This is a genomic window from Arthrobacter sp. TJ-266 (assembly GCF_058269115.1).
In genome coordinates this window covers 500,003-611,349 of record NZ_JBZCNC010000001.1, presented here as the reverse complement: position 1 = coordinate 611,349, position 111,347 = coordinate 500,003, and the positions used below count along the sequence as shown (strand labels likewise).

Genomic DNA, 111,347 nt, shown 5'->3' with positions numbered 1-111,347 from the left:
CTGGTCGGCGGAGGCCTACGGCACGCCGTCCTCCGGCTACGGGTACTCCTCCCTCTACCCACGCGGACCGGACTCCGCGGCACGGGGCGTGCCGTCGGCGCGAGCCACGCGGGTCCGTCCTGTGCGGCCCTCGGGCTCGGCGACGGCGTTGCTGATCGGCGCCGCCGTCATCGTCGCCGCGGCGGTCCTGGCGGCCGATTACCTCGGCGCCCTCGGCGTCGGGAACCCTGCTCTCATCGCGTGTGCCGCGGCCGCCGTCATCCTCGCACTGGGGGTGATCGTCCTCGGCGCACGGGGGCGCACGTCCGGTCTCGTCGGCGTCGCGGCCACCCTGGCCCTGATCGGCGGCCTCGTCGCCTCCTTCTCGTCGGCCGGCGGCGCGTGGGTCGTCGCCCGGGACAACCGGACGACGCCGGCCACCCTGCAGACCGCCGCCGAGGGCTACACCATCCTCGCCGCGGAGAGCACGATCGACCTCACCGAGGTGCAGCGACCCGACGAGGACGTCACGGTGCCGGTCACCACCCTCGTCAGCGACGTCACCGTGATCGTGCCCGAGGACGTCCCCGTCGAGGTGCGGACCCGCGTGGCACTCGGTTCCGCGGATGCCCGCGGCACGGCCGTGGACGGGGATGCCGCCCCCGCATTTCGGAGCGACGCCGGGGTCCTGGAGGTCGGCGACCGCGACCTCACGCCGGGCGCGTCCGGCCCCCGCATCCTCCTCGACGTGACAGGCGCCCTCAGCGAGGTCACCGTCCTGACCGCCTCGGCAGCCGACGGCACGTCCTCCGAGATCGCACCGCCGACCCCCAGCCCGAGCACGAGCCCAACAGGAGAGACCCCATGAGTACCGCGATCACCACCCCACCGCGCCGGGCCCGGCTCGTCACCGTCGTCTGGGGGGTGACCCTGCTGATCGGCGCGGGGCTCCTCCTCCTCGGCCCGCTCATCGCCGTCTCGATCGATCCCGTGATCGTGGCCCTCGGGCTGCTGGTCGGCGTCGGACTCGCGCTCGTGGCCGGGGGCGTCCTGTCCCTGCGGAAAGGTGGCACCACGACCGAGGACCCGACCGGCGTCGACGACCTCGACGACGACTGGCGCAGTACCTACCGGGGCGATCGCGACCCGACCGCGTACTGACCCTCATGGCGGTGCAGTAGCGTCGTCGTCCACCGGCACGCCCGTCACCCGCACGACCCCGCCCCACCCCCTCCACCAGGTACGATCCTCTCCCCGAAAGGCACATCATGCAGTCCTTCTACCGCGTCCTCCGCTCCTCCCCCCTCAAGCGCGCACCCGGCGGACTCCTGGGCGGGATCGCAGCCGGGATCGCGCGCCAGTACGGCTGGCGCGTGAGCTACGTCCGCATCGCGATGCTCCTGAGCTTCCTGCTGCCCTTCGTCGGCATACCGCTCTACCTGGTGCTGTGGCTCCTGCTGCCGACCACGGACGGCACCATCGCGCTCGAGAAGGTGCTCACCCGCTGACCCGCCCCGGCGCCGCGGGCGGCGGTGAGGAGGGCCCGAGGACGGTGCGCCGTCCTCCCGCCCGACCTGCAAAGATGGATGGCGTGTCGAAGCCCACCGCTGCCCGCAGCTTCCCCCGCCTGCTCGTCGCCGCCTGTGCGTTCCTCTTCGTGTCCGGCTACTTCGTGGTCCGGTTCCCCGACGTCGAGGGGGCGGAGTACGCCTCCTACGGCTTCAACCTCCTCATCGCGCTCCCGGCGTTCGTCGCGATCGTGCACCAGCTCGGTGCGGCACGCGGGGTCGCGACCCTGGCTGCGGTGTCGGTGTTCGGCTACCTGATCGAAGGCTTCGGGGTCGCCACGGGCGTACCCTACGGCGAGTTCTACTACGGCGAGGCCATGGGGCCGAGGATCCTCGACCTTGTTCCCTACCTGCTCCCGCTCTCCTACGTGCCGCTCGTGATCGGTGCCGTGGCGATGGTGTCCGGATCGGGCACCGCACTCCGCAGGATCGTGCTCGGCGGGCTGCTGCTGGTCGTGATCGACGGTGTCCTGGATCCGGGAGCGGTGGCCCTCGGCTTCTGGATCTGGCCCGGCGGCGGCCCCTATTACGGCATTCCGCTCTCCAACTACGTGGGCTGGTTGATCTCCGGTCTCATCGCCTCAGCCCTCGTGACCCTGATCGGCGGGCGGCGGCTCACAGCGCGACCGCTGCGCCCCGGCCTGCTCGACAGCCTGCTCGTCTCGATGTTCCTGTGGCTGGGCGTCTGCATCTTCTCGGGGCTGGTGTTCCCCGCCGTCCTCGCCGCGGCGCTGATCATCGCACTGGTGCGACGGCGCCTACAGCTCGCCCGCGCGGCGTCGACGACGTCGGAATCCTCCGAGGCCCTGGGAGCCCGGGCCCGCTGACGGGTCGAACCACCGGACCCCGGAACCACTCCGACCCGCGAGGGACGCTGGGGTCACGAGGGATCCAGGAGGGTTTCGGGTCCGCGAGCACCTCCGGTATCGCGCGTGTCGAGCCCCGTGACCGTTCGAAAAAATCTGTTGGTGCTACCAGCGGTTCAGACGGGCCCGAGCCGTGCCAGGAGCTTCTGCGTGGACATCATGGCGCCGCCGAGGACCGCCGGGAGCCCGCCGCCCGGATGGACCGACGCACCGACCCTCCACAGCCACGGCCGCAGCGGATCCGAGTAGGGCGGGACGTGGAACGGCCCGCTCATCCAGGCGGGATGCACCGCGCCGTACAGCGCTCCGCCGGCCGACCCGCGCTCGCCGAAGTAGCCGGGGTCGAGGATCTCGTGCCGTGCGATGTAGCTCTCGAGGGGCTCGGGCAGTCCGAGCACGCGCGTGGTCCGGTCGAGCTCGCGCTGCACGAAGGGGTCCGCCAGCGTGTAGGTCTTCCCGTTCGCGGGTGCGGTCAGCAAGAGGGCGAGCGTCGCGGCGCTGTTCGGGTAGACACCCTCCGCCGGGTAGTAGTTGGCAAAGGCCATGGTCTGGTCGGGCTCCTCGCCCGCTTCCAGGCTGCGGTACAGCGCGGCCGGACCGTCCGGCATCACCACGCCGTGCCGCGGCGTCCCCGCCGGGAGCGGGCGCTCGAGGACGGCGTAGATCCCGACCGCCGAGCAGGTGAGCTTCCGCGGCGTCCGTGGGGGCCGTCCGCCCAGCAGGCCTGCGAGGCGGTGGGCATCCAGACCGCTGACGACGGCGTCGGCCGGATAGGTCCCCACGGAGGTGACCACACGACGTCGTCCGATCCGGTGGGCGCCCTCCCCCGTCCGGATCTCCACGCCGGAGCCGAGCGCGATGCGCTCGAGGGACCGGACGAGTTCGTAGATGCCCCCTGAGGGGATCCAGACGCCGTCCTGCGCCATGATGGCCGGCATGCTCGCGTAGAGCGCGGGTGTGCGCGTGGGGCTGACGCCCGCGTTCAGCGTGTGGATCGCGATGACCTCGCGCAGGCCGTCGGGGAGCCACGGGAGGCTGTCGAGGTAGCTGCGGGTGGTCAGTCGCCTGCCGTACAGGCCGGCGAGGCGCGCGAGCGCGGGGTACGACGACCCCTCGAGCGGCCCGGTGGTCAGCAGGCGTGAGACGTCCTCCCCGAGGATGCCGTGCTCGGCGGCGAACCGCGTCCACGCGGCATGCCAGGGGTGGCCCTGGGGAACGGGCAGGGTGCAGGCCTCGCCCCGGTAGTAGTAGGTGCCGACGTCGGACAGCCGCTCGAGTGCGAGACCGGCGACTCCCTTGGCGGGCGCGGAATCGGCGGGGGCCACGGCGTCGAGCCGCTTGAGTAGTTCCTCCCAGACCGAGGGGAAGGTGAAGAGCGACGGGCCGGTGTCCATCCGCTGGCCGTCCACCTCTATGCGGCGGCTCTTGCCGCCCACGTGGTCAGCGGCCTCGAGCAGCGTGACGCTGTGGCCTGCCCGGCCCAGCAGCGCGGCCGCGGTCAGCCCGCCGATCCCTCCACCGACGACGACGACGCGGCTCATCGGTACATCCCGAGCGTGAGCGCGACGACGAGCTGGACGCCCGCGACGGTGCCGGCGACGTAGGGGAAGGCGATCGAGTAACGGTAGAGGCGGTGTCCGGTCTCGGGTCGCGGGTCACGCCAGAGACCCCACAGCAGCCAGCCCGCGATCAGCGCGTTCACGACGGCGACCGGGAGATTGACCAGCGCGAAACACACCGTGGACACGGCCCACCAGGCGCCGCTCCAGGCGACGACGCCGCGCGGACCGAGCCGCACCGCCGTCGTCGTGATGCCCACGCCACGGTCCTCGTCGATGTCCTGGACGGCGTCGTACGTGTGTTTCGCCGCGCTCCAGGCCATGAGGCCGAGCGCCGCGGGCCAGACCGGGGTGGCGCCGAGCGCGTAGGGCACGAACACCAGCGGGAAGGCGTAGGCCGCGTTGCTCAGGGAGTCCAGGTAGGGGCGCGCCTTGAAGCGCAGCGGCGGGGCGGAGTAGAACACGAAGACGAGCGCGTAGAGCGCGATCCACACGAGCGCCGGGACCGGCAGCGTGAGCGCGAACCACGCGAGGAACGGCACGTTGGTGAGGATCACGGCGATCCAGATGGCGCGGACCTCCGACGCCCTGATCCGTGCCCCTTCGAGCGAGCCCTTGCGTGGGTTCAGGGCGTCGGTGTCCTGGTCGAAGACGTCGTTGACGCCGTAGATCAGGAGGTTGAACGGCAGGGTGAGCCAGAGCAGCAGGGCCAGGGCCTGCCCGTCCCAGAAGGCCCCGGTGAGCCAGAGGCCCACCACCCCGGTGCCGATGGTGTTGATCCACAGCACGGGCCGGGAGATGTGGATCATGCGCAGCGCCGCTGGCGCGAAACCTGCCTGGGGCACTCCGGGTGTCCTCCTCGGACCTGTGGGGCGCACCTCCGGTGAAGCCCGGAGCATGCGCGCGTGGAGGTCCCAGCCTACGTGCTCGTACCCCCGCCGGAGGTCCTGCGCACTGCCTCGCACTCCGCCCCGCACCCTGCCGTGCAAGGGGTGCCCCGGCCGCGCGGGCGGTCGGTCCGGCCCGCCGTCGTGTGTCTAGAATCATAGGCGGGCCCGACGCCGTGCTCCTGCTGGATCACCCACTCCCTCGTCAAAGGAACCCACGCCCCATGAGAATCGGAATCCTCACCAGCGGTGGCGACTGCCCCGGCCTGAACGCCGTCATCCGCGGAGCCGTGCTCAAGGGCATCAAGACGCACGACCAGGAGTTCGTCGGGTTCCGGGACGGGTGGCGCGGCGTCGTCGAGGGTGACGTCATCGACCTCCCCCGCCATGCGGTGCGCGGCATCTCGAAGCAGGGCGGCACGATCCTCGGTACATCACGGACCAACCCCTTCGAGGGCAAGGGTGGAGCCGAAGCCATCAAGGAGAACCTCGAGCGCCTCGGTATCGACGCGATGATCGCGATCGGCGGGGAGGGCACGCTCGCCGCGGCGAAGCGCCTGACCGATCTGGGCCTCAAGATCGTGGGTGTCCCGAAGACCGTCGACAACGACCTCGACGCCACCGACTACACCTTCGGCTTCGACACCGCGGTGCAGATCGCCACCGAGGCGATCGACCGTCTGCGCACCACCGGCGAATCGCACAGCCGCTGCATGATCGCCGAGGTCATGGGACGGCACGTGGGCTGGATCGCCCTGCACGCCGGCATGGCCTCCGGTGCCCACGCCATCCTCATCCCCGAGCAGCAGACGAGCATCGAGCAGATCGCCGAATGGGTGTCAACGGCCAACGCCCGCGGACGTGCTCCCCTCGTGGTCGTCGCGGAGGGCTTCGTGCCCTCCCACATGGAGCAGGCGCACTCCGAACGCGGGCTCGACACCTTCGGCCGGCCCCGGCTCGGCGGCATCTCCGACCAGCTGGCCCCCGAGATCGAGGCCCGTACGGGCGTCGAGACGCGCGCCACCATCCTGGGGCACATCCAGCGCGGCGGTGTCCCGACGTCCTTCGACCGCGTGCTCGCGACCCGCCTGGGCATGGCTGCCGTGGACTCCGTGAAGGACGAGCTGTGGGGCACCATGGTCTCGCTCCACGGCACCGAGATAGCGCACGTGGGCTTCGAGGCCGCCCTCGGCAACCTCAAGCGCGTGCCGCAGCACCGGTACGACGAAGCTGCGATCCTCTTCGGCTGACCGCCGACGCGGCCGCGCCCGAACACTCACCCACCGACACCTTCCCACCGAGACCCACGGAACCGAGACGGACCCCATGGCACCCGGCACACCACCCGGAACGGAACTCGACGCAGGGACGATCGCCATCATCGAGCTCGCCTGGGCGCGACTGCTGGGGCTCGACGACGACGCCTTCGACGACGGCCGCGCGGACCGCCTCTACGGCGTGGACAACTCCGCCGACGTCCTCACCTTCGTCACACTGTTCGGCCGTGAGGTCCTCCGCGGCCCCTCGTGGGCGGTGGACGCCGCGCGCGACCTGCCGGGCATCGAGCTGCGGAGACACTCCACCCTGCTCACCCTGAGCAGGGACCACGGCGGCCGCGGACTCGGCGAGGCCCGGCTCTACTTCTGCGACGAGCTGCCGGTGCTCGACGGCCCTCCCGCCGTCGTCTCCAGCGACGCCACGACCGTGCGCGCGCTCGAGCGGCTCTGCCCGCCCGACGACGTCGCCGAGGCCGGTCTGGGCGAGGCGGAGCACCCGTTCGTGCTCGTGGACGCCCCGGACGGGCACGAGCACCAGCCGGACGCACCGACTCCGCTGGCCGGCGCGGGCTACGACGTGTGGGCCGGCATCCTCGCGCACATCTCGGTGCTCACCCCGCCCGACGAGCGGCGGAAGGGCTACGCCCAGCGCGTCACCGCCGTCGCCGTCGAGGAGGCGATGGCCGCCGGCCTGGTACCGCAGTGGCGGGCACGGACGGACAACACGGCGTCGCAGCGGACCGCCCGGCGCGCGGGCTTCGCGTTCGGTGGCACGCAGACCTCGGTGCTCCTCGACCCCGCCTGACCTCCTTGAGGCACGGGGTAGACCTGCCCGGCTCAAGAGGGTCCGGGGCGATCGACGGCCCTGATCAGGAGGCTTCCGGGGACTCCCGAGGCGTGTCCGGGGCGGGGTGAGTCCAGGCGACGCGTCAGCCGAACAGGTCCAGGAGCTCCGTGCGCTCGAACATCGAGGCAGCCGCACGGGCTGACGGCGTTCCCGCGTCGGGATCGGCCCCCGCACCGACGAGCAGCCGCGCCACCTCGGTGTGCCCCTTGAACACGGCGCCCGCCAGCGGTGTCTGGCCGCGGTCGTTGGCCTGATCGACGTCCGCCCCACGCGCCAGGAGGTCCCGCACCAGCGCCGGGTGTCCGTTGTAGGCCGCGAGCATGAGCAGGCTGTCGCCGGCGGTGTTGGTCAACGTGAAGGGCACGCCGGCGTCGAGGTACCGCGTCAGCACGGCGGCATCGCCCTGGCGTGCGGCGTCGAACAAGGCATGAGCCAGTGCGATGGCTGCGGCGGCGCCGTCGTCCGTGGGGGTGCTCACCGCGGAGCCTTCAGGAAGCCGCTCGCCCTGCCGACCACCTGGCCCGCGTCCGGCGCCACGATGACCTCCTGCCCGGCCGCGTACACCTCGTCGCCGTCCTGCACCAGCAGGTCCGTGGACGCGTCGACCGACCGCTTGAGCACGGCCAGAGCCACCGGTCCCATCTCGTAGTGGTGCGCCACGGAGGTCACGCGGCCCACGGTGCGGCCCTCGCTGACGACGGCGCTGCCCACGGCGGGGAGGGTGTGCTGGCTGCCGTCCAGCTGGAGGAACGTGAGCCTGCGCGGCGGGTGCCCGAGGTTGTGGACGCGGGCGATGGTCTCCTGGCCCTTGTAGCAGCCCTTCGCGAGGTGGACCGCCGTCCGCATGAGGTCGAGCTCGTGCGGGATGGTCTTCTCGTCGGTCTCCGCGCCGGCACGCGGCCGCCACGCGGCGACCCTCAGCGCCTCGGCGGCAAGGGAACCGGCGAGCGGCAGCCCGGCGGCGTCGACCACCTGTTCCAGCCGGTCACGGGGCACGAGGTACTCGAACCACGGCCGCTCGCGGCCGGGGTGATCGGCCTCCGGGACGGGAGCGTAGGAGAACCCTCCGATACCGACGGCGGGCCACGGATCCTCCCACACGACGACGTCGTCCCCGAGTTCGGGGAGCGCCCTCGTGGCGCCGAGCACGGCCCACGCGGAGGTGGCGTCCTCGACCTCGACGCGCAGCATGAAGCGCATGCGCTCCAGGAAGGCCGCGAGGGGTGCGGCCTCCGCGCCCTCGGTGACGAGCCACGTGGTGGCGCCGTCGTCCACGACGTGCGCGGCGAACTCTATGCGCCCCTGCACGGTGAGCAGGAGCGTCTCGGAGCTCTGGCCGGGCTCCAGGCCGAGAAGCAGCTGGGAGGACAGCGTGTTGAGCCAGCTCAGGCGATCGGGCCCGGACACGGTGACCACGCCGCGCTGGGAGAGGTCCACCACGGCCTCACCCGCGGCGAGGAGCCGCTGCTCGCGGAAGGGGTCACCGTAGTGGGAGGCGACGCCGGCGTCAGCGCCGCCGCCGTCGACGGCTCCGTGGCGGGTGAGGAGGGGGCTGGCTGGGATCATGACGGTATAACGCCTCTCGGACGGCAGTATTTCCTGGCCCTGTTCGAGGGCCAGGTACGAGGGTGTGCCCTCAGGCCCTCTTGAGGATGGCCGAGGCGTGCGCCTCGAGGGGCTCGCCGTCGGACGCGACGTCCCAGCGCCAGTACAGGTTGCCCTCCACGAGGCCGAACAGCCGCGTGGCCGCCGTGTACTCCTTGGAATGCTGCCCGCGCATCACGAGGTCGGTGCTGAGCTGGATCTGCGGCCCCTTGATGCTGCCGTAGTAGAGCTCGGCGATGCTGCCCGGGTGCACGATCGTGGCGGTGATGTCGAAGCCGCCGCTCTCGTTCCTGAACTGCTCCACCTCGTCGGCGGACTTCAGGGCCGGCACGATGTCCGCCGGGTTCAGTCCGGGCCCCACATCGGCGTCGTTCAGCTTGCGGTCGAGGGCCCAGAAGCCGGTCTCGACGGACAGCGGGCGGAGGCGGGCACCGTTCTCGTCGATGAGCCAGGATTCCGCCTCGTACTGGAGGTACGGCAGGCCGTGCTGCGAGAACACGACCCGCTGGAAGAACCTCTCGGACTCGGCCGTGCCCTCACCGAGCATCCCGGTACCCTCCCAGGTACCGAGGAGCCAGGACAGCGGGACGAGCTCAGGCGTCAGGTCTGTGGGCAGTTCGATCGACATGGGAAGCTCCGGGTCGACGTGCTACTTCTGGCCCTTGTACAGGCGCGTGATCACGAGGGCTGCGAACCCCGCCATGCCGAGACCGGCGACGACCAGCAGCGAGATGAAGAAGATTTCGAGAGCAAGAATGGACATGTTCTCATCCTAACGCGCGGCCCCACGGCGCAGGGACGCGGGACCGCGGGTCCGACGCCGACGATCCACCTGCGGAGGAACGCGCCGGAGCGGCAGGATCAGGCCAGTAGCAGCGTGTCGAGGAAGTACACGAAGGCGCCGATCGCGAGCACGGGCGTGATGCCCGCGGAGAGCGCGGCGAGGACGCCGAGGGGTGCCTCGCGGGCCAGCAGCAGCCGCCGGGACCCGGCGAGCACCACGCCGCACGCGAGCCCCACCGCGGCGGCGGGGAGGGCGGGGACGTCCGTGAACAGCAGCGCCCCGAGCGGCCCGGCGAGGGCGGCGAGGACGACGGCGGTGGGACCGGCGAGGCGGTCGGGGAAGGGCAGCAGGCACGCGAGGACGGCGACGAGCATGCTGATGCCGGTCACGAGCATCATCCCGGAGTCCGCGGCGTTGACGGCGAGCCTGTCCGCGGCCACCCAGCCGGACCCCATGGCCACGGCGAGCACGCCGGAGCTGGAGCCGAGGGTGGATTCGAGGCGAAAGCTCTGACCCGTGCCGCGGACGAGCTGGATCATGAAGACCGCGCCGACGCCGAGGGCTACCGCCGCGGGGAACCACGCGAGGACGGCCGGCCCCGCGACGGTGGCCGTCAGGACGACCGCGAGCAGGGCGCTGAGACCGATGGCGGCCGCCTGGCTCTTCCGGGCCGGTACGCCGAGGACGTGCGGCCACCCGATCGCGGCGAGCACGGAGGCGATGCCGACCGTCACCGCCACGGCGACGAGCGAGATGTAGGAGGACCCGACGACGGCCCCTGCGGCCACGGCCGCCGCCCCTGCGGCAGCTGCCACGCTCGTCCTCTTCACCCCAGCAATACTGCCCTACGCTGCGCGGCGGCGGGAAAGTGGCGCTGTGCCCGCCGGCCCGAGGCGCCCGACACCCGACCGACATAGGACCGACACCGCACCCGCATCCCGTCGTCACCGCACCCACATGACGCACTCACCGCGCCCGTACCGTGCCATCCGTCACATGCGAGCGGCTACACTGGTCGACAACTCGAAGACCCCCGACCGTCCGCCGTCCGCGGCTGCCGGGCTATTCCGCCCGATGATGCGCGTTCCCGACCCCGTGGAGGACATATGCCGCACATCCTGATGTTGACCAACACCACGGGCTCGTCCGTGGACATTCTCCCGGCGCTCGAGCTCCTGAACCACAAGGTGCACATCCTCGCCGCCGAACCCACCGCGCTGCTCGAGACCGAGCCCTGCGACGTCGTCCTCGTCGACGCACGCAAGGATCTCGTGGGCGCACGGTCGCTCACCCAGCTCCTGAAGGCCACCGGCCTCAGCGCTCCCCTGCTGCTCGTCCTGACCGAGGGCGGCATGGCAGCCGTCGCCGCGAACTGGCTGGCGGACGACGTCGTCCTCGACTCGGCGGGCCCTGCGGAGGTCGAGGCGCGGCTGCGCCTCGTGATCGCCCGCTCGGCAGCGGCGAGTCAGGAGCCGAGCACCGAGATCCACGCGTCCGGCGTCGTGATCGACGAGGCCAGCTACACCGCCAGGGTGCACGGGGAGCCGCTGAACCTGACGTACAAGGAGTTCGAGCTCCTCAAATACCTGGCGCAGCACCCAGGCCGCGTGTTCACGCGCGACCAACTGCTGCACGAGGTGTGGGGCTACGACTACTACGGAGGAACGCGCACCGTCGACGTCCATGTGCGGCGGCTGCGCGCGAAACTCGGGTCGGACCACGAGCAGCTCATCGGGACCGTCCGGAACGTCGGCTACCGGTTCACCCTGACCAGGGCCCCGGAGGATCGCACGTCGGTCAATCAGGACGCCTGACCCGGCCACACGCCCCGGCGATCACACGAAGAAGCCCCTCCACCGGGATCGGTGGAGGGGCTTCTTCGTTGCCGCGACTGCGGCCTGTGGTGGAGGACATACGGGTCGAACGTATCGCGGGCACCCCACTGGTGCATCCCCCTCGAGCAGTTCCCGACACTACCCGAGGTCCGCTCGAGACGGCAAACCACGGCAAGCCGTCCGGGATACCGGGGGGCGGACCGCCGCCCCGGCCCGTCGGGACGGCAGGACTAGGCTGGGCGCATGACCGACGCCCCCGCCTCCACCTGGTCCATCGAGCGCACCGTCGGTGCGCCGCCCGGGCCCGTCCTCGGCGAGGTGCTCCGCCTTGCCGCGGCGGCCACGGAGGCCGACGGCAACCCTCCGCTGTCCGAGCAGACCCTCGTGACGCTCCGGGCACCGGACGCCGGGGAACGGCTCACGGTCCTCACGGCCCGGAGCAGGGCGGAGCGCGACGCCGATCTGGCGGGCGTGGCCGTGCTGACCCGCGGAGCGGAGGACGGCACGGTGCTGGAGCTCGTCGTCGGGCCCGACTGCCGGGGCGAGGGCGCCGGGACGGCACTCATCGAGGCGGTCCTGGCCGAAGGCATCGACGACCTCCGCGGTTGGTCCCACGGCAATCACGCGGCGGCCGCGGACCTCGCCACCCGCTTCGGCTTCGAGCCCGTGCGTGAGCTGTGGCGCATGCGGCTGACGCGCGCTGCCGTCGAGGAGTCGGTGCCCGTGGCCGTCCTGCCCGCCGGCGTCGTCATCCGGTCCTTCGTCCGCGGCCGGGACGAAGAGGCGTGGCTCGCAGCGAATGCGGCGGCCTTCGCCCATCACGCGGAACAGGGCGGCATGACGCGCTCCGACCTCGAGGCGCGCCTGGACGAGGACTGGTTCGACGCCGAGGGCTTCCTGCTGGCCGTGCGCGAGGAGGACGACGCGCTGCTCGGCTTCCACTGGACGAAGGTGCACCCGGGGATCGGCGATCATCCGGCCATGGGCGAGGTGTACGTGGTCGGGGTGACCCCGGAGGCCCAGGGCTCGGGTTTGGGCAAGGCCCTGACGATCGCAGGCATCGAGCACCTCCACGGCAAGGGCCTGCAGGCCATCATGCTGTACGTCGACGCGGACAACACCGCCGCCGTCGCGTTGTACCGGAAGCTCGGTTTCACCCGCTGGGACGTGGACGTCATGTACGCGGCAGCGGCCGCCTGACCACCTTGTAAGGTTATTTTCGAAGCCCTGCTCCGGCGTGATCGAGCGGGCTGTACGCCACGATGCCCGCTCACACCCGCCGACGCCCGCAGGAGACGTAATGGATTCAGAGACCAGGACCCGGGGTGCGTCCCTGTACGGTTCCTCGGAGACAGCACCGGCTCGGGCCACACAGGACCGCATCGACATCCCGGAGTTCGCGCCCAGCCTCCTGCCGGAGGGCGAGATCCGCCCCGACCGCTTCCTCGACCGCGAGATCAGCTGGCTCGACTTCAACGCGCGCGTGCTGGAGCTCGCGGAGGACCCGGAGCTGTTCCTGCTGGAGCGGGTCAACTTCCTCTCGATCTTCGCCTCGAACCTCGACGAGTTCTTCATGGTGCGCGTCGCCGGGCTGAAGCGGCGTATCGCGACCGGGCTCGCCGTGCCCTCCGCCGCGGGCCTCAGCCCCATCGAGCAGCTCGAGAAGATCATGCAGGACGGCTACGGCCTTCAGCAGCGTCACGCGGCAGTATTCGCCGAGCACATCCGGCCCGCGCTCGCCGCGGAGCAGATCCACCTCACCACGTGGGAGGAACTGGACGACACCGCGCGCGACTACCTGCACAAGGTCTTCGCGGAGAAGGTGTTCCCCATCCTCACGCCGCTCGCCGTGGACCCCGCGCACCCCTTCCCCTACATCTCGGGGCTCTCGCTCAACCTCGCCGTGGTGGTGCGGAACCCCGTCAGCGAGAAGGAATTGTTCGCCCGCCTGAAGGTGCCCGACCAGCTGCCCCGCCTGATGTCGGTGGACGGACCGCGCGCCGGGAACGTGGCAGGTCGCGTGGCGCGGTTCATCCCGCTCGAGGAAGTCATCGCGGTGCACCTCGACCAGCTGTTCCCCGGCATGGAGGTGCTCGAGCACCACCTCTTCCGGGTCACCCGCAACGAGGACCTCGAGGTGGAGGAGGACGACGCCGAGAACCTCCTGCAGGCCCTCGAGAAGGAGCTGCTGCGCCGCCGCTTCGGCCCGCCGGTGCGGCTCGAGGTCACTACGGACATCAACCCCAGCATCCGCGCGCTGCTCTCCCGTGAGCTCGGTGTGGAGGAGGACGAGGTGTTCAACCTCCCCGCTCCCCTGGACCTCCGCGGGCTCAGTGTGATCGCCGGGATCGACCGCGGTGACCTCCACTACCCCAAGCACGTCCCCCACACGAGCCGCTACCTCAACGAGAGCGAGACCTCGAAGGCCGCCAACGTGTTCGCTGCGATGCGCCGCCGGGACATCCTGCTGCACCACCCGTACGACTCCTTCTCCACCTCGGTGCAGGCCTTCCTCGAGCAGGCGGCCGCGGACCCGAAGGTGCAGGCGATCAAGCAGACGCTGTACCGCACCTCCGGCGACTCCCCCATCGTGGATGCCCTGATCGACGCCGCCGAGGCCGGCAAGCAGGTCCTGGCGCTCGTGGAGATCAAGGCGCGCTTCGACGAGCAGGCCAACATCTCCTGGGCCAGGAAGCTCGAGCAGGCCGGCGTGCACGTGGTGTACGGGATCGTGGGGCTGAAGACGCACTGCAAGCTCTCCCTCGTGGTGCGCCAGGAGATCGACGGCCTGCGCCGCTACTGCCACATCGGGACCGGCAACTACCACCCCCGCACAGCGAGGTACTACGAGGACCTCGGCCTGCTGACCGCCAACGAGCAGGTGGGCCAGGACCTGTCCAGGCTCTTCAACCAGCTCTCGGGATACGCCCCGAAGTCGACGTTCAAGCGCCTGCTCGTGGCTCCGCGGTCCGTGCGGTCCGGTCTGATCGACCGCATCGAACGGGAGATCGCCAACAAGCACGCCGGGCTCGCAGCGCGCGTGGTCATCAAGGTGAACTCGATGGTGGACGAGGCGATCATCGACTCGCTCTACCGTGCGTCGCAGGCAGGCGTGAAGGTCGACGTGATCGTCCGGGGTATCTGCTCCGTACGCCCCGGTGTGCCTGGCCTCAGCGAGAACGTGACCGTGCGTTCGGTGCTCGGCCGCTTCCTCGAGCACTCCCGCGTGTTCGCGTTCGCGAACGGCGGCGACCCGGCGGTGTTCATCGGTTCGGCCGACATGATGCACCGGAACCTGGACCGCCGCGTCGAGGCACTCGTGCAGCTGAGCGCGCCCGAGGACATCGCCTACCTGATGACGCTGATGGACCGCTACATGAACCCGTCCGTCTCCAGCTGGCACCTCGACGCATCCGGTGCCTGGTCACGGCACCACAAGGACGACGACGGCACCCCGCTCGAGGACATCCAGTCGTGGCTGCTCGCGTCGCGCGCCCGCCAGCGAGCGGTGTCGCGCCGCTGATGGTGACCCCGACGACGACCGCCACGGAGACCGTGGCGGCTGCTGATCCCGTGGCGGTGGTCGCCGCAGGGACCCTGTGCTGGCGCACGGAGAAGGGCCGGCTCGAGCTGCTGGCCATCCACCGTCCCCGCTACGACGACTGGTCCTGGCCGAAGGGGAAGCTCGATCCGGGTGAGACGACGCCCGAGTGCGCCGTGCGGGAGACCCTCGAGGAGGTGGGCCTGAGCGTCCGGCTCGGCATCCCGCTGCCCACCATCACCTACCCGGTGGCCGCGGGCCTGAAGACCGTGCAGTACTGGGCGGCGCAGGTGGAGCGGCTCGTCCCCGCCCCCGACGGCAAGGAGGTGGACTCCACGCGCTGGGTGACCCCGGAGGAGGCGCGGACCCTACTGACCAACCCGTCCGACGTCGAACCGCTCGACGCGCTCGTGAGCGCCCACCGGGCGAAGGATCTCGCCACCTGGCCGCTGATCGTGGTGCGGCACGCGAAGGCGAAGCCGAGGTCCTCGTGGAGCAGGGCGGAGGGCGACCGACCGCTCGCCGCGACGGGCCGCCGGCAGGCGACCGCGGTGAACCGGCTGCTTCAGGCATGGACACCGCAGCGCGTGGTGAGCAGTCCGTGGGTCCGGTGCGTGCAGACCATCTCCCCCTACGTCACCCAACGCAGCGCGAAGCTGAAGCTGGTGGACGCTCTCACCGAGCGCGACGCCGCACGCAGGCCACAACGTACGCGCGCCGCCGTGGAGCGCGTGATGGACAAGCGGAAGTCCGTGGCCGTGTGCACCCACCGGCCGGTCCTGCCGTTGGTCTTCTCCGTCCTGGCCCGCCACATGAACCCTGCGCTCCGCGAGCAGCTCCCCGCCGAGGACCCGTACCTGGCCCCCGGTGAGGCCGTGATCTGCCAGGTGAGCACCAGCAACCACCGGCGCATCGTGTCCGTGGAGCAGTACCGCGCGTACGACGACTGACCCGGAGGTCTTGACCCCGAGGGCTTTGTATCAAACACTTGGTACAAAGAATATGGGGGACACATGGACTACCTGGGTAGCGCGCTCGTCGGCCTGGCCTTTCAGGCACTGGTGATCTACGGGGTGCTGCGGCTCGTGCACGGCAGCCCCCGGCCGGAGGCCGACCCGATGAGACAGGCCCGGAGGCACGCCTTCTGGGCCGCGGTGATCGCCCTCGTGGCCGGCGGGGTCCTCGGCCAGACGCCGTTCACCGACCTGCTGGACGCCGGGTCCCGGTCCGGGGATCACTGCCTGCTGGAGGATCTCGTCGCCACCGGCCTCCCCCTGCTCTCGGTCTGCGGCGTGTACGTGCTCGCGCAGTTCACCGGGCCCATCGGGGGCGGCGCCCTGCGTACCGCCGACCTCACCGTGCGGGACCTCCGCGGATACCTCCCCGTCGGGCTGACCATCCTTGCCGCCGTCATGGCCTTGCTCACCGGCGTGGCCATCGCCCTGACGGCCGCGTTGCCCGCGGTCGTGCCGGGCGGGCCCTCGATGGCGGACGGGCGTGTTCCCCTGGAACGGCCGCCCGGCACGTCCTTCGCGCTCGCGGCAGGCAGTGTGCACCTCCTGTTCGTCCTCGGCGTCCTGCTCGCCCTGACGGTGATCGTCAGGCGGCGGCGCGTACCCACCCTGACGCACGTCGAGGACAGCATCATCCGCCGGGTGTTCATCAACCGGCTGCTGCGGACGGCCACTCTCGTCTCGGTCTCAGGCCTGAGTGGTGCCCTCGAGTTCGCGTCCAACGGGAGCTTCGAGGAACCGTGGAACGACCTCCGGACCGTCCTCGCCGTGCTGTGGTTCTCCACCGTCCTCGCCATACTGGCCTTCCGTCCGCCGGTGCGGGCGGAGACCGTCGACGAACCGGTGCACGCCGAGCCGGCGGCGACGAGCGGATCGGCCCGGCACGCCGGACTGGTGGTGCTGAGCGGACGGCGTCTCGGCTACGGGGTGTTCGTCCTGTGTTTCGTCCCCTTCCTGCTGGTGCTCCAGGACCTCGGCTCGCGTGCGGGCCTCATCACCCTCGTGGCCGGGTACGTCGGGTTCGGTGGGACACAGCTCCTGGCGGAGGTCGCCCTGACGCGCAACCACGGCGCCGGACCTCGCCGGGGGTGGGCCGGAGTGCACAACCTCCCTGCCACCGTCACGGTCGTTGCTGGGGTCGCCGTCGTCCTCGTCCTCGCTCTCGCCGCCACGACCGCCGCCATCGGGGCGCGACCTGGCTCCGCACCGGCGCTCCCCCTCTGGACGGCGTCCTTCGTGCTCGTCGTGGCCGTGCTCGGCGCCGTGGCGACGATCGCGGCCAGGCGCCCGCCCCTGAGACGCGCGTCTCGGGCGGAGGACGACGCACTGCGGACGGGCACGGTGCGCCGGCTCCTGCTCATGATCTGTTCGGCGGTCCTCGCGCTCGCCGCGATCCTCCTGTGGCAGAACCGAGCGGTGGTCGTCGACGAGGCCCCTGGTACCGGTTCGGGCGGCTCCGGCGCACTCCTCGACGTCGGTCAGGTGGACACCCTCGTGGTGCTCCTGCTCATCATCGCCACCGTTCTCGCCTTTTTCCCGCAGCCGCGGGAGACCCTCGCCCCTACGCCGTCGACCGCTCCGGACGCCGTGCGGTGAGTGCCGATCTCCGGGTGGATCTCGCGTCCCCGGTGCCGCCGTTCGAGCAGATCCGCGCGGGCGTCACGGCGCTCGTCGCCGCCGGAGACCTCGCGCCCGGCGCCCGCCTGCCGACGGTCCGCAGCCTCGCGGCGGACCTCGGGGTGGCCGCCGGCACCGTCGCGAGGGCCTACCGGGAGCTCGAGGCGACCGGCGTGATCGAGAGCCACGGCCGGCGCGGCACGGCGGTGCGCGCGTCCGCCGTCGTCGGACGCCCCGCGGGCGCACAGCGCGCACCGGTCGTGCACGAACCACCGGACGCAGCACGCGTCGCGGCCGACGGCGTTGCGCGCCTGCACGTGTCCGCGGGACTGGCGGACGCCGTCGAGCGGGTGGTCGCAGCGGCCCGGGCCGACGGTGTGCCGGCCGATGCAGTGGCGGCGCTGATCCGCCGGGCGTACCGCGGTTCCCCCTCCGACCCACTCCCCGACCCGACGACGTCCGGCAGCCGCCGGTGAGCGCTCGTCAGTTCATGACCGATGGTGCTGCCGTTCACCGCGCGTTCATTCCCTACGCATACTGTCGATCGTTCATGCAGCGGGCAGCCCGCGGACCACAGGACAGGATCACGACACATGGCCGATGTGAAGCATCTCGTACGGGCACTGGCACCGCACGAGATCGAGGAGATCGTGCGGCTCGGCCCGGCAGGTCCGCTCACGCCCAAGTTGCTCCACGCGATCGACCGAGCAGCCGGCGGACCCGGCGAGGGCCGCGGCTACTACATCTACGGGACGGCGGATGCGGACCGCCCGCGGCCCTTCGTGCTCCGCGGGGACGTCTGCGCAGAACTCTTCGGCGTCCGGCACTGATCCGCCCTCCCGCGCCGGGCCCCGGCCCGTGACGGAACCGGCCCTGCGCCTGCGGCGCCTCGACCGGAGCGAGGGCCTACTCCCGCTCGACGCCATGCTGGCCCTGCTCGACGACGTGGAACGCTCACGCGCCGCCCGGCACCGGCGATCGGCGGACGCGACCGGCTTCGTCGCCGGACGCTACCTCCTCCGACTGCTGGCCGCGGACCTGCTCGACGCCGATCCGCGTGCGCTGCGCACCGCCTTCTCGTGCCCTGTGTGCGGTGGGGCCGGCACGACCTCCGACCACGGCCGACCCGGGTACACGCTCGACGGCGCCCGGGTACCACTGGCGCTCAGTCTCTCCCGCACGGCCTCCGCCGTGCTGGTCGGCGCCCTCGACCTCCGGATCGACGGTCTGCGCGCTCCCGTGGATGGACACGCCGGGAGTCTCGGCGTCGACCTCGAGGCCGCTCGGAGCGTGGTGTTCGACGGCTTCGACGACGTGGCCCTGACCCCCGCCGAGAAGCGACGCCTGGCCACGCTGCCTCCCGAGGGACGGCACCCCGAACGGGCCCGCCTCTGGGTGCGCAAGGAAGCCCTCATGAAGGCCCGGGGTACGGGCTTCGCGCCGGAGGGGCCCGCCACGGTGGACGTCATCGCGGACGTCGACGCGACGTCGGGCGCCCGGATCGTGGATCTCGACCACTGCGACGGCGTACTCCTGCGGGACCTCGGGCTCGTTGCCGCCATCGCCGTCGTCCGGACCTGAATCTGACGTGACCTGACCCGACCTGACCTGACCCGACCTCGGTGTGCACTCGGCCCGAACCTGGACCGCGGAACCGCACCGGGTCCTGATCAGGGCCGGCTAGAGCGGTGGGAGCTCCGCTTCGAAGAGCCACGGCGTGAGCAGGGCCCCGACGTCGACCCCGGGCAGGAAGCGGCCGGCGTGCGCCAGGAAATCCGGCGTGGTCACGCAACCGAAGCGGTGCTCCGCCGACCACGCGCGCAGCAGGGCGAAGAAGGCGTCATCCCCCGCCGCCATCCGCAGTGCGTGGAGGGTGAGGGCGCCCCGCTTGTAGACGCGGTCGTCGAACATGTCCGAACCACCCGGATCGCCGATGACGAGATCCTGCGGCTCCTGGGTGAGGCGCTGGTGGGCGGACCGCGCGAGGGAGGCCGCCGTCGTCGAACCGCCGGCCTCGGACCAGATCCATTCGGCGTAGCAGGCGAAACCCTCGTGCAGCCAGATGTCCTGCCACCGCGACGCCGTGACCGCGTTGCCGAACCACTGGTGCGCGAGCTCGTGCGCGATGAGTCGCTGCGCCTCCCAGCCCTGGTGCAGGTGGTTGCGCCCGATGATCGAGAGCGTCTGCGCCTCGAGCGGGATCTCCAGCTCGTCGTCGGTGACCACCACGAGGTACTGCGGGAACGGGTAGGGGCCGAAGCTGTGCTCGAAGGCCGCCATCATCTCGTGGTGCCGGGTGAGGGCTGCCTTCGCGGCCGGCGCGAGCGACGGCGGGACGGCGGCGTACTGCGGCACCGGCGTCGCGGGGTCGCGCGGGGCGAGGAGCGCGGCCTCCCGCGGCGCGGCGTGCGTCGGCAGGGCGACGGCGGGGCGTGAGGGATCGTTGAGGGCCACGAGGTCGTAGCGCCCCACCTGGAGCGTGGCGAGGTAGGTGGCCATGGGTTCGGCCTGCTCGTACACCCAGGTGATCCGGCTCGATTTCACGATCCTCGACACCAGGACGCCGTTGCACACCGCGCGATAGCCGGCGTCGGTGGTGACGGTGAAGCGGTAGGCCGCCTTCTGCGACAGGTGGTCGTTGCAGGGGAACCACGACGGCGCTCCCGTGGGCTGGCCGGCCACGAGGACGCCGTCGGTCAGTTCCTCCCACCCGACGTCGCCCCAGGTGCCGGCGATGGGCCCGGGAGTGCCCTCGTAGCGGATGTCCAGGCGGAACTCCGCGTCATCCGGGACGTCGTCGCGGAAGGTGATGACGAGCTTGCCGCCGCGCTCCTTGAAGGACTTGACCCGCACGGTGTCCGAGGTGACCTTCGTGGCGCGGAGGCCGCTGAGGTCCAGCTCGAGCTGCGACAGCGTGCGGTGCGCGCTCAGGGTCAGGACGGCCTTGCCGGCCAGCCGGTTGCTCGCGAGCTTGTAGTCCAGAGCGAGGTCGTAATGCAGTACGCGGTATGATGTGCTGCCGTTCAGGGGGGTGTACGCGTCAGGTGCAGCCAGTGGCAGGGTGCCGCTCACGCACCGTCCCCCGGACCGGACCACGAGGTCACGGGATTGCCCATCCAGTAGGTCCCCGCGGGGACGGTCTCGCCGCGCATCACCAGCGACGCCGGGCCCACCGTGGCGCCCGGGGCGATCTGCGCGGCGGGGAGGATCACGCTGTGCGGACCGAGTGTTGCTCCTGGGGCGAGCTCCACGGTGTCCATGCTCATGATCCTGTCATGGAAGAGATGGGTCTGCACCACGCATCCGCGATTGACGGTGGCGCCGTCGCCGAGGCTCACGAGGTCCGCCTCGGGCAGCCAGTAGCTCTCGCACCACACCCCGTGGCCGATCCTCGATCCGAGCGCGCGGAGCCACCACACGAGCGCCGGTGTACCGCTCGCGGCCCGGGCGAACCAGGGGGCGCTGACGCTCTCGATGAAGGTGTCCACGACCTCGTTGCGCCAGATGAAGGAACTCCACAGGGGGTGCTCCCCCGCCCGGATGCGGCCCACGAGGAGCCATTTCGCCGCGACGGCGCTACCCGCGGCCACCGCTCCGAGCACCATGAACACGACGCCGCTCAGCAGGGCCGCGACGGCGTACCCCGGACCGACGGCGAGGGCGTCGAAGATCACGAGGGCCGCCGCCGCGATCATCACCGTCAGGATGACGGGCACCACGCGGCACAGCTCCCAGAAGCCACGGGCCACCTTGAGCCGCCGGGGCGGCTGGAAGGTGCGGGCCTGGTCACCGGCGACGGCGAGCCTCCGCAGGCGCGACGGCGGGCTGCCGAGCCACGAGCTGCCCGCCTTCGCCTTCAATGGCGTGGCCGAGAGGACGGCCACGAGGGAGTTCTTCGGCACCCGCCTGCCCGCCGACGTCATGCCCGAGTTGCCGAGGAACGCGCGCCGGCCGATCTTCGCCGGCGCGATCCGGAGGTACCCGCCGCCCAGTTCGTAGGAGGCAACCATGGTGTCGTCGGCGAGGAACGCCCCCTCGCCGATGGTGGTCATCTTCGGGATCAGGAGCACGGTGGACGCTTCGACGTTGCGCCCCACCCGGGCCCCGAGGAGGCGGAGCCACACGGGCGTGAAGAGACTCGCGTAGAGCGGGAAGAGGAGATCGCGCGCCATGTCGAGGACCCGCTCGGTGGCCCAGATCTGCCACCCGATACGGCCGCGCGCGGGGAAGTGCCCCTCGCGGAGACCCACCCCGAGCAGCCGCACGGTCCCGAGCACGAGCACCGCCGTGACGAGGAACCAGAGCACCGCCGCGAGGACCACGGGGCCGATCAGCGCGGACCAGTCTGAGGAGAGCGACGCCGCCCCGTCCAGGGCCGCGACGACGGGCAGAGCTGCCACGGCCGCCGCCGCGAACGGGATCAGCGACAGCACGCCGGAGGCTGCGGCGTACACGAGGAAGGCGAGGCGTGACCGGGCAGGGGAGCGCGCGGGCGGCGGCTCGGGCCAGTGCTGCTTCGCCCTGCCCGCCCTCACTGCGGGCGAACCCGAGAACAGCTGCCCCTGCTTCACCGGACCGTGCACGGCGGAGCCCGGGGCCACCTCGGCTCCCGCACCGACCCGCGCACCCGGCATGAGGGTGCTCCGCGCACCGACCACGGCGCCCGCACCCACCACCACCTGCCCGATGTGCACGCGGTCGCCGTCGATCCACCAGCCCGAGAGATCCACCTCGGGTTCCACGGACGCGCCGGCCCCGAGCGTGAGGAAACCGGTGACGGGCGGCACCGAGTGCAGTGCGACGTCGGGCCCGATGGTGGCACCGAGCGCGCGGGCGTACACCGGCACCCAGGGGGCGCTGGCGAGGCCGACGGCCCCCACGCTGTCCGAGATCTGCTCGGCGAGCCACAGCCGCAGGTGCACCTTCCCGGAGCGCGGATAGACGCCCGGCTCCACGCCTCCGAGCAGGAACCGCGCTGCGGCGACGGCGAGCGCCATGCGCCCGAGGGGACTGACGAACACGAGCCAGGACAGGCCCACCCACCACCAGGACAGGGTGGGTGCATCGGTGAGGACTCCGATTCCTGCCAGGACGTTGGTCGCGATCAGGGCGTAGGTGAGCCAGCGCATGCCCGCGAGGAACTGCAGGGGGATGCCCATCAGCGTCTGGAAGACCTGCGATTTCCGCGCGGTGGGCCGCACGGTCCTGATGGGACCCGCCGGCTGCTCGCCGCCGGCGCCCGTTCCCGCCGCGAAAGCTGCGAGCGCGCCGAGGCGCGGGTGCGCGTAGATGTCCGCGACCGTGATGACGGGGTACCTCGTGCGGATCAGGGAGACGAGACGCGCCGCGGCCAGCGAGCCGCCGCCGTGCAGGAAGAAGTCGGCGTCCTCGTCCTCGGGCTCCGTGCCCAGCACGGACGCCCACTGGTCGGCGATCCAGCGGGTCCTCGGGTCGAGATCCCGCGCGGCGCGACCACCGGCCGCACCGGAGGCGCTGACCCCGGCAAGTGGCCACGGCAGCGCGGCGCGGTCCACCTTGCCGCTGGTCTTCGTGGGCAGGGCGTCCGTGACGGTGAGCAGCGGAACGAGTGCGGCGGGCAGGGAGGCGGCGAGGAGCGACCTCAGCTCCGCGAGGTCCGGAGTCCCGCCGGCGGGCACGAGGTAGCCGACGAGCAACTGGTTGCCCGAAGGCGTGCTCTGCACCGCCGCTGCAGCGCCGGAGATGCCGGGCAGCGCCTGCAGGGCGGCGTCCACCTCGCCGAGTTCGATGCGGCGGCCGCCGAGCTTCACCTGGTCGTCGGCGCGGCCCGCGAACACGAGGCCCGCCGCCTCCGCAGTGACCAGGTCACCGGAGCGGTAGGCGCGGTGCCACCCGAGGGTGGGCATCGGGGCGTACTTCTCGGCGTCCTTCGCCGGGTCCAGGTAGCGGGCGAGGCCCACGCCGCCGATGATGAGTTCGCCGGTGGCGCCCTCGGCCACCGGGATCCCGGCGTCGTCCACGACGGCGAGGTCCCAGCCGTCCAGCGGCAGGCCGATCCGCACGGGGCCGTCCCCCCCGAGGCGGGCCGCGCAGGCGACGACGGTGGCCTCCGTGGGCCCGTAGGTGTTCCACACCTCGCGGTCGTGGACGGCGAGCCGGCGCGCGAGTTCGGGCGGGCACGCCTCGCCGCCGAAGATCAGCAGCCGGACGTTCTCGAGGGAGTCCGCGGGCCACAGCGCGGCGAGCGTGGGCACGGTGGAGACCACGGTGATGCCGCGCGCGATGAGCCACGGTCCGAGGTCGACGCCGGTCCGCACCAGGGCGCGCGGCGCCGGGACCAGGCAGGCGCCGTTGCGCCACGCGAGCCACATCTCCTCGCACGAGGCGTCGAAGGCCACGGAGAGTCCGGCGAGCACGCGGTCGGCCGGGCCGATCGGCTCGCGCTCGAGGAACAGGCGCGCCTCGGCGTCCACGAAGGCCGCGGCGGAGCGGTGCGTCACGGCCACGCCCTTCGGCGTGCCGGTGGAGCCGGAGGTGAAGATGACCCAGGCGTCGTCGTCGTGCCCGGGCCCGCCCGTCCTGCCGCTCCCCCGGCCCGCGGCGGTGACCGTCAGCCCGCGCTCGACGACGGCGGCCGCGTGCGATTCCGTGAAGACCACGCGGGCGCGTTCGTCGGGATCGTCGGCGTCCACGGGCACGTATGCCGCCCCGGCGGTCAGCACGCCGAGGATCGCGATGTACAGCTCGTTGGTCCCGGAGGGGATGCGGACCCCGACCGTGTCCCCGCGGCCGATGCCACCCGCGGCAAGCACGGCAGCAAAGTCCTCCGCCCGGCCCACCAGGTCGGCATAGCTCAGCGCTTCCGTGCCGTCGTCGAGGGCGGAGGCGTCCGGGTGCTCCGCCGCCGTCGCGCGGAGGATGTCGAGGAGCGTGCGAGGGGCCGGCGCGAGCCCAGATGCCGGGAACTGCGCCGGATACACGCCGGGCGCTCGGTCCGGATCGACGTCTGGGGCCGACGCCCCGGGGGTCGCCGGGGCGGTCCTGGGCGAGGGTGTGGTCACGGAGGGAGTCTTCCGGTGGAAGGTGAACGGCAGGTGACCCGCACGGGGGCCGGCGAGTACCGGCGCAGTCTACCGGCGTCCTAGACTTGCACGCGTGAGCACCCCCCTCCCCGCCTCCGCGCCGATACCCACCCCGTACGAGGACCTCCTGAGGGACGTCATGGCGAACGGTGTGGCGAAGAGCGACAGGACCGGTACGGGCACGCGGAGCGTCTTCGGCCGGCAGCTGCGCTTCGACCTCGGCGAGTCCTTCCCCCTGATCACCACCAAGCGGGTGCACTTCAAGTCCGTGGCGCTCGAACTGCTCTGGTTCCTCCGCGGTGATTCGAACGTCCGCTGGCTGCAGGAGCGCGGCGTGTCCATCTGGAACGAGTGGGCGGACGACGACGGCGAGCTCGGCCCGGTCTACGGCGTCCAGTGGCGCTCGTGGCCCACGCCCGACGGCGGGCACATCGACCAGATCACGCAGGTGGTCGAGGCCCTGAGGAGCAACCCCGATTCCCGCCGGCACATCGTGTCCGCGTGGAACGTCTCCGAGCTGCACAGCATGGCACTGCCCCCCTGCCACGTCTTCTTCCAGTTCTACGTGACCCCCGGCGTGGACGGCGCCCCGGGCAGGCTCTCCTGCCAGCTGTACCAGCGGTCCGCGGACACCTTCCTCGGCGTCCCGTTCAACATCGCGTCCTACGCCCTGCTGACCCTCATGGTGGCGCAGCAGGCGGGTCTCGAGCCCGGCGAGTTCATCTGGACCGGCGGTGACGTCCATGTGTACGACAACCACGTGGAGCAGGTCGCCGAGCAACTCTCCCGCGACCCCTACCCGTACCCGCGCATCGAACTGACCCGGAAGCCAGCGAGCATCCTCGACTACACCCTGGAGGACTTCGCCGTGCTCGACTACCAGCACCACCCCACCATCAAGGCACCGGTGGCGGTATGAGCGCCCCCTCGCTGAGCATCGCCGACGCCGTCGGCCCCCACCCCGTGGTCGGGCTCATCTGGGCGCAGACCGAGGACGGCGTGATCGGTCAGGACGGCGGCATCCCCTGGCACGTGCCGGAGGACACCGCGCTGTTCAAGGCGACCACCACGGGCCACCCCGTCATCATGGGCCGCCGTACGTGGGACTCCTTCCCGGAACGGTTCCGCCCCCTGCCGGACCGCACCAACATCGTCATCTCCACCTCCGTGACCGAGCTGCCGGGCGCCGTCGTGGTCCCGTCCCTCGAGGCGGCATTCGACACGGCACAGGCGGCCCCCGGCGCGGAGGAGATCTGGGTCATCGGCGGCGGTCGCGTCTACACGGACGCCATGCCGAGGGCCAACGCCGCCCTGGTCACCGTCGTGGAAGCCTCCGTACCCGGCGACACGCTGGCGCCGACGCTCGGCACGGAATGGTCACTCGCCGCGCTGAGCCCGGAGACGGGGTGGCTCGAGTCCCGGACGGGTACGCGGTACCGAGTGAGCCTCTGGACGAAGCAGGGCTGACCGAACACGGTGACGCGGCTGCGTGATGGGAAGGTCTCCCCATCGCCACGTCATGGCACCAGCTCTAGGATCGGTCGGACAGCACGGTCCCGACCACGGGACACCCGAACCACTGGGGGCAGGCCGACATGAGCTACGACGCCGCGCGGCAGCGCCGGGACGACGCGACAACTGCGGAGCACGAGCGGCTCGTCCGCGAGACCGGACAGCAGCGCATCCTGTCTCGGGCCCAGAACGGTCAACTCGTCAGTTACCTGCCGGAGGAGTACGGCAACGGCCGCAAGAGTATCGGCCCGACCATCACGACGGCGAGGGGCTACATCGTCTTCGTGAGCATCCTCTCGGTCTTCCTCGTCATTCTCGTCGCCGTCCTGGGGGTCCAGAAGCTCGACCCGACACCCGAGTTCGAGCAACCCGCCTGGGTATGGCTCATGCCCCTGCTCTGGCTGGGAGTCGTCGCGCTCTTCGCGCGCTACATGGTCATCGAGATTCGCGCCGACCGGCTCCGGAAGGAACGCGGCCTGCCGGTGCCCTCGCTCTCGCCCTACTGATCCCCACGCCGACGTCCAGATCTCGACCCGACACGGAGGAGCATGGCATGGTGTACGACGCCGCACGACAGCGCCGGGACGCGGCGACGACCGCCGAGCATGAGCGGCTCGTCCGCGAGACGGGACAGGAGCGCATCCTGTCCCGCGGCCAGAACGGCGAGCTGGTGAGCTACCTGCCGGAGGAGTTCGGCAACGGCAGGAAGGGGATCGGCCCCAAGATCACGACGGCCGGGGGATACATCGCCTTCGTGGCGATCTGCGCTCTCGTGACCCTCGGGACGGTCGGGCTCATCGCGTCGTCCTACCTTCGCGACATCCCGGCACCGCCCCTGTTCATCTGGGTCATTCCGCTCATGTTCCTCGCCGTGACCGCCCTCTTCGCGCGGTACATGGTGATCGAGGTCCGTGCCGATCGGCTCCGGAAGCAGCGCGGCCTCCCGACGCCGTCGGAGCAGGCCGTCTGACCGGCACGAGCCACAGGACAAGTCGACTCGACACGGAGGGACGCGACCACCATGTACGACGCTGCGCGGCAGCCCCGGGATGACGCAACGACTGCGGAGCACGAGCGGCTCGTCCGTGAGACGGGACAGCAGCGCATCCTGTCCCGGGCCCGCAACGGCGAGTTGGTCAGCTCTCTGCCGGAGGAGTACGGCAACGGTAGGACTGGCCAGGGTCCGTAGATCACGAGCCCGCTCGGCTGGAGGATTGCGGTCACAGTGGCGATGACGGTCGGTATCTTCTTCACAGCCGTCATCGCCTCGCTCTACGTCGAAGCCGGGACCAACCCTCCCCTGCTCGTCTGGATCATCCCACTGATGGTCTTCGGGGTCGCCGGACTGTACTTCCGCTTCCTGCTGATCGAGACACGGGCAGACAGGTTACGCACACATCGCGGCATCCCCGCCCCATCACGCCTCCCCCAATGATCGCCGGTGACCGCGGATCATGAGCGGCTCGTGCGCGAGACAGGCATCCGGCGCATCCTCTCGCGTGCTCAGAACGGCGAACTCGTCAGCTAACTGCCCGAGGAGTACGGCAATGGCCGGAAAGGCATCGGCCCGAAGATCACGACGGCGAGGGGCTACGTCATCCTCGTCACCCTGCTCACTGCTTTCTCGATCTACTTCATCTTCGTGATCGCTGCTCCTTTCGTGGATTCTCGACCCGACCCGCCTCTCTCTGCGTGGCTGATGCCGCTCATGTTCTACGGCGTGACGGCGCTCTTCGCGCGCTACATGGTGATCGAGCGCCGGGCCGATCGGCTGCGGAGGGAGCGAGGGCTGCCGGTCCCGTCGACGTCCTCCTCCTGAGGTGTGGGAACCACCGCCTGTACCGCTCCTTCGAACACATGAGAGTCACATCATGGTGTACGACGCCGCACGACAGCGCAGGGACGACGCGACGACCGCCGAGCACGAGCGGCTCGTGCTGGAGTCCGGGCAGCAGCGCATCCTCTCGCGTGGGAAGAACGGCGCACTCGTCAGTTACCTCCCGGAGGAATACGGCAACGCGCGTCACGGAATCGGTCCGACCATCGCGACAGCACGGGGCTGTATCGCCTTCTTCGCGTTCCTGTGCGCCGTGACCCTGGCGATCACTCCCATGGTCATCTGGACCTACTTCCGGGAGATACCGGACCCACCCCTATTCGTGTGGATGATGCCTCTGATGTTCCTCGGTGTCACCGCCCTGTTCGGTCGTTACATGATCTTCGAGGTCCGAGTCGATCGTCTACGGAAGCAGCGCGGTCTTCCGACGCGGTCGGAACTCCCCCGTCAGCCCGGACTGCGGGTCATGAAGCGGGACACCCGTGGCCGCCCCATAAACTCGACGACATGACTTCTCTTCCTTCCGTCGGCTTCGTGGGCTGGCGCGGCATGGTCGGCTCGGTCCTCATGCAGCGGCTCCAGGACGAAGGCGACTTCGCCCGTGTGAACCCCGTCTTCTTCTCCACGTCCGCAGCGGGCGGCGCGGCGCCGTCCTTCGCGGAGGGTGCGGGGACGCTTCAGGACGCGTACGACGTCGAGACGCTCGCGAAGTTGCCGATCATCGTGACCGCGCAGGGCGGCGACTACACCGCCGAGGTGTACCCGAAGCTCCGCGACGCCGGCTGGACCGGCCTGTGGCTCGACGCGGCGTCCACGCTGCGCATGGGCGACGACAGCGTGATCGTGCTCGACCCCGTGAACCGCCGCGTGATCGACGCCGCGCTCGCGAACGGCACGCGGGACTTCATCGGCGGCAACTGCACCGTCTCCTGCATGCTCATGGCCCTCGGCGGTCTCTTCCGCAACGGCCTCGTGGAGTGGGGCACCTCCATGACCTACCAGGCCGCGTCGGGCGGCGGCGCCCGCCACATGCGCGAGCTGCTCAACCAGTTCGGCGCGTTGCACGGCGTCGTGGCCACCAACCTGGACGACCCCGCATCCGCGATCCTCGACATCGACCGCGCCATCCTCGCCAAGCAGCGCCACCCGAGCCTCGAGGCCTCGCAGTTCGGCGTGCCCCTGGCGGGATCGGTGATCCCGTGGATCGACGCCGATCTCGGCAACGGCCAGTCCCGCGAGGAGTGGAAGGCGGGCGCGGAGACCAACAAGATCCTCGGACTCGGCACGCGCATCCCCTTCGACGGCCTCTGCGTGCGGGTGGGGGCCCTGCGCTCGCACTCGCAGGCGCTGACGCTCAAGCTCACCGAGGACGTCCCGGTCGCCGAGCTGGAGCGCATCATCGCGGCGGACAACGACTGGGTGCGGGTCATCCCCAACACGAAGGTGGACACCCTCGCCGGGCTCACCCCCGTGGCCGCCACCGGATCGCTGGAAGTACCCGTGGGGCGCATCCGTAAGCTCGAGATGGGCCCGGAGTACATCAGCGCGTTCACGGTGGGCGACCAGTTGCTGTGGGGCGCGGCCGAGCCGCTCCGCCGCATGCTGATGATCGCCACCGGCAACCTCTAGCGGCACACGCTCGCGTGCCGCCCGCCCAGCTCACCCCGGTCCGGCTCGTGCCGGTCGATACGGAGGTACTCGAACGGCTCGTCGCGGCCGCGACCGCAGGAGCCACCGCCGACGACGTGACCCCGCCGCTGACGGGCGGCGGCGCGTGGACGCCGGAGCGGACGGCCTGGCTACGGAGCTACCATCGGTGCTGTCGGCAGGGACTGTCCGGCCCCGCCGGGGAAGTCACGTGGGCCGTAACCGTGGGGGACGACGTCGTCGGGTCCGTCCGCCTGCAGGCCACCGATGAGGCGGGTGTCCTCGAGACGGGGATCTGGCTCACCCGGGACGCCCGCGGACGGGGCCTCGGCAGGGCGGCTGTCGACGCCGTGCTGGAGGAGGCCGCACTCCTCGGTGCGGTGTCCGTATGCGCCGAGACCACGGTGGGGAACAGTGCCGCGCAGAACCTGCTGCGGAGTCTCGGTGTCGACCTGACCACCACCGCGGGCTCCGTCCGCGGCGCGATCAGGCTGGACATTCCCGGCGGTCGCTGAGCCCCGCTCCGCACCGACGACGTCGAGTCGACGCCGCATGTCCGGTCCCTCCAGGAGCTGAAACCGTCCACGCGACCGTCGAGGCGTCGTCAGGCGCGGCTGTCGACGATCGGAAGGGGTTCCAGGTCCGGCGTCGGGTCGGTGCGGAGCCTGGCATGGGTCTCGACGTCGAACCGCTCGTACCCGTAGCGCAGTTTCCGGCGTTCGATGCCCTCGGCGATGTAACCGGCGCGCACCGCGACCGCGCAGGAGGCCGGGTTGTTCAGGCGGTGCCCGAGCTCGAGGCGGAACAGCCCGTCCTCGAACGCCGCGCTCGAGACCGACGCCAGCGCACGGGATGCGAGACCGCGACCACGGACGGACGACGCCAACCAGTAGTACGCCCACGCCGTATCGTGACGCCACTCGATACCGGACAGCCCCACGTTCCCAACGGCAACGCCGTCCACGTCGACGGCCCAGATACGCGCCGACGCCGTACTGGAGAGGTGGGTGTGGATGTGCTCGCGTGCCTCCGACACCGTGAAGGACTCGACGCCCGGGAACTGGCTCAGAAGGTCGGCGTCGGCTCGGAGCGCCGCAGCAAGGGCCGGCGCGTCCTCCGACGTCCAGGGGCGGAGAACGGCGGTCATGGCCCTCACCCTGCGCGGTGCGGGGCCGCGAGTCAAAAAGTCGGAGGCCACGGGCAGGATGAGCGCATGGAACTCCAGAACGCAGACAGCATCCTCCGGCGGTTCTTCGCGACGAGCGGCCACACGCGTCACCCGGAGAGCCTGCTGCGGTACGAGCGGGTCCATCGGCACCTGCGCGACTACCTCGAACACGACGCCGCCCTGCACCTCACCGAGGACGAACGTGCATTGCTCACCCTCGAACGTCAGTTCGGCACGGACGAGCCCTACGTCCGGGTGATGGGCGCCCGGGACCTGCTGCACGCGCTGCCCGCGTTCCTCTCCCCACCGACGCTGCTCCCCGACTTCCACGACCGGCTGGCGCAGATCAGCGTCGCCTCGCGGCTCGCCCAGTGGCTCTGCACCCGGCGTCTCGTGGCGCGGGAGGACAGCTGGCCGGACGTCGTCCTCACGCGCGCGGCGGCCGAGCAGGCCCGCCGGTCCCCCGCGCTCTAGTTGCCGTGGGCGCTCCGAGTGCGATCAGAGCGAGCAGTTGACGAGCAGCGGCTCGGGCTCGAGACGGATCCCGAAACGCTGCTCCACTCCGTCGCGCACCAGCCGCGCGACGGCGAGCAGGTCCGACGTCGTCGCCCCTCCCCGGTTGGTGAGCGCGAGCGTGTGCTTGGTGGAGAGCGAGGCGCGGCCACCGGCCGCCGCATGACCGGCGTCGTCGACGGACAGGCCGAAGCCCTTGCCGAAGCCTGCATGCTCGATCAACCACGCGGCACTGAGCTTCACCTTGCCGTCACCGCCCGCGGGGTACCGCGGCGCGGCGTCGGGCAGGGCGTCGGCGACCGGCGCTGCAACGATCGGGTTCGTGAAGAACGAGCCGGTGCTCCACGTGTCGGGGTCGGGCGCCTCCGGGGTGTCGAGCACCATGCCCTTGCCCGCGCGGAGTCTCAACACCTCGCGCCGCACGTCCGTCGCGTAGGTGCGGCCGCCCACCTCGATGCCGAGGGCGCGCGCCAGCTCGGCGTACCTGATCGGGGTGCTCATGCGTCCGAGCCCGAGCTGGAACTCGACGGTCAGGACCACGTAGCGCGGCGAGCCGTTCACGGTGGATCGCTTGAGCAGCGAGTCGCGGTACCCGAACTGCAGTTCGAAGTTCGTGAAGCTCTTGATGCTATCCGTCTCGCGGTCGTAGGTCCGGACGGTCGCGATGGTCTGCGAGACGTCGGAGCCGTATGCCCCGACGTTCTGCACCGGCGTGGCCCCAGTGGAGCCGGGGATGCCGGAGAGCGCCTCCAGGCCGGAGAACGCGTGCATCACCGTGTAGCGGACGAGGTCCTCCCAGTCATGACCCGCCTGCACCTTCACCATCACGCCACCACACGTGGCGTCGTCGTCGTTCACCGTGAATCCGCTCGAGGTGATGTGGACGACGGTGCCGTCGAAGCCGGCGTCACCGATGATCAGGTTGGAGCCCCCGCTGATGATGAGGAGTGGCTCGCCGGCGGCGTCCGCAGTGCGTACCGCCTCCACGATCTCCTGCTCGGTCGAGGCCTCGACGATCGTGCGCGCAGGCCCTCCGACCCGCGCCGTCGTCAATCCGGCCAGCGGCGTACCGGTCATGGGGGCGCTCACGGGAGCCTCACCACGGCCTGTGCCTTCACGAGGACCTTCTGGCCCCCGTACGTGACGGTGAGGTCGATCCGCGCGGTCGACGCCTCGGTGTCGAGGGCTCCCACCACGCCGGTCACCTCGACCACGGCGCCGGGCACACCGGGCTGAGCGGTGGTGTCCTCGACGATCACCGGCTTGGTGAAGCGCGTCTGGTAATCGACGACGGCGGCCGGGTCGCCCACCCAGTCGGTGACGAGCTGGACGGCCGCGCCCATGGTGAACATGCCGTGCGCAATCACACCGGGAAGACCGACGCCCTCGGCGAAGGACTGGTTCCAGTGGATGGGGTTGAGGTCACCCGACGCCCCGGCGTAGCGCACGAGGTCCGTGCGCGTGATGTCGAGGGTCGCGGAGCCGATCTGCTGCCCCACCTCGAGTGAGTCGATGCCGATGGTCATGGCTACTGGTCCTCCCCGCGGACGAGCAGCGACGACGTGCTCGTGGCCGTCCGCTCGCCGTCGATGGTCGAGATCTCCGCACGCGTGGTGATCATGGCGCCCCCGCCCATGGCGCGGACCTGGTCCACGTGGAGCTCCGCCACCAGCTGGTCGCCGGCGACGATGGGGCGGTGGTGCGTGAAGCGCTGGTCGGCGTGGACCACGCGGGTGAAATCGATACCCGCGCTCGGATCGGTGATGAGCTGCGCGTCGGCACACTGCGCCACGATGATCGCGAACGTGGGCGGGGCCACGAGATCCGCGTGCCCCAGAGCCCGCGCGGCGTCGACGTCGTAGTGCGCCGGATGCGTGGCCTTGACGGCGCGTGCGAAATCCCGGACGGCTTCGCGCCCGACGGCGTAGGGCTCCCCCACCGGGTAGCTGCGGCCCTGCAGGCCGGGGTCGATCGTCATGGGGACTCCCTCGTGGGTGGTGCCGCGCCGTGGTGGCGCTGCGGGTGGGCGGGATGCCGGGCCGGCCGGTCGGCAGCCGGAGCAGTGGGGGTCGGAGCGGCGGGACTCAGCGCGGGCCCTTCAGCCGCCGGCGCATGTCGCGGGTGCGGATCACCATGCCGGCGAGGTGGCAGATCATCCCGAGCACGATCACCGCGACGCCGGTGTACACCAGGGCGCTCCGGCCGGTCGCCGCTCCGAGGATGGCGACGAGGATGCCGATCGCGGTGGTCACGAGACCGGACACCACGAGCTTGCGGTAGAGGTCCGAGCCGGTCTCCCAGGGCGTGTTCAGCATGGTCCGATTCTACTGCCGATGCACCGGCGCCGATCAGAACAGCGCTTCCTGCACCGTGGGCACCGGCGTGCTGAACCGCCCGAAGCGCAGCCGACGGCCCTTGAGCTGCGCGAGGTCTGCGACGAACAGGACGTCTGTCCCCTCGATCCCCACGAGCGCCGAGGGGCCGAGGACGTCCCGCACGAGGAAACCGTGGTGCCCCTCCCCGAGGAACCCGGGATACGGCTGGGGCCCGGTGAGCGAACGGAGGGAGGTCCAGGACGACGGCGGGTCGAACTCCTCGTGCACCACCTCGAAACCGTCGACGTCCACTCCGCTCCCGAGCAGCCCCCGCGCGGCGTGGGCGAAGCCGTCGTTGACGTCCTCGAGGCGGGTCTGCGCGAGCGGCGCGCACAGCGCGGCCGCCTTGGCGCTCGAACGGACCGCCTGCTGGAGTCCGACGCCGCGGGTCAGCTCGTCCTCGAGCAGGCGGACCACGCGTCCGTCGGCGGCGTGCGCCACGTACTGCGCGACGACGGCTCCCTGCTCCACGAGGCGGGCTCGCTTGCGCAGGTGCGAGGCCGTGCCCACCTTGGTGGAGCCGTCGGCGAAGGTGGCGACGTAGAGCCAGTGCGGCTGGTCGAGGTAGCGCTTGAGCCCCGGCGGGGCGATTCCGGAGCGGTGGATTTCGTGCATGAACCGGAAGTCGTCCTGGGCGAAGCACCTCCCGCACCGGTACCCCCGCTCCGCCTGCCGCTGCTCGGCGCACGCGGTCCAGGTCCTGTCATCGTGGCCGTACACGCGGTGGAACCCGAGGCAGTACTTTCCCGCCGCCGTGATCTCGTAGGCGAGCGTGGTCCCCGGCTCGAGCCGGAGGTCCGCAGCATCCCCACCGGAAGCCGCATCGGCGCCCGGCGTCGGCGGGTCGGTTGCATCTGCCTCGACCGCGTGGAGTGAGAGCACCGGGCCGTCGGTCGACCAGGTCACGCCGCTGCTGAGGTAGGTCGGGCCCAGCTGCTCACCGGCCGCGTGTAAGGGGCCGGCGCCACGGGGGCCGTCGGGGCCCGGACCGGATGCGGTGATCAGGCCAGCACCCGGCTGAGGTCGTACGCGGCGGGGATGTCCAGCTGGTCGAAGGTGCAGGAGCGCGCCTCGCGATCAGGCCGCCACCGCTCGAACTGCACCGTGTGGCGGAAGCGGGCGCCCTCCATCTGGTCGTACCGGACCTCGACCACCCGGCGCGGGTGCAGCCTGATGTAGGAGACGTCCTTGGCCGAGGCGAAGCGGCTGCGTTCGGTGGCTCCGCGTTCGATCCCGCCGTCGTCGTCACGCATGACGTCTGGCGCGAGCTCGTCCACGAGCTCCAGGCGGCGCGCGTTGGAGAACGCGGAGACTCCGCCGACGTTCTGCAGCTCGCCGTCGTCGTCGTACAGGCCGAGGAGGAGGGACCCGACGCCCTGGCCGGAGGTGTGGACGCGGTACCCGAGCACCACGGTGTCCGCGCTGCGGTGGTGCTTGACCTTCAGCATGCGCCGCTTGTTCGGTTCGTAGACCGCGCTGAGCGGCTTGGCGACCACGCCGTCGAGCCCCGCGCCCTCGAACTCGACGAGCCACCGGCGGGCGAGATCGACGTCGTGGGTGACCTGGGAGAGGTGCACGGGTGACGCGAAGGTGCTTCCGACGCCCTCGAGGGCCTCGCGCCGAGCGGAGAACGGCAGGCCGGTGAGGTCGTGGTCGTCGAGGGCGAGGAGATCGAAGGCGACGAAGGACGCCGGTGTCTGCCCGGCGAGCAGCGTGATGCGGCTCTCCGCGGGGTGGATGCGCTGGGACAGTGCCTCCCAGTCCAACCGTTCGGCACCCGTTTCGCCCTGCCGCACCACGATCTCGCCGTCGACGACGCAGCGCTCGGGGAGGTTCTCGAGGAGCGCGGCGACGAGTTCCGGGAAGTACCGCGTGAGCATCTTGGAACCGCGGCTGCCGATCTCGCACGAGCCGTCGTCGATCCTGATCACCGCGCGGAAGCCGTCCCACTTCGGTTCGTACACGAGCCCGCCCGGCACGCTGGCGGGTTCGGGTACCTCGGCGACGGCCTTCGCGAGCATCGGCTGGACGGGGAACGGGAGGTCGGTCATCCCTCGATCCTGTCGCACGCGCCCCTCCTTGGCTATCCGAGGGGACAGCGCACCCTGAAGGGCATACGGAAAGGGCCCGCCGTTCGGCGAGCCCTTTCCCATGCGACGCGCGAGGTGCTGTATACCTCCTGCGGTCAGACCGTCTGGCCCTCGTGCCGGCCCTCGGCGATCTCCTCGAGCAGCTTCGCGTTGAACGCCTCGAGGTCGTCCGGCGTCCGGCTCGTCACGAGCCCCTGGTCGACCACCACTTCCTCGTCGCTCCACGTGGCTCCCGCGTTCCGCAGGTCCGTGGCAAGCGTGTGGTACGAGGTCACGGACCTGCCGCTGATCACTCCTGCGTCGATGAGGAGCCAGGGTCCGTGGCAGATGGAGGCGACGGGCTTGTGCTGCTCGAAGAAGCCACGGGCGAAGGCCTGGGCATCGGTGTCGACCCGCAGGAAGTCCGCGTTCACGACGCCGCCCGGCAGCACCAGCGCGTCGAAGTCCTCGGCCTTCGCTTCGGATACCGCGAGGTCCACCTCGAAGGTGTCGGCCTTGTCCATGCCGTCGAACCCCTGCAGCGTTCCGGTCTTCGGGGAGACGAGCGTGGGTGTGCCGCCGGCGTCCTCGACGGCCTTCCAGGGGCTGGTCAGTTCGATCTGCTCCACCCCGTCGGTCAGGAGGAAGGCGACCTTCTTGCCGGTGATCTCGTGTGCGGACATGCTGTTCTCCCTTGCGTAGAGCGTGGCTGTCGGTGCCTCTCCAGCCTAGGAAGCACAGAGTTCATAAGCAAGCTGAGTATCGGTGCGCTACAGGCCCTCCGCGACGGCGGCGGCAGCGGTCAGCCAGGCACGCTGCGTCGCTGGGCGGAGCGCGCCGTAGCGGATGCGGCCCTTGATCAGAGCGGCGTCGAACGGGATGGTGACGGCCCGCCGCGCGAGCTGCCCGAAGCCGTCGGCGATCGACTGGCTCTGCGCCCGCGTCCCGTTCTTGTCGGACTGGCTGACGATCACGACGGCGTTAGCGGACAGCTCCGCGTACCGGCCGCCCCTCGTCCTGAGCGCTTCGAGCAGCAACGCACCTGCCTCGGCATGCTCCTCCAGCGTTGTGGTCGCGATGACCAACTGGTCGGTGTGGTGGATCATGCGGAGCCATCGCTCGGCGGTCTCGTCGTTTCCCGAGTCCACGACGTTCAGGCGGAAGTACTTCGACGCCACCTCGTGCAGGGCGTCGAAGTCGTCCGCCGTCACCTTCTGCTGCGAAGCGAGGACATCGGGCTTCGAACGGAGGACGTCGAACTTGTCCTCGGTCTGGTGGTGCACGAAGCGCGCGAGCAACGCCGACTGCGCGGAGGGCGCCAGGAGCGTCGAGGTCTGCGGGAGCAGGTCCAGCACGGTCGCCTCGTGCGGGCCCTGCTCGGTCCGCCAGCCGAGGGTGCCCCGCGCATCGTTGTTGTCCCAGGCGAGCACCGGGCCGCCACCGTTGCGGGCGAACACGGCGGAGAGCATCACGGTGGTCGGCGTCTTGTTCGCGCCGCCCTTCCCGTTGACCACCGAGACGGTCCGCGGGCCCGGCCAGTGCCTGCTGACCGCGGCGACGTCCGCGCGGACGGCCAGCTCGGCCTGCGAGGGCGGGATCCTCAGGCCCAGCCGCGCGAGGAACCCGCGCAGCCCGCTCTCGGCGGGCACGACGGCGGTGTCCGGCGTCAGGAACGACGCCCTGGTGCCGCGGGGTCGGAGGGCGGTCGAGGCCGCATCGGAGGTCGGCGTGTCCTGGGCTCGGGGCGCGTCCTGTGGACGGGGCGACGGCGCCGGAGACGAAACGGCGCCCGGCACGTGGTCGATCGTGGTCGGGGAATCCGAAGCCGCCGGCCTGGGGTATTCAGCGGCCTCCGGCTGCGGCGATGCCGGCGGCTCCGCCTGCGGTACGGAGGTCACGAGAGGCCCGGCGGCCTGCGGGGCGAAGCCGTGCGATGGGTCGATGGGATCCGCCGGGACGCGGCGCACCGTCGCCTCGACGTCGTCGTCCGGGTGCCCTGCCGCTTGATCGATTTCCGCGAAGCCGGGTTCGCCGGCACCTCCGGGCAGACCCCGCGCAATCGGCTCCTCCGCACGCGGGAGGGTCCCCTCGGGCGCGAAGCGGTCGGCGAAACGCTGCGGCTCCTCGGAGACTGCCGCGCGGCGTCGACCTGCTCGGGTCGGGAAAGCGCTGTCGTCGTGTGCGTCCCCGAGGTGCTCGTTCGTCATCAGTGTCCCGTCCCCAGCGGCCTCCCAGCGAGGCCTCGGTCGTGTCGAAGCTCCGCTCATCCTATCGGCGCGCGCCATCACGATCGGAGGCGGGTCAGAGGTGGGTGAAGGGCAGGTCAGAGGGGTTCGAAGGAGGTCGGGGCCGGTCGAGCGCGGGGGCGACTGCAGGTCAGGAGCGTCGTGGCCTCGCGCGGACGTGCATGCGTTCACCCTGCTGCCCGAAGAGGCTGATGAACTCCACCGGGCCGCCGTCGGCGCTCGCGAACCAGTGAGGGGTGTGGGTGTCGAACTCGGCGGCCTCCCCCGGCCGCAGCAGGAAGTCGTTCTCGCCGAGTACCAGCCGGAGCGTGCCGTTGAGGATGTACAGCCACTCGTAACCCTCGTGCACCTGCAGGTCCGGCTCGGTGCCCCGCGCGTCGCCTGCGAGCACCATCTTGAAGGCCTGCACGCCGCCGGGACGCCGTGTCAGGGGGATGGCGGTCATGCCGTGGTGCTCCACCGGAGTGAGGTGGATGCGCGGATCCCCCGTCGCGGGCGCGCCCACGAGGTCGTCGAGCGGTACGCCGTAGAGCTTCGCGATGGGTAGCAGCAGGTCGAGCGTGGCCCGTCGCTGCCCCGATTCCAGCCTGGAGAGGGTACTGACGGAGACGCCGGACGCCGCCGACACCTCACCCAGCGTGAGGTTGCGTTGCGCTCGCAGTGCTCGGAGTCGCGGACCGACGGCGTCGAGCACCGCGTCGAAGTCAGTAGCCATCCCCTTACTTTGCCATATCGGCAACAGATGTTGCACTTCCGAACGCAGCAGAAGGAGAGTGGAAGCTCCACCAGCACCAGGAGGTACGGACATGACATCCACATGGCAGCACCCGGACGGCGGCCGCGCGAGCGGCGACGGACTCGGGAGAGACAGGACGGACGACGTCGGACACGACGCCGCACCCGACGGGCGGTACGACGTCGTCGTCGTGGGTGGCGGTGCCGCCGGACTGAGCGCCGCCGTGACCCTGGCCCGCGCGCTGCGGTCCGTCCTGGTGATCGACGCCGGCGAGCCGCGCAACGCCCCGGCTGCCGGGGTGCACGGCTTCCTCACGCGGGAGGGCATGTCCCCTCTCCATCTGCTCGAGGCAGGGCGCGCCGAGGCCGAGGGCTACGGTGCCGCGGTGCGCCGGGGCGAGGTGGTCGGCGCCGAACGGACGGACGCCGGCTTCACCGTCACCCTGGCCGACGGTGGCCGCGCGATCGGCCGGCGGCTCCTCCTCGCGACCGGGCTCGAGGACGGCCTGCCGGACATCCCGGGCCTCCGCAACCACTGGGGTGCGGGCGTGGTGCACTGCCCCTACTGCCACGGCTACGAGATCCGCGGTCAGCGCATCGGCGTGCTCGGCACCGGTCCCCTGTCGGTGCACCAGACCCTCCTGTTCCGGCAGTGGTCCGAGGACATCACCCTCTTCCTCAACGACACCGTGACGCCGAGCGAGGACGACTGGGACCGCCTGTCGGCGCGAGGAATCCGCGTGGTCGACGGCGCGGTGCTGTCCGTCGACGACGCCGACGGTGTCCTCTCCGGGGTGACGGTGGAGTCGGGCAGGCGCTTCGACCTTGAGGCCCTCGCCGTGGGCACGCGGATGCAGGCACGCACCGATGTGGTGTCCTCCCTCGGACTCATCGCCGAGGCGCATCCGTCCGGGATGGGCCACGCCCTGACCGGGGGCCCGATGGGCGTGACTGCCGTGCAGGGCGTCTACGTGGCCGGCAACGTCTCGAATCTCGCTGCCCAGGTGGTCGTCGCGGCGGCGGAGGGAACGATGGCGGGAGCGGCCATCAACGCGGACCTCGTCCAGGAGGAGACGGCGTGGGCGGTGGAGGGTAGGAAGGGCGTCTTCTCGGCGGCGTCGGAGGCGGCCGTGAACAACCGCGTGAACGGCGCTCGCCGCCACGGACTCGCGACCGGACTCGAGAGTGGGCTCGAAACCGGACTCGAGGCGGGGCTGGAAAGAGGGCACGAGAATGGGCTCGACAGTGCCCTGCTCGGGCGTAGCGTCGGTACCAGGACCACCGAGGTGACGACCACCGAGGTCATGGAGGAAGAGGTTCGCCGTGCTGGTTGAGTACACGCAGGAATTCTGGGACGAGCGCTACGGCCAGCGCCCGCAGATCTGGAGCGGCCGGCCCAACCGGCAGCTCGTCTCGGTCGCGGAGCACCTGAGTCCGGGGCGCGCCCTGGACGTCGGTTGTGGCGAGGGGGCCGACGCCGCCTGGCTCGCCTCCCGCGGGTGGGACGTGCTCGGCATCGACGTCTCGGAGGTCGCGCTGTCCCGAGCACGCGAGCACGCTCTCGATCTTGAGGACTCCGTCGCCCGACGTCTGACCTGGCAGCGCGTGGATCTCCTCGCCTCCCCGGAGCTCCCTCGGGACCTGGACCTCGTCACCGTGCAGTTCATGCACCTGCCGGAGCCCGAACGCTCGCAGGTGTTCGCCATGCTGGCTTCCCTCGTGGGATCGGCAGGAAGCCTCCTGATCGTCGCGCACGACCCCTCGGACCTCCACTCCGGTATCGGCCGGCCGCACCAAGCGGACCTGTTCCACACCCCTGAGCAGATCGCGGCGCTGCTCGACGAGACGTGGGACATCCGGATCTGCGAATCGCGCCCGCGCATGGAGTCGAAGGACGGCCGCGAGGTGCAGATCAGCGACGCCGTGCTGCACGCGGTCCGTATCGGCTGAGGCGCCGTTATGCGGGTGATCGCCCGCCCTGGACGGCGTAGGGGCGGCACCTGTCCATCATGAGGCTGAGCGATCGCGGCGGTCCGACGTCGAACGGGTGACAGCCGCCCGGTTGTCGGGCCGCGGTGAGCGAGCCCCGGTAACGGGGGCGGGCGTGGTTACGCTGACGCCATGAACGCCGTCAGCATCGCGAACGCCACGACGCCGCCCGCGCCGGGCGTCACAGATCCCACCGTGGGGGGTGCGCAGTGGTGGGAGATCGTCGGTGCCCTCGCGCCCTTCGCCGTCCTCCTCGCCGCGGTGCTCGCCACCGTCATGGCCTTCGCCACGCTCCGTCAGCGCGCGACGGCGGACCGCGCCGCGCTCGAGCAGAAGAGACGCGCCGATGACCGCGCCGAGTGGTGGCGACGGACGCAGTGGGCCATCGACGCTGCGACCTCCCTCGATCCGATCCGTCAGGAGGCCGGTGTCGAGGCCTTGCTCCAGCTCTCCTACAGCGAGCTCGCCACGGAAGAGGACCGCCTGATCCTCGATGCCATCTGGGTCAGTAACCCCGCGGCCAACCCGGACGGCGCTGGACTGCCCGGCGACCGTGCCGGACAATAGGGCGTAGGACGAGGAGAAGGAGAGTGGCGATGACCGACACCGCGCGCACACGACAGACGCCGTCCACGCCGACCGCCTACCGTCGGCCCGCGGACACCCAACGGGTCACGGCCGCGAAGGCCCGGCTCCGCGTGGCCCTCGACGAACAGTTGGGCCGCACCACACCGCAATCCGTGAAGGACATCGCAGCCCGCAAACGCTGACGTTCTGACAGACCCGCACCCGTACGGCACGAAGCCCGGCAGGGATACCTGCCGGGCTTCGTGCGTCCCACCCCTGGTCGACGCCGCACCGGGTACAGCGGGAACGGTAGGAAGGGTTCCAGGAACGACGAAGGCCCCGGAGCTGAGCTCCGGGGCCTTCGGGTTGTAGCGGTGCCGGGACTCGATCCCGGGACCTCACGATTATGAGTCGTGCGCTCTAACCAGCTGAGCTACACCGCCCCGAAATGAGGCCGCCCGCACCGATCGGATGATCGTCACGGGCCCCTCATTCCAGAGCCCCCCACCGGAATCGATCCGGTGACCTCGTTCTTACCAAGAACGCGCTCTACCACTGAGCTAGGGGGGCAACAGCAAGAAACATTACCAGTTTCCGTGGGCTCTGGCGAAATCACCGGAGCCCCCTCCGGACCCGCGTGGACCGCAGATCCGGAGGGTGACGATCAGCGGGTCCCTACCACTGCTCGGACTGCGCCGATGAGCGTCCGGTGCCTGCTCCGGCACCCTTCGCGTGGCGCGGCTTGCGGTTGGCGTCGCCCGAGAAGCGGGTGTCGCCGTCGCGCTTCGGGAAGTCCTTCTTGAAGGGCTTCTTGAACTCGCCCGCGCCGCGGTTCCCCGCAGGCTTGCGGCCCTTGTCCAGCTCGAGGTGGATCAGCTCGCCGCCGATCCGCGTGCGGGAGAGAGCCCGCAGCTGATCGGTCGAGAGGTCCGCCGGGAGTTCCACGAGGCTGTGGTCGGCCCGGATGTCGATGCCGCCGATCTGCGAGGACGAGATACCGCCCTCGTTGGCGATCGCACCGACGATGGAGCCCGGCATCACGCGCTGGCGACGGCCCACCGCGATGCGGTAGGTGGCGTTGCCCTCGGTGAGGGTCCGCGTGGGTCCACGTGACCCGAAGGCGTCCTTGCGGCCCTCGGCCCGCTCGCGCTGGCCGGCGGGTGCCACGGGGATGTCCTGGACGAGGATCGGCTGGCCGTTCTGCGCCATGACGGCGAGGGCGGCAGCGATCTCGGTCGCGGGCACGTCGTGCTCGCGCTCGTAGGTGGCGATGAGGTCGCGGAACAGGGCCACGTCCTTGCCGGCGAGCGTCTGCGTGATCTTGTCCGCGAACTTGCTGAGGCGCAGCTCGTTGATCTTGTCCGTGGAGGGCAGCTGCATCTGCTCGACCGGCTGGCGCGTGGCCTTCTCGATCGACCGCAGCAGGTACTTCTCGCGCGGGGTGATGAAGAGGATCGCGTCACCCGAGCGCCCTGCACGGCCGGTGCGGCCGATGCGGTGGACGTAGGACTCGGTGTCGTTCGGGATGTCGTAGTTCACGACGAGCGAGATGCGCTCCACATCGAGGCCACGGGCGGCGACGTCCGTGGCGACGAGGATGTCGATCTTGCCGTCACGCAGGGCCTCGACCGTGCGCTCACGCTGCTGCTGCGGGATGTCCCCGTTGATGGCTGCTGCCGAGAAGCCCCGTGAACGCAACTTGTCCGCCAGGTCTTCGGTGGCCGCCTTGGTGCGGACGAAGGCGATGATGCCGTCGTAGTCCTCCACCTCGAGGATGCGGGTCATCGCGTCGAGCTTGTGCGGGCCCATGACCTGCAGGTAGCGCTGACGCGTGTTGGTGCCCGTGGTCGTCTTGCCCTTGACCGAGATCTCGGCCGGATCGTTCAGGTACTTCTTGGCGATGCGGCGGATGGCCGGGGGCATGGTCGCGGAGAACAGGGCAACCTGCTTCTCCTCGGGCGTGGAGGAGAGGATCTTCTCGACGTCCTCGGCGAAGCCCATGCGGAGCATCTCGTCCGCCTCGTCGAGCACCACGTACTCGAGGTTGGAGAGGTCGAGCGACCCCTTCTCGATGTGGTCGATGACGCGTCCGGGCGTTCCGACGACGACCTGCGCGCCACGGCGGAGGCCGTTCAGCTGCGGGCCGTAGGGGGATCCGCCGTACACGGGGAGGACGGTGAAGCCCTCCATGTGCTTGGCGTAGGACGTGAAGGCGTCGGCCACCTGGAGCGCGAGCTCGCGGGTCGGTGCGAGCACCAGGACCTGCGTGTTCTTGCTGGGGCCGCCGTTGACGTCGGCGAGCTCCGCCATCTTCGAGAGCGCCGGGACGGCGAACGCGGCGGTCTTGCCGGTGCCGGTCTGCGCCAGGCCCACGACGTCGCGGCCTTCGAGGAGTGCGGGAATGGTGGCCGCCTGGATGGGCGACGGCTTCTCGTAGCCGAGGTCGGTCAGGGCGGCGAGGATGCGGCCGTCGAGGTTGAGCTCGGTGAAGCGGATGGTCACGTCGTCGTCGCCCTGTGCGGCGGGAGCCGTGGTCGGCTCGGTGACGGGCATGATGTCGATGATCTGCTCGGGCAGGTTTTCAGGCACGGAAAAATTCCTCCAGGTAGGTGCCGGACAGCCCTGACGGGCTGGAGCCCGCAGAGCCGAATGAACGTGGAATCCGTACCTGTTTCAATCCCGGGGCCGAACTCCTCGTCACACCGTGGTCGCCGCTGTCTCAGCGGTGGGTGTGACTCTTCTTCTAGCCGGCGCTCCCTGATGAATCTGCTCGTGAGTCTTAGCTCCGAGCCCCAACACAACCAACCGTCCGAAAGGGACGGAAACTACGGGGATACCGGTGTGGGGGATATGTCCAGTCTACGGCACATCGCCACCGCGTCACCACGAAAGGAGGACGACGCCGGGGTGACCTTCGGCACGTCAGGCGGAAGCCGCCATGCGGAGCCCCGCCAGGGCGGCCTTGCGGACCTGCGGGGTGAGCGTCAACCGGCCCTCGGTGGCTGCGTCCAGGAGCACCTGCGCCTGGTCGCCGTCGAGGCCGGCGTACACCTGCGAGGCCGTGATGCCGTGCTCCGGGACGTCCGTCACGCGGACGGTGTCACCGGCGGCGATGCTGCCCTTGGTCACCACGCTCAGGTAGGTCCCCACACGGTTCGCCTCCGCGAAGCGCTTCACCCAGGACCGCTCCCCCAGGTAGCGCGCGAAGTTCACGCACGGCGTGCGGGGCATGGTCACCTCGAGCACCACCTCCGGGCCGACGGCCCACCGCTCTCCGATCACGGCGTTCGAGGCGTCGATGCCCGCGACCCGCAGGTTCTCACCGAACAATCCCGGCGTCACCTCGCGCCCGAGCTGCTCCGCCCAGAAATCGGCGTCCGCCTGGGAGTAGGCGTACACCGCCTTCGTGGGGCCGCCGTGGTGCTTGCGGCTCGCCTGGAGGTCCCCGGTCAGGCCGAGGGCATGGACGGCGACGGCGCCCTCGACCGGGCGCTTGTCGATCGCCGTCACACCGGTGGAATCCTTCGTGGGGTGCAGTGCGTGCACCCGGCAGACGGCGAGGAGGGAGCCTTGGGTCATGGCGCCCATCCTAGGCGGTGCCCACCCGGCCTCCTTCCTAGGGGTCGAACCGGTAGCCCATGCCGCTCTCGGTCACGAAGTACCGGGGCACGCCCGGGTCCGGTTCGAGTTTCTTCCGCAGTTGCGCCATGTACACCCGGAGGTACTGGACGTCCTTGGCGTAGGCGGGGCCCCACACGTCCAGGAGCAGCTGCTGCTGGGACACCAGGCGCCCGGGCTGCGCGATCAGCCGGTCGAGGATCTTCCATTCGGTGGGCGTGAGCCGCACGTCCCGGCCGTCCTTCGTGACGCGCCGTGCACCGGCGTCGAGCATGAAGTCGACGGTCTCGATGACCGGCGCGTCGGCGGTGATGGCGGCCCGTCGGGTCGCGGCGCGGAGCCGTGCGAGCAGCTCGTCGAGCCCGAACGGCTTCGTCACGTAGTCGTCCGCGCCGGCATCGAGCGCCGCCACCTTGTCCTGCGAGCCGTGACGGGCCGAGAGCACGATGATGTGGACCTGCGACCACCCGCGGATCCGCTCGATGACCTGCACGCCGTCGATGTCCGGCAGACCGAGATCCAGCACCACCACGTCCGGGTGGTGCTCCGACGCCGCCGCGAGCGCGGTCTCGCCGTCCACAGCCGTGACGCACTGGTACCCGTAGGCGCGGAGATTGATCTCCAGGGCGCGGAGGAGCTGCGGCTCGTCGTCGACCACGAGGACACGCGTCACAGGTCCACCGCTCCGGTGGAGATGGGGAGGCGGATCACGAGGGTGAGCCCGCCGCCCGGCGTCTGCTCGGCGTCGAGCACGCCGCCCATCACCTCGGTGAAGCCCTTGGCGACGGCAAGTCCGAGCCCCACACCGCCGCCGGCTGGGGCGTCGTCGAGCCGCTGGAACGGGCGGAACATGGCGGCCACCTCGTCGCGGGAGACGCCCTGGCCGTGGTCGATGACCCGCAGCTCGCTCGCCGGGAAGCCGTTGATGAGCGCTCGTCCGGTCCCGCCGACGGACGCCCTGATCTCGATGGGCGACTCCGGCGCGTACTTCACCGCGTTCTCGACGATGTTCGCGAGCACGCGCTCGAGCAGGCCGGGATCCGCCTCGATGGCCGGGAGGTTGGGCGGGAGGGAGACCTGCACGCGGTCCTCGGGCACGTTCGCGAGCGCGGGAGCGACGACGTCGCCCCACCGGAGGGGCCGCACGTGCGCGTTGACGGCGTCACCGGTGATGCGCGACATGTCGAGCAGGTTGTTCACGAGGTTGACCAGCCGGTCGGAGTAGTCCTCGATGGTGCCGAGCAGCTCGTCCTCGTCCTCCGCGGAGAACGTCACCTCCGACTGCCGGAGGCTCGTGACGGCGAGCTTGATCCCCGCGAGCGGGGTGCGGAGGTCGTGGGAGACGGAGCGGAGGATCGCCGTGCGCATCACGTTCCCCTCCACGAGCCGCCGGTTGGTCCGCGTGCTGGCCAGCAGTTCCTGGCGCTGCAGCATCGAGCGGAGCTGCCCTGCGAACGCGGTGAGCACACCGCGGTCACGCGCGGACAGGGACCGGCCGAAGAGGGCCAGCGTGACGCCGTCGTCCACGGGGGCGACGGCGACCGCCGCCTCGAGCGCCCACGGGACCTCGCGGGGACGCCGCTCCGTGCCCTTGTCCGACACGTTCCTCCGGGCCGGGCCTCCTCCGCGCCGCCGCCCCGACGCGGTCGGCTCGGCGGGAGTCGGCCGTTCGGCCAGGGCCCTGAGCTCGGCCACCGGCGCTGCGGAGGGCGCGCCCGGAGCGTCCGCCACCGGAGTCGTGGCATCGCCCGTCGCGCCCCTCGCGCCGGCCTCCTCGGAGGTGCCTGCTGGGCCGTCCGCCGCTGGAGCGTCGTTGGAGGGGCCGAAGAGCGCCACGGCGTCGGCGTCGAACTGGGCCTGGACGTGCCGGAGGAAACCCTGCAGCGTGTCCTCCTCGGCGAGGACGCCGCGGGCCAGCTCGCCGAGAAGCGCGGCCTCCTGCTGGGCCAACGCGGCTTCGCGTGAACGGCGGGCCGAGAGCCCGACCACGAGGGAGACGGCCACCGCCACCGTGATGAAGATCAGGACCGTCACCACGTTCCCGGTGTCGGCGATCTCGAGGGAACCGAACGGCTCGGTGGAGGTGTAGTTCAGGATGATGCTGCTCCACAGGGCTGCGAGGAGCGCGGGCCACAGGCCCCCGATCAGCGCGACGGCGATGACACCCGCGAGCTGGAACAGGACGTCGACGGCGAGCAGCGACCGCCCGACGGCGAGGACCGCGACCTCCAGCAGGGGCGGCAGGAGCAGGGCGACGACGCAGGCCACGACCACGCGGAGGCGGCTGACCGGCGCCGCGATGGTGCGCAGCGGTGCCGGCGGGACGCGCGCGGACGCCGCAGCCATCAGGTGTCCCGGGTCCCGGCGACGAGTTCGTCGGCCGGGTCCGGGAGACGCAGCGACTCCTCGAGGCGCGCGTCCGTCCGGAGCCGCCGCGAGAGCAGCACCCAGAACACGGTGATGACGAGGGCGCAGAACACGCCGGCGCTCGAGGCCATCAGCCAGCCGGTGGTGAGTTGCGAGTTGAGGTCCTCCGCGCCGAACAGCAGGCCGATCGTCTTCGGCGAGTAGACGAAGACGGCGAGCGTGAGAACGAACAGGACGGCCGCCGTCCGCCGGTACGCCGGGAGGTCGCGCGGGAGGCCCGCGGCCTGACCGGCGAGCACCGCGAGCACGACGGCGATCCACACCCAGTGGTGCGACCACGAGATGGGCGAGATGAGGAGCATCAGCAGGGCGGTCATGGCGATGGGGGTGAAGCGGTCACCGCGCTGCCGGCCGGTGTGGAGGACGAAGGAGGTCGCGGCGACCAGCAGCAGGGAGATCAGCAGCCAGGGAACGGTGGAGGGGAAGTCCGGACCCATGAAGTGGAGGATCGCCCCGCGGATCGAGAGGTTGTCCACGTATCCCTCGCCGCCGATCCGGCCGGTGTCCCGGAGCATCTGCAGCCAGTAGGTCGCCGATTCGGCGGGCAGCAGGAGGAAGCCGAGGGCGATGGTCCCCACGAACCCGGCCCCCATGGTGAACAGCTGCTTCCACTCCCCCCGCACCAGGAAGTAGAGCCCGAAGACGAGGGGCGTCAGCTTGATACCGGCCGCGATCCCGGTGAGCAGGCCGGTCGGGACGCGGCGGTGCGGCCCGGAGAGGAGGTCCGCCGCGATCATCGCGAAGAGCAGGATGTTGACCTGCGAGAAGGCCATGGTCTCGCGCCACGGCCCCAGCAGGCAGACCAGGCCCGTGCCGGCGATCGCGAGCGGCAGTGCGGTGGGATGCCGGAGCGTGGCCCCGAGACTCCGGAAACCGCCGAGGTAGCGCGTCACGACCAGCGAGGTGAGCGCGGCGACGAGGATCGAGAGCCCCACGAAGATCGCCGCTCCCGTCTCCGCGCTCACGAGCGTGAGCACCGTGAAGGCGAGCGCGGCGAACGGCGGGTAGGTGAACAGGAGCGAGCCCGCGCCCTCCCCGAAGGACCGCGTGTAGAGGGAGCCGTCGGCGTCCACCACGGACTGTCCCCCCATCCGGTACACCCGGTAGTCCAGGCCGATCACATCGGCCCACGTGAAGGCCCAGGTGAGCAGGGCGGCGGCCACGACGACGGAGGCGACGAGGCCGAGCACCCGGACGAAGGCCGTCACGGGCACGGTGCGCTGGCTCATGGATCCCTTCCGAAGGAGGTGCGTGCGGAACCGGCTCGCGGGTGTCCCCGGCACGGCTCATCCAGTGTAGGCACGGCCCCGGGCGTGCACCCGCGGACGGCTAGGGTGGAAAACAGTCCGGTACCTCTGCGAAAGGCCCACCTGCTCATGTCACAGCCCACGGCAACCACCTCCCCCATCACGGCGATCACGAACGCCCACGTGATCCCGATCGACGGCGAACCCTTCGACGGGACGGTGGTGGTGGAGGACGGCCGCATCACCGCGCTCGGGGCGTCGGTGGACGTCCCCGAGGGGGCCACGGTCATCGATGCGGGCGGCAAATGGCTGCTCCCCGGCTTCGTGGACGCGCACGTGCACCTCGGCACGCACGAGGAGGGCGAGGGCGCCGCGGGTGACGACACCAACGAGATGACGGACCCGAACACGGCGGGCGTCCGCGCGATCGACGCCATCAACCCCTTCGACCCCGGATTCGACGACGCCCTGGCGGGCGGCGTGACGACGGTGAACGTGAACCCCGGCTCCGGCAACCCGATCGGTGGTCTCGCCGTCGCCCTTCACACGCACGGCCGGTACCTCGAGGAGATGGTGCTCCGCTCCCCCAGCGGTCTGAAGTCCGCGCTCGGCGAGAACCCGAAGCGCGTGTACGGGGCCAAGGGCAAGACGCCCTCCACCCGCCTGGGCACGGCGCTGGTGATCCGCGAGGCGTTCATGAAGGCCCAGAACTACATGGGCAAGGCCGACGAGAACGCGCGTGATCCGCACATGGAGGCCCTCGCCATGGTGCTCCGCCGCGAGATCCCCTGGCGCCAGCACGCGCACCGCGCCGATGACATCGCCACCGCGATCCGCATCGCCGACGAGTTCGGGTACGACCTCGTGCTCGACCACGGCACCGAGGCCCACCTGCTCGGAGATGTCCTGGCCAAGCGGGGCACGCCCGTGCTGATCGGTCCGCTGTTCACCACCAAGTCCAAGGTGGAGCTGCGCGGGCGGTCCATCGCGAACCCGGGCAAGCTCGCCCGGGCGGGCGTCGAGATCTCGATCATCACCGACCACCCGGTCATCCCGATCAACTTCCTGGTGCACCAGGCCACCCTCTCCATCAAGGAGGGCCTGGACCGAGAGACCGCACTGCGCTCGATCACCATCAACCCCGCGAAGGTCCTCGGACTCGCGGACCGGCTCGGGTCCCTCGCCGTCGGGAAGGACGCCGACCTGGTGCTGTGGAGCGGCGACCCCCTCGACGTCATGCAGCGTGCACTGCAGGTGTGGATCGGCGGCGCCGAGGTCTACTCGTACGACGTCGAGTCCCACACCGCCACCGTTGCTCCCCGGGGCTAGGCAGCCGGTGGCGACTCCCCTGCCGCCGCGGCCCTTCACCCTGCGCGCGGCCCTGGTGCTGTGGCTCACAATCTCCGTACTGATGCTCATCGCCGCCGGCACGTTCATCACGTCGGCGGCGGTGCAGGATCTCGAGCGCGCAGGGTTCATCGGGCTGGGCGCGCTGTTCGGGGCACTCGCCGTGCTGCAGCTGATCCTGCTGATCCCCCTGCGGCGGGGCAGGCGGGGCGCGCGTGAACTGCTGACGACCATCGGGATCATCGCGGGCGTGCCCATCATCGTCCGCGGGACGCCGGGGCTCTCGCTGATCGCGGGCGCCATGCTCGTGGCGGTGCTCCTCATATGGCTCCCGCAGAGCAGCGACTACTTCCAGCTCACGCAGCCGAAGGCGAAGAAGAAGTTCAGGTTGCAGGGCAGAAAGCGCTAAGTCGGCTGTACGCCCAGGACAGCCTGCCGTCGTTGTCTGCTTTCAGGCACACGACTGCGTGTCGGCGGGTGACACGCCGCACGAGCGTGGTGGTGGACTGAAAAGCCGACAACGACGACGCCACCCTGTCCGAGCGAAGGTGGATCAGCGCAGTGCCGCGATGGCCTGCTCCAGGTCGCCAATGAGGTCCTCGATGTCCTCGATGCCGACCGAGAGCCGGATGAGGTTCTCGGGGACGGCGAGCTCGGTGCCCTTGACGGACGCGTGCGTCATGTCGGACGGGTAGTTCATGAGCGACTCGATGCCGCCGAGGGACTCCGCGAGGATGAACACGTGGGTGTTCTCGGCCACCTTCTTCGCCGCTTCCGCACCGCCCGTGAACGTCACGGAGATCATGCCGCCGAAGTCCTTCATCTGCGCGGCGGCGAGCTCGTGCCCCGGGTGGTCGGTGAGGCCCGGGTAGTAGACGCGCTCCACCTCGTCCTGCTCCTGCAGCCAGCGGGCTATCGCCATCGCGTTCGAGGAGTGCCGGTCCATGCGGACGCCGAGCGTCTTCAGACCACGTGTGGTCAGCCAGGCCTCCATGGGCGCGGAAACGGCACCCACTGCGAACTGGATGAAGCCGACCTTCTCGGCCAGCTCGTCGTCGTTCACCACGACGGCGCCGCCGCTCGCGTCCGAATGGCCGCCGATGTACTTGGTGGTGGAGTGCACGACGACGTCGGCCCCGAAGGTCAGCGGCTGCTGCAGGTAGGGCGAGGCGAAGGTGTTGTCGACCACGAGCAGCGCCCCGGCGTCGTGGGCCAGCTGCGCCGTCGCCGCGATGTCGGTGATCTTCATCATCGGGTTCGACGGCGTCTCGACCCACACCATCTTGGTGTTGTGCGCGGCGATCGCGGCCTGCACGGCGGCAGTATCGGCCATGTCCACGGCGGTGTTGGTGATGCCCCACTGGGACAGCACGCGGTCGATCAGGCGATAGGTGCCGCCGTAGGCGTCGTTCCCGAGGACGATGTGATCGCCGGGCCGGAGGGCACCACGGATCAGCGCGTCCTCGGCGGCGAGGCCCGAGGAGAAGCTGAAGGCGTGCTTGCCACCCTCGAGGGCGGCGATCTGGACCTGCAGCGCGTCACGCGTCGGGTTGCCGCCGCGGCCGTACTCGTACCCGTTGCGCAGCTGACCTATGCCGTCCTGCGCGAAGGTGGTGGTCTGGTACAGGGGCGGGATCACCGCTCCCGTGAGGGGATCGGGGGTCTGCCCCGCGTGGACCGCTCGGGTGTTGAAACCCTGGGCGTCAGAGTGCGTCACGATGCTCCTGCGAATGGGGGTGGGGTGGTTACGTGCTGATGTATGTCAGCAAGTCCTGACGCGTGAGAATTCCCACGGGCGCGCCGACGTTCGTCACCATCAGCGTGTCGCTGTGCTCCAGCGCCGTGCGCGCGGCGTCGACCGACTCCAGCGCACCGATGAGGGGCAGCTTCGGCTCCATGTGGTCGGCGACGGCGTCGGTCATGGCTGCCTCACCGCGGAAGATCTTCTCGGTCAGCGTGCGCTCGTGGACGGCACCGAGCACCTCGCCGATCCTCACGGGCGGCTCGTGGGAGAGCACCGGCATCGAGGACACCCCGTGCTTCTGCATGAGCGCGACGACGTCGCGCACCGTCCCGCTGGGGCGGACGTGGACGAGGTCCGGCAGGGCCCCGCTCTTCGCGCCCAGTACGGCCGCGATGGTGGTGTCGCCGCCGTCGGACATGAAGCCGTAGTTCTTCATCCAGTCGTCGTTGAACACCTTGCCGAGGTACCCGCGGCCGCCGTCGGGCAGGAGGACCACCACGAGGTCGTCGGCCGTGAGGGTGCGGGCGACGCGGAGTGCCGCGACGACCGCCATGCCGCACGAACCGCCGACCAGCAGGCCCTCCTCGCGGGCGAGGCGGCGCGTCATCTCGAAGCTCTCGGCGTCGGTGACCGCAAGGATCTCGTCGGGAACGGCGGGGTCGTAGGAGTCGGGCCACATGTCCTCGCCCACGCCCTCGACGAAGTAGGGGCGCCCCGTGCCGCCGGAGTAGATGGAGCCGTCCGGGTCGGCGCCGATGATGCGCACCGGACCGCCCTCGCGGTCCGCGGAGACCTCCTTGAGATAGCGGCCGGTGCCGCTGATGGTGCCGCCGGTGCCGACGCCCGTGACGAAGTGCGTGAGCTTCCCGTCGGTGTCGGCCCAGATCTCGGGGCCGGTGGTCTCGTAATGGCTCAGCGGGCCGTTCTGGTTGGAGAACTGGTCGGGCTTGTAGGCGCCCTTGATCTCGCGGACCAGGCGGTCGGATACGCCGTAGTAGGACTCGGGGCTGTCGGGGGCGACCGCCGTGGGCGTGACCACCACCTCCGCGCCGTACGCCTTCAGCACGTTGCGCTTGTCCTCGCCCACCTTGTCCGGCACCACGAAGACGCACTTGTAGCCGCGCTGCTGCGCCACGAGCGCGAGGCCGACGCCGGTGTTGCCGGAGGTCGGTTCCACGATGGTGCCGCCGGGCTTGATCTTGCCCTCGGCCTCGGCGGCGTCGATGATCTTCACCGCGATGCGGTCCTTCACCGAGCCACCCGGGTTCAGGTACTCGACCTTCGCGAGGACGGTGGCGGCGATGCCGTCGGTGACGGAGTTGAGCTTGACCAGCGGCGTGTTGCCGATGAGGTCCACGATCGAGTTGGCGTACTTCATGCCCTCAACGCTACCGGCTGGTACACACGGTCCCGAGCGGGTGTGACGCCGCAGGACACGAACCGCGCCCACCAGGGGCTGGGACAGCCGGGCGCCGGAGCCTAGGCTGGGCGGATACCCAGCCTGCTGACAAGGAGTGCCAGTCATGACGAACGTGTACAGGATCGCGGCCATCGCGGGGGACGGCATCGGCAAGGAGGTCATGCCGGAGGGCCTGCGCGCACTCGACGCCGCGGCCGAGGCCTACGGTTTCCGCGTGGAGGTGTCCGAGTTCGACTACGCCAGCGCCGACTACTACGTGGAGCACGGCAAGATGCTGCCGGACGGCTGGTTCGAGGAGCTCCGCGCCTTCGATGCCATCTTCTTCGGCGCGGTGGGCTGGCCCGACGTCGTGCCCGATCACGTCTCGCTGTGGGGCAGCCTCCTGCAGTTCCGCCGGCACTTCGACCAGTACGTGAATCTCCGCCCGGTGCGCCTGCTCCCCGGGATCACGAGCCCGCTCGCGGGCCGCGAACCGGGCGATGTCGACTTCTACGTGGTGCGCGAGAACACCGAGGGCGAGTACTCGAGCGTGGGCGGGCGCATGTTCGAGGGGACGGAGCGGGAGACCGTCATCCAGGACACCGTCATGACGCGGACGGGCGTGGACAGGATCCTCCGATACGCGTTCGAGCTGGCCCAGAAGCGGGAGAAGAAGCACCTCACCTCCGCGACCAAGAGCAACGGCATCTCGATCACCATGCCCTACTGGGACGAGCGCGTGGAGGCGATGGCGGCGCAGTACGAGGGCATCCGCACCGACAAGTTCCACATCGACATCCTCTGCGCGAACTTCGTGCTGCACCCCGACTGGTTCGACGTCGTGGTGGCCAGCAACCTCTTCGGCGACATCCTCTCCGATCTCGGGCCCGCCTGCACGGGGACCATCGGCGTGGCACCGAGCGGCAACATCAACCCGGACCGCACCTACCCGAGCCTCTTTGAGCCGGTCCACGGCTCCGCACCGGACATCGCGGGCCAAGGCATCGCCAATCCCGTGGGCCAGATCTGGAGCGCGTCCATGATGCTCGAGCACCTCGGCGAACCCGAGGCCGCCGCGGGCGTCCTCTCGGCCATCGAGTCCGTCCTCGCGGCCGGCGGCGACACACTCACGCGGGACCTCGGGGGCACGGGCACGACGTCGTCGCTCGGGGAGGCGATCACCGCCGCCATCCGCGCATGATCGCTCGGTCGTGGCGCCCCTGAACCGTCGCGCCGCCGTGACACCATGAACGGATGAGCATCGCCCCCGCCGTCGCACTCCCGGGCGCGGAGACCGCGGAGTGGATCCCCGACGGCCCGTACGACCTCGCCAGGACAATCCGAACGCTGCAGTGCGGCGCCCATGATCCCTCCTTCATCGTCCAGGCGCCGATCCACTGGCTGGCCTTCCGCAGCGCCGACGGTCCAGTGACCCTCGCGCTGCGCCAGCACGGCACGCTCAACGAGAGCCGGGTCCGCGCGACCGCCTGGGGCCCGGGTGCCGGGAGTGCCCTGGAATGCCTGCCGCGCCTCCTCGGCTCCGACGACGACTGGAGCGCGTTCGACGACGCCGCGTTCCGCGCGACCCTGCCCGACCTGGCGCGGAAGGGCAGGTACCTGAACCCCGGGCTGCGCCTCCCCGCCTCCGGCCGCATGTTGGACACCGTGGCCCGCGTCATCCTCGAGCAGAAGGTCACCGGCATCGAGGCGAAGCGGGCATGGCGGTACCTGCTCACGCGGTACGGCGACGCCGCTCCGGGTGCCGGCGACGTGGCACCCGCAGGGCTGCGCCTCCCTCCGACGGCCGAGCAGTGGCGCAGGGTCCCCTCCTGGGACTGGCACCGGGCCGGCGTCGATGCGAAGAGGTCGACGACGATCCTCAAGGCCGCGCTCGTGGCCTCCGGGCTGGAGCGCCTCGCGTCGAAGCCGGGCGGCGACGCCGTGGCCGCCGGCCTCCGCTCCGTCCCCGGCATCGGTGTCTGGACGGTCGCGGAAGTGGTTCAGCGCACACACGGCTGCCCCGATTCCATCTCCGTGGGCGACTATCACCTCGCGGCGTACGTGGGCGCGGCCCTCACGGGACGGCGGACCGACGACGCCGGGATGATCGAACTGCTGAAGCCCTGGAAGGGGCAGCGCCAGCGCGTGGTCCGCTCCCTCTACTCCAGCGGTTTCCGCAAGCCGACCTTCGGCCCGCGCCTCTCGCCGGAGGACCACCGCTCACGCTGACTCCCCCATCCGCCTCTCCGGTTCCCTCCGGTCCCCGGCGCTAGGGTGGAGTCATGAGCGAAAAAGTCGATGTCACCGCTGTGTTCACCCCGCTCGAGGGCGAGTTCTTCCGCGTGAAGCTCGCCCTGGAGATCGCGATCGAGCAGGTGGTGCAGGAACCCGGATGCATCCAGTACGAGATCACCGACGCGCAGGAGGACCGCATCGTCCTCACCGAGCAGTGGGAGAGCACCGAACTGCTCGACACCCACCTCCGCGGGCCCGCGGTGCAGGACCTCGGCGAATCACTGAGCGCACTGCTCGCCAAGCCCGCCGAGATCGTCCGGTCGGACCAGCCCGCCTGATCCCGCCCCACCCGGCGGACTCGTGCAACCTTGCCGGAGCATGAAGAAACCCCGCCCTCGAGGAGTGCGGGGTTTCTTTCTACCCGGAACGTCGGCAGCCGGCAGGGTTACTGCGCGGCGGGGCCGCTGCCCTCGGTCTGCTGCTGGGCGATCTGCTCGTGGACGGCCTTCATGTCGAGGCCCTTCACGGCGTCGACCAGTTCGCCGAACTGCGTGGCGTTCAGCGCACCCGGCTGGGAGAACACGAGCACCTTGTCCCGGAATGCCATGAGCGTGGGGATCGAGGTGATGCCCGCTGCGGCCGCGAGCGACTGCTCGGCCTCGGTGTCCACCTTCGCGAAGGTGACGTCGTCGTGCTGCTGCGAGACGGCGTCGTACACGGGAGCGAACTGCTTGCACGGTCCGCACCACTCGGCCCAGAAGTCAACGAACACGATGTCGTTGCCCTCGATGGTCTCGGGGAAGCTTGCCTCGGTGATATTGATAGTCGACATCCTTCAAGGCTAGCGACCGCGCCGAGCGCTGTCAGGCGTGTTCGCTACCGAAGAAGAGCCCCAGGCACGAGACCCGAGGAGACCCTGTGACCGATCCCCACGGCCTCGCCCGCTTCGTCGAGGCGCAGGACGCCCACGGCACCTATGCGGGCGCGCTCGCGGAACTGCGGCGTGGGAGGAAGACCGGCCACTGGATGTGGTTCGTCTTCCCGCAGATCTCCGGCCTCGGGAGCAGCCCGACGTCGGTCCGGTACGCGATCGCGTCGCTCGAGGAGGCCCGCGCCTACCTGGCGCATCCGGTCCTCGGAGCGCGGCTCGAGGAGTGTGCCGCGGCCCTTCTCCACCTCGACGGGTCGGACGCCACGGCGGTGCTCGGCGGCATCGACGCCCGCAAACTGCAGTCCTCGATGACCCTCTTCCACCGCGCGGATCCCACCCGCGGCGTGTTCCGCGACATCCTGGAGCGCTACTTCGCAGGCGTCCAGGACCCCGGGACGACGGCGATCCTCGCGGGCTGAGCGTCACTCCCGGGCCGGGTCCTAGCTGCTGTGGTTGAGCTTCTCGATGACCGGGAGCGCGGCGGCGAGCACGGCCGTCTCGTCGTCGTCGAGCTGTGCCAGGAGGGCCGCGACGCGCTCGTTGCGACGGCGGCTCGCACCCTCCCAGGCACTGCGCCCCTTCTCAGTGAGGTGAACCAGGACGGCGCGTGAGTCCGTCGGGTCGGGCCGCCTCGTCACGAGGCCCGCCTGCTCGAGCTTGATGATCTGCTCGGTCGCGGAGGGTACGCGGACACCCAGGTTCGCTGCGACGCGGCTGACCCTGAGCGGCTGGTCCGCCGCCATGCCGAGCGTGCTCATCTGCATGGTGGTGATGTCGCCCGGCTCCTCCATGGACCGGCTGAGGTACACGGCGTGGCGCAGGGTGGTCCTGAAGGACTCCGCAAGGGCCAGCAAGTGCGGATCTGACGGCGAGGAGGTCATGATGACGCACCCTAACAGGCGGCATCCCGGTCAGGTGCGGAGGCGGCTAGGCCTGCCGCAGCCCCCGGAAGCGTGAGGCACGGTCGCGTGGCCTCCTCTTGAGCGCGGGGAGTTCGAACAGAAGGTTGACCGACGCGTGCCGGCGCGTCGAATACATCCATGCCAGACCGAGGGGCGCGCCCACCCCCACGAGCACGAGGAGCGGCAGCATGAACCAGCCCTCCGAGAGGCCGGCGGAGTCGGCCAGGGCCAACGCGATCATGATGGGCCCGAGGTGCGCCACGTAGAACACGAGGGAGTAGCGACCCACGAACTCGAGGGCGGCCGTCGTCCTTACCGTGGGCAGGCGGGGGAAGACCCAGCAGAGGACGCCGAGCGCGCCGAGCACGCCCCAGACGAATTCGCCGCGGTACAGCACGTCGCGTCCGGCGACACTGAGCACGCCCACCGTCACGGCCGAGGCGGCCGCGAGCGCCAGGACCCAGGGCCTGCTGATGGCCCGTTCCACGGCCCCGGCGTGCTTCGCGCACCACGCGCCGAAGAAGAAGAAGGCTGCGAGGAAGGCCATCGTCTCGGCCCTGCTCGCGTCGGGCAGGAGGAAGGAGACGCCCAAGCCCACGCCGGCGATCACCAGCGGTGGCACACGCCTGAGCGGGAACGCGAGCACGTAGAACACCAGGATGAACCACAGGTACCAGAGGTACGTCGGCGAGAAGTAGGCGATCTGCGCGAGCGACGTGACTGCGAGGTCCCCGCTGGCGGCGAGGATGATCACCGACCACAGGACATAGGGCCACGCGACCATCGACACCTTGCCGGCGAAGTACTCGCGGCCGGTCTTCGCGACGGACTGCGGCAGCAGGATGCCCGAGAGGAACATGAGCACCGGCATGCGGAACGGTTCGAGGAACAGGTTGACCTGATCGACCCCGGGCACGGGACCTGTGGCGATGCGGAGCGCTTCACCGGCATGGAGCAGGACGACGAGGAGGATGGCGACGCCGCGCAGGCTGTCGAGCCACCCGATCCGGGCGTTCGGTTCACTGGTGATGGTGGCCCTCCTGCCCCTCGTTCCTCACTGTAGGGGCGGCTCCTGACAGTTCTCGGGAGCGTGCGGCGGTATTGCGGGAGGCCGGAAAACCTGCTCCGAAGGAGCGGATGGACTCCCGCGGGTCGACCTGCACATCGTCGATCCCATGCGAAAGGCCGGCACCTCCGTTGTCTCCAACGGCTGTACCGGCCTCTCGGTCCTGTGGCAGATGAGGGATTCGAACCCCCGTAGGCGTTGCCAGCTGATTTACAGTCAGCCCCCTTTGGCCGCTCGGGTAATCTGCCGAACGTCTTCACTGGAAGACCGCCCGCGGCAAGCGCGGACAAAAGAACTTTACAGACAAACCCGCCCCGAGACGAATCGACCGTCGGCTAGAGACCGGCAGCCACGCGCCGCTCGATCTGCGCGTAGAAGGCGTTCGCCTGCTCGGAGGTGACCAACCGGAGGAGGACCGCGCGGTCGAGGTCCGCGCGCACGCCGGCGAGCCGCTCGCCGTCCGACGTCGCGGGGTACGCGGTGGTGGCGAGATCCACCCCTCCCACGATGGACGCCGTGTCCGCCCCGAGAACGACGTCGTCCAGGCCACGCCCGGCGTCGTCCGCGTAGGCGGAGCTCGCGCTCACCACCCTCGTCGGGGCTGCGAGGGCGGGCGCTGCACCGAAGCCGGTCATCGAGGCGGCGGTGGCCGCGGCGAACACGGAACCCGCGAGGGCCTTGCGGAGGCGGACGCGGTAGCGGCGGCGTGGCTGGTCGGGCATGATCTTTCTCGCTCCTTCGGTGCATCGTCTGGCCTCACCGTGTCACCGGAATCTGTACTCCCCTCCCGCTCCCGCTGGGTGCGGGCTGTGAAGGGCGCGGCGCCGTCGAGCGGGGTTGGCAATAAGCTGGAGGCCAGAAAACCCAACCATCTCCAGGAGGCATCGTGGCGAGTGAATCCACGTTCGACGTCGTGAGCAAAGTGGACAAGCAGGAGGTCGCCAACGCGCTGAACCAGGCGCAGAAGGAGATCGTCCAGCGGTACGACTTCAAGGGGGTCGGCGCGGAGGTGGACTTCAGCGGCGAGAAGATCCTCATGAAAGCCAACTCGGAGGAGCGCGTACTCGCGGTCCTCGACGTCCTGCAGTCCAAGATGATCAAGCGCGGCATCTCCCTGAAGTCGCTCGAGACCGGAGAGCCCTACGCCTCCGGCAAGGAGTTCCGGCTCGAGACCGAGATCAAGGAGGGCATCGCCCAGGATCTCGCGAAGAAGATCAACAAGCTCATCCGCGACGAGGGGCCCAAGGGCGTCAAGTCGCAGATCCAGGGCGACGAGCTCCGGGTCAGCTCGAAGTCACGCGATGACCTCCAGGCCACCATGGCCCTGCTCAAGGGCTTCGACGAGGCCGATCTGCAGTTCGTGAACATGCGCTGACCCTGCAGGAGACGACACGACGACGGCGGCCCCACTTCTTCGCTGGAAGGCGGGGCCGCCGTCATTCGTGCTGCAGTGCGGAGGAGGGTGACGCCTAGCGCCGGGGAGCCCGGGCCATGCCCTCGAGGCGGGCGATCCGCTCGCCCATGGGCGGGTGCGTGGCGAACAGCCTGCTCATGCCGCCGCCGCGGAACGGGTTGGCGATCATGAGGTGCGAGGTGTTCACGAGCCGCTGGTCCTGCGGCAGGGGTGCCCGCTGCGTACCGCTCTCGAGTTTGCGCAGTGCCGAGGCGAGGGCCAGGGGGTCATCCGTGAGCGTGGCGCCGTCCTCGTCGGCGTCGAACTCGCGCGTGCGGCCGATGGCCGTCTGGATGAGGCCCGCGGCGAGCGGCGCGAGGATCGCGAGCAGCAGCGCCCCGATGGGGTTGCCGCCCTGCCCGCGGTTCCCGCCCATCATGCCGGTGAAGACGAACATCTGCGCCACGGACGTGATGACGCCCGCCACGGCCGCCGCGATGGATCCCGTGAGGATGTCGCGGTTGTAGACGTGCATGAGCTCGTGGCCGAGCACCCCGCGGAGCTCGCGCTCGTCGAGGAGCTGCAGGATCCCCTGGGTGCAGCACACGGCTGCGTTCTCGGGGTTGCGGCCCGTGGCGAACGCATTCGGCGCCATGGTGGGCGAGACGTAGAGCCGCGGCATGGGCTTCTGCGCGCGTGCGCTCAGCTCCCGCACGATCCGGTACATGGCGGGCGCCTGCTGCTCCGTGACCTCCACGGCGCGCATGCTCCGGATGGCGATCTTGTCGCTGTTCCAGTAGCTGTAGAAGATCGAGCCGACGCCGATCAGCGCGAACAGCCAGATGAACATGGAACTGCCGGTCGCGGCGGCGATCGCCGCACCGAAGACGAGGAAGACCCCCATGAGGGCGCCGAACAGCAGTGCCGTCTTGGCCCCGTTGAAGTGGTTGTGCACTGGTACTCCTTGTGACGAGAGAGGCGCGTGGGCCCGTCAGGTGAAACGGCGGACCCGCGCTGCCCGTTCCTGTCATGGTACGAGTCCAGGCTGACGGTACGCCGGGCTCAGGGCTCTGGACGCCGCGAATCGTACTGTGCGAAGCGCGGCTGCCAACGCGCGACGGCGAGCACCAGGAGGGCGCACGCGATCCCGCCGACGACGGCGGTCCACCCCTCTCCCAGCCACGTGGCCTGACCGCCCGCCACCATGTCGCCCAGGCGTGGGCCACCGGCGACGACGACGATGAAGACGCCCTGCAGGCGCCCGCGCATGGCGTCCGGTGTGGCCGACTGCAGGATGGTGTTGCGGAAGACGCTGCTGATCGAGTCGGCGATGCCTGCCAGCACGAGGCAGGCCGCGGCGGGCAGCACCCACACGGAGAGCTCGCCCTCGCCGGGCCGGGGCAGGGCGGAGGAGGTGGCCATCACGACCACGAGTCCGAAGCCGGCCACGGAGGCACCCCACCCCACGATGGACCAGATGACGGCGAGGCCCTGCCGGTGGATGTGCCCGAGGGGCCCGGAGAACAGCCCGGCGAGCACCGCCCCGAACGCGCCGGAGGCGAGCAGGATGCCGACCGTGAGTTCCCCTCCACCGATCAGTACCGCGCCGACGGCGGGCAGGAGCGCGCGCGGCTGGGCGAAGATCATCGCGATGAGGTCGAGGATGAAGGTCATGCGGATGTTGGGGCGGGTGCCGAGGAAGCGGAAGCCCTCGAGCACCGTGGCGAGCCCGGCCCTGCGCGTCTGGCCCTCGGGCGGCAGCGGCGGGAGCTTGTAGAGCGCCCACAGTGCGAAGGTGAACGTGACGACGTCGACCGTGTACGTCCAGGCGTAGCCCACCTGCGCCACGAGCACGCCGGCGAGCAGCGGGCCGAGCGTGAACGCCAGCCCGAAGGTGATCATGCTGAGCGCGTTGGCGGCGGGCAGCAGCTCGGGCCGCACCAGGCGCGGGATGATCGAGCTGCGGGTGGGCTGGTTGATGCCCGCGGCACCGGACTGGACGGCGATGAGGAGGTAGAGCAGCCAGACGCTGTCGACGCCGATCCACGCCTGCGCGGCGATGGCCATGGTGGTGCCCCACAGCGCGAGCCCGGACCAGAGTGCAACCTTCCGGCGGTCCTGGGCGTCGGCGATCGCTCCGCCGTAGAGCCCGGCGACGACCAGGGGCACGAGCGCGAAGAGGCTGAGCAGGCCCACGCTGAACGTCGACTGCGTGAGGGAGTAGATCTGCAGGCTGACGGCCACGATGGTGAGCTGGGTGCCGATGGCGGACAGCGCGGTGCCGATGTAGAGCCTGCGGAAGGCCGGTGACTCCTTCAGCGGGGTGATGTCGGCGAGGAGGCGGGGCACGGCACGAGTCTAGTGGTGCAGTGGTTCGCACCGGCAACGATTCGCGCAGAGAGGGCTAGGCGAGCCTGCGGACGGGGTTCCCGCCCATCCACGCCGCGATGGCCTCGACCGCCTGGGTGTAGAAGACCCGGTAGGTGCCGTCCGTGACGTACCCGAGGTGCGGTGTGAGCACGGTGCGCGGGGTGCTGCGGAGCGGGTGGTCGGCGGGCAGCGGCTCCACGTCGAAGACGTCGAGGGCGGCTCCGCCGATACGTTCCTCGCGGAGGGCCTCCACCAGGGCATCGGTGTCGATCAACGGCCCGCGGGAGGTGTTCACGAGGAGGGCGGACGGACGCATCAGCGCGAGCTCGGCTGCCCCCACGAGGCCGCGGCTTCGATCACTGAGTTTGTAGTGGAGCGTGATGACGTCCGAGGTGCTCAGCAGCTCCTCCTTCGTGACCGCTCGGACGCCGAGCCCCGCCGCGTGCTCGGGGTCGAGGTTCTGGCTCCACGCGACCACGTCCATGCCGAACGCGAGGCCGATCCGCGCCACCCGTGCCCCCAGCCGTCCGAGCCCCACCACGCCGAGCTGCCGGCCCTCGAGATCGCCACCCACGGTCGTCTGCCAGCCGCCGTCGCGCATCCCGACGTGCTCCAGCGGGATGTTGCGGAGGGCGGCGATGATCAGGCCCCAGGTCAGCTCAGCGGTGGCGGACGGCGGCGAGTCCGTGCCGCACACCACGATCCCGAGGGCAGCGGCGGCGTCGAGGTCGATCGTCGCGTTCGCCCTGCCGGTGGTGACCAGCAGGCGCAGGCCGGGCATTCGCCGGAGCCGCGCAGCCGTCAAGGCGGTCCGCTCCCGCATCGCCACCATGACGTCGGCGCCCTCGAGCAGCGCCACGAGGTCGTCGTCGTCGGACACGGGACGGCGCACGAACTCCACGTCCGCCGCCACTGAGTCCCACGGCGCGTACCCGGCGGCAACCCCTTGGTAGTCGTCCAGAACCACGATCCGCATCTCGACCTCCTCCTCTCCGTAGGGGCCTCCGCCCGGGGCGGGAAGCGCCTCAATCAAGCTCGGTCACCCTCCCGTCCGTGGAGCGCACCCCTACGAGCTCCAGCTTCCCATCCGCGGCGATCCGGTAGGCGATGGTTTGGCCGTCCGTCAGGTAGGCGGCGGACTCGTCGGCCGAGATGTCCTGCGTCATCTCCCGGCCCTCCAGGACGTACGGCCACTCGATCGGCCCGCACACGGACACGGTGCCGTCCGGGTACGCGAGACCGACGGCGCTCAGGATGCCGCCCGGCCCGGCGGCTACGAAGGGCGCCTGCCCTTCGGGCAGCACGAGATCACTCGCAACCTCCTGCGGGAATCTGCCGAGGCCGGGTTGCAGGCTCTCGACCGCGTCGCACGCTGTGAACGTACCCGCGCGACGGGGTGCGCAGGCTCCCGTGTCCGGGTCGCAGATGATCACGGACCCCGTGGTGCCCGTGAGCCCGTCGGGCAGGAAGCGGACACGGGCGTCCGTCGGCACGGGCGACGGGCAGGCGTCCGGGTTCACGGTACAAACGTCGAGGGGTACACCCGCCCGGGGCTGCACGGGCGTGGTCGCGGAGGGTGGTGCAGGGACGGCGGTCGCGGTGTAGGCCGCTCCCGCGAGGAGCAGGAGGCCGGCGACGGCGAGCGCGCGTCGTCGTCGTGCTCCGGCGTGCGGCGCGGGCGCCGGGTCCGTGGCGTCACCTACCGGGGAGGGCGCACCGAGGTCCGTGATGCGCACGGAAGCATCATCGGAGGGGACGGCGTCCTTCGGCATGGACCCAGCCTGTCGCCGCAGGGCCGGGACCGCAAGCGTCAGGGGGTGCCGGGCTCCGCAGCCGCGAGGGCGCGGTCGATCTCGTGCAGCACGCGCTCGTCCTTGATGGGGCGGAAATGCCCCATGGTGTCGAGCTGGATGTTGCGCGCGCCCTCCACGTGGCTGCCGCCGGGGATGTGCGGGTCGAAGCGGCCGTAGATGGACGTGATGCGGGCGTTGAGGTCGAGCTTCGCGCGCAGCGTCCGGAGGGTGCGGTTGCGCGGCGAGAACGCGCGGATGCTGGGGAGGAGGAAGAACTCCGCGTAGATGGAGCCCGAGAAGGGGGTGTTGACGGCGACCAGGCGGGTGATGCGCGCTCCGGCGTCGGGCACGGTCATGAGGAACTTGCCGATCAGCCCGCCCTTGCTGTGGGCCACGACCACCACGTCCGTGAGCTCGAGCTCCTCGAGGTACGCGGCGACCACGCGGGCCATCTGCTCCACCGTGCCCCGGTTGTAGCCGAGCTTCTGCACCACGTGCACGGGGTGGCCGGCGAGGTGGAGGTGCCGGGCTACGGGCCGCATGAACTGCCAGGTCTCGTAGATCCCGGGGATGAGGAGCACGGGCACCTTGCCGGGCGGGGCGTCGGGCGGAGGCGTGAGGTACTGCGCGGGGTCCACGCGGAAGAGGAAGCCGTGGGTCTGCCAGTAGCCCACGTAGGCGTAATCGAGCGCCCAGGCCCAGCCGCGTTTCAGGAGATTCACCCTCCCCACGGTAGCGAGGACGGCGGAGCTGCGGGGCACGGATACCGACGCGGCTTATTATGACTAACTCAGATTTAGTGGTTGGATGGGGCCATGACGCAGACAGCAGCCACCCCCGAGGCCCGAGAGGTCCTCTGGGCGGCTGCCCTGCATGCGGGCGGACGTCGCGTGACGCGCCAGCGCCTCGCCGTCCTCGCCGCCGTCGAGCAGGTCCCGCATTCCACGGCCGACGACGTCGCTGCCGCGATGGCCGCCGCACTACCCCAGATCACCGTGCAGTCCGTCTACGTGATCCTCGCGGACCTCACGGACCTCGGTTTGCTGCGTCGCATCGAGGCGCCCCACTCCCCCGCCCGCTACGAGACGCGCGTGGGCGACAACCACCACCACGCCGTCTGCACCGGCTGCGGGCGCATCGAGGACGTGGACTGCGCCGTGGGTCACGCACCCTGCCTCACCCCCGCATGGTCCGCCGGGGCCCGACGCATGACCATCCAGATCGCGGAGGTCATGTACCAGGGCCTCTGCGACGACTGCCGCGCCGGAACCGGCGCGCCCCCACACCACCCCTGACGATCCCTAGAAGAAGGAGCACCATGTCCGTGTTCAGTACCACGCAGTCCGGCGCCCCGGTCATCGATGACAGCAACTCGTCCGTCCTCGGCCGTGACGGCGCCATCCCCCTGACCGATCACTACCTCATCGAGAAGCTCGCCCAGTTCAACCGCGAGCGCGTCCCCGAGCGCGTGGTCCACGCCAAGGGCGGCGGAGCCTTCGGCGTGTTCGAGACCACCGAGGACGTCAGCATGTACACCCGTGCGGCGCTCTTCCAGAAGGGCGCGACGACGGAGACCCTCGCCCGGTTCTCCTCCGTGGCAGGCGAGCAGGGCTCACCCGACACCTGGCGCGACCCCCGCGGCTTCGCCCTGAAGTTCTACACCTCCGAGGGCAACTACGACCTCGTGGGCAACAACACCCCGGTGTTCTTCATCCGCGACGGCATCAAGTTCCCCGACTTCATCCACTCGCAGAAGCGCCTTCCCGGCACCAACCTGCGCGACGCCGACATGCAGTGGGACTTCTGGACGCTCAGCCCGGAATCCGCGCACCAGGTGACCTGGCTCATGGGTGACCGCGGCCTGCCGAACTCGTGGCGCACCATGAACGGCTATGGCTCGCACACCTACATGTGGATCAACGAGTCCAACGAGAAGTTCTGGGTCAAGTACCACTTCAAGTCCAACCAGGGCCACGAGGTCCTCACCGTCGACGAGGCGGAGTCCCTGGCCGGTTCGGACGCCGATCACCACCTGCGCGACCTCTCGGAGAACATCGCCAAGGGAAACCACCCGAGCTGGGACCTCAAGGTCCAGATCATGCCGTTCGACGACGCCAAGAACTACCGCTTCAACCCGTTCGACCTCACGAAGGTATGGCCGCAGGGCGACTACCCGCTGATCCCGGTGGGCACGCTCACGCTGAACCGCAACCCGGAGAACTACTTCGCGCAGATCGAGCAGGCCACGTTCGCGCCGTCGAACTTCGTGCCCGGCATCGCCGCGAGCCCGGACCGCATGCTGCAGGCGCGCATCTTCTCCTACGCGGACGCGCACCGCTACCGCGTGGGGACCAACCACGCGCAGCTGCCGGTGAACATGCCGAAGAACGAGGTCAACAACTACTCGAAGGACGGCGCCGCGCGCTACCACTTCAACTCGGCGTCCACTCCCGTGTACGCACCGAACTCGGTGGGCGGCCCCGCGGCCGATCCGTCGCAGTACGGCGCGCACGGCGGCTGGGAGAACGACGGCGACCTCGTCTACGCGGCTCACTCGCTGCACGCCGAGGACGACGACTTCGGCCAGGCCGGGACGCTGTACCGCGAGGTGTTCGACGACGCCCAGCGCGCCCGCTTCCTCGAGACCATCACCGGTGCCGTGGGTGGGGTGCAGAGCGATGACATCCGCGCCCGCGCCATCCAGTACTGGGCGAACGTGGACGCCGAGCTCGGAGCCAAGCTGGCCGCGAACCTCGGCCATGGCGTGACGCCGGCCACCGAGTCGGAGGCCGCGCTCTACTAGGCGCTTCGCAGGGAAAATTGGCAGTGAAGGAAGGGGCGGATCCGCATGGGTCCGCCCCTTCCTGCGTCCGGCTGCTCAGACGCCGTCCAGCAGACCGATCGACACGTCCCACAGCCGCTCCGCGTTCGCGGGGTCCAGCGCGTAGGGCCGCACGCCGTACAGGCCGTCGACGATCGCCGGGACCGTCTCCGCCTGCCGGCAGTCCTCCAGGTACAGCCCGCCCACGCCGTCGAGCAGGGGTGAGGTGGCCGCGAACACCGAGGTGGCCGCGCCCTGAGCGGGGGTCTTGCCGGTGAACCCAGCGGCGGCGGACTGCGCCTTCACCGCGGCGAGGACGTCGGGATCCCAGTGGCGCTGCAGATTGGTCCAGATGCCGCCGGGCATGAGCGCGTTGGCGGTGATGCCGTCCTCCGCCCACCGCCGGGTGGCCTCGACGGCGAACAGGACGTTCGCCGTCTTCGACTGCCCGTAGGCCTGACCGGCGTCGTACGGCCGGCGGTCGAAGAACAGGTCCCCGTACACGATGTCGGAGTTCCCGTGACCGCTGGAACTGACCGACACGATCCGCGCCCCGTCGGCAGCAACGAGCGCCCGGTGGAGGTGCAGCGCGAGCGCGAGGTGCCCGAGGTGGTTCGTCGCGAACTGCAGTTCCCAGCCCTGCGCCGTCCGGAGCTCCGGCGTCATCATGATGCCCGCATTGTTCACGAGCAGGTGCAGCGGGCCCGTCCACGCGTCGGCGAAGGTTCTCACGGAGGCGGGGTCGGCGAGATCGAGCCTCCCCACATGCACGACGGCGCCCGGCACGGTCGCGCGGATGTCGTCCGCCGTACGCGCCCCGGCGTCGAGGTCCCGGACGGCGAGGGTCACCTGCGCCCCGGCATGGGCGAGAGCGCGCGCGGTCTCGACGCCGATGCCGGACGCGGCGCCGGTCACCACCGCCGACCGGCCACCGAGGTCGACGTCGGCGACGACGTCGAGCGCCGTGCTCTCCGCCGTGAAGGGTGAGGTGAAGGCGCTCATCGTGTTCCTGTCCTGGTTCCCATGGGTCAGCCCAACCGCGTCGACGAGATACCGCCGTCGATCGCGAGAACGCTCCCCTGCATCATGCGGGACGCGTCGGAGACGAGGAAGAGCACGCCCTCGGCGATGTCCTCCGGCTGCACCACCACGCCGGCCGGTGTGGTGGCGGCCATCGCGTCGAGGACCATGGCGGCGGCTTCGTTACCCGGCGTCAGGGTGACTCCGGGCGAGACGGTGTTGACCCTGACCCCGCGCGGGCCGAACTCGGCGGCCCAGGAGCGGGTGAACTGCTCCACGGCGGCCTTCGTGGCCGTGTACATGGCGGCGAACGGGTTGCCCACGGAGCCCATCCAGGAGCCGACGTTGACCACGGCTCCACCGCCGACCGCGACCATGGCGGGGAGGAGCTCCGCCGCGAGGACGTGGGGTGCGCGGAGGTTGACGGCGAGCATGGCGTCGAGGTCCGCGTCGGCGAGGTCGGCGGTCGGTGTGGCCGGGTAGATGCCTGCGTTGTTGACCAGGATGTCGATGCGTCCGCCGAGCAGCGCGGTCGCATCCGCCGCGAAGCTCCGGAGGGCCGGGTAGTCCGCGCCGAGGTCGACGGCGAGGAAGCGGGCCTCTCCGCCGTCGTCCGTGATGCTCGCGACGACGCCCTGGCCGCGCGCGGCGTCGCGCCCGGTGACGAGGACGACGGCGCCTGCCGCTGCGAGGGTGCGGGCGATCGCGGCGCCGATGCCGCTGGTGGAGCCGGTCACGAGGGCGGTGCGGCCGGCGAGGGGGGTGGTGGCGAGCGGTGATGGTGTCATGCTCCAGTTCTAAACTCCTACGAGGGGCGCCACCAGATCAGGGCGGACCGGGGCATGGCAGGGCCACCCTGGACGCCGGGCGAGCTCCTACAGTGGAGGCATGCCCGCCAACCGCCAGCAGCTCGGAGCGTTCCTCCGCTCGCGACGCGACGCCCTGACGCCGGCCGAGGCCGGGATGCAGGCCTTCCCCGGCCCGCGGCGCGTGCCGGGGCTGCGCAAGGAGGAGCTGGCCGTGCTCGCCGGCGTCAGCGCCGACTACTACAGCCGCCTCGAACAGGGGCGGCAGGCGAACATCTCGCGGAGCGTCCTCGACGCGCTGGCCCGGGCCCTCCGTCTCGACGACGTCGAGCGGACGCACCTGTACGCGCTCGCGGACCCGTCGGTCCGTGCGCGGCCCGCGGTCGCCGCGGTCGCCGCGGAGCAGAAGGCGGACCCCGGCCTGCTGCGGCTCCTGACCGCGCTCGACGACGTCCCCGCCTTCGTCCTCGGGCGGCGCAGCGAGATACTCGCGACCAACGCACTCCTCACCGCGGTACTGCGGGACTTCCCGCCGTCGTCGTCCCTGGCCCGGTTCATGTTCTTCGACCCGATGGCGCGCGAGCGCATCGTCAACTGGGAACACTTCGCGGCCACCACCATGGCGGCTCTGCGCGGCGAGCTGGGCCGGCATCCCGAGGATGCAGCGCTGATCGCGCTGATCGACGACCTCACCGGCGCCGACCCCGACGCCGCGCGCTGGTGGGACGATCACGGGGTCCAGGACTACGCCTCCGCGGCGAAGCGCATCCTGCACCCGATCGTCGGCGAGCTCTCGTTCGACATCGAGACCGTCCTACCGCCCCGCGCCGTGGACCAGGTGATCGTGGTCTACACCGCGCAGCCCGACTCCGACACCGCACGGAAGCTCCCGTTCCTCGCCAGCTGGAGCCTGGAGCGTGCCGTCAGCTCGTGACGGTGGTCGGTTCGCGTCCACCCGGCCTGTCACTCGTCCGGGTCCACGTCCTGCGATCGTCCCGACGGCAGCGGACCATCGGAAGCCTTCCACTCGTCGGGCCGTTCGCCGGGATCGCCCTCCGGACGGTCGGCGGCGTCCTTGCGTGCACGGCGCGCCGCTGCCTCCCCGAGCCCGATGTGGAACCAACGGGCTGATCCTTCGTCCATGACGATCCTTCCCTGCTCACGATGCTCGGCTCCGACAGGACGCCCGGAACGGCGGCCGCTGCGCGAGACAGCCCCCGGTGACGATGACTCGTTCCCGGGGATCAGGCTCAGGGCGCGGTGATGAAGCCGTTCTCCACCATGAACTCGAAGGCGACGTCCGCAGGTTCCTCGCCCTCGACGTCGACCCTGAGGTTCAGTTCGCGGAGCGCCTCATCGGTGAGGGTGGGCGCCACCTGCGCGAAAACGCCCTCGAGCTCCGGGTAGCGCTCGAGCGTCTCAGCGAAGAACACCGGGGCGGCGTTGTACGCGGGGAAGAAGCCGAGATCGTCCTCGAGGATGGTCAGCCCCAGCGCGTCGATCCGTCCGTCCGTCGCGAAGACCTCGCCGAAGTTGCAGGCGCCCGTGTCCGTGGCCCCGTAGATGGCGCCGGTGTCGTAGATGCCGATGTTCTCGTCCGGCACGCCCGTCGCCGCTCCGCGCTCCAGCCCGTAGTGCGCCAGCATGGGTGACATACCGTCGGCGCGCGAGTTGAACTCGGCCTCCACGCAGAAGGTGCGCTCCTCGGGCGGCAGCTCCGCGAGCTGCGACATGGCGGTGATGCCGCCGAGCTCCTCGACGGCCTCGCTGCGCACGGCCATGGCATAGGTGTTGTTCAGCGGCGCGGGCTCACCCCAGATGAGGCCGTTGACGACATCGGCGTCACGGACGGCCACGTACTGCTCCTCCTGATCGGGGATCCCGGCCGCCTGGCCGAGGAAAGCGAGCCAGGCGGTACCCGTGTACTCCCACGTGACGTCGGCCTCGCCGGCCACCATCAGATCGCGCACCGGCTGCGAACCCGGTGCGTTGGTGAGATCGGTGACCTCGAACCCCGCGGCCTGCGCCGCCAGCACGGAGATCTTCCCGAGGATCAGCTGCTCCGTGAAGTTCTTCGACGTGACCGTCAGTTCGGCGCCGGCAGCGCCCTCGATGGGGCGGATGGAGCCCGGCCCGGCGTCGGGCACGTAGGACGTGGCGGGCTGCAGCCCGCATGCGGATACGGCGGACAGAACGACGGCGGCTCCGGCGCACGCCGCGAGCCCGCGGACCCGGCGGCGGCGTCTCGTCACCGTGGTGCCCGGACGGTGATGGTTCCTGGTGCTCACGAGAGTCCCTTCGGTCGCGCGACGAGTTCGACGACGCGGCCCGCCCAGTCGACGAGCAGCGCCAGCAGCGCGACGAACACCGCCCCCGCGATGAGCACGCGGGAGAGGCTCAGGTTCACGCCGGTGGTGATGAGGATGCCGAGGCCGCCGCCGTTGATGAACGTGGACAGAGCGGCCGTGCCGACGAGCAACACCAGCGCCGTGCGGATACCCGCGAGCATGATGGGTACGGCCAGGGGAAGCTCCACCCTGAACAACACGGCGGCGGCACTCATGCCCATCCCGCGCCCGGCCTCGACGAGCCGTTCGTCCACCTGGTTGAGCCCCACCATGGTGTTCCGCAGCACCGGCAGGAGCCCGTACAGGACGAGCGCGACGACGGCGGCCCGGAAACCGAACCCCAGCCATGCCGCGAGCAGCACCACGAGGCCGATGGCAGGCGCCGCCTGCCCGATGTTGACGACGGCGAGGATGGGACCGGACACGCGTCGGAAGGGTCCGCGCGTGAGGAGTATCCCGAGGGGGATCGCGATCACGAGGACGATCAGCGCTGCGAGGAGGGTCAGTGCCAGATGCTCCCGGGCGTACCCGAGGATCGCGGCGGGGCTGAGCGTGGTCTGCTCGGTCGGCGTGAGCTCCGCCGTCAGCAACCACACGGCCAGCAGGCTGAGCGCGATGAGGATCGCCGTGAGCTGGAGGACGAGCGCGCGCCAAGATTGCCGGCGGACGCCGTCGATCGGTGGCTGTGGCGCACGCGGGACGTCCGCGGCGACCTGTGGGCCACCGCCGGTCGATGCCTCACTCATCGTCGGTGACCTTCCCGGCCGTCTGGAGGGATCCGGCGTCATCGGCGGAGAGGTCCACGGCGGCCATGCCGCTCGTGTTGATGCCCACCGGACGACCCTCCGCGTGGGAGGTCCTCGCCCGGGCGTGTGCCTGGCTCATGGCCACCATGACCGTCTCGACGTCGATCACGCCGAGGAAGCGGTCGCGGGAGCCGGTCACGAGCGAGGCACCCACCGAGGAGACCAGCATGATGTCGAGGGCGTCGTTCAGCGTGGCGCGCTCGCCGACCACGGGAAGCCGGTGATCGCGCGTCTCGGGGACGCGTTCCAGGCGGGCGAGCTGCCGCCGCGAGAGCCACTGGATCGGTCGATCGCGATCGTCGAGGATCACCGCGTGGTCGTGCCCCTCGGCGTCGAGCCGTGAGAGGACGTCCGTGGTGAGCGCCCCCGGTCTCGCGGTCACGGCAGCCTGCAGGTCCACCTCGTTGACGCGGGTCAGGGTGAGCTGCTTCAGCCCGGCGCCGGAGCCGATGAAATTCTCGACGAACTCGTTCGCGGGCTCCGCGAGGATCCGCTCGGGGGTGTCGTACTGCACGAGCTGCGCACCCTCGGTGAAGATCGCGATCCAGTCACCGAGCTTCACGGCCTCGTCGAAGTCGTGCGTGACGCAGACGATGGTCTTCTGGACCTCGCGCTGGATGCTGATGAGCTCGTCCTGCAGGCGTACCCGCGTGATGGGGTCCACGGCGCCGAAGGGTTCGTCCATCAGGAGCACGGGCGGGTCCGCGGCGAGGGCGCGGGCCACGCCGACGCGCTGCTGCTGGCCGCCGGAGAGCTCCCGCGGGAATCGGTCACGGTACTCGGCAGGCTCGAGCGAGACGAGCTCGAGGAGTTCGTCCACGCGGGCGGTGACCCTCTCCTTGCTCCAGCCGAGCATCTTCGGGACGATCGCGATGTTCGCGGCGACGGTCATGTGCGGGAACAGTCCGCCGGCCTGGACCACGTAGCCGATGCGACGCCGCAGGGTGTCCGCGTTGATGCCGGTGACGTCGTCGCCGTCGAGGACGATCCGACCCTCGGTGGGCTCGATGAGCCGGTTGATCATCTTCAAGGTGGTGGTCTTGCCGCATCCGGACGGACCGACGAGCATCACGATCTTCCCGGCGGGGATCTCGAGGGTCAGGCCGTCCACGGCGGCCTTCTCCTGGCCGGGGTAGCGCTTGGTCACCTTGTCGAGCAGGATGCTCGCTCCGGAGACCTGCGCTGCGGGGTCCTGCTGTGAAGGCTGGGTACGGGGGGAGTCAGACACGGATACCTCGCGGGATGGTGAGCCGGCCGAGGCCGACGAGAAGGAGATCGAGGACGAGAGCCAGGATGATTACGGCAACGGTGCCGGTGACCACGGACTCGAGGGAGTTGGCGCCGCCGAGGCGCGCCAGACCGGTGAAGATGAAGCCGCCGAGGCCGGGGCCGAGGACGTAGGCGGTGATGGCGGCGATGCCCATCACCATCTGGGCGGAGACGCGCACGCCCGCGAGGATGACGGGCCACGCCATGGGGAGCTCGACGCGCCACAGGGTCTGGAACCGGCTCAGCCCGACGCCGCGGGCGGACTCGAGCACGGAGCCGTCGATGCTCGTGAGCCCCACCACCGCGTTCCGAAGGATCGGCAGGGTGGCGAAGAAGACCACCACGATGACGGCCGGGAGCACACCGAAGCCGAACGGGGCGATCAGCAGACCCACCAGTGCGAACGCTGGGATGGTCAGCCCGATCGCGGAGACGCTGTTCGCCGCCGCGGTCAGCCCCGCACTGCGGTACACCAGGGCTGCAACCACCACCGCCAGCACCGTGGCGAGCACGAGGCACTGCGCCACGAGCGAGAAATGCTGCCAACTCGCGAACAGGATCTGACCGAACCTGTCGCGCACGAAATCGATCACGTCCCACCTCCTCCATACGTCCCCATGCGTCGGGGGTGCGGCCGTTCCGCCCTCTCGCGCGCCGAACGGGCCGGGGCAGGTCATCAACACTACGCCTACTGATGATCGTCCCCCGGGCCGCTCGACGTCGGCGCATACCGTCCGGCGCATCGACTCCGCGTGTCGGACCTGCGCGCATCGCGGTGGTGGCACGTGGTGCTGGACGGTGCGAGACTGCAGCAGACACCGCACGTACGCCTGGGGACCGAGGAGGGAGACGACATCGAGAACGACTTCACGGTCACGCAGGACGCCGGGATCGCAGAGGTCGTGTGGCGGCCGGGGTCCGTGATCGGGCCGGCCGAGCTCGACGTCCTGGCGAACACGATCACCCACGCACCGCGGTGGCAGTCGCGTCCCATGCTCGTCCACCTCGATCTCATCCGGCACATCACACCGGCGGCCCGCCAGATGCTCGTCGCGTACCGCCACGAGGGGCCGATCGCGCTCACGGGCAGCGACCCCGTGGACCGGGTACTGGCCGCGTTCATCGCCCAGTCCCGCAGCCGCACGCGCTACTTCGCCCGGACCGAGGAGGCCCGCGCGTGGCTGGCCTTCCTTGAGCAGGACCGCCGCGCCGCCGCGCCGAGAGCTCAGCTGCCCCTGGAACCCAGCGAGCGGTCAGACCTGGTGACTGCTTCACCTCAGCCCTGACGCCCGGTGGTCGATCACCGGGCGTCAGGGCTGAGGTGATCGCGGGAACCGGGTGCTTACCGGTCGCGAGCTCATGCCTTCGATGGGAGGCCCGCCGTGTGCCTGTCAGGTGCTGTCACTACACTTCGTGCAAGGGGACGGGGATGGTGATGGATACACCGGAGCGGCGCTTCACGATCGAGTGCGAGGACGGTACCCTCGTGCGTGTCCGCTGGTCGCCCTCGCTGGTCCTCCGCAGCTCGGACGGCCGCTCGCTCACGGAGGCCCTCGACCACGCACTTCCCGGTCGCCGCGCGCACCTGCTGATGTTCCTGAACGGTATGGCCTTGCTGAGTCAGGGCGCGCTGGCGTACTTCGCCCAGCGGGCGTCGCTGTCCGCCGTCGCCCTCGTGGGGCCGTCCGTGCTGGACCCGGCGCTGACCGAGTTGTACCTCGAGGTCTACGAGCCGCCGTTCCCGGTCGCCTACTTCGACGCCGAGACCGCCGCCCGCTCGTGGCTCACACAGCAGCCCTTGATCGGCCCGCCGCTCGACCCGCCGTTCCCGTCCCCGCGCGACCCGCAGTCCCCGCCGTCGGAGTCTCCAGGCTGACCTAGATTGGGGAGATGGACTCCGCACACGACGACGGCCGCCCGACACCGCGCATCAGGGTGGGTGTGTACCTGGTCCGCGGTGCGGGCGAGAACACCCACGTGCTGGTCTTCGACCAGGTGGACCATCCGGAGGCCGGCACGCAGGTGCCCGGCGGCGGCGTGGACCCCGGGGAGTCCCTCGACGCCGCCGCCCGCCGCGAGGTGCTCGAGGAGACGGGCCTCGTGATCGACGGCCCGCTGCGCGCACTCGCGGCCGGCCACATGCTCATCGACTTCGCACCCGGTGAGCAGGTCAGCGTGTTCTTCGAGGCACGCACGGACGAGTCCCGGAACGGGTGGGACCACGTGGTCACGGGCGCGTCCGGGACGGCCGGGCCGGGTGACGACGTCGGGCTCCTGTTCCGCTGCTCCTTCGTGCCGCTCTCCCGGGCGATCGCGGCGGCGGACTCCTACCACTTCAGGTACACGCCCCTGATCGCCCGGGGCTGACCTGCAGGCGTAGTTTCGCCTCACCGGGGACTAGCGGGCTGCGAGCTCCCGTTCCTCCGCGACGGTGCGCCCGGCGGGTTCCTCCCGCTCCAGACGCGCACCCTCGACGTCGACGTCGGGCAGGATCCTCTCCAGCCACCCGGGGATCCACCATGCATGCTTGCCCAGCAGGTACATGGCCGCGGGCACGAGGGTCATGCGCACCACGAAGGCGTCGAGCAGCACGCCGAACGCGAGCCCGAAACCGATGGGCCGCACCATGGCGAGGTGGGAGAAGACGAAGCCCGCGAAGACCGAGACCATGATGATGGCCGCGGCGGTCACCACGCGGGCGCCGTGGCTGAAGCCGATGCGCACGGCAGCCTTCGGGTCATCGCCGTGCACGTAGGCCTCACGCATGCCGGACACCAGGAACATCTGGTAGTCCATCGCGAGCCCGAAGAGCACCCCGATGAGGATGATCGGCAGGAAGCTCAGGATGGGCCCCGGGTTCGTCACACCGAAGATGTCACCGAGCCAGCCCCACTGGTAGATGGCCACGGTGGCCCCGAAGCTCGCGAGTAGTGAGAGCAGGAAGCCGGTGGTCGCGATGATGGGCACGAGGATGGAGCGGAAGACGAGCAGCAGCAGGATCAGCGAGAGCCCCACGACGATCCCGAGGTAGAGCGGCAGGGCCTCCATCAGCTTCGCCGAGACGTCGATGTTCGCGGCCGTCTGCCCGGTCACCGCGATGGGGACACCGGTCTGCTGCTCAATCTCGTCCGTGGCCTGGCGGAGGTCCCGGACCAGGTTCTCGGTCGTCTCGCTCGCCGGACCCTCCTCGGGGATCACCTGGAAGATGGCCGTGCGGCCGTTCTCACTGACTGCGGCGGGAACGGCCGCGGCGACGTCCGGTACCTCGCGGAGGAGGTCGTTGACGTCGAGCTGCAGGGCGGTGCGGGCGGCCTCGTCGCTCGTCTCCGGCAAGGAGGCGACGACGATCAGCGGACCGTTGGTTCCCTCCCCGAACTTCTCGCCGATGGTGCTGTAGGCCTGGAAGGCCGTGGAATCGGCCGGCTCCGTGCCGCCGTCGGGCAGCCCGACGCGCAGCTGCGCGGCGGGGACGGCGATCACGCCGAGCACGAGGACGCTGGCCAGCACCGTGAGCACGGGGAGTCGGGTGACGAACCCGCCCCACCCGGCACCCCTGGCTGCGCGGGCATCGGCGACGGAGGTCGCGGACGCACCGCCCACCGGCACCTCGGCGGAGTGCTTGCTCCCCGTGGCCCTGGCCCAGCGCCGCTTGGAGATGACGCGCCGGCCCATGACGGCGAGCAGCGCGGGGGTGAGGGTGAGCGCCACGATCACCGAGACGGCCACCGTACCGGCGGCCGAGAGGCCCATGACGGTGAGGAACGGCAGCCCGGGTACGGCGAGGGCCGCAAGCGCCACGACCACGGTGATACCGGCGAAGAGCACGGCGTTACCCGCCGTGCCGGTGGCCCGGGCGATCGACTCGCGCGTCTCCATGCCGCGGAGCATCTGCGTGCGGTGGCGGTTGACGATGAAGAGGGAGTAGTCGATCCCGACGGCGAGCCCGAGCATCAGGGCGAGCACCGGGGAGATGCTGTTCATCTCGATCACGCCGGAGAGCGCGAACGTGAGGCCCACGCCCACACCCACGCCGATGACCGCCATGAGCAGCGGCAGGCCCGCCGCGATCAGCGTGCCGAGCATCAGGATCAGCACGACGGCGGCAACGGCGAGGCCCACGGCCTCGGTGGCACCGACGATCCCGGAGACGTCCTCGACGATCTCCTTGCTGTAGTCCACACCGACGCCCGCGGACTCCGCCTGCGCGGCCGCTTCCTGCACCGACTCCCGCAGCTCGGGTGACACGCCGTTGATCTGCTGCTCGAACTGCACGCTCGCAACGGCGGCCGTGCCGTCGTCGGACACCAGCTTCACGCCGGAGGAGGCGTCCAGCTGGCGCTGCGCCAGGTCGAGTTCCGTGCGCCCGGACTCGAGCTGCGCGCGTCCGTCCTCGAGCGTGGTCCTGGTGGCGTCCAGCTGCGCCTGCCCCTGGGCGAGCTGCTGCTCCGTCGCCGTCGCCTGCTCGGGTGGGAGCTGCGCGCGTGCCTGCTCGAACTGGCGGCGCTGTGCGTCGAGGTCCGTCTGTCCCTGGGCGAGCTGCTGCTCACCGGCGGTCAGCTCCGCCTCGCTCGCGTCGAGCTCGGCACGCCCCGCGACGAGCTCCTGCTCGCCGCCCGCCACCTGGTCCGCGACGGCGAACGGATCCACGACGCCGCGGACCCCGTCGAGGTCCGCGACCTCGGTCAGGGCGGACTGCACGGCGGCGCGCTGCTCCGGCGTGAATCCACCGTCGTCCTCCGCCGTGAACACGACGGTGCCCGTGCCTCCCACGGCGTCGGGCAGTTCCTCACGCAGCCGATCCGAGATGCGCTGCGATTCCGTGCCGGGGATCGTGAAGTTGTTGGTGAGGGTGCCCGAGAACGCGACGGCGGCACCGCCGACCGCCAGCATGATCGCCAACCACGCGGAGATCACCCACCACCGTCGGCGATACGCGAACGAGCCGAGCCGATAGAGCAGGAAAGCCATGGGGGGTCCTAGCGCACGAAGGGAATGGGGCAGGTGGTGGGTCGGTGGTGGGAGCCTCGACGAGCGGTGTGGGCCGGTCGCCGGTCAGGCAGGGCGGTCGGGTCTCACGGGTCCGGCCGTGGGATCGGCGAAGCCGTCCCGCAGCATGGTGAGGGTCCCGAGGATGCGGTCCTCCAGGTCGGCGCCCGAGGCGTCGTCGGAGGTGCTGGTGCCGGGCGCACCGGCGAATGCGATCGTCGAGGACGCCCAGTCGCGCATCGCAGCCTTGGTGCAGGCGAGCACACTCGCCACCAGTGCGCTCAGGTAGAGCTCCGAGGCCGAAGGGCCGAGGCGCAGGCGGAGTACCTCGACGATCCTCGCCTCCGCACGCTCCCAGGCATGGAGCTGCGCACGCAGCAGATCGGGGTTCAGCTCGGCCATCCGGAACAGCTCACCGTGCTGGCCGAGCCCTTCCATGCGCGTGGTCTCCGCGAAGGAACGGATGATCGAGTCGAACAGGGGCTCATCGGTGACCTGGTCGAACACCGTGATGGCCGTGTCCATGAAACCGTCCATGCGTACCGTGAGGGCATCCTCGGCGCTGTGGAAGTAGTTGAAGAAGGTGCGGCGGGAGACGCCGGCCCGCTCCGCGATCTGGTCCACAGTGAAACTCCCTGGACCCACCGACCGCGCGAGGTCGAACGCCGCGTCGGCAATGGCTCGTCGCGTGTCGATCTTGTTCTGCTCACGCCGTCCGGGCGGTTCGGCGGTTTCGGTTGTCTGCACCGCTCAAGCGTACCGATCATTTTGCACGGTGTGCAACAAGAGCTCTTCGCCCAGCCATCGCCGAGGATGCGGTCGTAGTCTGGCACCGGTTCCGTTCCCGATCGAGAGGCGCACCCCCATGAAGACCCTGACCCTCGGCTCCGGCCTCGACGTCTCCCAGCTCGGCCTCGGCTGCATGGGCATGTCCGCGTTCTACACCGGCTCCGGCACGGACGACGCCGGAGCCCTCCGGACCCTGCAGCGCGCCGTGGACCTCGGGGTGACCTTCTTCGACACAGCCGAGATGTACGGCCCCTACACGAACGAACAGCTGCTGGGCCGCGCCTTCGCGGGCCGACGCGACGACGTCGTGATCGCCACGAAGTTCGGCACCATCTCACACACCGCGGGCGGCACCCCCGGACTCGACGGCAGCCCGGAGAACGTCCGCCTCGCCGTCGACGGCTCCCTGAAGCGCCTCGGCACCGACCACATCGATCTCTACTACCAGCACCGCATGGACCCCACCGTCCCGGTCGAGGACACCATGGGCGCACTCGCGGGCCTGGTCGAGGAGGGGAAGATCCGTCACATCGGCCTGTCCGAGGCGGCGCCCGCGACCATCCGGCGGGCGCACGCGGTGCATCCGGTCACCGCCCTGCAGACCGAGTACTCGCTGTGGAGCCGCGAACCCGAGGCGGAGATCCTGCCGCTCGTGCGCGAACTCGGCATCGGCTTCGTGCCCTACTCCCCGCTCGGCCGCGGCTTCCTCACGGGCACCATCCGCTCGGTGGAGCAGCTGGACGCGTCGGATTTCCGGCGCACCAATCCCCGCTTCGCCGGGGAGAACCTCCAGGCCAACATCCGGATCGTCGAGGCGGTGGACCACGTAGCGCGGCAGCTCGGCGCCACCCCCGGGCAGGTGGCGCTCGCGTGGCTCCTCGCGCAGGGCGAGGACATCGCACCGATCCCCGGGACCAAGCAGGTGGCGTACCTGGAGGAGAACGTCGCCGCGGCCGACCTCGCCCTCTCCGCCGGGCAACTCGCCTCGCTCACCGCCCTCCAGGCCCCGGTCGGGGACCGCTACGAGGACATGTCCACGATCGACCGCTGACCGGAGGCGATGAGCCGACAGAAGCCGCTGTCGTCGGTTCATGCTCCGCTGTACTATCGGGTCATGGGTCAGCATCACCACCACGGTTCGACGACGGCGCCGCGCGCGCCCCTGGCGGGTGCCCTCGCCATCACGCTCGGCGTCTTCGCACTGCAACTCGTGGGAGCCGTGTGGACCGGGAGCCTCGCGCTGCTCTTCGACTCGGTGCACGTCCTCACCGACGCCGCAGGGCTCGCCATGGCCCTCGGCGCGGCGACCCTCGCCGTCCGGCCGGCCACCGCCCGGCGCTCCTGGGGTTTCCGCCGGGCGGAGGTCATCGCCGCGCTCCTGCAGGCCGCGTTCCTGCTGGCGGTCGGCGCGTACGTGCTCGTCGAGGGAGTGCGGCGTCTCATCACGCCGGAGGTCGTCGCGGCTCCGGAGATGATCGTCTTCGGCGTGATCGGCCTGGCCGGCAACCTCGCGGCGCTCGGGCTCCTCGCCCGGCACCGGACCGCCACCTTCAATCTCCGCGCCGCCTTCCTCGAGGTGCTGAACGACGCCCTCGGGTCCGTGGCCGTGATCGTCGCCGCCGTCGTCATCACGCTGACGGGCTGGATGCGCGCCGACGCCGTGGTGGCACTGCTCATCGGGGCGCTGATCATCCCCCGCACCCTGAAGCTCCTCCGCGAGACCATCGACGTGCTGCTCGAGTCCACGCCCGCCGGCATCGATCTCGAGGAGGTGCGCGCGCACATCGCCCGCCTCCCGCAGGTCCGCGACGTGCACGATCTCCACATCACGCAGATCGCCACCGGCCTGCCCGTCCTCACGGCGCACATCGTGGTGGACGACGCCTGCTACCGCGACGGCTCGGCGCACGCCGTCCTCGACCAGTTGCAGGAGTGCGTGGGTCAGCACTTCGAGGTGGGGATCGACCACTGCACCTTCCAGATCGAGCCCCTGGGTCACGTGCCGCACGAGACGGAGCTGAGCCACTGATGCTGCAGACCGTGACGTCCACCTCGGTGCTGGGGCGTGTGGGCACCGCCCTCTCGGACCCCACCCGCGTACGGATCCTCGTGGCCCTGACGGAGGCTCCCGCCTACCCGAGCGAGCTGGCCGACGCCCTGGGCGTGAGCCGCCAGAGTCTCTCCAACCACCTGTCGTGCCTGCGGGGCTGCGGACTCGTGGTGTCCGTCCCGGAGGGTCGGCGCACGCGGTACGAGCTCGTGGACCCGCGGCTGGGGCACGCCCTGAACGACCTGCTGGGGATCGTCCTCGCCGTCGACCCCGGCCACCACACCCACTGAGCAGCTCCTGGGTCCCGCGCACCTGGACCCGCTGCGCGGCGCAGGCAGGAAGGACCCGGCGATCGCCGGGCCCCTTCCTGTTCACCTGTGCGCGGGTCAGCCCATGAGCCGTGAGCGGATGAGGAACCGCTTGCCCTCCGGTGCCTCGACCGAGAAGCCGCTGCCGCGTCCGGGTACCACGTCGACCGTCAGGTGCGTGTGGCGCCAGTACTCGAACTGCTCCCGGGACATCCAGAACTCGATGAGCCGCGGCTCGCCGTCGTCGTCCCCCGCGGGTGCGGCGACCCTGCCCTCCGCACCCGCCGAGACGTCCAGGACGCCGAGCAGCACGTCCGCCTCGGCCGTGATGAACTCCCCCGCCGGGTAGCACATGGGCGAGGACCCGTCGCAGCACCCGCCCGACTGGTGGAACATCAGCGGCCCGTGGATGAGCCAGAGCCTGTCCAGCAGTTCCACCGCGCTGTCCGTCAGCGCCACCCGCGAGAAGGTGTCACCCGGGATGGTCACCGAGGCTTCGACGGTCATCGCATCTCCTAGAAGAACCCGAGCTTGGATTCCGAGTAGCTGACCAGGAGGTTCTTGGTCTGCTGGTAGTGGTCGAGCATCATGGCGTGGTTCTCGCGGCCGATACCCGAGGACTTGTACCCGCCGAACGCAGCTCCTGCCGGGTAGGCGTGGTAGTTGTTCACCCACACGCGCCCCGCCTGGATCTCACGGCCTGCGCGGTAGGCCACGTTGCCGTTCCTCGACCACACACCGGCGCCGAGTCCGTACAGGGTGTCGTTCGCGATCTCCATGGCCTCGGCGTAGTCGTTGAAGCGGGTCACGGACACCACCGGCCCGAAGATCTCCTCCTGGAACACGCGCATGCTGTTGGTGCCCTCGAATACGGTCGGCTTCACGTAGTAGCCCTCGGCGAGGTCGCCTTCGAGCATGTTGCGCTCACCGCCGATCAGGATCTTCGCGCCCTCCTGCGTGCCGATGTCCATGTAGGAGAGGATCTTCTCGAGCTGATCGTTGGAGGCCTGCGCACCCACCTGCGTATCGGTGTCCAGCGGGTTGCCCTGGATCATCTTCTCCACGCGGGCGATGGCGTCGCTCATGAAGGAGTCGTAGATGGAGCCCTGCACGAGCGCGCGCGACGGGCAGGTGCAGACCTCGCCCTGGTTGAGGGCGAACAGCGCGAAGCCCTCGAGCGCCTTGTCGTAGAAGGAATCGTTGCTGTCGGCGACGTCGGAGAAGAAGATGTTGGGGCTCTTGCCACCGAGCTCGAGCGTCACCGGGATGAGGTTCTGGCTCGCGTACTGGCTGATCAACCGGCCCGTGGTCGTCTCGCCGGTGAAGGCGATCTTACGGATGCGCTTGCTCGAGGCCAGCGGCTTGCCGGCCTCGACACCGAACCCGTTCACCACGTTCACCACGCCCGCGGGCAGGATGTCGCTGATCAGCTCCATCAGGACCAGGATCGACGTCGGGGTCTGCTCGGCGGGCTTCAGCACCACGGCGTTACCCGCAGCGATGGCGGGCGCGAGCTTCCAGGTGGCCATGAGGATGGGGAAGTTCCACGGGATGATCTGCCCCACGACGCCGAGCGGCTCGTGGTAGTGGTAGGCCGTCATGTCCTCGTCGAGCTGGGACAGGTGCCCCTCCTGGGCGCGGATGGCGCTGGCGAAGTAGCGGAAGTGGTCGATGGCGAGCGGCATGTCCGCGGCGAGGGTCTCACGGACGGGCTTGCCGTTGTCCCAGGTCTCGGCGACCGCGAGCAGCTCGAGGTTCTCCTCCATGCGGTCCGCGATCCGGTTGAGCACGGATGCGCGCTCCGCCACGGAGGTCTTGCCCCACGCGGGAGCGGCCTTGTGTGCGGCGTCGAGGGCGAGCTCGATGTCCTCGGCCGTGCCGCGTGCCACCTCGCAGAAGGCCTTGCCCGTCACCGGTGAGATGTTCTCGAAGTACTGGCCCTTGATCGGTGGCGCCCACTCACCGCCGATCCAGTTCTCGTACCTCGGCTTGAAACTGACCTTCGAACCGTCCTGGCCTGGCTGGGCGTAAACAGTCATTGTCCAACTCCTCGAATCCGCTGCGTACAGGACGTCGTCGTCCGTGTGCACAGCCTAGGAGGAAGGAAGTTGCACCGACGTTGCATCGTCACCGCTGCGCATCCCTCGCGGGGCGGGGTACGCGGCACGTAGGGCAAGCCGACGCCGGCCGGACACGGGATCAGGAGGGCGAGGACGTGCTCTCGGCCGATGGGACAGCAGACGGCGACGGCGTCCCGGTTGCCGGGATGCCAGGTGCCGGACTAGCAGGTGCCGGAGTGCCAGATGCCGGAGTACCAGGTGCCGGGGTGGCGGGATCCGTCGGGGTGGCGGGATCCGTCGGGTCCTCGGGATCGCCGCACGGTGGTGTCACGGGATCCGCCTCCTCGCCCGGCGCAGGCTCACCCTCGACGGGCGCCGGCGACGCAGGAGGAGCCTCAGGCCCCGGTGTCGGCGGAGGAGTCATCCCCGGCGTCGGCGCAGGAGCCGGCTCAGGTGTTGGCGACGCGGCCTGCAGGTCGGTCGGACCAGGGGTCGCCGGCGCGGCGGCACCCGGCTGCGCAGGTGCTTCCTCGCCGGGCACCTCTGGCGTCTGGTCGTCGTCGGTGTCGCACGAGGGATCCGGGTCGCTCGTGCCGGGCGGCGGAGGCGTCGGCGGAGGCGTCGGCGGTGCCGGAGGCGTCGGCGGTGCCGGAGGCGTCGGCGGTGCCGGAGGCGCGTGCGGTTCGAGAGGCGCAGGAGGTGCGGGCGGTTCGGGAGGCGCAGGAGGTGCGGGCGGTCCGGGAGGCGTCGGCGGCCCCGGAGTCGCGGGAGGTCCCGGAGGCGCAGGCGTCGTGTCGGAGCCCTCGCCGTTCGGCGGAGTGATGCTGCCGCCGTCGGGACGGCTGTTGCCGCCCAGCGACGTCCCACCGTCCGCGAGCCCGTCGTTCTGGGCCCTACCGTCGGCGACGAGCGGTGACTCCTGCCGTCCCGCTCCGACGGCCAGTGCGTCGGAGACCGGAGGCTGCTGATCAGACCGCGTGGACGACTGCGCCCAGGCCGGGATGTCCGAGACATCGGCCTTCCCCGGCGTGTAGTCCTCGAGCGCACCCTTGCGCTCGCCGTGCGTGGTCGTCTCGAGCGTCCAGCGCGCGGGATCGACGTGTTCGCCGTCGAGGATCGTCTCGAAATGCAGGTGGCAGCCCGTCGAGGAGCCTGTGGTGCCGAGCGTGGCGATGGGTTCGCCGCCGTCCACGGTGTCCCCCACGGAGACCGAGATGGCTTCGAGGTGGTTGTAACTGGTGATCAGACCGTTTCCGTGATCCACCTCGACCCTGTTGCCACCGCCCCACTGGTGCCAGCCGACGGCCCGGACCGTGCCGGCGTCCGCCGCGTACACCGGCGTCCCGCACGGAGCCGCGAAGTCCTGGCCCGTGTGGAACTCGCCCGCCTGACCGGTGATGGGGCTGGTGCGGAAGCCGAATGGCGAGGTGGGCACCAGGACGTCGAGGGGTGCGAAGAGTGCGCCCTCGGCGGGGCGGTTCGCCGGGACCGAGGTGGTGGAGATGTTGCTGGACCCTGCACCGGAACCCGCGCCGGCTGCGGCGTCCGTGATCCCGAGAGGCACGAGGAGGGAGGAGCCCACGGTCCCCGTGGGGATGAGGGCGTCGTCGACCAGGCCTGACAGCGTCACGGTCGGGGTGCGGTCGGGACCGACGGCGGATGCCGACTCCCAGGACTGCGGCACCACACCCTGGAAACCGACGAAGCAGACCACCATGGCGAGCGTCGCGTTCATCTTCGTGCGCGAGGCGCGGTTCCTCGCGGGCACCGTCGGTGTTACCTGGTGCTGTCCAACCTGCGTCACGAAATCCCCTTGTAAACCTGCTGTGTATGGCGGCCGCTGCACGCGGGATATGAGCCCACGTGACCATCTCAGCCACCATGGTCAACGGTAGTCTGCCGCCCGGCACCGCGAGACGGTTTTATTGCAATTCAGCAACAAAGTTTCGGGAAACATGAGGTGACGCAGAGGCAGCGAGCTCCGCCTCCACCTGCTCCAGGTGCGCGACGACGACGGCGCGCTTCGGTGACCGGGCCGGCAGAACCCGCAGCGCGAGGTGCCAGGCCTCGACGTCGTCCGCCGCTTCCGGGAGGGCGAGGTAGTCGGACACCGTCTCCGGTGAGCCGTCGTTGAGGACGGCGTCGCGCAGGAGGGTGGACACCTCGCGGCGGAGGCGACCGATGGCCGGTGCCTGCGAGCGCGGAAGGACCGGCCCCCTGTAGATGCCCAGGGCCATGCGGTGCGCGCCACGGTGGAGGTAGTTGAGCACCTGCAGGGCGTCGACCACGAGGTCGGAGCGCAGCCGGTACGGGCGCGATTCGGGCACCACGGCATCGCCGTGCGCGGCGAGGACCCTGCGGAGCCGCAGCATCTCGGCCCTCGCCGTCGAGACGGAGGCACCCTCGGGGTAGGCCATGACGGTGAGCTCGTCCGCCGAGAGCCCTTCGAGATGCAGCGCCAGCAGCACGAGCAGCTCGGCGTGGCGGAGGCTCAGCTCGAGCGAGGCCCCACCGGCGTGCAGGATCCCGTGATCCGTGCCGAGAACCTGCAGGCTGTCCCGGTAGAGCGCCGCCCGTGGCACCGACGCGCGCCTGGTCTTCGGCGTCGCCAGCCTGCGTTGCAAGCGGTGGATGCTCAGGTGTGCCTCCGCTGCCGCCACCGCCGCTTCCACGAGCGCCAGCGTGTGGGGGGCGACGGCCTCGCCGGCACCGGTGATGTCGATGACGCCGAGCACGGTGCCCGAGTCGGGATCGTGCAGCGGCACGGCGGTGCAGCTCCAGGGCCGGACATCCGGATTGAAGTGCTCCGCCCCTGCGATCTGGACGCTCCGCCCGAGGGCGAGGGCCGTTCCCGGGGCGCTCGTACCGACGGTCGCCTCGGACCAGTCGGTACCCGCCATGAACAGCATGCCCTCGGCACGGCGTCGCAGCTCACGGTCACCCTCGACCCAGAGCAGACGCCCGTTCTCGTCGCCCACGGCCACGAGCATCCCCGCCTCGAGGCTCGGCTGGACGAGCAGGCGGTCGATGACGGGCATGACGGTGGCGAGCGGGTGGCCACGGCGATAGGCCTCGAGCTCCTCCTCGGAGCAGAAGAGGGCGGCCTGCGCGGTGTCCGGCCGCGGGTGGAAGGTCAGCGACCTCATCCACGATTCCCGGACCACCCCGCGCAGCTTCCCCGCGACGTCGGCGCCGTGCTCGAGGGCCTCGTGTGCGGCGAGCGCCCCGCGTTGCAGCGCGTCGGACGAGAGATCCGCGACGGCGGCTCGGGACGGCGACATCGGCACTCCGCTTCATGACCTGTCCCACAGTCGACGTGGGACAGGTCACAGCATAGCGGCGCTACTCCCCGCGGGAAATGGCGACCATGTCCTCGCGTGGAACGAGCTTCACGCGCTCCCGGATCACCTCGGCGTTGCCCGAGGTGTTCACGAAGTTGGCGCCGAGCTTCGCCTCGTGCGCGTCCAGCTTCAGCCAGCCGTCCCAGGTGGTGTAGCGGACGCCGCGCTCCTCGAGGAGGTCGATGATCGCGTCCTCGGAGGGGTTCTCGGCCGGCGGGAGGTTGAGCCTGTCCTCGAGGAGATAGCCGATGGTCTCCAGGGCGTCACCCTTCGTGTGCCCGATGAGGCCCACTGGACCGCGCTTGATCCAGCCGGTCGCGTAGATGCCGGGCACGTGGTTGCCCTCCTCGTCGATCACGCGGCCGCCCTCGTTGGGGATGACCCCGCGCTTCTCGTCGAAGCCGACCTCGGGCAGTTCGGACCCGAAGTAGCCGATGGCACGGTAGACGGCCTGCACCGGGTAGTCGATCATCTCGCCCGTGCCGCGCACGGATCCGTCACCCGTGAGCTCGGTGCGCTCGAACCTCATCCCGGCCACCTTGCCCGGCGTCTCCGGTGAGTCGTGGATCGCCACGGGAGAGTGCAGGAAGTGGAGGTGCAGCCGGCGGGAGGCGCCCGTGGGCTCGTCCTCGACCAGCCAGTTGGTGAGCGTCTTCACCATCGTCTTGGTCTGGTTGTTGGTGGCGATCTGCTCCTCGGACCCGGCATCGAAGTCGAAGTCCTCCGGGTAGAGGACGACGTCCACGTCGCGCGAGTGCGAGAGTTCGCGGAGCTCGAGGGGCGTGAACTTCACCTGCGCCGGTCCGCGGCGACCGAACACGTGCACGTCCGTCACGGGCGAGGCCTTCAGCCCCTGGTACACGTTGTCGGGGATCTCCGTGGACAGCAGGTCGTCCGCGTGCTTGGAGAGGATCCGCGCGACGTCGAGGGCCACGTTGCCGTTGCCGATCACCGCGATCTCCTTGGCCTCGAGCGGCCAGTCCCGGCTGACGTCGGGGTGGCCGTCGTACCAGGACACGAAGTCGGCGCCGCCGAAGGAACCCTCGAGCTCGACGCCGGGGACGCTGAGATCGGCGTCCTTGATGGCACCCGTCGCGAAGATCACGGCGTCGTAGAAGCGGCGGAAGTCGGAGAGGGTGAGGTCCCGGCCGTAGTTGATGTTGCCGAGGAACCGGATGTCACCGCGGTCCAGGACCTTGTGCAGGGCGTTGACGATGCCCTTGATGCGCGGGTGGTCAGGTGCAACCCCGTAGCGGATCAGCCCGTACGGCGCCGGGTACTGGTCGAAGAGGTCGATGCTCACGGCGAAGTCGCCGTCCTTGACCTCGTTCGACTTCGTGAGGATGTCGGCGGCGTACACGCCGGCCGGACCTGCGCCGATGATCGCGACCCGCAGCGGCCGGGCCGCAGCTGAGGTAGACACTGGATTGCCTTCTTTCGAGCGGAGATGATCCTGATCGACAGCTGTGCACGGAATAAGCGCACAGTTCCTTATTCTAAATGGCGCACGCCCCGCGGAGTTCAAGGAGTGGCGGAGGTCTCGTCCGGGGGTACACGGCGGGCGGCGGTGCCGCGCAGCGTGATCGAGGACCCGTGCAGGGTCGGGTGGCCGGGCGTCGGGGAATAAAAGCGCTGCGGCGGCCCGTTCCGCTGCTCGTGAGAACTACGGGTGTGCAGTCCGGCCGTCAGCCGAGGAGCGAGAACTCCGTCGGCATCCTCTTCGGCACCGCCGCCTATGGCCTGTGGGGCCTGCTCCCGCTCTTCTTCGTGATCCTCGCGCCCGCCGGGCCCATAGAGATCGTGGCGAACCGCGTTCTCTGGTCCCTCGTCTTCTGCGCCCTCCTGCTGACGGCCATGCGGTCATGGCGCCCGGTCGTCACGGCACTGCGCACCCCGAGCATCGTGGGCACGCTAGCCGTCGCCGCCCTGCTCATCGCCGTCAACTGGTTCGTCTACACCTACGGCGTCACCTCCGGTCAGGCCATCGAGGCCTCCCTCGGCTACTTCATCAACCCGATCGTCTCGGTGCTCATCGGCGTGGTGGTGCTGCGCGAGAAGCTGCGGCCCCTCCAGTGGACCGCCATCGGCATGGGGCTGCTCGCAGTCGTGGTGCTCGCCGTCGGCTACGGGTCGGTGCCGTGGATCGCCCTGACCCTCGCGTTCTCCTTCGGCATCTACGGCTTCGTCAAGAAGAAGGTCGGCTCCCGGGTGGACGCCGTCTCGAGCCTCAGCATCGAGACGGCGGTCCTCACGCCGATCGCCGCCGCCGTGATGCTCTGGCTCGGCTCCACCGGCTCCGCGACACTGATCACCGAGGGCACCGCGCACTTCTGGATCATGGCGTCCTCCGGCATCATCACGGCCGTGCCCCTGATCTTCTTCGGAGCGGCAGCCCGCCGCCTGCCCCTGACGACCATCGGCCTGCTGCAGTACCTCGCCCCGGTGATCCAGTTCCTCCTGGCCCTGCTCGTGTTCGGCGAGGAGATGCCGTTCGAGCGGTGGATCGGCTTCGGGCTCGTCTGGCTGGGCCTGGTCCTCCTCACCATCGACATGCTGCGCACGGTGCGGCGCCAGCCGCGGATCGCGCGCGCTGCGGAGCCCGCGGTCAGCGCCGCCTGACCGGACGGCGGGCGCGCCGCGTCTCCGCATGCGAGGGACGCGACGACGGCGGGTGGTCCCTTCGGTGGATCACGGCGGGGCACCATCTTCGTGCCATGACCAGAGCACAGGCAACGGACTTCCTCGTCGCGGCTGCCGTGCACCTCGCCCGGTTCGGCGTGATCATCGGCGGCCTCGCCCTCGCTCCCCTGCTCGGGATCGGCGGCTGGTATGCGGGCCTCTTCGTGAACGGCCTCTGCTGTGTCTTCGCCGTAGCCCTGGTGACGCGGTTCCGGTTGTGGCACCGCATCGGCATCACGCGCCTGTGGGCCGGTCGCAGCGCGGCTCTCTTCCTCCTCGTGCTCCTGGCCGAGGCCCTGTCATGGCTCCTGCCGTCAGGGCTCGACGTCGCACCGCCCGGCGTCGCCCTCTGGGTCCTGACGTTGCTCATGGTCGGGTTCAACGAGGAACTCATCAGCAGGGGCGTGGCACCTACGACATCCTGACCAACGTGCTGCTCTCCGGCGTCGTGGGGTTCGCGATGGCGGCCTTCCAGTACCGCTTCCACTGGATCCTGCCGCTGGTGCTCGTCCACGCGCTCGCCGACTTCACGGCCGTCCATGCACGGGAGCCGCACGGGGACGTCTTCGCCGCCCTGACCGGCGTGATGTTCGTGGTGCTGGGCGCCGTGATGCTCCGCGGGCGGGCGTCCTCGACGCCGCGGGTGGCCGGAAGAACGACGGCGTGACCCCGCCCGCCGCGGTCCGAAGGGTCAGCGCTCGGCGCGGACCCACTCCCTCGGCACGACCACCATCGGCACCGGGAGTTCGCGCAGCATCTTGTTCGCCGTGGCCCCGAGGAACAGCTGACGGCGCTGCGCGAGGCGGCTCGATCCCACGATCACGAGCTCACCCGGATCCCACTCGATGTTGTCGATGGCCTGCTCGATGGTGCGGCCGTGCGCCACGATGATGGACGTCTCATGACCCTCGGGCAGCTGCTCCACGGCGCGCGCGAGGACGGAGTGCGCGTGCTGGTGCGCCCGGTTGATCGCCTCACCCGAATCCGAGTGCTCATGGACGTCGAGGGCAACGAGCGAGACGAGCCGGAGCGGCAGGCCACGGCGGGCGGCGGACTCGACCGCGACGTCCAGGGCTCCCTCCGCACCGGGGCGCGTGCCGACGGCGCAGGTCATGCGGGTGAAGGCGGCGCGGTGCCGGTAGCCGCGGGGCGCGAGGGCCACGGGGAGGGGTGAGCTGTGCAGCACGGCGTTGGCGACACTGCCCACCGTGAAGCGGCGGAGGAGCCCGTTGCCCGCGGCGCCGATGACGATCAGCCCGGCATCGACGTCGTGCGCGGTCTCGAGGAGTCCCTGCGCGAAGGAGTCCGCGAGCCGCACGTGCGTGGTGACCTCGATACCGTCGGGGACGTGCGCCTTCGCGCGGTCCAGCGCCTCCTGCGCCCGGCGTCCACCGGGAGCCACGCTGCCGTCCTGGGGCCAGTCGAGCACGGTCACGAGATCGATCCCGGCCGACTGCGTGAGAGCCAGGGAGGTCGCGAGTTCCACGGCCTCCTGTCCGCGATCGTTCTCGGTGTAGCCGACGACATAGCGCACTGGGCAACCCTTTCCCTGCGGTGGCGGCCTCCCTACGAGGACCTGGTGACGAGGCCGTGGTGACGACGTGACGGCGCGGCCCCGCCCGGAGACGGGCGCGGCGGCATCGGATCACTCTAACGCAGGGGTTCGGGGCCTGCCGGAGCCTGTCCGCGGGTCAGGACGTCCTGCCGGAAGAACGCCGGATTGATGCGCGACCACACGAGCATGAGCACCGCTCCGAGCAGGATCACGCCGATCCCGAGGATGAACACCATGCCCACGCCGAACAGCTCGGACCCGGACCCGTACTCGGGGTCCATGGAGTCGACGGCGGTCTTCACGAACATGACCATGAGGATCACGCCGCCCAGCAGCGGCGCGAGGAAGCGGAACAGGAACCCGCGCACGCTGGAGAACGCCTGCGCCCGGAAGTACCAGACGCACGCGAGGGCCGTGATGCCGTAGTAGAAGCAGATCATGAGCCCGAGGGCCGCGATGGTGTCCCACAGGGCGTTCTCGGACGTGAGGCGCGTGAACACGTAGAATCCGCCTGCGGCGAGCGCGGCGGCCACCGTGGCGAAGCTCGGTGATTTCCGCTGCGGACTGATGCGTCCGTAGCCCTTGGGCAACGCCTGGTAGTGCCCCATGGCGAGGAGGGTGCGAGCCGGTGAGACGAACGTGGACTGCAGCGACGCCGCCGAGGAGCTGAGCACGGCCATGGACATCAGGATGGCGAAGGGGCCCATCACGGGCCCGGCGAGCGCCGCGAAGATGCTCCCCTGGTTGTCCGGGTTGCCGGCGCCGAACTCGCCGTCACCGACACCCGCGAAGGCGAGGGTCGCGAGCGCGACCGTCAGGTAGATGACCACGATGACGACGACGGTGAGCGCACCGGCGCGCCCCGGCGTCGTGCGCGGGTTGGTGGTCTCCTCGTTCATGGTGAGGGCCACGTCCCAGCCCCAGTAGATGAAGATCGAGAGGGAGACCCCGGCGGCGAACGCCGAGAAGGAGCCGACCGCGAAGGGGTTGAACCAGTCGGCGCTGATGGTGGTGGCGTCGAAGGCGGAGCCGTTCGCCACGTGGATGAACGCGGCGATGGCGAACCAGGCGAGCACCACCAGCTGGAACGTGACGAGCACGTACTGCACCGTCTTCGTGGCCTCCATGCCGCGGTACGAGACGTAACAGGCGAGGGCGATGAACACGAGCGTCGTCGCGATGTTCACCGGGAGGTCCAACGTGAGGTCGGCCAGCGCCGGGTCGTCGAAGAGCTGCGAGAGGAGAAGGTAGAAGAAGTCCACCGCCACGGCTGCAAGGTTGGAGAGGACGATCACGGTGGCGGCGATCAGCCCCCAGCCGCCCATCCACCCGACCCACGGACCGAACGCCCGCGTGGCCCAGGTGAAGGAGGTCCCGGAATCGGGCATGGCGGCGTTGAGTTCGCGGTAGCCGAGAGCCACCAGCAGCATGGGGATGAACCCGACGAGGAAGATGGCCGGCAGGTTCACGCCCACTTCCGCGACGGTGGGGCCGAGCGCCGCCGTGAGCGTGTAGGCGGGGGCCACGCAGGACACCCCGATCACGACGGCGCCCAGCAGGCCCACCGTCCCGGAGTCCAGGCCCTTCCGGCTGAGGCCGGTTCCCCGTTCGGTCGTCTCGTCGATGCTCATGCGCGTGCCTCCGATGATGGGCCCGGCCCGACGGCGGGTGGGGCGTAGGTGCGCGGGACCACGACCATGGGGACGGTCAGCGTGCGCAGGATCTTGGCGGCCGTGGACCCGAGGAAGATGCGCGTGTGCTGCGCCAGGCGGCTCGATCCGACGAGCAGCACCTCCCCCTCGTCCCAGGCCAGGGCGTTGATCGCTTCCTCGATGGAGGTTCCCCGCGCCGTCTCGACGCTGACGCGACCTCCGGCCGCGAGCGGTGCCGCCGCCTCGGCCAGCAGCCGGTTCGCATCCTCCTCGGCACGCTCCGGGTCCGGCAGACCGGTGTCGAGCGGTACCAGCGAGACGAGCCGGAGGGGTAGGCCCCGGCGTTCGGCGGACGCGATCGCGACGGCGATGACGTCGTCGGCCCCGGCCCGCCGGCCCACGGCGCACGTGAGGCGCGTGACCGGATCGGTGCGGCGGTAGCCCTGCGGGGCGAGGGCCACGGGCACGGGGGCCGCGTGGAGGAGCGCCCGGGCCACGTTGCCCACGCTGTAGCGGCTGGCCAGACCGCGGGTGCTGGCACCGATCACGATCAGTGACGCCTCGGTGTCCTCCGCGGCGCGGATGAGCCCCTCCGCGTTGGACTCCGCCCGGATCACCACGCCGCGGGCGGTGACGTCCTCGGGCACCAGGGCGAGGCCCTCGTCCATCCACTCCTGCATCTGCTCGGTGAGGAGGGTGTCGAAGCCCTTGTCCGGCGGGTAGGTGCCCGCGTACAGCGAGTGCTCCGGTGTCACGAGCACCAGATCGAGGGTGGCGTCCTGGCGGCGCGCGAGGGCGACGGCGAGGCTGACGGCGTCATGCCCGCGTTCGTCCGCGGTGTACCCGACGATGTAGCGCATGGCTCAAGCCTCCTTGGTGGAACCGGTGGACTGCAGGCCCGCCGAGAGGGCGCGGTCCACGGCGACGGCGGTGCGGCGGCCCATCCGGATGGCGCCGTCCACGTGCTGGTAGCCCTCGGCAGCGATGTCCGAGCAGGACCAGTGGATGGGGCCCACCGGGGTCCGCTGGTCGCGCCCGTAGCGGTGCAGACCGCCGAGGTCGTAGCTCGAGGCGTAGGCGCCGCGTGTCCATTCCTCGGAGGCCCAGTCGGATTCGTAGTACACCTCGGGTTCGAGGGCCTGCGGGCCGAGGAACCCGGCGATCGAGGAGAGGATGCGCTCCCGGCGCTCGTGCGGCGGCAGCTCGAACATGGCGTCCGCCCGCTCGTCGGACACGAAGCCCACCAGGGTGCCGCGGGGATCCTCGAGGTTCGAGTTGTCGTAGACCTCCTGCACGATCGAACCGGCGCTGAAGCCGGTGCCGGAGAGGCCCTCCTCCCGCCAGAACGGCGTGGCGTAGACGGCGTGCACCTTGATGACGAGGCCCAGTGACTGGTGCTGGTGCATCTGGAGCTGTCGGCGCGGCAGCGGAGGCTCGTAGCTGATGCGCGAGTACAGGTTGGGCGGCACGGCCACCACCGCGTAGCGCGCGTGCACGGTCGTGGTGTCCGAGACCACCGTGACGCCGTCCACGCCGTCGATCCCGCTCCAGCGGAGCGTCCGTACCGGGCTGGACAGCACCACGTCCTCGCCGAGGTCCGCCGCCATCCGCTCCGAGACCGACTGCATGCCGCCGATCACGCGCCGGTCGAGGATGAAGTTCTCGTCCACGAGGTTCGAGAAGGAGCCTGCACTCGCCGCCATGAGGACGGCCTGCAGCGCCGAGAAGGAGTGCGCGGGCTTCGTCAGCATGCCGCCTGCGATGAACAGGCCGATGTTGTCACAGGCCTCCTCGTCGTCCGAGTGCTGCCGCAGCCAGTGGTGGAAGGAGATCGTGTCGAGGGCCCGTGCGTCCGGGTGGTTCCAGGGTGCCTCGGGGCCCGCCTCCGCGACGATCTCGTCGAGGACGGCGATGAGCCGCTCCATCTCCTCCCGCGTGTAGTCGCCGACGGGGAACATGTCGCCGGAGTAGCGGATGGGTTCGCCGTCGGGGCCGATGTAGACGGAATCACCCTCCCGGTAGCGGGGGTAGGTGTCGAGGCCCAGCTCGCCGAGGAGTGCGATCAACGCGGTCTGGTCCGGCGACACCCACTGCCCGCCGAGTTCGAGCACCGCGCCGTCGACGACATCGGTGTGCGTGCGCCCGCCCACGCGGTCCCGCGCCTCGAGGACGGCGACGCTCCGCCCCGCCCGCCGGAGCTCCCGCGCAGCGGTCAGGCCCGAGGGCCCCGCTCCGATGATCACGACGTCGCGCTCGATGGTTCTCACGTGTTCCTTCCCGGCTCCATGACGCAGGCCACAAAATGAATGCCATTCATTATTGCGCCTACTATAGCTACGGGCATCCGTTCGGGGAAGGGCCGGCCGGCCCGGGATGCCGCGACAGGAGGACCACCGATGACGCCACCGCCGCCGCCCGCACCGGCGCCTCGACGGGCCGGGCGGCCACCCCGCAGCGTGCTCTCGAAGGAGCGCATCACGGAGGCGGCCCTGGAACTGATCACGCAGTCGGGGCACGAGGGCCTGACGATGTCCGCTCTCGCCCGACGCCTCAGGGTCGCCGCGTCCGCGCTCTACAACCACGCCGCCTCGAAGCAGGAGGTGCTCGGCTGGGTGCAGGACCACGTCATGACCATGGTGGACGTCGGCGCCTTCACCTCGGAGGCCTGGGACGAGGCCGTGCGGCGGTGGGCGTGGTCCTACCGCGAGGTCTTCGCGCGGCACGCCCCGCTCGTCCCGGTCATCGCCGTGATGCCCGTCGCCGACGCTGCCGGGACACTGCGGATGTACGAGGAGGTGGCCCGCGGCTTCCGCGACGGCGGCTGGCCCGAGGAGCGGATCGTCCCCGCGATCGTGGCACTCGAGTCCTTCATCTACGGCTCGGCGCTGGACGTCGTGGCTCCCGTCGACATCTTCGAGGCAGGAGGTGCCGCGGAACAGTTCCCGGTCTTCACGGCGGCGGTGAGGAGCGCCACGGCCTCGGCCGGCGAGGACCCCGCGGCGGATGCCGCCTTCCGGATCGGCCTGGAGAGCATGATCGCGGGCCTGCGGCTGCAGCTGGCCGCCTACTCGTCCTGACGCGCGGGGTGCACGAGCCGCCCCATCCGGTACGCCGTGGAGCGCAGCACGTCCACGAAGGCCGCACCCTCCGTATCCAGCCACTCGGTGAGGGCCAGCTCGAACACCGTGACGCCGTAGCGTGCCACCAGTCGGGCCTCGCGGGTCTCCACCCCGTGCCGTTCGAGCGCCGCACCGATCACGTCACCGAGCACCAGGTTCTTCAGCAGCTCCCGCTCGCGGAGGCCCTGGTCGGATTCGATGATGGCGCGCCGGGCCAGGATGTCCTCGCGCCAGCCCTCGAAGGGGCCCCTCGCCATCGCCTCGAACCCGTGCATCACGAGACCCAGCGGTGAGAGGAAGGCAGGCGCTTCGGCGACCAGCGCCTCGACGACGCCGGGGAGCTCCCGCTCCCGGAGGAACAGGACGTCCCGCTTGTCCGGGAAGTGGCGGAAGAACGTCCGCGTGGTGAGCCCGGCCCGAGCCGCGATCTGCGGGACGGAGGTCCGGCCGTACCCCTGCTCGGTGAAGAGCTCGACGGCGGCCCGCTCCAGCCGGAGGGCGGCGTCCGGAGCCCATCTGCTCATGATCCCACCGTAGCCGATGACACGGTATGTCATAGCGCGGCACCGTGATGACAGACCAGGACATCGCAACCTCGATCAAGCGGCACCCATGCCGACCGATCGAGCGCCACTCCTCATCCCTGCCGGCACATCCCTCGAGCGAGGCACGGGGGCCTGACGCCTGATGAGCCTACTGATTGCTAGACCATCTAGCTTTACGGATCCTGAGTTAGCTGTTAGCGTTCGAGGACGGTCAAGCAACGGCCTACCGCATGTCGATTTACCGAGGTACACCATGTCTGTTGCACCCATCACTCTCGTAGCGCCCACCCCGTCCGGATCTCGTGACCATGGCGCCGCGGTTGTCCCCGAACGTTCCACCCTCGACTTCGCTGCTCCGGCCGAAGCTCCTGCGGGCCCCACGCTTCCCGATGTCCCGCACGACCTCTCGACCATCACCACTCGCGAGCTGCGCATCATGAGCAACCAGCTGTACCGCGTCCTCGACACCGACTTCCCGCCGTTCGGCGTGCAGGAGGACTACGAGGCCGTCGTCGAGGCGCTCGCCCAGCGCGAGGCCCGGGCGGCGGAGCAGACCGAGGCTGAGGAACTTCGTGAGAAGTTCCGCGACAACGCCGTCAGCTCGCGCTTCGAGCTCTTCCACGACGGCACGATGGTCGGATACGTGAAGTACGACATGCGAGCGGGCCGCGTACGGCTGCTCGAGACCGTGGTGGGTCCGGCCTACCACAGCGCGGGGCTCGAACCCGTCCTCATGCGGAACACACTGCTCAACATCCACCGCCGCCGCCTGGTGCCCCTGCCCTACTGCCCGCACGCGCAGGCCTTCCTGGCCGACAACCCCCAGTTCCGGGCACTGATCCCCACGAAGTAGCCCAACCGGGAGACCACGAGACCCCGCAGCGAGATCCTCGCTGCGGGGTCTTCTGCGTGCGGGCCTTCCTCCTCGTTCCGCTGTGCCCGGTGCGTCAGGCTGCGGCAGCCCGGATGGCGGCCTCGAGGACGTCCAGGCCGTCGGCCAGCAGATCGTCCGTGATCACGAGGGGCGGCAGCAGACGGATCACGTTGCCGTAGGTGCCGCAGGTCAGGATGATCACGCCCTCCCGCAGACAGTGCGCCGCGATCGCCTTCGTCGCGTCCGCATTCGGTGCCTTGCCGCCGCCCGGCATCACGAACTCGAGCGCCAGCATGGCACCCCGCCCGCGGAGCTCGCCCATGATGCTTCCCTCACCGAGCTCCTGCTGCAGGGCCGTGAACCGCTCCGTCACCATCTGCTCGATGTGGCGGGCCCGCCCGGCGAGGTCCTGCTCCTTCATGGTGCGGATGGCCCCGAGGGCTGCCGCGCACGCCACCGGATTCCCGCCGTAGGTACCGCCGAGCCCGCCGGCGTGGACGGCGTCGAGCAGGTCCGCCCGGCCGGTGATGGCCGAGAGCGGCATGCCGCCCGCGATCCCCTTGGCCATGGTGATGATGTCCGGCACCACGCCCTCGTGGTTCACCGCGAACCATTCACCCGTGCGGCAGAAGCCCGACTGCACCTCGTCGGCGATGAAGACCACGCCGTTGGCCGTGGCCCATGCGGCCAGCGCCGGCAGGAAGCCGTCGGCGGGGACGATGAATCCACCCTCACCCTGGACCGGCTCGATGATGATGGCGGCGACCGACTCGGCGCCGATCTGCTTCTCGATCATCGTGATGGCACGCTGCGCCGCCTCGGGACCCGTGATGGCCGGGTTCTCCTCGCGGAAGGGGTAGCTCATCGGTACGCGGTAGATCTCGGGCGCGAACGGCCCGAAGTTGGTCTTGTACGGCATGGACTTGGCCGTCAGCGCCATCGTGAGGTTGGTCCGGCCGTGGTACGCGTGGTCGAACGCGACGACGGCGTTCCGGCCGGTGGCGAGGCGCGCCACCTTGACGGCGTTCTCCACCGCCTCGGCCCCGGAGTTGAACAGGACGGTGCGCTTCTCGAAGTCGCCCGGGGTCAGCTCGGCGAGCTGCTCGGCGACGGCGATGTAGCCCTCGTAGGGGGTCACCATGAAGCACGTGTGCGTGAAGTGCTCCACCTGCTCCTTGACGGCATCGACGACGGCGGGGTCCGAGGCGCCCACACTGGTCACCGCGATACCGGAGCCGAGGTCGATGAAGGCGTTGCCGTCGACATCGTGGATGATCCCGCCGTCGGCGTCCGCCACGTACACGGGCACGCCCGAGGCGACGCCCTTGGCGACGACGGCGGCACGGCGCGCGGCCAGCTCGGTGGACCTGGGGCCGGGGAAGTCGCCGGTGATGCGCCGCTTCTGCTCGAGCCTGAAGCGCGAGGCGGTGACGCCGGGAGTGGTTGCGAAGGTGGTCATCGTGTTCCTCGTCTTTCCTGGATCCGAGCCGTGCTCAGGCGTCCAGCACGCTCATGACGTGCTTGATGCGGGTGTAGTCCTCCACGCCGTACATGGAGAGGTCCTTGCCATAGCCGGAGTTCTTGAAGCCGCCGTGCGGCATCTCGGCCGTGAGCATGATGTGCGTGTTGATCCACACGGCCCCGAAGTCGAGGTCGCGCGAGACACGCATCGCGGTGCCGTGGTCAGTGGTCCACACGCTGGATGCCAGGGCGTAGTCCACGCCGTTGGCCAGGCGGACGGCCTCCTCCTCGGTGGCGAACGTCTGGACCGTCAGCACGGGCCCGAACGTCTCCTGCTGCACCACGGCGTCGTCCTGCCGGGCGCCCGTGATGATGGTCGGCTCGAAGAAGTAGCCCTTCTCGCCCGCGCGCTTGCCACCGGTGGCGATGCTGCAGTGCTCGGGCAGCGCGTCGATCACTGCGTTCACGGCGTTGAAGTGGTTGATGTTGTTGAGCGGACCGAAGTAGTTCTCGGAATCGTCGTCGCTGCCGGTCCGCAGGGTGGCCGTGTGCTCGACCATCGCCGCCACGAGCTCGTCGTGCGCCTCCTCCTGGACGAGCACGCGGGTGATCGCGGTGCAGTCCTGGCCCGCGTTGAAGAACGCGAACTCGGTGATCGCCTCCGCCGTCCTCCTCAGGTCCGCGTTCGCGAACACGACGGCGGGGGCCTTGCCGCCGAGTTCGAGGTGCGCCCGCTTCAGGCCCTTCGCCGCGCTCGAGGCGACGGCGATGCCCGCGCGCACGGACCCGGTGATGGAGACGAGCCCCGGCACGGGGTGCTCCGTCATGGCGGTGCCGGTCTCCGCGGTGCCGAGCACCACGTTGAGCACGCCGTCCGGCAGGATCCCCTGCGTGAGGCGCGCCAGCACGAGCGTGGACTCGGGCGTGGTGTCACTCGGCTTGAGCACCACCGTGTTACCCGCGGCGAGCGCCGGCCCGATCTTCCAGATGGCCATGAGGAAGGGGTAGTTCCAGGGCGCCACCTGCGCCACGACGCCGATAGGCTCGCGACGCACGTAGGAGGTGTGGCCCTCCAGGTACTCGCCGGCGGACTTGCCCTCGATGATGCGCGCGGCGCCGGCGAAGAAGCGCAGCTGATCGGCCCCCACGGCGACCTCCTCGGCGGCGATCATCTCGCGCACCTGACCCGTGTTGCGGTGCTGCGCCTCCACGAGTTCGTCACTCGCGGCCTCGACGGCATCGGCGAGTTTCAACAGCATCAACTGTCGCTGGCTCGGCGTGGTCCGCTTCCACGTGGTGAAGGCGCGGGCGGCCGCCTGCATGGCGTCGTCGACGTCCGCGGGCGTGGAAATGGGCGACTGCGCCACGACCTCGCCGTTGGTCGGGTTCACGACGTCGAGGAACTCGACGCCGACGGGCGTCACGAAAACGCCGTCGATGAAGTTCCTGAGGGTCTCGGCCACGTGGCTCTTCCTTTCGGGGGGGGGTGGGGAGGCAACACGCCACCTGCGTTCGCACCGACCGTACCGCCGCCCGGGAGAGTCCCGCCACGTCCTGCTGCACAGACCCTCCGGGTACCCCCGGTGCAGGAGCACAAGGGCGCGCTACGCTGTGCGCATGGCCATCTCCCTCGACGACCTGCTGGCGGACCCCGCGCTGGGCCTCGTGCTCGAGGGCGCCGCACCGCCGCCCGCACAGGTCATCCAGTGGGTCGCCGTCACGGAACTCGAGGATCCGCGGCCTTTCCTCAACGCTGCCGAGGTGGTGCTCACCACGGGCATCCGCCTCACCACCCCAGCCGCGCAACGGGCTTTCGTGCAGCGCGCGCACGAGGCGGGCGTCCTCGCCATAGGGTTCGGCGTGGGGCTGACGTTCCCGGGCATCCCCGCGGACCTCCTCGCTGCGGCCGACGCCGTGGGCCTGCCCACGTTCCGCGTGCCCTACGAGGTTCCCTTCATCGCGATCGGCAAGCGGGTGGCGGACGCCCTGTCCGCCGATCATTATGCGGGGCTCGAGACACTCCTCGAGGGGCACGCGACCCTCGCCTCCACTCTGCTCGGACAGGGCGGGCTGGACGCGCTGCTCGCCGAGCTCGCCCGCATGCTCGGCTCCGACGTCGCCCTCTTCCAGTACGGCGCACGGATCGCAGGTGCCGCCGCCCCCGCCGCCCGCCAGGTCGCGCGTCCGGGGCGCGGAACCGGCGTCGTCGGCCGTGCCACGTCCCCGAGGACGGCGGACGGCGGACGGGAGGCTGGCGGCGCGGACGGGACCATGACGGCTCCCGGCAGATGGCACCGGCTGCCGATCGCGACGGGCCTCAAGGACCGCTGCACCCTCGCCATCGCCGAGCCCTGCGCACCCGCGGCCATCCTGACGTACGCCCAGACCCTCATCTCCGTGGAACTGACCAATCAGGCCCGGAACAGGACAGGGGCGCGCACCGCCGCGGGCCAGGTACTCGAGGACGTGGTGCGGGGCACGCTGGACGGTCCGGAGGCAGCGGTCCGGCTCGCGGGGCTCGGCGTGGACACCGCGGCGCGCCACCGCGTGGTGATGGTCGACGTCGCCTCCGGCCAGCGGCGCGCCCTTCGCACCCTCCCCCTGCCAGACGGGCTGGGCGCCGTCGTCGAGGCGCTCGTCGACGAACGTCTCGTCCTCGTGACCCCGACGTCGGGCACCGCGGAGGCGGAGGCGCTCGGCCGCTACCTGCACGGGGCGGGCCTCACCGCGCGGATCGGCGTGGGCGGTGCCTACGTGCAGCCGCAGGGGCTCCGGTGGAGCTACTTCGAAGCGGCGGACGCCCTGCAGCGGGGCCGGCCCGTCAACATCGCCGAACGTCTCACTCTCGCGTCACTGCTCATGGCGAGCGCCGACGTGCCACTCGCGGACTTCGCCGCCGGCACGCTCGCACCCCTGGAAGCGTTCGACGAAGCGCACCGCGCAGGCCTCGTCCTGACCCTGCGCCGCTACCTCGACCTCGACGGCTCGGTGGCCGCCGTCGCGGCGGACCTCGACCTGCACCGCAACACCATCCGCTACCGCCTGCAGCAGGTCAGAGCGCTCACCGGGTACGACGCCGCCGTCACGGCCGACCGCGTGCATCTCTACCTGGCGTTGCGCATCCGCTCGCTCAGCTGACAGCACGAACGGCGTGCGTACCCATCCGGACGGACGTCACGCACGAATAGCCGCCACCATCAATGCCGAGGACGCGTGCAATCATGAGTTCCAGATGTGCCGGTCTCAAGGTCCAGGGGTAACCATGTCACTGCTTCATGCCGACGAAACGGAATTGCAGGAATTCGCCCGTCAGGCGGTGCTCCAGGACTACGGCCTGCCGTCGGGCAGCACCGGCGAGGCGCGGCCGGGCGGCGCTGGCGCGGAGCTCGGTTATGACACTCCGCCGGAGCTCCTCGACCTCGTGAAACTCGCGGTGCGCATCAGCGGCATGGATGCGGGCGTCATCAACATCATCACGGCGGATGAGCAGCACCAGCTGGCCGCCGTGGGCGTGGACGCCGCCGTGTGCTCGCGGGACGACTCGATGTGCTCGAAGGTGTTCACCACGGGCGCCATCACCGCCCTGGCCGATGCCTCCGCCGACCCCCGCTTCGTCGACAATCCCTTCGTCAACGGGCGCATCGCGCAGGTCCGCTCCTACGCGTCGGTGCCCCTCGTGACCGAGACCGGCTACGCGCTCGGATCCCTGTGCGTCTTCTCCCCCGCCACGCGTTCCTTCGACGCCGAGCAGCGTGAGGGCCTCGAGATCCTCGCGCGCCAGGTGGTCGAGATCCTCGAGCTGCAGTTCAAGACACGCCAATTGGTGGCCGCCCTCGAGGTGGTGCGCCGCAGCAACGAGGATCTCGCGGGGTTCGCGGCGCGTGTGAGCCACGACCTCAAGAATCCCCTCACCGCGATCCTCGGCTACACCGAGCTCAGCGAACAGGACACGGACGTGCAGGCGAGCGGCCCTGCTGCCCGCTACTTCAGCATCATCCGCGGCAGTGCGAGCCGCATGCTCTCCACGGTGGAGGAGGTGCTCGAGTTCTCCCGTATCGGTGGCACCATCACGCGGCAGACCGTGCGTCTGAGCACCATGATGAGCGCCGTACTCCAGGACGTGCTGCCGCTGACCAGCTCCTACGATGCGGTGGTCCTCGTTGAGGACACCGAACTGTTCGTGGACCGGGCCCAGGTCACGGCGCTCCTCCAGAACCTCGTCTCGAATGCCATCACGTACTCGGAGCCGGGAGTTCCCCCGCGCATCGAGGTGGTGGCCACGAGCGGTGAGTCCCAGGTGCTCCGCGTCATCGACCATGGCAAGGGAATCGACCCCGCGGACCGCACGCGCGTGCTGGAGCCGCTCGTCCGGTTGCACCGCGACGGCGATCCGGCGGGCAGCGGTATCGGCCTCGCCACGTGCGCGCGCATCGCGGCAGCCCACGGAGGCTCCATCACCATCGTCGGTACTCCTGGCGGCGGTACCACGGTCACGGTCGACCTCGGACCGGAAGCATGACCCCTGGCCGTGGATGGCTGCCGGGGGTCCATGCGCCGCGGTGCTGGGCGCTGCGGCCGGAAGGACCGGCTCCGGCCTACTCCCGGGACCGGACCGGCATACCGAGACCGGCCTACCGGGACTGCAACTGCTGCGCAGGACGCGCGTGGGCCATCGGCACCCGAAAGGTGAAGGTGGAGCCCTCGCCCTCCACGCTGGTGCACGAGATGCTGCCGCCGTGGCGTTCGACGATGGCCTTCGACAGCGCGAGTCCGAGCCCGACGCCCGGGATGGCAGCGTTCCGGGCTGCCGACGTACGGAAGAACTTGGAGAAGACGCCGGACAGCTCGTCCGCGGACATCCCGCTCCCCTCGTCCGTCACGCTGCATTCGACCTGATCGTCCACCGCCGTCGCGCGGACGGTCACCCTGCCGCCGGCGGGAGAGTACTTGACCGCGTTGGAGAGCAGATTGTCGAGGACCTGCGCGATGCGCGGACCGTCACACACGGCCATGAGGCCGGGGTCGCTGAGGTCCTCGAAACGCACCAGTGGATTGGCGTTGCGCTCCGACGCCGTCCTGACGCGCTCGCGCACCAGCTCGGACACGTCGGTCGTGGTCGGGGAGATTTCGGGCGAGGCCTCGGCCGATGACAGGAGGTCGATCACGAGCTTGTGCAGACGCTCGGAGTTCCGTGACACCACGTCGAGGCCACTGGCCACCTCGGGATCCAGGTCCGGCATCCCGGTGAGCAGTTCGAGGTACCCACGAATGGCGGTCAGGGGGGTCCGTAACTCGTGGGACACCGTCGAGACGAACTCGTCCTTGGCGTTCAGCGCGGCCACCAGCTCCGTGACGTCGTTGAACGTGACCACGGACCCTTCGCGCGTACCGGTCTGCGTGGTCATGAGGCGCGACGACGTGGAGAGAACCCGCTGGTTCGGCTGCTGCCCCCACCACACCAGGTAGTCGGAGAAGATCTGGCCCTCGGCAGCCCGCTGGGTGGGTCGACGCGAGGCGGGCATGACCGTGCGCCCGTCCTGCAGGTACAGGTCGAGCTCGGCCTCGGCGGTCCCGGCGGCGCCTCCCGCGAGCTCGTGGAAACGTTCGATCTTCCGGTTGGCCAGCACGGGCGTGCCTGCCTCGTCCACTGCGATCAGCCCGATGTCCACGCTGTTCATCACGGTGTCGAGGAGCCGCTCGCGCCGGGCGCTCTCCTCGAGCAGGCGATGCAACTCCGCGTCCTTCTCCTCCACCACGCGCTGCTGGGCCATCATGCTGGCGGTCATCACGCGCATGGTCATCCCGATGGCGAGCATGATGAAGGGGAGGAGGAAGGACTGCGTGAGGGACTGCGACGTGACGGGGATGTCGGTCACGAAGATGGGTACCCACACGATGGCGAGCGAGGCCAGGAAGCTGAGGGCGATCAGGGCGCGGGGAAACAGCCCGGAGGCCGCGAGCCAGATGACCGGGAACACCGTCAGCAGACCCACACCGGTGATGATGGTCCCCGAGCCGTGACGCATCAATCCGATCGGGATGAAGTCGAGCAGGGGGATGACGATGAAGGCCCCGTACGGCAGCCGATCCCAGGGGGTGACGATGCAGAGGATCAGGAGGACGGCCTGCAGGGCGACGCCGATCAGGAAGGGCGTGCTGGCGAAGAGATCGCGGTGGAAGAACGCTCCGCCGACGAGGACCAGGAGCACGGTGAGGCTGAGCGGAAGCTGGCTGAGAATCACGCGGGAGCGCATGGTCAGCTCGTGGAATTGTCGCGTGTTCAACGTGAGGTAGGAGAGTACCCTGTCCATACCGCCGCCCCCTCTCCATCCGCAGGTTCCACGCGCGCGCCGTGGCCCGGGCGCGCTGGCCCCGGTGCCAATCTAACGCGGCACTCCCGCGATTCGTCTCGCGGCAGCGGCGGGACTTCCTCAAGTTCTGTTCAGCTTCCGCGCAACAAACCGTCGACCATGGCGAGGGTCCCGCACCCGCCGGTCCGCCCGTAGCGTTTAATGAGCATCATGACTGACCCCCCGGAGATTCGTCGCGCACTGGTGATCGAGGACGACGCCGACATCAGGAGCTTGCTGGTGCAGATCCTTCTCCGTGAGGGCTTCGAGGTCAGCGAAGCGGGCACCGCCCGTGAAGGGCTCGAGAAGGCACGGGCCGGTGCCGATCTCATCACGCTGGACCTCAACCTGCCGGACGGCGACGGCGTGGAGATCTGCCGCGAGGTGCGAGGCTTCTCGGACGCCTACATCCTGATGATCACGGCGCGAACGGACGAGATCGAGCGGCTCACGGGCCTCGAGACCGGCGCTGACGACTACATCAGCAAACCCTTCAGCCCCCGCGAGCTGGTGGCGCGGATCAACTCGCTCTTCCGTCGCCGCAGCCGGCAGGCGGAGGCCGACGTCGCCAATGCCACCGAACGCACCCGGGCCGCCGAGGTGCAGCAGAACCTCCTGCCCCGTGACGACCTCCGGTTGCAGGACTACGAACTCGCCGGTAAGTTCCGCCCGTCGCGCAGCGTGGGCGGTGACTTCTACGACTGGTACGGGACCGACGGCGGGTTGCACCTCACGGTCGCCGACGCCATGGGCAAGGGGATGGGTGCCGCCCTGATCGCCGCGACCGTCCGGGCAATCATGCGCTCGGTCGCCGCGCAATCGGACATCGAGGGCGCCTTCGCGACGGCAGCCCGCGCCGTCGAGACGGACCTCGAGCAGACGAACTCGTTCGTGACGCTCTTCCATGGTCGCCTCAGAGCTGCCTCAGGTGTGGTGCAGTACGTCGACGCCGGGCACGGGCTGGCCCTGCACGTCGCCGCGGACGGGAGCGCCACCCGCCTCGCCTCCGCCGGACCGCCCGTCGGAGCATGGCCCGACCAGGTGTGGGCCGGCGCCAGCATGCAGCTCGAACCCGGGGACTCCCTGGCCATCGTCAGCGACGGCCTCCTCGACATCTACGAGACGGTGGACGAGTTCACCACGGCCGTTGCCGACGTCGTCTCCGGTGCAGACACCGCCGAGGCGGCCTGCGCGGTCCTGCTCCATATGGCCGACGTACCCGAGGTCGCGGATGACGTCACCGTCGTCGTCCTGCGGCGAGGACACACTGCCTGACGGGACGTCCTCGTGACATCCCACTGAACCATCGACGGAAGAGGAAGCACACATGGAGTTCACCACCGAGGACAAGGGTCGGTACACAGAGGTGGCGGCGACCGGTCGCCTGAACATGGTGGCCGCCCCGAAGCTGCGCGAGGTGGTGAACCGCGTGGTCGATGCCGGCGGGAAGCGCATCGTCGTGAATCTGGCCGGCACCAGCTTCATGGACTCCTCGGGGCTGGGAGCGCTGATCGGCTGCCTCAAGCTCGCCCGTCAGCGCGGTGGTGACCTCCGGATCGCCGCCGCCCAGCCCCAGGTGACCATGGTGCTCGAGCTGACGAGCATGCACCGTGTCCTGACGCCGCACGCCACACCCGAGGAAGCCTTTCCGCATGACTGACGAGGTCCTGGCCCGACGGAGCCTCACGGAGCCGGCCGGCGACCAGGCCATCGAGAACCTCCATGCACTCCTCGACCAGCTCTGGCTGGACGCCGCTTTCGTGCCCGCGACGGACCAGATGGCGTTCACGACGGCGGTGATCGAGGCGGCGAGCAACGTGGTGCAGCACGGTGTCCCCGCCGAGGGGGCCACCCTCGCCCTCGGCGTCGACCTGACGGTGGAGACCACGCGACTGCGCGCCGTCATCAGCGAGATCGGCGCGGAGGCGCTCGACCCGGTTCCCGATCTCGAGGGCCCTCCACCCCCGGTCCAGACGCCGACGGACGACGGCGCCCTCCTCGAGGACTTCGACGAGTCGGGACGGGGCCTGTCCATGATCCGGGCGCTCGTCACCACGGTCACGGTGGAGCGGCAGGGCGACACGAACGTGTGGGTACTCTCGCGCGACTCCGACGGGTCGCCGGACGCCACCACCTAGGGCAGCGCCGGCCGTCCCAGGAACTCCGCGACGTCCGCGTACACCGCGCGTGACTCGGGGAGACGCGGGAAGGCGGGGAACACGTGGAAGCCACCCGGATAGACCCTGAGCGTGACATCGGCCCCCGCGGCCACCGCCCTGTCGCGGAACATCACGGCGTCCGCCATGCAGACATCGCGCGTCCCCTGGTAGATCCGCGTGACGGGTACCTGCGCCAGCAGCTCCTCGGGGGCGCAGGCCGGGCTGACCAGCGGTGTGCGGGGATCGTCGCCTCCGGCCCACCACGAACCGGCGCGGACACCGCCGGCCACCGACAGCATGGGATCGACGGCGTCGTACTTCGGGATGTCCGGATTGGTGCCGGTGACGTCGAGCCACGGCGAGAAGACCGCGATCCGCCCCGGCGCGGGCAGCCCCGCGTCACGGAACGCCCACGGCTGGGCGACGGCCAGACCGCCACCGGCGGAGTCGCCCATGAGCGTGACGTCCTCCGGCTGCGCGGTCTCCAGCACCTGCCGGTACACCGACACCAGGTAGGGGAACGCGTCCTTGTAGGTGCTCTCCGGCGCCAGACGGTACAGCGGGATCGTGACCGCTGCGCCCGTCCGCTTGGTGAGCTCGGCGACGATCCACCAGTGCGGCCGGCCGAGCTCGTTGATGTAGATGCCGCCGTGCGTGTAAATGATGTGCGAGCGCGTGGCACCGAGCAGCGGCCGCACGGTGATGGTGCGGACCCCGTCCACCTTCCGCTCCTGGATGGTGTGGGTCTGCTTGAACGTCCACGGGATCGCGGCCATCGAGGGGTAGGTGCGGCTCGGGTACTTCGCGTCCACCCACTCGGTGCCCGCGAGATTGCGCTTGGTGGGGAGGAGACCGATCAGCCGGGAGGCAAGCCGCATGGCTCGCGACCCGTCGGCTGCACTCGGTTCGGGAAGTGCGGCGGACGTCGTCCGTCCGTCCGTGGTGCGTCCCGCCGTGGGCTGGGCGGCGCCCTCGGCCGCCTCGTCGCTCGTCATGGAGCCAGCCTAAGCCCGGCTCCGGCGTCGTCGCCTGCTCTGTCATGCTGGTCGGGGCCGCATGACGCGATGTACTCCCCCGCCCCCGGGCGGTCGTGGACTGGCCTTACCCCGCACCGACACCAGCAGTGAAAGGACGGACCGAGCCGTGCAGCTCGCCCTCGGCGCAGACCTCCTCGGCGTCTTCTTCTTCGCCGTCTCGGGGTCGCTGCTGGCCGCTCGCAAGGGGTTCGACCTCGTCGGCTCGCTGCTCCTGGCCTCTCTGGCATCACTGGGCGGCGGCGTGGTGCGCGACCTCATCATCGACATCCCGCCTGCCGCCTTCACGAATCCCGCCTACCTGCTGCCACCGCTGCTCGCGACGGTGGTGGTCTATTTCGTGTTCTCGGGCGTGGAGCGCGTCAAGAGGGTCCTGGTCCTGTTCGACGCCGCGGGCCTGGCCCTGTTCTGCATCACCGGGACCATCACCGCGCTCGAGGCGGGCCTGCACCCGGTGTCCGCCGTGTTGCTCGGCGTCACGACGGCGGTGGGCGGCGGCCTCCTGAGGGACGTCGTGGCGAACGAGATCCCCCAGCTCTTCGACCCACGCGACATCTACGCGCTGCCGGCGATGCTCGGCGCCACGGTCGTCGCGGTGCTGTATCTGACGGACACCTTCACGCTCGTGACCGGGATGCTGGCGGCGTCGCTCGTGTTCTCGCTGCGCGTGCTGGCGTGGCGCTACGGCTGGCACGCCCCGCTCGCCGCCCGGACATGGACCGCACGACGCCGGACCACCCGCTGACGCTGCTGCGCTCGGCCGGACGAAACTGGCGGCGGTCTCGCCGTCGCGCGCGCAGGGCAGCAGCCGGGCAGCGGACTCGCCGTCGTGCCCCGCCGTCGCGCGGCGGGGCAGCAGCCGGGCGGCGGACTCGCCGTCGTGCCCGGCGGGGCAGCCGGGTAGCAGCCGGGCGGCGGTGTCGCCGTCGTGCCCCGTGTGCGAGACGTGGCCCAAGCGACGCCATGTGTCGGTGATGGGCGCCGTCGCCCAGCGACCGGCACCGCCCGGCGAGCGACAGCGCCGACCGGTCCACGCGGATGCCGTCCGTGCAATGCCGGGGCGATCGTCCGCGGTGGACCCGCCCACGAGGTCGGCGGCTAGGATGGTCGCATCCCCACCCCCTCTCCTGGAGTACTTGTGACTGAGCTGTTCGCCGACAAATTCCGCGCCCTGGTGCCTCAGTATTTCGAGGACGAGTGGGTCGAGGAGGACGGCCTCTCCGAGGAGGAGCTGGCCGAACTCCTCCAGGGCAAGGACTTCGAGCTGCCGCTCGCCCTGCGTGAGTTCTACCGGGCCGTCGGCGCCACCGAGGACATCATGGAGGCGTTCCACTTCTTCTGGGACCCCGATGAGCTGGAGATCGAGGACGGCTTCCTCCTGTTCCTCGAGGACGAGGAGGAGCAGTACGCGTGGGGCATGCGCGTCGGCCAGCTGAACGTCCCGGACCCGATCGTGTGGCGGCGGAACAATGCCCGCGGTGAGTGGCAGAGCGAAGAGGGCACCTTCAGCGAGTACGTCCTCGACCTCTTCGAGTGGGTCTTCGAGGAGAACGACGAGGACGAGGAGAACTGATGGAGTTCGCCCACCACGCACCCGAGGGGTACCGCTGCCCGTTCTGCGACCTCGCGCGCGGTGACTTCAGCAATCCGCGGAACCTGTGCCGACCGGGCGACGTCATCTACTCCGACGACCTCGTGCTCGCGTTCATTGCGTCCCACGGCTTCGAGCCGAATCCCGGTCACGTGCTCATCACGCCACGGGAGCACATCGAGCTGCTGTACGAACTGCCCGACGACGTCGCCGGCCGCCTGATGACCGTGACGCGGGACATCGCGGTGGCGATCAAGCTGGCATGGGAGCCCGACGGCGTCTCCACCCGGCAGCACAACGAGCCGGCGGGCAGCCAGCACGTGTGGCACTACCACCAGCACGTCTTGCCGCGGTGGCACGACGACGGCTTCTACTTCACGCCGAAGCGCCCCATCGTGGACCCTGCCATCAGGGCGCGCAAGGCGGACGAGCTGAGGGCCCACCTCCCGGCGTCTTGACCACGACGCTCGTTGTCGGCTCTTGCGGCGGCCCAGGCGCGTCGAGGCGGGACACGCCGCGTTTACGGACCCACCGGATCGAGAGCAGACAACGACGGCGCGTGTCACCGGATCGGCGTTCTGCCGAGCGCAGCGAGCACCATCGCGAGCACCGTATCCGGGTGGTACATCACGTCCTCGTAGCAGAAACGGAGGACTCTGTAGCCTCCGAGGATCGTCATGTTGTTCCGACGCCGGTCCCGTCGCAGTGCCTTTCGGTCCGAGTGGAAAGCAGCGCCGTCGACCTCCACGACGAGAAATCCCTCGACCAGGAAGTCCACGCGCCCCACGCCCTCGATCGGCACCTGCGGACGGACCTTCCAAGCCGGCGTCCTCGAGGATCAGACGAACAACCACTTCGATCGCCGAATCCGCATCCCCCCGGGCCCTCGACAGGGCGGTGCGCGCGCGGCCGTTCCGCCGTCCCGGCAGGCGTGACTCGATGAAGCCTGTCACGGTGTCGCCTCGCCTCAGAGCCGACTCGACCATCGGCACGGCCTCCGCCTCGGGCCGACACTGCAGAACGTGCACCAACACGTCGACCAATCCGACCAGCGGCAGCCGCGCATGTACCGGAACGGAACGTGAGTGGTGGTTGATGCAGGTGGCCCCGACTGCGCGCGGTCGACTCACGTGGATCTCATCGGACTCCACCAGGCGCCACAGGCCGTAGTGCTTCGCGGCGGAGATGCAGGTCAACCGCGCTCGTTCCGTGACAGCGACAACGAAGTCCGGATCCGCACCCGGTAGGGCCATGACCCCGCGGCGTACTCGGGTGATCGTCCCCTCGTCCAAGGACCGCTCCAGCTGCCCTCTACCGATCCCTCGATCGAGGAGCACCTGCGTGGGCGCTACTCCTCCCAACCCGCGGAGCACTGTCTCGGTCGTCATCCAGACAGCTGAAGCCAGAGCTGGTGGCTGGTGCAGCGGATGGATCGCTATGTGGACAACCTGTGGGTCCGATCGTGAGCGGTCCGCCCCGAAACATCCCGGACATCCGGCTCAATCGTTGTCACCTTTTGTCCGGCCCGTGCGTGTCGCCACGCAACACGCCGACCTTCCGGCTGCTCAGGCCTTGAAAGGGGCCAACGAGGGACGGCGCACCGGGTGAGCCGCCAGAAGCCGCAGGGACGGCGCACCGGGTGAGCCGGCAGAAGCCGGAGGAGCGCTAGACGTCCCTGCTGACCACCGCGTACGCGAAGCTCGTCAGGGCCCGCTTCACCACGCTGTCCGGCAGCGGAGCGAGAACCTCCACGGCGTCCTCGGCCCACTGCTGCGCCACGGCCCAAGCGGCCTGCGTCTGCGGGTGCTCACGGACGGCGGTGACCGCAGCCGCGAGCGCCTCGTCCGAGGTGAGGTCGCTGTCCACCAGCGCGACGACGTCGGCCGCCGACACGTCGCCCGCCGCGGCAGCGCGCCGCAGCAGGAGGACGGGGAGCGTCGGAACGCCTTCGCGCAGGTCCGTGCCGGGCGCCTTGCCGGACTTCACCTTGAGCCCGGTCACGTCGATGACGTCGTCGGCGAGCTGGAAGGCGACGCCCACCTTCTCACCGTAGGCCACCATGATGTCGACGACCTCGCGCGGCGTGTCAGCGAAGATCGCACCGAGCTGGCCGGACGCGGCGACGAGCGAGCCGGTCTTGTCCGCAATGACGGAG

At 70.3% G+C, this 111,347-nt stretch carries 115 protein-coding genes, 3 tRNA genes and 1 pseudogene (2 of these 119 running past the window's edge); 57 read left to right on the top strand and 62 right to left on the bottom strand.

What is annotated here, in order from left to right:
• From AC4D12_RS03140 to AC4D12_RS03125, 4 genes are all read left to right on the top strand, one after another.
• Window positions 1-847, top strand: partial view of a PspC domain-containing protein gene (locus AC4D12_RS03140; protein WP_490948318.1) — the 3' portion only. It extends 881 nt beyond the left edge of the window; 847 of the gene's 1,728 nt are visible here — the last part of the coding sequence; its start codon lies beyond the left edge, outside the window; its stop codon occupies window positions 845-847.
• On the top strand, window positions 844-1,140 hold the full coding sequence (locus tag AC4D12_RS03135; RefSeq protein ID WP_490948317.1) for a hypothetical protein: 297 nt from the start codon (window positions 844-846) through the stop codon (window positions 1,138-1,140). Before AC4D12_RS03140 ends, AC4D12_RS03135 begins: the two co-directional genes overlap by 4 nt.
• Window positions 1,141-1,247: 107 nt before the next feature.
• Window positions 1,248-1,487, top strand: coding sequence for a PspC domain-containing protein (locus AC4D12_RS03130; protein WP_490948316.1), 240 nt, complete (start codon window positions 1,248-1,250; stop codon window positions 1,485-1,487).
• Between the two features lie 83 nt (window positions 1,488-1,570).
• Entirely contained in the window at window positions 1,571-2,374 is an 804-nt protein-coding gene (locus AC4D12_RS03125; RefSeq protein ID WP_490948315.1) for a carotenoid biosynthesis protein, read from the top strand.
• A 155-nt stretch (window positions 2,375-2,529) separates the two neighbouring features.
• Here AC4D12_RS03125 and AC4D12_RS03120 read toward each other — a convergent pair whose 3' ends face one another.
• Both AC4D12_RS03120 and AC4D12_RS03115 read right to left on the bottom strand, forming a co-directional pair.
• Window positions 2,530-3,954 carry a phytoene desaturase family protein gene (locus tag AC4D12_RS03120; RefSeq protein ID WP_490948314.1) on the bottom strand — a complete coding sequence of 475 codons (1,425 nt, stop codon included), beginning with the start codon at window positions 3,952-3,954 and terminating at the stop codon, window positions 2,530-2,532.
• Window positions 3,951-4,817, bottom strand: coding sequence for a UbiA family prenyltransferase (locus AC4D12_RS03115; protein WP_490948313.1), 867 nt, complete (start codon window positions 4,815-4,817; stop codon window positions 3,951-3,953). The genes AC4D12_RS03120 and AC4D12_RS03115 overlap by 4 nt, the downstream gene beginning before the upstream one ends.
• A 266-nt stretch (window positions 4,818-5,083) precedes the next feature.
• Here AC4D12_RS03115 and AC4D12_RS03110 point away from each other — a divergent pair, with 266 nt between their 5' ends.
• Both AC4D12_RS03110 and AC4D12_RS03105 read left to right on the top strand, forming a co-directional pair.
• Window positions 5,084-6,109, top strand: coding sequence for a 6-phosphofructokinase (locus tag AC4D12_RS03110; RefSeq protein WP_490948312.1), 1,026 nt, complete (start codon window positions 5,084-5,086; stop codon window positions 6,107-6,109).
• Window positions 6,110-6,185: 76 nt separating this feature from the next.
• Window positions 6,186-6,941, top strand: a complete 756-nt coding sequence (locus tag AC4D12_RS03105) for a GNAT family N-acetyltransferase (RefSeq protein WP_490948311.1) — start codon at window positions 6,186-6,188, stop codon at window positions 6,939-6,941.
• Between the two features lie 124 nt (window positions 6,942-7,065).
• Here AC4D12_RS03105 and AC4D12_RS03100 read toward each other — a convergent pair whose 3' ends face one another.
• From AC4D12_RS03100 to AC4D12_RS03085, 4 genes are all read right to left on the bottom strand, one after another.
• A complete protein-coding gene (locus tag AC4D12_RS03100) occupies window positions 7,066-7,461 on the bottom strand; it encodes an ankyrin repeat domain-containing protein (protein ID WP_490948310.1) in 396 nt (131 codons plus the stop codon).
• A complete protein-coding gene (gene ygfZ, locus AC4D12_RS03095) occupies window positions 7,458-8,549 on the bottom strand; it encodes a CAF17-like 4Fe-4S cluster assembly/insertion protein YgfZ (protein WP_490948309.1) in 1,092 nt (363 codons plus the stop codon). The genes AC4D12_RS03100 and ygfZ overlap by 4 nt, the downstream gene beginning before the upstream one ends.
• Before the next feature lie 70 nt (window positions 8,550-8,619).
• Complete coding sequence (locus AC4D12_RS03090) at window positions 8,620-9,216, bottom strand: heme-binding beta-barrel domain-containing protein (protein WP_490948308.1); 597 nt, start codon at window positions 9,214-9,216, stop codon at window positions 8,620-8,622.
• A 233-nt stretch (window positions 9,217-9,449) separates the two neighbouring features.
• Entirely contained in the window at window positions 9,450-10,187 is a 738-nt protein-coding gene (locus AC4D12_RS03085) for a hypothetical protein (protein ID WP_490948307.1), read from the bottom strand.
• Between the two features lie 291 nt (window positions 10,188-10,478).
• Here AC4D12_RS03085 and AC4D12_RS03080 point away from each other — a divergent pair, with 291 nt between their 5' ends.
• The 8 genes from AC4D12_RS03080 to AC4D12_RS03045 all read left to right on the top strand — a co-directional run bounded on the left by AC4D12_RS03080 (window position 10,479) and on the right by AC4D12_RS03045 (window position 18,959).
• Complete coding sequence (locus AC4D12_RS03080; protein WP_490948306.1) at window positions 10,479-11,186, top strand: winged helix-turn-helix transcriptional regulator; 708 nt, start codon at window positions 10,479-10,481, stop codon at window positions 11,184-11,186.
• Window positions 11,187-11,450: 264 nt separating this feature from the next.
• The gene (mshD, locus tag AC4D12_RS03075; RefSeq protein ID WP_490948305.1) at window positions 11,451-12,407 is read left to right on the top strand and encodes a mycothiol synthase; all 957 of its coding nucleotides are present in this window, start codon (window positions 11,451-11,453) and stop codon (window positions 12,405-12,407) included.
• A gap of 100 nt (window positions 12,408-12,507) precedes the next feature.
• Entirely contained in the window at window positions 12,508-14,730 is a 2,223-nt protein-coding gene (locus AC4D12_RS03070) for an RNA degradosome polyphosphate kinase (protein WP_490948304.1), read from the top strand.
• The gene (locus tag AC4D12_RS03065; protein WP_490948769.1) at window positions 14,730-15,698 is read left to right on the top strand and encodes an NUDIX hydrolase; all 969 of its coding nucleotides are present in this window, start codon (window positions 14,730-14,732) and stop codon (window positions 15,696-15,698) included. The genes AC4D12_RS03070 and AC4D12_RS03065 overlap by 1 nt, the downstream gene beginning before the upstream one ends.
• Before the next feature lie 63 nt (window positions 15,699-15,761).
• On the top strand, window positions 15,762-17,357 hold the full coding sequence (locus AC4D12_RS03060; RefSeq protein ID WP_490948303.1) for a hypothetical protein: 1,596 nt from the start codon (window positions 15,762-15,764) through the stop codon (window positions 17,355-17,357).
• A complete protein-coding gene (locus AC4D12_RS03055; protein ID WP_490948302.1) occupies window positions 17,354-17,854 on the top strand; it encodes a GntR family transcriptional regulator in 501 nt (166 codons plus the stop codon). Before AC4D12_RS03060 ends, AC4D12_RS03055 begins: the two co-directional genes overlap by 4 nt.
• A 117-nt stretch (window positions 17,855-17,971) precedes the next feature.
• Window positions 17,972-18,208 (top strand): hypothetical protein, encoded by a 237-nt coding sequence (locus AC4D12_RS03050; protein WP_490948301.1) that lies wholly within the window; start codon window positions 17,972-17,974, stop codon window positions 18,206-18,208.
• 28 nt (window positions 18,209-18,236) lie between these two features.
• Window positions 18,237-18,959 (top strand): 4'-phosphopantetheinyl transferase family protein, encoded by a 723-nt coding sequence (locus AC4D12_RS03045; RefSeq protein ID WP_490948300.1) that lies wholly within the window; start codon window positions 18,237-18,239, stop codon window positions 18,957-18,959.
• A 99-nt stretch (window positions 18,960-19,058) separates the two neighbouring features.
• On the opposite strand, the gene AC4D12_RS03040 is transcribed toward AC4D12_RS03045, so the two are convergent.
• On the bottom strand, window positions 19,059-20,450 hold the full coding sequence (locus tag AC4D12_RS03040) for a M1 family metallopeptidase (RefSeq protein WP_490948299.1): 1,392 nt from the start codon (window positions 20,448-20,450) through the stop codon (window positions 19,059-19,061).
• Complete coding sequence (locus AC4D12_RS03035) at window positions 20,447-24,418, bottom strand: Pls/PosA family non-ribosomal peptide synthetase (protein ID WP_490948298.1); 3,972 nt, start codon at window positions 24,416-24,418, stop codon at window positions 20,447-20,449. The genes AC4D12_RS03040 and AC4D12_RS03035 overlap by 4 nt, the downstream gene beginning before the upstream one ends.
• A gap of 160 nt (window positions 24,419-24,578) precedes the next feature.
• Here AC4D12_RS03035 and AC4D12_RS03030 point away from each other — a divergent pair, with 160 nt between their 5' ends.
• The 9 genes from AC4D12_RS03030 (at window position 24,579) to AC4D12_RS02990 (ending at window position 29,950) form a co-directional block, all read left to right on the top strand.
• Window positions 24,579-25,358: a thymidylate synthase gene (locus AC4D12_RS03030; RefSeq protein ID WP_490948768.1), complete on the top strand. Its 780-nt coding sequence runs from the start codon at window positions 24,579-24,581 to the stop codon at window positions 25,356-25,358.
• A complete protein-coding gene (locus tag AC4D12_RS03025; RefSeq protein ID WP_490948297.1) occupies window positions 25,355-25,906 on the top strand; it encodes a dihydrofolate reductase in 552 nt (183 codons plus the stop codon). Before AC4D12_RS03030 ends, AC4D12_RS03025 begins: the two co-directional genes overlap by 4 nt.
• Before the next feature lie 128 nt (window positions 25,907-26,034).
• A complete protein-coding gene (locus tag AC4D12_RS03020) occupies window positions 26,035-26,457 on the top strand; it encodes a hypothetical protein (protein ID WP_490948296.1) in 423 nt (140 codons plus the stop codon).
• A gap of 47 nt (window positions 26,458-26,504) precedes the next feature.
• Window positions 26,505-26,921, top strand: coding sequence for a hypothetical protein (locus AC4D12_RS03015; protein WP_490948295.1), 417 nt, complete (start codon window positions 26,505-26,507; stop codon window positions 26,919-26,921).
• Window positions 26,922-27,182: 261 nt separating this feature from the next.
• Window positions 27,183-27,386: a hypothetical protein gene (locus AC4D12_RS03010; protein WP_490948294.1), complete on the top strand. Its 204-nt coding sequence runs from the start codon at window positions 27,183-27,185 to the stop codon at window positions 27,384-27,386.
• Window positions 27,387-27,611: 225 nt separating this feature from the next.
• Window positions 27,612-27,770 carry a hypothetical protein gene (locus AC4D12_RS03005; RefSeq protein WP_490948293.1) on the top strand — a complete coding sequence of 53 codons (159 nt, stop codon included), beginning with the start codon at window positions 27,612-27,614 and terminating at the stop codon, window positions 27,768-27,770.
• 52 nt (window positions 27,771-27,822) lie between these two features.
• A complete protein-coding gene (locus tag AC4D12_RS03000; protein WP_490948292.1) occupies window positions 27,823-28,299 on the top strand; it encodes a hypothetical protein in 477 nt (158 codons plus the stop codon).
• Window positions 28,296-29,417 (top strand): aspartate-semialdehyde dehydrogenase, encoded by a 1,122-nt coding sequence (asd, locus tag AC4D12_RS02995; RefSeq protein ID WP_490948291.1) that lies wholly within the window; start codon window positions 28,296-28,298, stop codon window positions 29,415-29,417. Before AC4D12_RS03000 ends, asd begins: the two co-directional genes overlap by 4 nt.
• 14 nt (window positions 29,418-29,431) lie before the next feature.
• Window positions 29,432-29,950, top strand: a complete 519-nt coding sequence (locus AC4D12_RS02990) for a GNAT family N-acetyltransferase (protein ID WP_490948290.1) — start codon at window positions 29,432-29,434, stop codon at window positions 29,948-29,950.
• Window positions 29,951-30,039: 89 nt separating this feature from the next.
• Here AC4D12_RS02990 and AC4D12_RS02985 read toward each other — a convergent pair whose 3' ends face one another.
• Window positions 30,040-30,582, bottom strand: coding sequence for a GNAT family N-acetyltransferase (locus tag AC4D12_RS02985; RefSeq protein WP_490948289.1), 543 nt, complete (start codon window positions 30,580-30,582; stop codon window positions 30,040-30,042).
• Between the two features lie 66 nt (window positions 30,583-30,648).
• Between AC4D12_RS02985 and AC4D12_RS02980 the strand changes: the two genes are divergently transcribed.
• Window positions 30,649-31,077 (top strand): hypothetical protein, encoded by a 429-nt coding sequence (locus AC4D12_RS02980; protein ID WP_490948288.1) that lies wholly within the window; start codon window positions 30,649-30,651, stop codon window positions 31,075-31,077.
• 24 nt (window positions 31,078-31,101) lie between these two features.
• On the opposite strand, the gene AC4D12_RS02975 is transcribed toward AC4D12_RS02980, so the two are convergent.
• The 9 genes from AC4D12_RS02975 to AC4D12_RS02935 form a co-directional block, all read right to left on the bottom strand.
• Window positions 31,102-32,193, bottom strand: coding sequence for a UDP-N-acetylmuramate dehydrogenase (locus tag AC4D12_RS02975; RefSeq protein ID WP_490948767.1), 1,092 nt, complete (start codon window positions 32,191-32,193; stop codon window positions 31,102-31,104).
• A gap of 8 nt (window positions 32,194-32,201) precedes the next feature.
• On the bottom strand, window positions 32,202-32,642 hold the full coding sequence (locus AC4D12_RS02970) for a MaoC family dehydratase (protein WP_490948287.1): 441 nt from the start codon (window positions 32,640-32,642) through the stop codon (window positions 32,202-32,204).
• Window positions 32,643-32,644: 2 nt separating this feature from the next.
• Entirely contained in the window at window positions 32,645-33,094 is a 450-nt protein-coding gene (locus AC4D12_RS02965) for an FAS1-like dehydratase domain-containing protein (RefSeq protein ID WP_490948286.1), read from the bottom strand.
• Window positions 33,095-33,200: 106 nt separating this feature from the next.
• On the bottom strand, window positions 33,201-33,431 hold the full coding sequence (locus tag AC4D12_RS02960; RefSeq protein WP_490948285.1) for a hypothetical protein: 231 nt from the start codon (window positions 33,429-33,431) through the stop codon (window positions 33,201-33,203).
• Window positions 33,432-33,464: 33 nt separating this feature from the next.
• Window positions 33,465-34,397, bottom strand: a complete 933-nt coding sequence (locus AC4D12_RS02955) for a DUF2797 domain-containing protein (protein WP_490948284.1) — start codon at window positions 34,395-34,397, stop codon at window positions 33,465-33,467.
• Between the two features lie 95 nt (window positions 34,398-34,492).
• Window positions 34,493-35,542, bottom strand: coding sequence for an ATP-dependent DNA ligase (locus tag AC4D12_RS02950; protein WP_490948283.1), 1,050 nt, complete (start codon window positions 35,540-35,542; stop codon window positions 34,493-34,495).
• 134 nt (window positions 35,543-35,676) lie between these two features.
• A complete protein-coding gene (locus AC4D12_RS02945) occupies window positions 35,677-36,243 on the bottom strand; it encodes a type 1 glutamine amidotransferase domain-containing protein (RefSeq protein ID WP_490948282.1) in 567 nt (188 codons plus the stop codon).
• Window positions 36,244-36,330: 87 nt separating this feature from the next.
• Window positions 36,331-37,767 carry a MinD/ParA family ATP-binding protein gene (locus tag AC4D12_RS02940; protein WP_490948281.1) on the bottom strand — a complete coding sequence of 479 codons (1,437 nt, stop codon included), beginning with the start codon at window positions 37,765-37,767 and terminating at the stop codon, window positions 36,331-36,333.
• 169 nt (window positions 37,768-37,936) lie between these two features.
• Complete coding sequence (locus AC4D12_RS02935; protein ID WP_490948280.1) at window positions 37,937-38,521, bottom strand: helix-turn-helix domain-containing protein; 585 nt, start codon at window positions 38,519-38,521, stop codon at window positions 37,937-37,939.
• Between the two features lie 91 nt (window positions 38,522-38,612).
• Between AC4D12_RS02935 and AC4D12_RS02930 the strand changes: the two genes are divergently transcribed.
• From AC4D12_RS02930 to AC4D12_RS02915, 4 genes are all read left to right on the top strand, one after another.
• On the top strand, window positions 38,613-39,875 hold the full coding sequence (locus AC4D12_RS02930; protein WP_490948279.1) for an NAD(P)/FAD-dependent oxidoreductase: 1,263 nt from the start codon (window positions 38,613-38,615) through the stop codon (window positions 39,873-39,875).
• Window positions 39,865-40,491: a class I SAM-dependent methyltransferase gene (locus tag AC4D12_RS02925; protein WP_490948278.1), complete on the top strand. Its 627-nt coding sequence runs from the start codon at window positions 39,865-39,867 to the stop codon at window positions 40,489-40,491. Before AC4D12_RS02930 ends, AC4D12_RS02925 begins: the two co-directional genes overlap by 11 nt.
• A gap of 171 nt (window positions 40,492-40,662) precedes the next feature.
• Window positions 40,663-41,097: a hypothetical protein gene (locus AC4D12_RS02920; protein ID WP_490948277.1), complete on the top strand. Its 435-nt coding sequence runs from the start codon at window positions 40,663-40,665 to the stop codon at window positions 41,095-41,097.
• A 29-nt stretch (window positions 41,098-41,126) separates the two neighbouring features.
• Complete coding sequence (locus tag AC4D12_RS02915; RefSeq protein WP_490948276.1) at window positions 41,127-41,300, top strand: hypothetical protein; 174 nt, start codon at window positions 41,127-41,129, stop codon at window positions 41,298-41,300.
• A 166-nt stretch (window positions 41,301-41,466) separates the two neighbouring features.
• On the opposite strand, the gene AC4D12_RS02910 is transcribed toward AC4D12_RS02915, so the two are convergent.
• The 7 genes from AC4D12_RS02910 to AC4D12_RS02880 all read right to left on the bottom strand — a co-directional run bounded on the left by AC4D12_RS02910 (window position 41,467) and on the right by AC4D12_RS02880 (window position 48,371).
• A tRNA-Met gene (locus AC4D12_RS02910) sits at window positions 41,467-41,540 on the bottom strand.
• 55 nt (window positions 41,541-41,595) lie between these two features.
• Window positions 41,596-41,667, bottom strand: a tRNA-Thr gene (locus tag AC4D12_RS02905).
• Between the two features lie 105 nt (window positions 41,668-41,772).
• Complete coding sequence (locus AC4D12_RS02900) at window positions 41,773-43,650, bottom strand: DEAD/DEAH box helicase (protein WP_490948766.1); 1,878 nt, start codon at window positions 43,648-43,650, stop codon at window positions 41,773-41,775.
• A 369-nt stretch (window positions 43,651-44,019) separates the two neighbouring features.
• A complete protein-coding gene (locus AC4D12_RS02895) occupies window positions 44,020-44,676 on the bottom strand; it encodes an MOSC domain-containing protein (protein ID WP_490948275.1) in 657 nt (218 codons plus the stop codon).
• Window positions 44,677-44,713: 37 nt separating this feature from the next.
• Window positions 44,714-45,388, bottom strand: coding sequence for a response regulator (locus AC4D12_RS02890; protein WP_490948274.1), 675 nt, complete (start codon window positions 45,386-45,388; stop codon window positions 44,714-44,716).
• Window positions 45,385-47,061, bottom strand: a complete 1,677-nt coding sequence (locus AC4D12_RS02885; protein WP_490948273.1) for a sensor histidine kinase — start codon at window positions 47,059-47,061, stop codon at window positions 45,385-45,387. Before AC4D12_RS02885 ends, AC4D12_RS02890 begins: the two co-directional genes overlap by 4 nt.
• Window positions 47,061-48,371, bottom strand: a complete 1,311-nt coding sequence (locus tag AC4D12_RS02880) for a glycosyltransferase 87 family protein (RefSeq protein WP_490948272.1) — start codon at window positions 48,369-48,371, stop codon at window positions 47,061-47,063. The genes AC4D12_RS02885 and AC4D12_RS02880 overlap by 1 nt, the downstream gene beginning before the upstream one ends.
• A gap of 147 nt (window positions 48,372-48,518) precedes the next feature.
• Here AC4D12_RS02880 and AC4D12_RS02875 point away from each other — a divergent pair, with 147 nt between their 5' ends.
• Together AC4D12_RS02875 and AC4D12_RS02870 are read left to right on the top strand one after the other, a co-directional pair.
• The gene (locus tag AC4D12_RS02875; protein WP_490948271.1) at window positions 48,519-49,718 is read left to right on the top strand and encodes an amidohydrolase; all 1,200 of its coding nucleotides are present in this window, start codon (window positions 48,519-48,521) and stop codon (window positions 49,716-49,718) included.
• A 7-nt stretch (window positions 49,719-49,725) separates the two neighbouring features.
• Window positions 49,726-50,145: a hypothetical protein gene (locus AC4D12_RS02870; RefSeq protein WP_490948270.1), complete on the top strand. Its 420-nt coding sequence runs from the start codon at window positions 49,726-49,728 to the stop codon at window positions 50,143-50,145.
• Between the two features lie 144 nt (window positions 50,146-50,289).
• On the opposite strand, the gene AC4D12_RS02865 is transcribed toward AC4D12_RS02870, so the two are convergent.
• Window positions 50,290-51,453, bottom strand: coding sequence for a cystathionine gamma-synthase (locus AC4D12_RS02865; protein WP_490948269.1), 1,164 nt, complete (start codon window positions 51,451-51,453; stop codon window positions 50,290-50,292).
• Between the two features lie 28 nt (window positions 51,454-51,481).
• Window positions 51,482-52,858: a cystathionine beta-synthase gene (locus AC4D12_RS02860; RefSeq protein WP_490948268.1), complete on the bottom strand. Its 1,377-nt coding sequence runs from the start codon at window positions 52,856-52,858 to the stop codon at window positions 51,482-51,484.
• A 145-nt stretch (window positions 52,859-53,003) separates the two neighbouring features.
• Between AC4D12_RS02860 and AC4D12_RS02855 the strand changes: the two genes are divergently transcribed.
• The 3 genes from AC4D12_RS02855 to AC4D12_RS02845 are packed head-to-tail and all read left to right on the top strand — an operon-like array spanning window position 53,004 to window position 55,452.
• Window positions 53,004-54,080: a tartrate dehydrogenase gene (locus tag AC4D12_RS02855; RefSeq protein WP_490948267.1), complete on the top strand. Its 1,077-nt coding sequence runs from the start codon at window positions 53,004-53,006 to the stop codon at window positions 54,078-54,080.
• Window positions 54,081-54,133: 53 nt separating this feature from the next.
• The gene (locus AC4D12_RS02850) at window positions 54,134-55,108 is read left to right on the top strand and encodes a DNA-3-methyladenine glycosylase family protein (protein ID WP_490948266.1); all 975 of its coding nucleotides are present in this window, start codon (window positions 54,134-54,136) and stop codon (window positions 55,106-55,108) included.
• 53 nt (window positions 55,109-55,161) lie between these two features.
• Window positions 55,162-55,452: a putative quinol monooxygenase gene (locus AC4D12_RS02845; RefSeq protein ID WP_490948265.1), complete on the top strand. Its 291-nt coding sequence runs from the start codon at window positions 55,162-55,164 to the stop codon at window positions 55,450-55,452.
• A 107-nt stretch (window positions 55,453-55,559) separates the two neighbouring features.
• On the opposite strand, the gene trxA is transcribed toward AC4D12_RS02845, so the two are convergent.
• Window positions 55,560-55,946, bottom strand: a complete 387-nt coding sequence (gene trxA / locus AC4D12_RS02840) for a thioredoxin (RefSeq protein WP_490948264.1) — start codon at window positions 55,944-55,946, stop codon at window positions 55,560-55,562.
• 86 nt (window positions 55,947-56,032) lie between these two features.
• Here trxA and AC4D12_RS02835 point away from each other — a divergent pair, with 86 nt between their 5' ends.
• Entirely contained in the window at window positions 56,033-56,464 is a 432-nt protein-coding gene (locus AC4D12_RS02835) for a DUF1810 domain-containing protein (RefSeq protein WP_490948263.1), read from the top strand.
• 21 nt (window positions 56,465-56,485) lie between these two features.
• On the opposite strand, the gene AC4D12_RS02830 is transcribed toward AC4D12_RS02835, so the two are convergent.
• The 4 genes from AC4D12_RS02830 to AC4D12_RS02815 all read right to left on the bottom strand — a co-directional run bounded on the left by AC4D12_RS02830 (window position 56,486) and on the right by AC4D12_RS02815 (window position 58,735).
• Window positions 56,486-56,926 carry a MarR family winged helix-turn-helix transcriptional regulator gene (locus tag AC4D12_RS02830; RefSeq protein WP_490948262.1) on the bottom strand — a complete coding sequence of 147 codons (441 nt, stop codon included), beginning with the start codon at window positions 56,924-56,926 and terminating at the stop codon, window positions 56,486-56,488.
• 46 nt (window positions 56,927-56,972) lie between these two features.
• Window positions 56,973-57,953, bottom strand: coding sequence for an acyltransferase family protein (locus tag AC4D12_RS02825; RefSeq protein ID WP_490948765.1), 981 nt, complete (start codon window positions 57,951-57,953; stop codon window positions 56,973-56,975).
• A gap of 226 nt (window positions 57,954-58,179) precedes the next feature.
• Window positions 58,180-58,261 (bottom strand) — tRNA-Tyr (locus tag AC4D12_RS02820).
• An 87-nt stretch (window positions 58,262-58,348) separates the two neighbouring features.
• Window positions 58,349-58,735 (bottom strand): hypothetical protein, encoded by a 387-nt coding sequence (locus tag AC4D12_RS02815; protein ID WP_490948261.1) that lies wholly within the window; start codon window positions 58,733-58,735, stop codon window positions 58,349-58,351.
• Window positions 58,736-58,899: 164 nt separating this feature from the next.
• Between AC4D12_RS02815 and AC4D12_RS02810 the strand changes: the two genes are divergently transcribed.
• A complete protein-coding gene (locus tag AC4D12_RS02810) occupies window positions 58,900-59,388 on the top strand; it encodes a YajQ family cyclic di-GMP-binding protein (RefSeq protein ID WP_490948260.1) in 489 nt (162 codons plus the stop codon).
• 94 nt (window positions 59,389-59,482) lie between these two features.
• Here the strand turns inward: AC4D12_RS02810 and htpX are convergent, their stop codons facing one another.
• The 5 genes from htpX to AC4D12_RS02785 form a co-directional block, all read right to left on the bottom strand.
• On the bottom strand, window positions 59,483-60,361 hold the full coding sequence (gene htpX, locus AC4D12_RS02805) for a zinc metalloprotease HtpX (RefSeq protein WP_490948259.1): 879 nt from the start codon (window positions 60,359-60,361) through the stop codon (window positions 59,483-59,485).
• Window positions 60,362-60,468: 107 nt separating this feature from the next.
• Complete coding sequence (locus AC4D12_RS02800) at window positions 60,469-61,755, bottom strand: MFS transporter (RefSeq protein WP_490948258.1); 1,287 nt, start codon at window positions 61,753-61,755, stop codon at window positions 60,469-60,471.
• A 55-nt stretch (window positions 61,756-61,810) separates the two neighbouring features.
• Window positions 61,811-62,752, bottom strand: coding sequence for a D-2-hydroxyacid dehydrogenase family protein (locus tag AC4D12_RS02795; RefSeq protein WP_490948257.1), 942 nt, complete (start codon window positions 62,750-62,752; stop codon window positions 61,811-61,813).
• A gap of 49 nt (window positions 62,753-62,801) precedes the next feature.
• The gene (locus tag AC4D12_RS02790; protein ID WP_490948256.1) at window positions 62,802-63,548 is read right to left on the bottom strand and encodes a hypothetical protein; all 747 of its coding nucleotides are present in this window, start codon (window positions 63,546-63,548) and stop codon (window positions 62,802-62,804) included.
• A 38-nt stretch (window positions 63,549-63,586) separates the two neighbouring features.
• Window positions 63,587-64,291 (bottom strand): esterase/lipase family protein, encoded by a 705-nt coding sequence (locus AC4D12_RS02785; RefSeq protein WP_490948255.1) that lies wholly within the window; start codon window positions 64,289-64,291, stop codon window positions 63,587-63,589.
• A gap of 93 nt (window positions 64,292-64,384) precedes the next feature.
• Between AC4D12_RS02785 and AC4D12_RS02780 the strand changes: the two genes are divergently transcribed.
• Together AC4D12_RS02780 and AC4D12_RS02775 are read left to right on the top strand one after the other, a co-directional pair.
• A complete protein-coding gene (locus tag AC4D12_RS02780) occupies window positions 64,385-64,864 on the top strand; it encodes a Fur family transcriptional regulator (protein WP_490948254.1) in 480 nt (159 codons plus the stop codon).
• A 23-nt stretch (window positions 64,865-64,887) separates the two neighbouring features.
• The gene (locus AC4D12_RS02775) at window positions 64,888-66,372 is read left to right on the top strand and encodes a catalase (RefSeq protein WP_490948253.1); all 1,485 of its coding nucleotides are present in this window, start codon (window positions 64,888-64,890) and stop codon (window positions 66,370-66,372) included.
• Between the two features lie 75 nt (window positions 66,373-66,447).
• Here AC4D12_RS02775 and AC4D12_RS02770 read toward each other — a convergent pair whose 3' ends face one another.
• Both AC4D12_RS02770 and AC4D12_RS02765 read right to left on the bottom strand, forming a co-directional pair.
• On the bottom strand, window positions 66,448-67,392 hold the full coding sequence (locus AC4D12_RS02770; RefSeq protein ID WP_490948252.1) for an SDR family NAD(P)-dependent oxidoreductase: 945 nt from the start codon (window positions 67,390-67,392) through the stop codon (window positions 66,448-66,450).
• Between the two features lie 26 nt (window positions 67,393-67,418).
• Window positions 67,419-68,198: an SDR family NAD(P)-dependent oxidoreductase gene (locus tag AC4D12_RS02765; RefSeq protein WP_490948251.1), complete on the bottom strand. Its 780-nt coding sequence runs from the start codon at window positions 68,196-68,198 to the stop codon at window positions 67,419-67,421.
• Window positions 68,199-68,298: 100 nt separating this feature from the next.
• Between AC4D12_RS02765 and AC4D12_RS02760 the strand changes: the two genes are divergently transcribed.
• On the top strand, window positions 68,299-69,150 hold the full coding sequence (locus AC4D12_RS02760; RefSeq protein WP_490948250.1) for a helix-turn-helix transcriptional regulator: 852 nt from the start codon (window positions 68,299-68,301) through the stop codon (window positions 69,148-69,150).
• Between the two features lie 29 nt (window positions 69,151-69,179).
• On the opposite strand, the gene AC4D12_RS02755 is transcribed toward AC4D12_RS02760, so the two are convergent.
• The 5 genes from AC4D12_RS02755 to AC4D12_RS02735 form a co-directional block, all read right to left on the bottom strand.
• On the bottom strand, window positions 69,180-69,359 hold the full coding sequence (locus tag AC4D12_RS02755; RefSeq protein WP_490948249.1) for a hypothetical protein: 180 nt from the start codon (window positions 69,357-69,359) through the stop codon (window positions 69,180-69,182).
• Between the two features lie 107 nt (window positions 69,360-69,466).
• The gene (locus AC4D12_RS02750) at window positions 69,467-70,504 is read right to left on the bottom strand and encodes a glycine betaine ABC transporter substrate-binding protein (RefSeq protein ID WP_490948248.1); all 1,038 of its coding nucleotides are present in this window, start codon (window positions 70,502-70,504) and stop codon (window positions 69,467-69,469) included.
• Window positions 70,501-71,310, bottom strand: a complete 810-nt coding sequence (locus AC4D12_RS02745; RefSeq protein WP_490948247.1) for an ABC transporter permease — start codon at window positions 71,308-71,310, stop codon at window positions 70,501-70,503. Before AC4D12_RS02745 ends, AC4D12_RS02750 begins: the two co-directional genes overlap by 4 nt.
• Window positions 71,303-72,598, bottom strand: coding sequence for an ATP-binding cassette domain-containing protein (locus tag AC4D12_RS02740; protein ID WP_490948246.1), 1,296 nt, complete (start codon window positions 72,596-72,598; stop codon window positions 71,303-71,305). The genes AC4D12_RS02745 and AC4D12_RS02740 overlap by 8 nt, the downstream gene beginning before the upstream one ends.
• Entirely contained in the window at window positions 72,591-73,232 is a 642-nt protein-coding gene (locus AC4D12_RS02735) for an ABC transporter permease (RefSeq protein WP_490948245.1), read from the bottom strand. The genes AC4D12_RS02740 and AC4D12_RS02735 overlap by 8 nt, the downstream gene beginning before the upstream one ends.
• 159 nt (window positions 73,233-73,391) lie before the next feature.
• On the opposite strand from AC4D12_RS02735, the gene AC4D12_RS02730 reads away from it, so the two are divergent.
• From AC4D12_RS02730 to AC4D12_RS02720, 3 genes are all read left to right on the top strand, one after another.
• Window positions 73,392-73,925 carry a hypothetical protein gene (locus tag AC4D12_RS02730; RefSeq protein ID WP_490948244.1) on the top strand — a complete coding sequence of 178 codons (534 nt, stop codon included), beginning with the start codon at window positions 73,392-73,394 and terminating at the stop codon, window positions 73,923-73,925.
• A 143-nt stretch (window positions 73,926-74,068) separates the two neighbouring features.
• Window positions 74,069-74,515 (top strand): DUF7793 family protein, encoded by a 447-nt coding sequence (locus tag AC4D12_RS02725; RefSeq protein ID WP_490948243.1) that lies wholly within the window; start codon window positions 74,069-74,071, stop codon window positions 74,513-74,515.
• 14 nt (window positions 74,516-74,529) lie between these two features.
• The gene (locus tag AC4D12_RS02720) at window positions 74,530-75,006 is read left to right on the top strand and encodes an NUDIX domain-containing protein (RefSeq protein ID WP_490948242.1); all 477 of its coding nucleotides are present in this window, start codon (window positions 74,530-74,532) and stop codon (window positions 75,004-75,006) included.
• A gap of 30 nt (window positions 75,007-75,036) precedes the next feature.
• Here the strand turns inward: AC4D12_RS02720 and AC4D12_RS02715 are convergent, their stop codons facing one another.
• Both AC4D12_RS02715 and AC4D12_RS02710 read right to left on the bottom strand, forming a co-directional pair.
• Window positions 75,037-77,607, bottom strand: coding sequence for an MMPL family transporter (locus AC4D12_RS02715; protein WP_490948241.1), 2,571 nt, complete (start codon window positions 77,605-77,607; stop codon window positions 75,037-75,039).
• Window positions 77,608-77,691: 84 nt separating this feature from the next.
• Complete coding sequence (locus tag AC4D12_RS02710; RefSeq protein WP_490948240.1) at window positions 77,692-78,372, bottom strand: TetR/AcrR family transcriptional regulator; 681 nt, start codon at window positions 78,370-78,372, stop codon at window positions 77,692-77,694.
• A 118-nt stretch (window positions 78,373-78,490) separates the two neighbouring features.
• Here AC4D12_RS02710 and AC4D12_RS02705 point away from each other — a divergent pair, with 118 nt between their 5' ends.
• The 3 genes from AC4D12_RS02705 to AC4D12_RS02695 all read left to right on the top strand — a co-directional run bounded on the left by AC4D12_RS02705 (window position 78,491) and on the right by AC4D12_RS02695 (window position 80,754).
• Window positions 78,491-79,465 (top strand): aldo/keto reductase, encoded by a 975-nt coding sequence (locus AC4D12_RS02705; protein WP_490948239.1) that lies wholly within the window; start codon window positions 78,491-78,493, stop codon window positions 79,463-79,465.
• A 63-nt stretch (window positions 79,466-79,528) separates the two neighbouring features.
• Window positions 79,529-80,443 carry a cation diffusion facilitator family transporter gene (locus tag AC4D12_RS02700; RefSeq protein ID WP_490948238.1) on the top strand — a complete coding sequence of 305 codons (915 nt, stop codon included), beginning with the start codon at window positions 79,529-79,531 and terminating at the stop codon, window positions 80,441-80,443.
• Window positions 80,443-80,754 carry an ArsR/SmtB family transcription factor gene (locus AC4D12_RS02695; protein ID WP_490948237.1) on the top strand — a complete coding sequence of 104 codons (312 nt, stop codon included), beginning with the start codon at window positions 80,443-80,445 and terminating at the stop codon, window positions 80,752-80,754. Before AC4D12_RS02700 ends, AC4D12_RS02695 begins: the two co-directional genes overlap by 1 nt.
• Before the next feature lie 96 nt (window positions 80,755-80,850).
• On the opposite strand, the gene AC4D12_RS02690 is transcribed toward AC4D12_RS02695, so the two are convergent.
• From AC4D12_RS02690 to AC4D12_RS02670, 5 genes are all read right to left on the bottom strand, one after another.
• Complete coding sequence (locus tag AC4D12_RS02690; protein ID WP_490948236.1) at window positions 80,851-81,279, bottom strand: DUF779 domain-containing protein; 429 nt, start codon at window positions 81,277-81,279, stop codon at window positions 80,851-80,853.
• Window positions 81,280-81,287: 8 nt separating this feature from the next.
• The gene (exaC, locus tag AC4D12_RS02685) at window positions 81,288-82,811 is read right to left on the bottom strand and encodes an acetaldehyde dehydrogenase ExaC (protein ID WP_490948235.1); all 1,524 of its coding nucleotides are present in this window, start codon (window positions 82,809-82,811) and stop codon (window positions 81,288-81,290) included.
• Window positions 82,812-82,971: 160 nt separating this feature from the next.
• Window positions 82,972-84,636: a M23 family metallopeptidase gene (locus AC4D12_RS02680; RefSeq protein WP_490948234.1), complete on the bottom strand. Its 1,665-nt coding sequence runs from the start codon at window positions 84,634-84,636 to the stop codon at window positions 82,972-82,974.
• Between the two features lie 118 nt (window positions 84,637-84,754).
• The gene (locus AC4D12_RS02675; protein ID WP_490948233.1) at window positions 84,755-86,113 is read right to left on the bottom strand and encodes a GAF domain-containing protein; all 1,359 of its coding nucleotides are present in this window, start codon (window positions 86,111-86,113) and stop codon (window positions 84,755-84,757) included.
• A 61-nt stretch (window positions 86,114-86,174) separates the two neighbouring features.
• Window positions 86,175-87,596: an FAD-dependent oxidoreductase gene (locus tag AC4D12_RS02670; RefSeq protein WP_490948232.1), complete on the bottom strand. Its 1,422-nt coding sequence runs from the start codon at window positions 87,594-87,596 to the stop codon at window positions 86,175-86,177.
• 233 nt (window positions 87,597-87,829) lie between these two features.
• Here AC4D12_RS02670 and rarD point away from each other — a divergent pair, with 233 nt between their 5' ends.
• The 3 genes from rarD to AC4D12_RS02655 all read left to right on the top strand — a co-directional run bounded on the left by rarD (window position 87,830) and on the right by AC4D12_RS02655 (window position 89,519).
• The gene (gene rarD, locus AC4D12_RS02665; protein ID WP_490948231.1) at window positions 87,830-88,792 is read left to right on the top strand and encodes an EamA family transporter RarD; all 963 of its coding nucleotides are present in this window, start codon (window positions 87,830-87,832) and stop codon (window positions 88,790-88,792) included.
• Between the two features lie 95 nt (window positions 88,793-88,887).
• On the top strand, window positions 88,888-89,277 hold the full coding sequence (locus AC4D12_RS02660) for a hypothetical protein (protein WP_490948230.1): 390 nt from the start codon (window positions 88,888-88,890) through the stop codon (window positions 89,275-89,277).
• A 5-nt stretch (window positions 89,278-89,282) separates the two neighbouring features.
• Window positions 89,283-89,519, top strand: a complete 237-nt coding sequence (locus AC4D12_RS02655; protein ID WP_490948229.1) for a hypothetical protein — start codon at window positions 89,283-89,285, stop codon at window positions 89,517-89,519.
• Between the two features lie 24 nt (window positions 89,520-89,543).
• Here AC4D12_RS02655 and AC4D12_RS02650 read toward each other — a convergent pair whose 3' ends face one another.
• From AC4D12_RS02650 to AC4D12_RS02635, 4 genes are all read right to left on the bottom strand, one after another.
• Window positions 89,544-90,386, bottom strand: a complete 843-nt coding sequence (locus tag AC4D12_RS02650) for a universal stress protein (protein ID WP_490948228.1) — start codon at window positions 90,384-90,386, stop codon at window positions 89,544-89,546.
• A gap of 116 nt (window positions 90,387-90,502) precedes the next feature.
• The gene (locus tag AC4D12_RS02645; RefSeq protein ID WP_490948227.1) at window positions 90,503-92,038 is read right to left on the bottom strand and encodes an APC family permease; all 1,536 of its coding nucleotides are present in this window, start codon (window positions 92,036-92,038) and stop codon (window positions 90,503-90,505) included.
• Window positions 92,035-92,919 carry a universal stress protein gene (locus AC4D12_RS02640; protein WP_490948226.1) on the bottom strand — a complete coding sequence of 295 codons (885 nt, stop codon included), beginning with the start codon at window positions 92,917-92,919 and terminating at the stop codon, window positions 92,035-92,037. Before AC4D12_RS02640 ends, AC4D12_RS02645 begins: the two co-directional genes overlap by 4 nt.
• 3 nt (window positions 92,920-92,922) lie before the next feature.
• Window positions 92,923-94,326, bottom strand: a complete 1,404-nt coding sequence (locus AC4D12_RS02635; RefSeq protein WP_490948225.1) for a flavin monoamine oxidase family protein — start codon at window positions 94,324-94,326, stop codon at window positions 92,923-92,925.
• Window positions 94,327-94,455: 129 nt separating this feature from the next.
• On the opposite strand from AC4D12_RS02635, the gene AC4D12_RS02630 reads away from it, so the two are divergent.
• A complete protein-coding gene (locus tag AC4D12_RS02630; protein WP_490948224.1) occupies window positions 94,456-95,136 on the top strand; it encodes a TetR/AcrR family transcriptional regulator C-terminal domain-containing protein in 681 nt (226 codons plus the stop codon).
• On the opposite strand, the gene AC4D12_RS02625 is transcribed toward AC4D12_RS02630, so the two are convergent.
• Window positions 95,124-95,702, bottom strand: coding sequence for a TetR/AcrR family transcriptional regulator (locus AC4D12_RS02625; RefSeq protein WP_490948223.1), 579 nt, complete (start codon window positions 95,700-95,702; stop codon window positions 95,124-95,126). The two genes, AC4D12_RS02630 and AC4D12_RS02625, sit on opposite strands and share 13 nt — an antisense overlap.
• Before the next feature lie 274 nt (window positions 95,703-95,976).
• Between AC4D12_RS02625 and AC4D12_RS02620 the strand changes: the two genes are divergently transcribed.
• Entirely contained in the window at window positions 95,977-96,576 is a 600-nt protein-coding gene (locus tag AC4D12_RS02620; RefSeq protein ID WP_490948222.1) for a GNAT family N-acetyltransferase, read from the top strand.
• A gap of 94 nt (window positions 96,577-96,670) precedes the next feature.
• Here AC4D12_RS02620 and gabT read toward each other — a convergent pair whose 3' ends face one another.
• Together gabT and AC4D12_RS02610 are read right to left on the bottom strand one after the other, a co-directional pair.
• On the bottom strand, window positions 96,671-98,056 hold the full coding sequence (gene gabT, locus AC4D12_RS02615) for a 4-aminobutyrate--2-oxoglutarate transaminase (RefSeq protein ID WP_490948221.1): 1,386 nt from the start codon (window positions 98,054-98,056) through the stop codon (window positions 96,671-96,673).
• Between the two features lie 34 nt (window positions 98,057-98,090).
• Complete coding sequence (locus tag AC4D12_RS02610) at window positions 98,091-99,521, bottom strand: gamma-aminobutyraldehyde dehydrogenase (RefSeq protein WP_490948220.1); 1,431 nt, start codon at window positions 99,519-99,521, stop codon at window positions 98,091-98,093.
• A 154-nt stretch (window positions 99,522-99,675) separates the two neighbouring features.
• On the opposite strand from AC4D12_RS02610, the gene AC4D12_RS02605 reads away from it, so the two are divergent.
• Both AC4D12_RS02605 and AC4D12_RS02600 read left to right on the top strand, forming a co-directional pair.
• Complete coding sequence (locus AC4D12_RS02605; protein ID WP_490948219.1) at window positions 99,676-101,196, top strand: PucR family transcriptional regulator; 1,521 nt, start codon at window positions 99,676-99,678, stop codon at window positions 101,194-101,196.
• Between the two features lie 124 nt (window positions 101,197-101,320).
• Entirely contained in the window at window positions 101,321-102,577 is a 1,257-nt protein-coding gene (locus AC4D12_RS02600; RefSeq protein ID WP_490948218.1) for a sensor histidine kinase, read from the top strand.
• A gap of 112 nt (window positions 102,578-102,689) precedes the next feature.
• Here the strand turns inward: AC4D12_RS02600 and AC4D12_RS02595 are convergent, their stop codons facing one another.
• Window positions 102,690-104,369, bottom strand: coding sequence for a sensor histidine kinase (locus AC4D12_RS02595; RefSeq protein WP_490948217.1), 1,680 nt, complete (start codon window positions 104,367-104,369; stop codon window positions 102,690-102,692).
• A 210-nt stretch (window positions 104,370-104,579) separates the two neighbouring features.
• On the opposite strand from AC4D12_RS02595, the gene AC4D12_RS02590 reads away from it, so the two are divergent.
• The 3 genes from AC4D12_RS02590 to AC4D12_RS02580 are packed head-to-tail and all read left to right on the top strand — an operon-like array spanning window position 104,580 to window position 106,546.
• Window positions 104,580-105,683, top strand: coding sequence for a PP2C family protein-serine/threonine phosphatase (locus AC4D12_RS02590; RefSeq protein ID WP_490948216.1), 1,104 nt, complete (start codon window positions 104,580-104,582; stop codon window positions 105,681-105,683).
• A gap of 52 nt (window positions 105,684-105,735) precedes the next feature.
• A complete protein-coding gene (locus AC4D12_RS02585) occupies window positions 105,736-106,068 on the top strand; it encodes an STAS domain-containing protein (protein ID WP_490948215.1) in 333 nt (110 codons plus the stop codon).
• On the top strand, window positions 106,061-106,546 hold the full coding sequence (locus AC4D12_RS02580) for an ATP-binding protein (RefSeq protein ID WP_490948214.1): 486 nt from the start codon (window positions 106,061-106,063) through the stop codon (window positions 106,544-106,546). Before AC4D12_RS02585 ends, AC4D12_RS02580 begins: the two co-directional genes overlap by 8 nt.
• Here the strand turns inward: AC4D12_RS02580 and AC4D12_RS02575 are convergent.
• Window positions 106,543-107,562, bottom strand: coding sequence for an alpha/beta hydrolase fold domain-containing protein (locus tag AC4D12_RS02575; RefSeq protein ID WP_490948213.1), 1,020 nt, complete (start codon window positions 107,560-107,562; stop codon window positions 106,543-106,545). The genes AC4D12_RS02580 and AC4D12_RS02575 overlap by 4 nt on opposite strands.
• Window positions 107,563-107,710: 148 nt before the next feature.
• On the opposite strand from AC4D12_RS02575, the gene AC4D12_RS02570 reads away from it, so the two are divergent.
• The 3 genes from AC4D12_RS02570 (at window position 107,711) to AC4D12_RS02560 (ending at window position 109,650) form a co-directional block, all read left to right on the top strand.
• The gene (locus AC4D12_RS02570) at window positions 107,711-108,346 is read left to right on the top strand and encodes a trimeric intracellular cation channel family protein (RefSeq protein ID WP_490948212.1); all 636 of its coding nucleotides are present in this window, start codon (window positions 107,711-107,713) and stop codon (window positions 108,344-108,346) included.
• A 393-nt stretch (window positions 108,347-108,739) separates the two neighbouring features.
• Entirely contained in the window at window positions 108,740-109,174 is a 435-nt protein-coding gene (locus AC4D12_RS02565; RefSeq protein ID WP_490948211.1) for a hypothetical protein, read from the top strand.
• Window positions 109,174-109,650: an HIT family protein gene (locus AC4D12_RS02560; protein ID WP_490948210.1), complete on the top strand. Its 477-nt coding sequence runs from the start codon at window positions 109,174-109,176 to the stop codon at window positions 109,648-109,650. The genes AC4D12_RS02565 and AC4D12_RS02560 overlap by 1 nt, the downstream gene beginning before the upstream one ends.
• Before the next feature lie 104 nt (window positions 109,651-109,754).
• Here the strand turns inward: AC4D12_RS02560 and AC4D12_RS02555 are convergent.
• Window positions 109,755-110,000 (bottom strand): annotated as a pseudogene (locus AC4D12_RS02555) (endonuclease domain-containing protein); the annotation flags it as partial.
• Between the two features lie 857 nt (window positions 110,001-110,857).
• Window positions 110,858-111,347: the final stretch of a polyprenyl synthetase family protein gene (locus AC4D12_RS02550; protein ID WP_490948209.1), read on the bottom strand. It continues 605 nt past the right edge of the window; the window shows 490 of its 1,095 coding nt (coding positions 606-1,095); the start codon falls outside the window, past its right edge; the stop codon is at window positions 110,858-110,860.

Coding starts and splice junctions, on each gene's coding strand:
- AC4D12_RS02860 (WP_490948268.1), bottom strand. CDS start 52,858: ATGAAGTACGCCAACTCGATCGTGGACCTCATCGGCAACACGCCGCTG.
- AC4D12_RS02705 (WP_490948239.1), top strand. CDS start 78,491: ATGAAGACCCTGACCCTCGGCTCCGGCCTCGACGTCTCCCAGCTCGGC.
- AC4D12_RS02950 (WP_490948283.1), bottom strand. CDS start 35,542: ATGACCGACCTCCCGTTCCCCGTCCAGCCGATGCTCGCGAAGGCCGTC.
- AC4D12_RS02815 (WP_490948261.1), bottom strand. CDS start 58,735: ATGCCCGACCAGCCACGCCGCCGCTACCGCGTCCGCCTCCGCAAGGCC.
- AC4D12_RS03015 (WP_490948295.1), top strand. CDS start 26,505: ATGGTGTACGACGCCGCACGACAGCGCCGGGACGCGGCGACGACCGCC.
- AC4D12_RS02700 (WP_490948238.1), top strand. CDS start 79,529: ATGGGTCAGCATCACCACCACGGTTCGACGACGGCGCCGCGCGCGCCC.
- AC4D12_RS02945 (WP_490948282.1), bottom strand. CDS start 36,243: ATGTCCGCACACGAGATCACCGGCAAGAAGGTCGCCTTCCTCCTGACC.
- AC4D12_RS03135 (WP_490948317.1), top strand. CDS start 844: ATGAGTACCGCGATCACCACCCCACCGCGCCGGGCCCGGCTCGTCACC.
- AC4D12_RS02790 (WP_490948256.1), bottom strand. CDS start 63,548: ATGCCGAAGGACGCCGTCCCCTCCGATGATGCTTCCGTGCGCATCACG.
- AC4D12_RS02675 (WP_490948233.1), bottom strand. CDS start 86,113: ATGTCGCCGTCCCGAGCCGCCGTCGCGGATCTCTCGTCCGACGCGCTG.
- AC4D12_RS02775 (WP_490948253.1), top strand. CDS start 64,888: ATGTCCGTGTTCAGTACCACGCAGTCCGGCGCCCCGGTCATCGATGAC.
- AC4D12_RS02900 (WP_490948766.1), bottom strand. CDS start 43,650: ATGCCCGTCACCGAGCCGACCACGGCTCCCGCCGCACAGGGCGACGAC.
- asd (WP_490948291.1), top strand. CDS start 28,296: ATGACTTCTCTTCCTTCCGTCGGCTTCGTGGGCTGGCGCGGCATGGTC.
- AC4D12_RS03060 (WP_490948303.1), top strand. CDS start 15,762: ATGGACTACCTGGGTAGCGCGCTCGTCGGCCTGGCCTTTCAGGCACTG.
- AC4D12_RS02760 (WP_490948250.1), top strand. CDS start 68,299: ATGCCCGCCAACCGCCAGCAGCTCGGAGCGTTCCTCCGCTCGCGACGC.
- AC4D12_RS02915 (WP_490948276.1), top strand. CDS start 41,127: ATGACCGACACCGCGCGCACACGACAGACGCCGTCCACGCCGACCGCC.
- mshD (WP_490948305.1), top strand. CDS start 11,451: ATGACCGACGCCCCCGCCTCCACCTGGTCCATCGAGCGCACCGTCGGT.
- AC4D12_RS02765 (WP_490948251.1), bottom strand. CDS start 68,198: ATGACACCATCACCGCTCGCCACCACCCCCCTCGCCGGCCGCACCGCC.
- AC4D12_RS03025 (WP_490948297.1), top strand. CDS start 25,355: ATGAGCGCCCCCTCGCTGAGCATCGCCGACGCCGTCGGCCCCCACCCC.
- AC4D12_RS02560 (WP_490948210.1), top strand. CDS start 109,174: ATGGAGTTCGCCCACCACGCACCCGAGGGGTACCGCTGCCCGTTCTGC.
- AC4D12_RS02850 (WP_490948266.1), top strand. CDS start 54,134: ATGAGCATCGCCCCCGCCGTCGCACTCCCGGGCGCGGAGACCGCGGAG.
- AC4D12_RS02640 (WP_490948226.1), bottom strand. CDS start 92,919: ATGCGCTACATCGTCGGGTACACCGCGGACGAACGCGGGCATGACGCC.
- AC4D12_RS02620 (WP_490948222.1), top strand. CDS start 95,977: ATGTCTGTTGCACCCATCACTCTCGTAGCGCCCACCCCGTCCGGATCT.
- AC4D12_RS02590 (WP_490948216.1), top strand. CDS start 104,580: ATGACTGACCCCCCGGAGATTCGTCGCGCACTGGTGATCGAGGACGAC.
- AC4D12_RS02695 (WP_490948237.1), top strand. CDS start 80,443: ATGCTGCAGACCGTGACGTCCACCTCGGTGCTGGGGCGTGTGGGCACC.
- AC4D12_RS02830 (WP_490948262.1), bottom strand. CDS start 56,926: ATGACCTCCTCGCCGTCAGATCCGCACTTGCTGGCCCTTGCGGAGTCC.
- AC4D12_RS02980 (WP_490948288.1), top strand. CDS start 30,649: ATGGAACTCCAGAACGCAGACAGCATCCTCCGGCGGTTCTTCGCGACG.
- AC4D12_RS02770 (WP_490948252.1), bottom strand. CDS start 67,392: ATGAGCGCCTTCACCTCACCCTTCACGGCGGAGAGCACGGCGCTCGAC.
- AC4D12_RS03010 (WP_490948294.1), top strand. CDS start 27,183: ATGACGGTCGGTATCTTCTTCACAGCCGTCATCGCCTCGCTCTACGTC.
- AC4D12_RS03110 (WP_490948312.1), top strand. CDS start 5,084: ATGAGAATCGGAATCCTCACCAGCGGTGGCGACTGCCCCGGCCTGAAC.
- AC4D12_RS02715 (WP_490948241.1), bottom strand. CDS start 77,607: ATGGCTTTCCTGCTCTATCGGCTCGGCTCGTTCGCGTATCGCCGACGG.
- AC4D12_RS02845 (WP_490948265.1), top strand. CDS start 55,162: ATGAGCGAAAAAGTCGATGTCACCGCTGTGTTCACCCCGCTCGAGGGC.
- AC4D12_RS02605 (WP_490948219.1), top strand. CDS start 99,676: ATGGCCATCTCCCTCGACGACCTGCTGGCGGACCCCGCGCTGGGCCTC.
- AC4D12_RS02880 (WP_490948272.1), bottom strand. CDS start 48,371: ATGAGCCAGCGCACCGTGCCCGTGACGGCCTTCGTCCGGGTGCTCGGC.
- AC4D12_RS02875 (WP_490948271.1), top strand. CDS start 48,519: ATGTCACAGCCCACGGCAACCACCTCCCCCATCACGGCGATCACGAAC.
- AC4D12_RS02895 (WP_490948275.1), bottom strand. CDS start 44,676: ATGACCCAAGGCTCCCTCCTCGCCGTCTGCCGGGTGCACGCACTGCAC.
- AC4D12_RS02625 (WP_490948223.1), bottom strand. CDS start 95,702: ATGAGCAGATGGGCTCCGGACGCCGCCCTCCGGCTGGAGCGGGCCGCC.
- AC4D12_RS03020 (WP_490948296.1), top strand. CDS start 26,035: ATGAGCTACGACGCCGCGCGGCAGCGCCGGGACGACGCGACAACTGCG.
- AC4D12_RS02580 (WP_490948214.1), top strand. CDS start 106,061: ATGACTGACGAGGTCCTGGCCCGACGGAGCCTCACGGAGCCGGCCGGC.
- AC4D12_RS02885 (WP_490948273.1), bottom strand. CDS start 47,061: ATGGCTGCGGCGTCCGCGCGCGTCCCGCCGGCACCGCTGCGCACCATC.
- AC4D12_RS03050 (WP_490948301.1), top strand. CDS start 17,972: ATGGCCGATGTGAAGCATCTCGTACGGGCACTGGCACCGCACGAGATC.
- AC4D12_RS03030 (WP_490948768.1), top strand. CDS start 24,579: ATGGCGAACGGTGTGGCGAAGAGCGACAGGACCGGTACGGGCACGCGG.
- AC4D12_RS03090 (WP_490948308.1), bottom strand. CDS start 9,216: ATGTCGATCGAACTGCCCACAGACCTGACGCCTGAGCTCGTCCCGCTG.
- AC4D12_RS02690 (WP_490948236.1), bottom strand. CDS start 81,279: ATGACCGTCGAAGCCTCGGTGACCATCCCGGGTGACACCTTCTCGCGG.
- AC4D12_RS02985 (WP_490948289.1), bottom strand. CDS start 30,582: ATGACCGCCGTTCTCCGCCCCTGGACGTCGGAGGACGCGCCGGCCCTT.
- AC4D12_RS03065 (WP_490948769.1), top strand. CDS start 14,730: ATGGTGACCCCGACGACGACCGCCACGGAGACCGTGGCGGCTGCTGAT.
- AC4D12_RS03120 (WP_490948314.1), bottom strand. CDS start 3,954: ATGAGCCGCGTCGTCGTCGTCGGTGGAGGGATCGGCGGGCTGACCGCG.
- AC4D12_RS02645 (WP_490948227.1), bottom strand. CDS start 92,038: ATGAGCATCGACGAGACGACCGAACGGGGAACCGGCCTCAGCCGGAAG.
- AC4D12_RS02720 (WP_490948242.1), top strand. CDS start 74,530: ATGGACTCCGCACACGACGACGGCCGCCCGACACCGCGCATCAGGGTG.
- AC4D12_RS02855 (WP_490948267.1), top strand. CDS start 53,004: ATGACGAACGTGTACAGGATCGCGGCCATCGCGGGGGACGGCATCGGC.
- AC4D12_RS02600 (WP_490948218.1), top strand. CDS start 101,321: ATGTCACTGCTTCATGCCGACGAAACGGAATTGCAGGAATTCGCCCGT.
- AC4D12_RS02595 (WP_490948217.1), bottom strand. CDS start 104,369: ATGGACAGGGTACTCTCCTACCTCACGTTGAACACGCGACAATTCCAC.
- AC4D12_RS02755 (WP_490948249.1), bottom strand. CDS start 69,359: ATGGACGAAGGATCAGCCCGTTGGTTCCACATCGGGCTCGGGGAGGCA.
- exaC (WP_490948235.1), bottom strand. CDS start 82,811: ATGACTGTTTACGCCCAGCCAGGCCAGGACGGTTCGAAGGTCAGTTTC.
- AC4D12_RS02795 (WP_490948257.1), bottom strand. CDS start 62,752: ATGCGGATCGTGGTTCTGGACGACTACCAAGGGGTTGCCGCCGGGTAC.
- AC4D12_RS02780 (WP_490948254.1), top strand. CDS start 64,385: ATGACGCAGACAGCAGCCACCCCCGAGGCCCGAGAGGTCCTCTGGGCG.
- AC4D12_RS02970 (WP_490948287.1), bottom strand. CDS start 32,642: ATGACCATCGGCATCGACTCACTCGAGGTGGGGCAGCAGATCGGCTCC.
- AC4D12_RS02575 (WP_490948213.1), bottom strand. CDS start 107,562: ATGACGAGCGACGAGGCGGCCGAGGGCGCCGCCCAGCCCACGGCGGGA.
- ygfZ (WP_490948309.1), bottom strand. CDS start 8,549: ATGATCCCAGCCAGCCCCCTCCTCACCCGCCACGGAGCCGTCGACGGC.
- AC4D12_RS02940 (WP_490948281.1), bottom strand. CDS start 37,767: ATGACGAACGAGCACCTCGGGGACGCACACGACGACAGCGCTTTCCCG.
- AC4D12_RS02965 (WP_490948286.1), bottom strand. CDS start 33,094: ATGACGATCGACCCCGGCCTGCAGGGCCGCAGCTACCCGGTGGGGGAG.
- AC4D12_RS02725 (WP_490948243.1), top strand. CDS start 74,069: ATGGTGATGGATACACCGGAGCGGCGCTTCACGATCGAGTGCGAGGAC.
- gabT (WP_490948221.1), bottom strand. CDS start 98,056: ATGACCACCTTCGCAACCACTCCCGGCGTCACCGCCTCGCGCTTCAGG.
- AC4D12_RS02960 (WP_490948285.1), bottom strand. CDS start 33,431: ATGCTGAACACGCCCTGGGAGACCGGCTCGGACCTCTACCGCAAGCTC.
- AC4D12_RS03070 (WP_490948304.1), top strand. CDS start 12,508: ATGGATTCAGAGACCAGGACCCGGGGTGCGTCCCTGTACGGTTCCTCG.
- AC4D12_RS02975 (WP_490948767.1), bottom strand. CDS start 32,193: ATGACCGGTACGCCGCTGGCCGGATTGACGACGGCGCGGGTCGGAGGG.
- AC4D12_RS02935 (WP_490948280.1), bottom strand. CDS start 38,521: ATGGCTACTGACTTCGACGCGGTGCTCGACGCCGTCGGTCCGCGACTC.
- AC4D12_RS02930 (WP_490948279.1), top strand. CDS start 38,613: ATGACATCCACATGGCAGCACCCGGACGGCGGCCGCGCGAGCGGCGAC.
- AC4D12_RS02585 (WP_490948215.1), top strand. CDS start 105,736: ATGGAGTTCACCACCGAGGACAAGGGTCGGTACACAGAGGTGGCGGCG.
- AC4D12_RS03130 (WP_490948316.1), top strand. CDS start 1,248: ATGCAGTCCTTCTACCGCGTCCTCCGCTCCTCCCCCCTCAAGCGCGCA.
- AC4D12_RS03000 (WP_490948292.1), top strand. CDS start 27,823: ATGGTGTACGACGCCGCACGACAGCGCAGGGACGACGCGACGACCGCC.
- AC4D12_RS02660 (WP_490948230.1), top strand. CDS start 88,888: ATGACCAGAGCACAGGCAACGGACTTCCTCGTCGCGGCTGCCGTGCAC.
- AC4D12_RS03105 (WP_490948311.1), top strand. CDS start 6,186: ATGGCACCCGGCACACCACCCGGAACGGAACTCGACGCAGGGACGATC.
- AC4D12_RS03080 (WP_490948306.1), top strand. CDS start 10,479: ATGCCGCACATCCTGATGTTGACCAACACCACGGGCTCGTCCGTGGAC.
- AC4D12_RS02920 (WP_490948277.1), top strand. CDS start 40,663: ATGAACGCCGTCAGCATCGCGAACGCCACGACGCCGCCCGCGCCGGGC.
- trxA (WP_490948264.1), bottom strand. CDS start 55,946: ATGTCGACTATCAATATCACCGAGGCAAGCTTCCCCGAGACCATCGAG.
- AC4D12_RS02630 (WP_490948224.1), top strand. CDS start 94,456: ATGACGCCACCGCCGCCGCCCGCACCGGCGCCTCGACGGGCCGGGCGG.
- AC4D12_RS02745 (WP_490948247.1), bottom strand. CDS start 71,310: ATGAGTGAGGCATCGACCGGCGGTGGCCCACAGGTCGCCGCGGACGTC.